107 protein-coding genes, 3 tRNA genes and 1 pseudogene (1 of these 111 only partly in view) are annotated in these 115,343 nt (G+C 74.5%); 36 read left to right on the top strand and 75 right to left on the bottom strand.

The genetic code is table 11. The features are described 5' to 3' along the window. Positions 1–604 carry the 3' portion of a YhjD/YihY/BrkB family envelope integrity protein gene (locus tag K7640_RS03795; RefSeq protein ID WP_222953277.1) on the top strand. It extends 236 nt beyond the left edge of the window, so only the last 604 of its 840 coding nucleotides appear in the window; the start codon falls outside the window, past its left edge; the stop codon is at positions 602–604. A 122-nt stretch (positions 605–726) separates the two neighbouring features. On the opposite strand, the gene K7640_RS03790 is transcribed toward K7640_RS03795, so the two are convergent. After that, positions 727–1,203, bottom strand: coding sequence for a hypothetical protein (locus K7640_RS03790; protein WP_222953276.1), 477 nt, complete (start codon positions 1,201–1,203; stop codon positions 727–729). 246 nt (positions 1,204–1,449) lie between these two features. On the opposite strand from K7640_RS03790, the gene K7640_RS03785 reads away from it, so the two are divergent. Next, the gene (locus K7640_RS03785) at positions 1,450–3,051 is read left to right on the top strand and encodes an NAD(P)/FAD-dependent oxidoreductase (protein WP_222953275.1); all 1,602 of its coding nucleotides are present in this window, start codon (positions 1,450–1,452) and stop codon (positions 3,049–3,051) included. 53 nt (positions 3,052–3,104) lie between these two features. Here K7640_RS03785 and K7640_RS03780 read toward each other — a convergent pair whose 3' ends face one another. After that, positions 3,105–4,685 (bottom strand): Rieske 2Fe-2S domain-containing protein, encoded by a 1,581-nt coding sequence (locus K7640_RS03780; protein WP_222953274.1) that lies wholly within the window; start codon positions 4,683–4,685, stop codon positions 3,105–3,107. A 200-nt stretch (positions 4,686–4,885) separates the two neighbouring features. Between K7640_RS03780 and K7640_RS03775 the strand changes: the two genes are divergently transcribed. Further along, entirely contained in the window at positions 4,886–5,110 is a 225-nt protein-coding gene (locus K7640_RS03775; protein ID WP_222953273.1) for a DUF2631 domain-containing protein, read from the top strand. Between the two features lie 85 nt (positions 5,111–5,195). Here the strand turns inward: K7640_RS03775 and K7640_RS03770 are convergent, their stop codons facing one another. The 8 genes and pseudogenes from K7640_RS03770 to K7640_RS03735 all read right to left on the bottom strand — a co-directional run bounded on the left by K7640_RS03770 (position 5,196) and on the right by K7640_RS03735 (position 14,008). Continuing rightward, positions 5,196–6,362 (bottom strand): DivIVA domain-containing protein, encoded by a 1,167-nt coding sequence (locus K7640_RS03770; protein ID WP_222953272.1) that lies wholly within the window; start codon positions 6,360–6,362, stop codon positions 5,196–5,198. Between the two features lie 31 nt (positions 6,363–6,393). Continuing rightward, positions 6,394–7,542: a 23S rRNA (adenine(2503)-C(2))-methyltransferase RlmN gene (gene rlmN / locus K7640_RS03765; protein ID WP_222953271.1), complete on the bottom strand. Its 1,149-nt coding sequence runs from the start codon at positions 7,540–7,542 to the stop codon at positions 6,394–6,396. 104 nt (positions 7,543–7,646) lie between these two features. After that, positions 7,647–9,032 (bottom strand): phosphatidate cytidylyltransferase, encoded by a 1,386-nt coding sequence (locus tag K7640_RS03760; protein WP_222953270.1) that lies wholly within the window; start codon positions 9,030–9,032, stop codon positions 7,647–7,649. A gap of 267 nt (positions 9,033–9,299) precedes the next feature. After that, complete coding sequence (gene frr / locus K7640_RS03755; RefSeq protein WP_222953269.1) at positions 9,300–9,857, bottom strand: ribosome recycling factor; 558 nt, start codon at positions 9,855–9,857, stop codon at positions 9,300–9,302. 91 nt (positions 9,858–9,948) lie between these two features. Continuing rightward, positions 9,949–10,716: a UMP kinase gene (gene pyrH, locus K7640_RS03750; protein WP_222953268.1), complete on the bottom strand. Its 768-nt coding sequence runs from the start codon at positions 10,714–10,716 to the stop codon at positions 9,949–9,951. A gap of 162 nt (positions 10,717–10,878) precedes the next feature. After that, on the bottom strand, positions 10,879–11,706 hold the full coding sequence (gene tsf / locus K7640_RS03745; RefSeq protein ID WP_222953267.1) for a translation elongation factor Ts: 828 nt from the start codon (positions 11,704–11,706) through the stop codon (positions 10,879–10,881). Positions 11,707–11,845: 139 nt separating this feature from the next. Continuing rightward, a complete protein-coding gene (gene rpsB / locus K7640_RS03740) occupies positions 11,846–12,757 on the bottom strand; it encodes a 30S ribosomal protein S2 (protein ID WP_222953266.1) in 912 nt (303 codons plus the stop codon). 317 nt (positions 12,758–13,074) lie between these two features. After that, positions 13,075–14,008 (bottom strand): annotated as a pseudogene (locus K7640_RS03735) (hypothetical protein). Between the two features lie 200 nt (positions 14,009–14,208). Between K7640_RS03735 and K7640_RS03730 the strand changes: the two are divergent. The 3 genes from K7640_RS03730 to dprA all read left to right on the top strand — a co-directional run bounded on the left by K7640_RS03730 (position 14,209) and on the right by dprA (position 17,373). Next, positions 14,209–14,568 carry a YraN family protein gene (locus K7640_RS03730; protein WP_222953265.1) on the top strand — a complete coding sequence of 120 codons (360 nt, stop codon included), beginning with the start codon at positions 14,209–14,211 and terminating at the stop codon, positions 14,566–14,568. 88 nt (positions 14,569–14,656) lie between these two features. Beyond that, positions 14,657–16,177 (top strand): YifB family Mg chelatase-like AAA ATPase, encoded by a 1,521-nt coding sequence (locus K7640_RS03725; RefSeq protein WP_222953264.1) that lies wholly within the window; start codon positions 14,657–14,659, stop codon positions 16,175–16,177. Continuing rightward, on the top strand, positions 16,174–17,373 hold the full coding sequence (gene dprA / locus K7640_RS03720) for a DNA-processing protein DprA (RefSeq protein ID WP_222953263.1): 1,200 nt from the start codon (positions 16,174–16,176) through the stop codon (positions 17,371–17,373). Before K7640_RS03725 ends, dprA begins: the two co-directional genes overlap by 4 nt. 3 nt (positions 17,374–17,376) lie before the next feature. Here the strand turns inward: dprA and K7640_RS03715 are convergent, their stop codons facing one another. Then, a complete protein-coding gene (locus K7640_RS03715) occupies positions 17,377–17,718 on the bottom strand; it encodes a hypothetical protein (RefSeq protein ID WP_222953262.1) in 342 nt (113 codons plus the stop codon). Positions 17,719–17,970: 252 nt separating this feature from the next. Here K7640_RS03715 and K7640_RS03710 point away from each other — a divergent pair, with 252 nt between their 5' ends. Next, positions 17,971–18,990 carry a tyrosine recombinase XerC gene (locus tag K7640_RS03710; protein ID WP_222953261.1) on the top strand — a complete coding sequence of 340 codons (1,020 nt, stop codon included), beginning with the start codon at positions 17,971–17,973 and terminating at the stop codon, positions 18,988–18,990. 68 nt (positions 18,991–19,058) lie between these two features. Next, positions 19,059–20,240 carry an aminotransferase class V-fold PLP-dependent enzyme gene (locus K7640_RS03705; RefSeq protein WP_222953260.1) on the top strand — a complete coding sequence of 394 codons (1,182 nt, stop codon included), beginning with the start codon at positions 19,059–19,061 and terminating at the stop codon, positions 20,238–20,240. Positions 20,241–20,347: 107 nt separating this feature from the next. Here K7640_RS03705 and K7640_RS03700 read toward each other — a convergent pair whose 3' ends face one another. Then, complete coding sequence (locus tag K7640_RS03700; RefSeq protein ID WP_222953706.1) at positions 20,348–20,965, bottom strand: M23 family metallopeptidase; 618 nt, start codon at positions 20,963–20,965, stop codon at positions 20,348–20,350. A gap of 344 nt (positions 20,966–21,309) precedes the next feature. Between K7640_RS03700 and K7640_RS03695 the strand changes: the two genes are divergently transcribed. Next, positions 21,310–22,416 carry a sulfite oxidase gene (locus K7640_RS03695; RefSeq protein WP_222953259.1) on the top strand — a complete coding sequence of 369 codons (1,107 nt, stop codon included), beginning with the start codon at positions 21,310–21,312 and terminating at the stop codon, positions 22,414–22,416. A 93-nt stretch (positions 22,417–22,509) separates the two neighbouring features. Here K7640_RS03695 and K7640_RS03690 read toward each other — a convergent pair whose 3' ends face one another. From K7640_RS03690 to proS, 12 genes are all read right to left on the bottom strand, one after another. Continuing rightward, positions 22,510–22,833, bottom strand: a complete 324-nt coding sequence (locus K7640_RS03690) for a DUF2469 domain-containing protein (protein ID WP_007075222.1) — start codon at positions 22,831–22,833, stop codon at positions 22,510–22,512. Next, positions 22,830–23,666, bottom strand: coding sequence for a ribonuclease HII (locus K7640_RS03685; RefSeq protein ID WP_222953258.1), 837 nt, complete (start codon positions 23,664–23,666; stop codon positions 22,830–22,832). Before K7640_RS03685 ends, K7640_RS03690 begins: the two co-directional genes overlap by 4 nt. Further along, positions 23,660–24,208 carry an NUDIX hydrolase gene (locus K7640_RS03680; RefSeq protein WP_222953257.1) on the bottom strand — a complete coding sequence of 183 codons (549 nt, stop codon included), beginning with the start codon at positions 24,206–24,208 and terminating at the stop codon, positions 23,660–23,662. The genes K7640_RS03685 and K7640_RS03680 overlap by 7 nt, the downstream gene beginning before the upstream one ends. A gap of 107 nt (positions 24,209–24,315) precedes the next feature. Beyond that, positions 24,316–24,936: a signal peptidase I gene (gene lepB, locus K7640_RS03675; RefSeq protein ID WP_222953256.1), complete on the bottom strand. Its 621-nt coding sequence runs from the start codon at positions 24,934–24,936 to the stop codon at positions 24,316–24,318. Beyond that, positions 24,933–25,817, bottom strand: a complete 885-nt coding sequence (lepB, locus tag K7640_RS03670) for a signal peptidase I (protein ID WP_222953255.1) — start codon at positions 25,815–25,817, stop codon at positions 24,933–24,935. Before lepB (K7640_RS03670) ends, lepB (K7640_RS03675) begins: the two co-directional genes overlap by 4 nt. Before the next feature lie 185 nt (positions 25,818–26,002). Continuing rightward, positions 26,003–26,362, bottom strand: a complete 360-nt coding sequence (gene rplS, locus K7640_RS03665; protein WP_222953254.1) for a 50S ribosomal protein L19 — start codon at positions 26,360–26,362, stop codon at positions 26,003–26,005. A 121-nt stretch (positions 26,363–26,483) separates the two neighbouring features. Further along, positions 26,484–27,272 (bottom strand): tRNA (guanosine(37)-N1)-methyltransferase TrmD, encoded by a 789-nt coding sequence (gene trmD, locus K7640_RS03660; protein WP_222953253.1) that lies wholly within the window; start codon positions 27,270–27,272, stop codon positions 26,484–26,486. Between the two features lie 13 nt (positions 27,273–27,285). Next, positions 27,286–27,825 (bottom strand): ribosome maturation factor RimM, encoded by a 540-nt coding sequence (gene rimM / locus K7640_RS03655; protein WP_222953252.1) that lies wholly within the window; start codon positions 27,823–27,825, stop codon positions 27,286–27,288. Further along, entirely contained in the window at positions 27,825–28,085 is a 261-nt protein-coding gene (locus tag K7640_RS03650; RefSeq protein WP_222953251.1) for an RNA-binding protein, read from the bottom strand. The genes rimM and K7640_RS03650 overlap by 1 nt, the downstream gene beginning before the upstream one ends. Continuing rightward, a complete protein-coding gene (gene rpsP, locus K7640_RS03645) occupies positions 28,060–28,536 on the bottom strand; it encodes a 30S ribosomal protein S16 (RefSeq protein WP_222953250.1) in 477 nt (158 codons plus the stop codon). The genes K7640_RS03650 and rpsP overlap by 26 nt, the downstream gene beginning before the upstream one ends. A 263-nt stretch (positions 28,537–28,799) precedes the next feature. Continuing rightward, positions 28,800–29,447 (bottom strand): DUF402 domain-containing protein, encoded by a 648-nt coding sequence (locus tag K7640_RS03640; RefSeq protein ID WP_222953249.1) that lies wholly within the window; start codon positions 29,445–29,447, stop codon positions 28,800–28,802. Positions 29,448–29,570: 123 nt separating this feature from the next. Continuing rightward, positions 29,571–30,977 (bottom strand): proline--tRNA ligase, encoded by a 1,407-nt coding sequence (gene proS / locus K7640_RS03635; protein ID WP_222953248.1) that lies wholly within the window; start codon positions 30,975–30,977, stop codon positions 29,571–29,573. Positions 30,978–31,046: 69 nt separating this feature from the next. On the opposite strand from proS, the gene K7640_RS03630 reads away from it, so the two are divergent. Both K7640_RS03630 and K7640_RS03625 read left to right on the top strand, forming a co-directional pair. Further along, positions 31,047–31,577 carry a hypothetical protein gene (locus K7640_RS03630; protein WP_222953247.1) on the top strand — a complete coding sequence of 177 codons (531 nt, stop codon included), beginning with the start codon at positions 31,047–31,049 and terminating at the stop codon, positions 31,575–31,577. 33 nt (positions 31,578–31,610) lie between these two features. Beyond that, entirely contained in the window at positions 31,611–32,198 is a 588-nt protein-coding gene (locus K7640_RS03625) for a TetR/AcrR family transcriptional regulator (RefSeq protein ID WP_222953246.1), read from the top strand. Between the two features lie 181 nt (positions 32,199–32,379). Here the strand turns inward: K7640_RS03625 and K7640_RS03620 are convergent, their stop codons facing one another. The 13 genes from K7640_RS03620 to ftsY all read right to left on the bottom strand — a co-directional run bounded on the left by K7640_RS03620 (position 32,380) and on the right by ftsY (position 48,023). Next, a complete protein-coding gene (locus K7640_RS03620) occupies positions 32,380–33,459 on the bottom strand; it encodes an amidohydrolase family protein (protein ID WP_222953245.1) in 1,080 nt (359 codons plus the stop codon). Positions 33,460–33,477: 18 nt separating this feature from the next. Then, the gene (locus K7640_RS03615) at positions 33,478–34,056 is read right to left on the bottom strand and encodes a Uma2 family endonuclease (protein ID WP_222953244.1); all 579 of its coding nucleotides are present in this window, start codon (positions 34,054–34,056) and stop codon (positions 33,478–33,480) included. Between the two features lie 70 nt (positions 34,057–34,126). After that, entirely contained in the window at positions 34,127–35,677 is a 1,551-nt protein-coding gene (gene ffh / locus K7640_RS03610; RefSeq protein ID WP_222953243.1) for a signal recognition particle protein, read from the bottom strand. A 131-nt stretch (positions 35,678–35,808) separates the two neighbouring features. Beyond that, on the bottom strand, positions 35,809–36,465 hold the full coding sequence (locus tag K7640_RS03605; RefSeq protein ID WP_222953242.1) for a response regulator transcription factor: 657 nt from the start codon (positions 36,463–36,465) through the stop codon (positions 35,809–35,811). Continuing rightward, positions 36,462–37,589 (bottom strand): sensor histidine kinase, encoded by a 1,128-nt coding sequence (locus K7640_RS03600; RefSeq protein ID WP_222953241.1) that lies wholly within the window; start codon positions 37,587–37,589, stop codon positions 36,462–36,464. Before K7640_RS03600 ends, K7640_RS03605 begins: the two co-directional genes overlap by 4 nt. A 20-nt stretch (positions 37,590–37,609) precedes the next feature. Then, positions 37,610–38,431 carry an ABC transporter permease gene (locus tag K7640_RS03595; RefSeq protein ID WP_222953240.1) on the bottom strand — a complete coding sequence of 274 codons (822 nt, stop codon included), beginning with the start codon at positions 38,429–38,431 and terminating at the stop codon, positions 37,610–37,612. Continuing rightward, on the bottom strand, positions 38,421–39,323 hold the full coding sequence (locus K7640_RS03590) for an ABC transporter ATP-binding protein (RefSeq protein ID WP_222953239.1): 903 nt from the start codon (positions 39,321–39,323) through the stop codon (positions 38,421–38,423). The genes K7640_RS03595 and K7640_RS03590 overlap by 11 nt, the downstream gene beginning before the upstream one ends. Before the next feature lie 139 nt (positions 39,324–39,462). Continuing rightward, the gene (locus K7640_RS30705; RefSeq protein WP_222953238.1) at positions 39,463–41,592 is read right to left on the bottom strand and encodes an acyltransferase family protein; all 2,130 of its coding nucleotides are present in this window, start codon (positions 41,590–41,592) and stop codon (positions 39,463–39,465) included. An 88-nt stretch (positions 41,593–41,680) separates the two neighbouring features. Further along, positions 41,681–43,984 carry a [protein-PII] uridylyltransferase gene (locus K7640_RS03580; protein WP_222953237.1) on the bottom strand — a complete coding sequence of 768 codons (2,304 nt, stop codon included), beginning with the start codon at positions 43,982–43,984 and terminating at the stop codon, positions 41,681–41,683. 13 nt (positions 43,985–43,997) lie between these two features. Beyond that, complete coding sequence (locus tag K7640_RS03575; protein ID WP_170285500.1) at positions 43,998–44,336, bottom strand: P-II family nitrogen regulator; 339 nt, start codon at positions 44,334–44,336, stop codon at positions 43,998–44,000. Positions 44,337–44,360: 24 nt separating this feature from the next. Beyond that, positions 44,361–45,737: an ammonium transporter gene (locus tag K7640_RS03570; protein WP_222953236.1), complete on the bottom strand. Its 1,377-nt coding sequence runs from the start codon at positions 45,735–45,737 to the stop codon at positions 44,361–44,363. A 231-nt stretch (positions 45,738–45,968) separates the two neighbouring features. Continuing rightward, positions 45,969–46,832, bottom strand: a complete 864-nt coding sequence (locus K7640_RS03565) for an aminoglycoside phosphotransferase family protein (RefSeq protein WP_222953235.1) — start codon at positions 46,830–46,832, stop codon at positions 45,969–45,971. A 6-nt stretch (positions 46,833–46,838) separates the two neighbouring features. Beyond that, complete coding sequence (gene ftsY, locus K7640_RS03560; RefSeq protein WP_222953234.1) at positions 46,839–48,023, bottom strand: signal recognition particle-docking protein FtsY; 1,185 nt, start codon at positions 48,021–48,023, stop codon at positions 46,839–46,841. Between the two features lie 145 nt (positions 48,024–48,168). Between ftsY and K7640_RS03555 the strand changes: the two genes are divergently transcribed. From K7640_RS03555 to K7640_RS03535, 5 genes are all read left to right on the top strand, one after another. After that, positions 48,169–49,881 carry an alkaline phosphatase D family protein gene (locus tag K7640_RS03555; protein WP_222953233.1) on the top strand — a complete coding sequence of 571 codons (1,713 nt, stop codon included), beginning with the start codon at positions 48,169–48,171 and terminating at the stop codon, positions 49,879–49,881. A 24-nt stretch (positions 49,882–49,905) separates the two neighbouring features. Further along, a complete protein-coding gene (locus tag K7640_RS03550; protein ID WP_308042446.1) occupies positions 49,906–50,349 on the top strand; it encodes a MarR family transcriptional regulator in 444 nt (147 codons plus the stop codon). An 853-nt stretch (positions 50,350–51,202) separates the two neighbouring features. Beyond that, on the top strand, positions 51,203–52,822 hold the full coding sequence (locus tag K7640_RS03545; protein WP_222953232.1) for an MDR family MFS transporter: 1,620 nt from the start codon (positions 51,203–51,205) through the stop codon (positions 52,820–52,822). 6 nt (positions 52,823–52,828) lie between these two features. Beyond that, positions 52,829–53,320: a universal stress protein gene (locus K7640_RS03540; protein WP_222953231.1), complete on the top strand. Its 492-nt coding sequence runs from the start codon at positions 52,829–52,831 to the stop codon at positions 53,318–53,320. A 97-nt stretch (positions 53,321–53,417) separates the two neighbouring features. Beyond that, positions 53,418–53,948: a DinB family protein gene (locus tag K7640_RS03535; RefSeq protein WP_222953230.1), complete on the top strand. Its 531-nt coding sequence runs from the start codon at positions 53,418–53,420 to the stop codon at positions 53,946–53,948. Here the strand turns inward: K7640_RS03535 and K7640_RS03530 are convergent. After that, positions 53,935–54,924 (bottom strand): helix-turn-helix transcriptional regulator, encoded by a 990-nt coding sequence (locus K7640_RS03530; protein WP_222953229.1) that lies wholly within the window; start codon positions 54,922–54,924, stop codon positions 53,935–53,937. The genes K7640_RS03535 and K7640_RS03530 overlap by 14 nt on opposite strands. Before the next feature lie 77 nt (positions 54,925–55,001). On the opposite strand from K7640_RS03530, the gene K7640_RS03525 reads away from it, so the two are divergent. The 4 genes from K7640_RS03525 (at position 55,002) to K7640_RS03510 (ending at position 60,352) form a co-directional block, all read left to right on the top strand. After that, positions 55,002–55,937: an SMP-30/gluconolactonase/LRE family protein gene (locus tag K7640_RS03525; protein ID WP_222953228.1), complete on the top strand. Its 936-nt coding sequence runs from the start codon at positions 55,002–55,004 to the stop codon at positions 55,935–55,937. 109 nt (positions 55,938–56,046) lie between these two features. Then, on the top strand, positions 56,047–56,430 hold the full coding sequence (locus tag K7640_RS03520; protein ID WP_222953227.1) for a hypothetical protein: 384 nt from the start codon (positions 56,047–56,049) through the stop codon (positions 56,428–56,430). After that, on the top strand, positions 56,427–59,015 hold the full coding sequence (locus K7640_RS03515) for a caspase family protein (protein WP_222953226.1): 2,589 nt from the start codon (positions 56,427–56,429) through the stop codon (positions 59,013–59,015). The genes K7640_RS03520 and K7640_RS03515 overlap by 4 nt, the downstream gene beginning before the upstream one ends. Further along, complete coding sequence (locus K7640_RS03510; RefSeq protein ID WP_222953225.1) at positions 59,015–60,352, top strand: extracellular solute-binding protein; 1,338 nt, start codon at positions 59,015–59,017, stop codon at positions 60,350–60,352. The genes K7640_RS03515 and K7640_RS03510 overlap by 1 nt, the downstream gene beginning before the upstream one ends. A 12-nt stretch (positions 60,353–60,364) precedes the next feature. Here K7640_RS03510 and K7640_RS03505 read toward each other — a convergent pair whose 3' ends face one another. The 3 genes from K7640_RS03505 to K7640_RS03495 form a co-directional block, all read right to left on the bottom strand. Further along, on the bottom strand, positions 60,365–60,985 hold the full coding sequence (locus K7640_RS03505; protein ID WP_222953224.1) for an HAD-IA family hydrolase: 621 nt from the start codon (positions 60,983–60,985) through the stop codon (positions 60,365–60,367). Further along, entirely contained in the window at positions 60,985–64,593 is a 3,609-nt protein-coding gene (gene smc, locus K7640_RS03500) for a chromosome segregation protein SMC (RefSeq protein ID WP_222953223.1), read from the bottom strand. The genes K7640_RS03505 and smc overlap by 1 nt, the downstream gene beginning before the upstream one ends. A gap of 375 nt (positions 64,594–64,968) precedes the next feature. Then, positions 64,969–65,163: a hypothetical protein gene (locus tag K7640_RS03495; protein WP_007456482.1), complete on the bottom strand. Its 195-nt coding sequence runs from the start codon at positions 65,161–65,163 to the stop codon at positions 64,969–64,971. Between the two features lie 370 nt (positions 65,164–65,533). Here K7640_RS03495 and K7640_RS03490 point away from each other — a divergent pair, with 370 nt between their 5' ends. Both K7640_RS03490 and K7640_RS03485 read left to right on the top strand, forming a co-directional pair. Next, positions 65,534–66,988, top strand: a complete 1,455-nt coding sequence (locus K7640_RS03490; protein ID WP_222953222.1) for a CAP domain-containing protein — start codon at positions 65,534–65,536, stop codon at positions 66,986–66,988. Positions 66,989–67,186: 198 nt separating this feature from the next. Next, positions 67,187–67,993 carry an endo alpha-1,4 polygalactosaminidase gene (locus K7640_RS03485; RefSeq protein ID WP_308042445.1) on the top strand — a complete coding sequence of 269 codons (807 nt, stop codon included), beginning with the start codon at positions 67,187–67,189 and terminating at the stop codon, positions 67,991–67,993. 186 nt (positions 67,994–68,179) lie between these two features. On the opposite strand, the gene K7640_RS03480 is transcribed toward K7640_RS03485, so the two are convergent. The 10 genes from K7640_RS03480 to rsmD all read right to left on the bottom strand — a co-directional run bounded on the left by K7640_RS03480 (position 68,180) and on the right by rsmD (position 77,881). Further along, positions 68,180–69,685 (bottom strand): MFS transporter, encoded by a 1,506-nt coding sequence (locus K7640_RS03480; RefSeq protein WP_222953220.1) that lies wholly within the window; start codon positions 69,683–69,685, stop codon positions 68,180–68,182. A gap of 197 nt (positions 69,686–69,882) precedes the next feature. Next, positions 69,883–72,096 carry an MMPL family transporter gene (locus K7640_RS03475; protein WP_222953219.1) on the bottom strand — a complete coding sequence of 738 codons (2,214 nt, stop codon included), beginning with the start codon at positions 72,094–72,096 and terminating at the stop codon, positions 69,883–69,885. Between the two features lie 231 nt (positions 72,097–72,327). Next, positions 72,328–73,185 (bottom strand): bifunctional DNA-formamidopyrimidine glycosylase/DNA-(apurinic or apyrimidinic site) lyase, encoded by an 858-nt coding sequence (mutM, locus tag K7640_RS03470; protein ID WP_222953218.1) that lies wholly within the window; start codon positions 73,183–73,185, stop codon positions 72,328–72,330. Continuing rightward, a complete protein-coding gene (rnc, locus tag K7640_RS03465; protein WP_255608000.1) occupies positions 73,178–74,041 on the bottom strand; it encodes a ribonuclease III in 864 nt (287 codons plus the stop codon). Before rnc ends, mutM begins: the two co-directional genes overlap by 8 nt. A gap of 103 nt (positions 74,042–74,144) precedes the next feature. Next, a complete protein-coding gene (locus tag K7640_RS03460) occupies positions 74,145–75,146 on the bottom strand; it encodes a phosphate acyltransferase PlsX (protein WP_222953217.1) in 1,002 nt (333 codons plus the stop codon). A gap of 114 nt (positions 75,147–75,260) precedes the next feature. After that, a complete protein-coding gene (rpmF, locus tag K7640_RS03455; RefSeq protein ID WP_088646032.1) occupies positions 75,261–75,434 on the bottom strand; it encodes a 50S ribosomal protein L32 in 174 nt (57 codons plus the stop codon). A gap of 5 nt (positions 75,435–75,439) precedes the next feature. After that, a complete protein-coding gene (locus tag K7640_RS03450; RefSeq protein ID WP_222953216.1) occupies positions 75,440–76,003 on the bottom strand; it encodes a DUF177 domain-containing protein in 564 nt (187 codons plus the stop codon). A gap of 110 nt (positions 76,004–76,113) precedes the next feature. Further along, on the bottom strand, positions 76,114–76,611 hold the full coding sequence (locus K7640_RS03445) for a hypothetical protein (RefSeq protein WP_222953215.1): 498 nt from the start codon (positions 76,609–76,611) through the stop codon (positions 76,114–76,116). 221 nt (positions 76,612–76,832) lie between these two features. Continuing rightward, positions 76,833–77,321: a pantetheine-phosphate adenylyltransferase gene (gene coaD / locus K7640_RS03440; RefSeq protein ID WP_222953214.1), complete on the bottom strand. Its 489-nt coding sequence runs from the start codon at positions 77,319–77,321 to the stop codon at positions 76,833–76,835. Beyond that, entirely contained in the window at positions 77,318–77,881 is a 564-nt protein-coding gene (gene rsmD, locus K7640_RS03435) for a 16S rRNA (guanine(966)-N(2))-methyltransferase RsmD (protein WP_222953213.1), read from the bottom strand. Before rsmD ends, coaD begins: the two co-directional genes overlap by 4 nt. Before the next feature lie 334 nt (positions 77,882–78,215). Between rsmD and K7640_RS03430 the strand changes: the two genes are divergently transcribed. Beyond that, positions 78,216–79,295, top strand: coding sequence for a hypothetical protein (locus tag K7640_RS03430; RefSeq protein WP_222953212.1), 1,080 nt, complete (start codon positions 78,216–78,218; stop codon positions 79,293–79,295). A 980-nt stretch (positions 79,296–80,275) separates the two neighbouring features. Here K7640_RS03430 and recG read toward each other — a convergent pair. After that, entirely contained in the window at positions 80,276–82,477 is a 2,202-nt protein-coding gene (gene recG, locus K7640_RS03425) for an ATP-dependent DNA helicase RecG (protein ID WP_222953211.1), read from the bottom strand. Continuing rightward, a complete protein-coding gene (locus K7640_RS03420; protein ID WP_222953210.1) occupies positions 82,474–84,093 on the bottom strand; it encodes a DAK2 domain-containing protein in 1,620 nt (539 codons plus the stop codon). The genes recG and K7640_RS03420 overlap by 4 nt, the downstream gene beginning before the upstream one ends. Before the next feature lie 201 nt (positions 84,094–84,294). Here K7640_RS03420 and rpmB point away from each other — a divergent pair, with 201 nt between their 5' ends. Further along, positions 84,295–84,486 carry a 50S ribosomal protein L28 gene (gene rpmB, locus K7640_RS03415; RefSeq protein ID WP_013284551.1) on the top strand — a complete coding sequence of 64 codons (192 nt, stop codon included), beginning with the start codon at positions 84,295–84,297 and terminating at the stop codon, positions 84,484–84,486. 213 nt (positions 84,487–84,699) lie between these two features. Here rpmB and K7640_RS03410 read toward each other — a convergent pair whose 3' ends face one another. Continuing rightward, positions 84,700–85,167 (bottom strand): GNAT family N-acetyltransferase, encoded by a 468-nt coding sequence (locus K7640_RS03410; protein WP_222953209.1) that lies wholly within the window; start codon positions 85,165–85,167, stop codon positions 84,700–84,702. Between the two features lie 19 nt (positions 85,168–85,186). Next, positions 85,187–86,125 (bottom strand): thiamine-phosphate kinase, encoded by a 939-nt coding sequence (locus K7640_RS03405; protein ID WP_222953208.1) that lies wholly within the window; start codon positions 86,123–86,125, stop codon positions 85,187–85,189. Between the two features lie 123 nt (positions 86,126–86,248). Between K7640_RS03405 and K7640_RS03400 the strand changes: the two genes are divergently transcribed. Next, entirely contained in the window at positions 86,249–86,482 is a 234-nt protein-coding gene (locus K7640_RS03400; RefSeq protein ID WP_222953704.1) for an Lrp/AsnC ligand binding domain-containing protein, read from the top strand. Continuing rightward, entirely contained in the window at positions 86,483–87,151 is a 669-nt protein-coding gene (locus tag K7640_RS03395) for a DUF3515 family protein (RefSeq protein WP_222953207.1), read from the top strand. A gap of 222 nt (positions 87,152–87,373) precedes the next feature. Here the strand turns inward: K7640_RS03395 and K7640_RS03390 are convergent, their stop codons facing one another. Both K7640_RS03390 and K7640_RS03385 read right to left on the bottom strand, forming a co-directional pair. Continuing rightward, complete coding sequence (locus tag K7640_RS03390) at positions 87,374–88,468, bottom strand: D-alanine--D-alanine ligase family protein (protein WP_222953206.1); 1,095 nt, start codon at positions 88,466–88,468, stop codon at positions 87,374–87,376. Positions 88,469–88,670: 202 nt separating this feature from the next. Beyond that, positions 88,671–88,886, bottom strand: coding sequence for a hypothetical protein (locus K7640_RS03385; protein WP_222953205.1), 216 nt, complete (start codon positions 88,884–88,886; stop codon positions 88,671–88,673). 291 nt (positions 88,887–89,177) lie between these two features. Between K7640_RS03385 and K7640_RS03380 the strand changes: the two genes are divergently transcribed. Together K7640_RS03380 and K7640_RS03375 are read left to right on the top strand one after the other, a co-directional pair. Further along, entirely contained in the window at positions 89,178–90,023 is an 846-nt protein-coding gene (locus K7640_RS03380; protein ID WP_222953204.1) for a helix-turn-helix transcriptional regulator, read from the top strand. 4 nt (positions 90,024–90,027) lie between these two features. Continuing rightward, entirely contained in the window at positions 90,028–90,228 is a 201-nt protein-coding gene (locus K7640_RS03375) for a DUF397 domain-containing protein (protein WP_222953203.1), read from the top strand. 12 nt (positions 90,229–90,240) lie between these two features. On the opposite strand, the gene K7640_RS03370 is transcribed toward K7640_RS03375, so the two are convergent. The 5 genes from K7640_RS03370 to K7640_RS03350 form a co-directional block, all read right to left on the bottom strand. Next, positions 90,241–91,293 carry an ROK family protein gene (locus K7640_RS03370; RefSeq protein WP_222953703.1) on the bottom strand — a complete coding sequence of 351 codons (1,053 nt, stop codon included), beginning with the start codon at positions 91,291–91,293 and terminating at the stop codon, positions 90,241–90,243. Between the two features lie 72 nt (positions 91,294–91,365). After that, positions 91,366–92,160, bottom strand: a complete 795-nt coding sequence (locus K7640_RS03365; RefSeq protein ID WP_222953202.1) for a putative protein N(5)-glutamine methyltransferase — start codon at positions 92,158–92,160, stop codon at positions 91,366–91,368. 169 nt (positions 92,161–92,329) lie between these two features. After that, on the bottom strand, positions 92,330–93,448 hold the full coding sequence (locus K7640_RS03360; RefSeq protein WP_222953201.1) for a cystathionine gamma-lyase: 1,119 nt from the start codon (positions 93,446–93,448) through the stop codon (positions 92,330–92,332). Positions 93,449–93,454: 6 nt separating this feature from the next. Next, positions 93,455–94,462 carry an NAD(P)H-dependent glycerol-3-phosphate dehydrogenase gene (locus tag K7640_RS03355; RefSeq protein ID WP_222953200.1) on the bottom strand — a complete coding sequence of 336 codons (1,008 nt, stop codon included), beginning with the start codon at positions 94,460–94,462 and terminating at the stop codon, positions 93,455–93,457. Next, entirely contained in the window at positions 94,459–95,199 is a 741-nt protein-coding gene (locus tag K7640_RS03350) for a 1-acyl-sn-glycerol-3-phosphate acyltransferase (protein WP_222953199.1), read from the bottom strand. Before K7640_RS03350 ends, K7640_RS03355 begins: the two co-directional genes overlap by 4 nt. Positions 95,200–95,317: 118 nt before the next feature. On the opposite strand from K7640_RS03350, the gene cofC reads away from it, so the two are divergent. The 5 genes from cofC to K7640_RS03325 are packed head-to-tail and all read left to right on the top strand — an operon-like array spanning position 95,318 to position 100,862. Continuing rightward, on the top strand, positions 95,318–95,956 hold the full coding sequence (gene cofC, locus K7640_RS03345; RefSeq protein WP_222953198.1) for a 2-phospho-L-lactate guanylyltransferase: 639 nt from the start codon (positions 95,318–95,320) through the stop codon (positions 95,954–95,956). Positions 95,957–95,979: 23 nt separating this feature from the next. Then, complete coding sequence (locus K7640_RS03340) at positions 95,980–96,177, top strand: cold-shock protein (RefSeq protein ID WP_222953197.1); 198 nt, start codon at positions 95,980–95,982, stop codon at positions 96,175–96,177. Between the two features lie 50 nt (positions 96,178–96,227). Beyond that, positions 96,228–98,456 carry an RNA degradosome polyphosphate kinase gene (locus K7640_RS03335; RefSeq protein WP_222953196.1) on the top strand — a complete coding sequence of 743 codons (2,229 nt, stop codon included), beginning with the start codon at positions 96,228–96,230 and terminating at the stop codon, positions 98,454–98,456. Between the two features lie 13 nt (positions 98,457–98,469). Next, entirely contained in the window at positions 98,470–99,999 is a 1,530-nt protein-coding gene (locus K7640_RS03330) for a CYTH and CHAD domain-containing protein (RefSeq protein ID WP_222953195.1), read from the top strand. Next, complete coding sequence (locus K7640_RS03325) at positions 99,987–100,862, top strand: NUDIX hydrolase (protein WP_222953194.1); 876 nt, start codon at positions 99,987–99,989, stop codon at positions 100,860–100,862. The genes K7640_RS03330 and K7640_RS03325 overlap by 13 nt, the downstream gene beginning before the upstream one ends. A gap of 63 nt (positions 100,863–100,925) precedes the next feature. Here K7640_RS03325 and K7640_RS03320 read toward each other — a convergent pair whose 3' ends face one another. Both K7640_RS03320 and K7640_RS03315 read right to left on the bottom strand, forming a co-directional pair. Beyond that, positions 100,926–103,151, bottom strand: a complete 2,226-nt coding sequence (locus K7640_RS03320) for an endonuclease/exonuclease/phosphatase family protein (RefSeq protein WP_222953193.1) — start codon at positions 103,149–103,151, stop codon at positions 100,926–100,928. Positions 103,152–103,289: 138 nt separating this feature from the next. Beyond that, the gene (locus K7640_RS03315; protein WP_222953192.1) at positions 103,290–103,919 is read right to left on the bottom strand and encodes an HU family DNA-binding protein; all 630 of its coding nucleotides are present in this window, start codon (positions 103,917–103,919) and stop codon (positions 103,290–103,292) included. A gap of 726 nt (positions 103,920–104,645) precedes the next feature. Here K7640_RS03315 and K7640_RS03310 point away from each other — a divergent pair. Next, the gene (locus K7640_RS03310; protein WP_222953191.1) at positions 104,646–105,332 is read left to right on the top strand and encodes an IclR family transcriptional regulator; all 687 of its coding nucleotides are present in this window, start codon (positions 104,646–104,648) and stop codon (positions 105,330–105,332) included. Positions 105,333–105,476: 144 nt separating this feature from the next. Here K7640_RS03310 and K7640_RS03305 read toward each other — a convergent pair. From K7640_RS03305 to K7640_RS03290, 4 genes are all read right to left on the bottom strand, one after another. Continuing rightward, positions 105,477–105,549 (bottom strand) — tRNA-Glu (locus tag K7640_RS03305). Between the two features lie 344 nt (positions 105,550–105,893). Next, positions 105,894–105,966, bottom strand: a tRNA-Glu gene (locus K7640_RS03300). Between the two features lie 130 nt (positions 105,967–106,096). Continuing rightward, positions 106,097–106,168, bottom strand: a tRNA-Gln gene (locus K7640_RS03295). Between the two features lie 109 nt (positions 106,169–106,277). After that, positions 106,278–107,078 (bottom strand): fumarylacetoacetate hydrolase family protein, encoded by an 801-nt coding sequence (locus K7640_RS03290; RefSeq protein ID WP_222953190.1) that lies wholly within the window; start codon positions 107,076–107,078, stop codon positions 106,278–106,280. Positions 107,079–107,228: 150 nt separating this feature from the next. Here K7640_RS03290 and K7640_RS03285 point away from each other — a divergent pair, with 150 nt between their 5' ends. Together K7640_RS03285 and K7640_RS03280 are read left to right on the top strand one after the other, a co-directional pair. After that, positions 107,229–108,662, top strand: a complete 1,434-nt coding sequence (locus tag K7640_RS03285; protein WP_222953189.1) for a DUF4139 domain-containing protein — start codon at positions 107,229–107,231, stop codon at positions 108,660–108,662. A gap of 35 nt (positions 108,663–108,697) precedes the next feature. After that, the gene (locus K7640_RS03280; protein ID WP_222953188.1) at positions 108,698–109,579 is read left to right on the top strand and encodes a 3-methyladenine DNA glycosylase; all 882 of its coding nucleotides are present in this window, start codon (positions 108,698–108,700) and stop codon (positions 109,577–109,579) included. Positions 109,580–109,761: 182 nt separating this feature from the next. On the opposite strand, the gene arfB is transcribed toward K7640_RS03280, so the two are convergent. From arfB to K7640_RS03245, 7 genes are all read right to left on the bottom strand, one after another. Continuing rightward, positions 109,762–110,187 (bottom strand): alternative ribosome rescue aminoacyl-tRNA hydrolase ArfB, encoded by a 426-nt coding sequence (arfB, locus tag K7640_RS03275; RefSeq protein ID WP_222953187.1) that lies wholly within the window; start codon positions 110,185–110,187, stop codon positions 109,762–109,764. 9 nt (positions 110,188–110,196) lie between these two features. Beyond that, positions 110,197–110,493, bottom strand: a complete 297-nt coding sequence (locus K7640_RS03270; RefSeq protein WP_222953186.1) for a hypothetical protein — start codon at positions 110,491–110,493, stop codon at positions 110,197–110,199. Between the two features lie 111 nt (positions 110,494–110,604). Further along, positions 110,605–111,468, bottom strand: a complete 864-nt coding sequence (locus K7640_RS03265) for a S1C family serine protease (RefSeq protein WP_222953185.1) — start codon at positions 111,466–111,468, stop codon at positions 110,605–110,607. 27 nt (positions 111,469–111,495) lie between these two features. Then, complete coding sequence (locus K7640_RS03260; RefSeq protein WP_222953184.1) at positions 111,496–112,455, bottom strand: VWA domain-containing protein; 960 nt, start codon at positions 112,453–112,455, stop codon at positions 111,496–111,498. After that, a complete protein-coding gene (locus K7640_RS03255) occupies positions 112,452–113,465 on the bottom strand; it encodes a DUF58 domain-containing protein (protein ID WP_222953183.1) in 1,014 nt (337 codons plus the stop codon). Before K7640_RS03255 ends, K7640_RS03260 begins: the two co-directional genes overlap by 4 nt. Next, a complete protein-coding gene (locus K7640_RS03250; protein WP_222953182.1) occupies positions 113,462–114,511 on the bottom strand; it encodes a MoxR family ATPase in 1,050 nt (349 codons plus the stop codon). Before K7640_RS03250 ends, K7640_RS03255 begins: the two co-directional genes overlap by 4 nt. A 192-nt stretch (positions 114,512–114,703) precedes the next feature. After that, a complete protein-coding gene (locus K7640_RS03245) occupies positions 114,704–115,240 on the bottom strand; it encodes a hypothetical protein (RefSeq protein ID WP_222953181.1) in 537 nt (178 codons plus the stop codon). Positions 115,241–115,343 lie beyond the last annotated feature (103 nt).

The following is a 115,343-nucleotide window of genomic DNA, read 5'->3' as shown; positions in this document are numbered from 1 at the left end:
GGTCGCCGCCCTGGTCGAGGGCGGCCTGGGCCTGACCCCGCTGCTGGCGCTGGCGTCGCTGCTGCCCGCCTCGCTGTACGGCGAGGGCCTGCGCCGGGCGTTCGTCTCGGTGGCCCTGCCCGGCGGCACGGATGAGTCGCTGGTCGGCTGGCGCGGCCGGCTGCTGCTGCTCCCGCTGCTCGCCCCGGCCCCGGCGCTGCTGCTGTCGATCCTCATCGCGCTGCCGCTGACCACCCGGCTGGTCCGCCAGGGCGGCTGGATCGGCGCGCTCGGCGTCGTGCTGTCCTTCCTGGCGGTGTGGCTGGTGCTCACGCCGGTGCTGATGTGGGTGTTCCGGGTGGTCGGGCCGGCCTCCCCGGACTGGCTGTCGACGCTGGCGCTCGGCTCGTTCACCGCGGCGAACCTTTCCGGCTTCCTGCACGGTTTCGTGCTGTTCTGCTCGCTCCCGCTCGACCTGGGCGTCCCGTTCGGGGGGTTCGACGCGGTGGGCGCCGCGGTGGCCATCCTGCTCTGGCTCTACCTCTTCCACGTGATCGTCCTGGCCGGCTACTCGGCCACGCTGGCGCTGAGCCGGTGGCGGGCCGTCCGCGCGGCCCGCGCCTGACCGGACGCCTCGCGCCTGACCGGCCGCCCGCGCCTGGCCGGGCGCCTCGCGCATGGCCGGACGGCTCGCGCATGACCGGGCAGCCCCGGCCTGACGGTGCGGCCCGGCCCGGCAGGCGGCGGTCAGAGGCCGTCCACGTACCGCTTCGCCTCGGCCAGCGTCCAGTTCGTGTGCTCGCGCACCAGCTTGATCGCCTGGATCTTCCGGTCGCCATGGGCGAGCCGGGCGGCCTCGGCCCGCACCCCGTCGTCAAGGTGCGCCCCGTCCACCACACCGGCCCCGTCCGCGACACCGGCCCGGCCGGCGACGCCGTTCCCGGGTGGCGCGGCCCCAGGTGGCCAGCTGCCGCCGGCCGCCAGCAGATCCACCGCCCGCTTGGCCTCCAGCAGCCCCAGCCCGGTCTGCTGACGCAGCACCTTGACCGCCTCGACCGTGCGCCCGTCCCGGACCAGCCGCAGCACCTCGGCCTGCCCCTCCTCGGCGGTCCGCCCCGGTGCCCCCAGCTCCCGAGGCCGCCACGAGCCCCGCCCGAACACGAGCAGCAGCACCACCCCGACGACGCCCAGCACCCCCACGACGACCTCAACCCCCGGCGACATGCCGGCCACCGTAGCCCACCCCCGCACCCCTCCCCGGCCCCCGCCCGACCCGCCCCGGGGCCGACTGCCCCGCCGACCGACCGGGCCAGGCTCGGTGATCATGGAGTTAGCGGGTGGGAGAGCGCTCCCTACCACCGCCAACTCCATGATCAAGGGCGGGAACCGGGCGGGAACCGGGCACGAGCCGGGCGGGAGCCGGGCGCGAGTCGGGGTGCGGTGGCGGTGAGGGCAGTAGGGTGCGCGGGTATGAGCGAAGTTGGTGCGGTGCCGGGGCGGGCGGACGTCGTGATCGTCGGATCCGGGCACAACGGGTTGGTGTCGGCGATCCTGTTGGCCCGGGCCGGGCTGGACGTGCTGGTGCTGGAGGCCGCCGAGGTGATCGGCGGGGCCACCCGCACGGAGAACCCGTTCCCCAAGGTGCCGGGGCTGCGGCACTCCACCGGGTCGTACCTGCTCGGGCTGATGCCGCCGGAGCTGCTCGCCACGCTCGACGTGAGCATTCCGGTGCTGCGCCGCGACCCGCACTACTTCCTGCCCACCCCGGGCGGGCTCGGCTCGCCGTACCTCCTCTTCGGCAGCGACCACGCCGCCACCCGGCGGCAGCTCACCGAGATGTTCTCCCCCGCCGACGTGGCCGCCGACGACGCGCTCCAGGCCGAGCTGGCCCAGCTCCGCGCGGACCTGGCGCCGGCCTGGCTGGCCGGGCCGCTGCCGGTCGAGGAGACCGCCGAGCGGTACGTCCGGCCGGCGCTGCGGCAGGTCTTCGTCGACCTGGTCCGCGGCTCGGTCGCCGACTACCTGGCCCGCTTCGACTTCCGCTCCGAGCTGCTGGTCAGCATGTACGCGGTCACCGACGGCCTGTCCGGGCTGAACGCCGGCCCGGACGACCCCGGGACCGGGCACAACTTCCTCGTGCACAACATGTGCAGATTGCCCGGTTCCGACGGCACCTGGATGATCGCGCGGGGCGGCATGGGCACCGTGTCGGGCACCTTCGCCGACGCCGCCCGCGCGGCCGGCGCGACCATCGTGACCGGTACCCCGGTCAGCGCGATCACCCTCGACGGCGGGGCCGCGTCCGGGGTGGTGCTGGCCGACGGCCGGCAGGTCGCCGCGAACGTCGTGCTCGGGGCCTGCGACCCGTACCGGCTGATGGAGCTGCTGCCCGGCGGCGCGCTGCCGGCGGAGCTGGGTGAGCGGATGGCCGCGGTCCGCCGGCCCGGCACCACGCTCAAGCTCAACCTGGCGCTGACCGGGCTGCCCCGCTTCGCCTGCCTGCCGGCGGACGCGCCCAGCCCGTTCGGCTCCACCATCCACCTGCTGCCCGGGTCGGCCTCACTGGTCGGCGCGGGCGACGAGTCGCCGATGGCCGCGCTGCGCGCCATGTGGGCGGACGTGCAGGCCGGGCGGCTGCCGGCGGAGCCGACGATCGAGTGGTACCTGCACACCACCGTCGACCCGTCGCTGTCCGACGACGCCGGGCACCACTCGTCGGCGCTGTTCGTGCAGTCGGTGCCGTACGAGCTGGCCGGCACCACGTGGGACGAGGCGCTGCCCGGCTACGTCGAGCGGCTGGTCGCGATCTGCGAGCGGTACGCCCCGGGCACCGGTGACCTGATCGCCGACGCGGTGCCGCTGCCCCCACCGGGGATCGAGGCGCACTTCGGCATCACCGGCGGGCACATCCACCACGTCGACAACACCGTCTCGTTCACCGACCGGATGCCGTACGCCACCGGGATCGACGGCGTGTACGCGGGCAGCGCCGGCTGCCACCCCGCCGGCAGTGTCATCGGGGCGGCCGGCCACAACGCCGCCCAGCGCATCCTCGCCGACCTGGGCCGGTAAGGAAGGGCCCCTGCTTAACGCATTCCGCATAGCAGGGGCCCCCGGTCAACACCTCAGCTCAGCGCCTCTCCGGCCGGCGCGGGGGTGTTCTCGTCGGCCCGGTGGGCGCGGATCTTGTGGCCGACGCTGGTCAGGCAGCGACCGCTGGGCAGGTCGAACTTCCAGCCGTGCAGCTGGCAGGTGAGCTGGTCGCCGTCGACGATGCCGAACCGGCTCAGGTCGGCCTTCAGGTGCGGGCAGCGCCGCTGCACCGTCCAGCCGTCCAGCGTGATGTCCTCGGCGTCGACCGCCCGCTCGTGCTCGTCGTACCAGCCCTCGGCGTACTGGAGGCGCTCCTCGGAGAGGCACTTGAAGAACGCGTAGACGAACTCGTTGTACTGGCCGATCCGGGCGGCGGAGAAGCGGCAGGACAGGAAGAGGGAGTTGACCCAGTCCACCTCGTCGATGTGCAGCAGGTGCTCGATCAGCGCCCGCTCGGTACGGAACCGGTAGCGGACCTTCTCGTCCGCGTACGGCCGGACCTCCTTGCCGGGGAAGTCCACCACGATCGACTCGACGCTCTCCCCGTCGTAGCCGACGAGGTCGAAGCGGACCGGCCCGCCGACCCCCTTGGCCAGGTAGATCGACTCGTCCAGCAGCGGCTCGATCCGGCGCTTCATCTCGCCGAGCACGTCGACCTCGGGGTGCCGCCAGGACGCCTTCTCCGCCTCGATGATCGGCCGCTTGCGCTCCCGCATCTCCTCCAGGTGGGCGACCTTGTTCGCGAAGAACTCCGCCACCGGCACCGGGTGGGTGGTGGTGGCGCCCTCCGTGGTCACCTCGGCGACGCTGCCGGGCAGCAGCACGATGCCGTTGGTGCCGCCGACCTTCGCGTACTCGGCCAGGAACACCGACTGGTCGGGGAAGATGTTCCCCTCGTCGTCGAAGATGTCGTTGAACTGCCACAGCTCGTCGTCGAGGAAGCACGGCGGGCCGGCGATCGGGAAGACGTGGTCGGCCTTCAGGTCGTCGATGTAGCGCCAGGTGCGGTCGAACTGCCGGTCCCGCTTCTGCTTGCCGAACGCGGTCTTCGCCGCCTGCGGCAGCTCGTAGACCATCGGGTACCAGATCGCGCCGGAGAACTGGAGCAGGTGCGCGTGCACGTGGCCCAGCTCGGCGAAGACGCTCAGGTCGGTCGGGCGGGCGTCGTTCTGGTTGAGCAGCCGCACACCGTCGTACTCCACCCAGAGCGACGAGTCACCGATCGGGCCGTCGGTCGGGCTGGTCAGCGCCTGGATCATGATCTTCAGGCCGCCGGGCAGCTCCACCACCTGCTCGTTGGGCGCCTTCAGGAACTTGGTGAAGCCCAGCGCCCGCAGCTCGTCCTCCATCTCCGAGGTCGGGAACTCGGGCAGCAGGACGGTGGCGTCCTTCGAGATGAAGTCGCGCAGGTGCTTCGCGTCGAAGTGGTCCCGGTGCAGGTGCGACACGTACAGGTAGTCGACCTGGCCCAGGGTCTCCCAGTCGAGCTGGGAGTTGTCCGGGAAGGGGAACCAGGAGGCGAAGTACGCGGGATTGACCCACGGGTCGCACAGGATGCTGCCCGCGGCCGTGTCGATCCGCATGCTGGCATGTCCCGTACCGGTCACTCGCACCGCAGTCCCCCTCAAAAAGACAATCAAGGTGTACGTCAAGACGCTACCGGAGGCACTCTGGTCGCCGCCCCGCGACGCCGGTAGTGCCGGTGTGCCCGCCCGGAACAGGTCCCCCGGCCCGGGCGGTCGGACCCTGCGCCGGGCCGGGTGCCGGACGTGCCAGACTGATCGGAGATCCGATCGCGAGGGAAGGACCGACAGTGGCAGGAAGCGAGCCGGTAACGGCGCCAGATCAGCACAAGCCGGGGCACCGGAAGTCCGGCCGGATCGGTGCGCTGCTCTCGGCGGCGGCCTTGGTGCTGATGGCGCTCTGGGGCAACCACGAGGGCCGGGTCGAGGACATCTGGCTGATCGGCGTCGCCGCGCTGCTGGTGCTGATCGTCATCGGCGACGCGGTGCTGCGCCGCAACGGCCTGCGGTCCTGACCGGGCCCGGGCACGCCGACCCGGACACGCACGAGGGCCCACTCCCGCCGGGCGGGAGTGGGCCCTCGTCGCGTCGTGCCCCGGCTCAGCGGCCGAGGAGGATGTCCTGTACGTCCTTGAGCGCGGCGTCGACCTCGGCCTCGAAGTAGCCGCCGGGCACCAGACCGAAGCGCAGGGTGTCCAGGTCCTTCGGGTTGACCGGCATCGGGTTGCGCCCCTGCATGCCGCCGAGCAGGCTCTCGAAGAAGCGGTCGACCTGGTCCGGGTCGTACCCGCTGCCGAAGCGGCGCACCTGGAAGCGGCGCCGGATCTGGTCCACCCGGTAGAGGTCGCTGCCGGGCGGGCCGGCCATCGGGGGACCCACCATCGGCGGGCCACCCATGGGCGGGCCACCCATCGGCGGGCCACCCATCGGCGGGCCGCCCATCGGGGGGCCACCCATCGACGGCGGGCCGGACATCCCCGGGCCGGGGCCGTACCCCTGCTCCGGGCCGGGGCCGTAACCCTGGTCCGGGCCCGGGCCATAACCCTGGTCCGGGCCGAAGCCCTGCTGCGGCACCGCCGGCGGGCCGGCCGGGCCGCGACCGCGCGGGTCGCGGTCGGGCATCCGGATCTCCGCGGTCATGTCGGCCCGGCCGTGCCGGCCGGCCTCGAAGCCGTCGAACCGGTCGTCCTGGCCGTAACCGCCCGGGCCGGGCGGCAGGCCACGCGACGGCGGGCCGCCGTGCCCCATCGGGGCACCCGGACCCATCGGAGCGCCCGGGCCCATCGGGCCGGGGCCGCCGGGACCGCGCGGGCCGTCGTAGCCACCGCGGGGGCCGTCGTACCCGCCCGCGAACGCGCCGGTGGGCTCGTCGTAACGGCCGTACCGGTCGGGCGGGCCGGCCTGCGCGGGCATGGCCCGGGGCGGCAGCGGCTGCGGCACCGGCGAGAGACCACGGTCGTCGCGCATCGGCGGGCCGAGCCGGTCCATCTGGCGCGGGTCACCGCCACGCCCGGCGGGGCCGCCGCGCTCCTCCAGCTCGGCCAGCTGCCGCTCGACGCGGTCCAGGTGCAGGTCGACCTGCCACTCGTCGTAGCCGTTGAACCGGACCCGGAAGACGACGTCGTGGACCTCCTGGGCGGCGACCGGGGCACCGACCGGCTGGCCGGCGAGTGTCGCCTCGACCCGGTCGAGGAAGGCGTCGACCTCGTCGACCTTGTATCCCCGGCGGAGCGCCTTACGCCGGAAACGCTGACCCTGACTCGCCACTATGTCTCCTGGTCTCGTTCGCTACGCCCGGTCACGCCATGGCTTCGCGCGACACGTCGGTGTCCTGGTCCTGGGCGGCGGCCAGCTGCCCGCACGCACCGTCGATCTCGCGCCCCCGGGTGTCCCGCACCGTCGTGGAGACACCGGCCGCGCGCAACCGCCGGACGAACTCCCGCTCCACCGGCTTCGGGCTCGCGTCCCAGCGGCTGCCCGGGGTCGGGTTGAGCGGGATGAGGTTAACGTGGGTCAGCCTGCCGGCCAGCAACCGACCCAGCAGATCGGCCCGCCACGGCTGGTCGTTGACGTCCCTGATCATCGCGTACTCGATCGACACACGGCGCCCTGTCCGGCCCGCGTAGTCCCACGCTGCGTCCAGCACCTCGGCTACCTTCCAGCGCTGGTTGACCGGCACGAGTTCGTCGCGCAGATCATCATCGGGTGCGTGCAACGACAGCGCAAGAGTCACCGAGAGGTCTTCCCCGGCCAGTCGACGGATGGCCGGCACCAGCCCCACCGTGGAAACGGTGATGTGCCGCTGGGACAGGCCCAGCCCCTCCGGCGCCGGGGCGACCAGCCGGCGGATCGCCGCCAGCACCCGGTTGTAGTTGGCCAGTGGCTCGCCCATCCCCATGAACACCACGTGCGACAGCCGGGGCGGCGAACCGGCCACCGCGCCGGACGCGGCCACCCCCGCCAGATAGACCGCCTGGTCGACGATCTCGGCGGTGGAGAGGTTGCGGGTCAGGCCGGCCTGGCCGGTGGCGCAGAACGGGCAGGCCATGCCGCAGCCGGCCTGGCTGGAGATGCAGACGGTGACCCGGTCCGGGTAGCCCATCAGCACGCTCTCCACCAGCGAGCCGTCGTGCAGCCGCCAGAGCGCCTTGCGGGTCGCCCCGTCGTCGCAGGCCAACTCCCGGACGGGGGTGAGCAGCCGGGGCAGCAGCCCGTCGGCGATCCGCTCCCGGGCCGCCGCCGGCAGGTCGGTCATCTGCGCGGGGTCGCGGACCAGCCGCCCGAAGTAGTGGTTCGAGACCTGCTTGGCCCGGAAGCCCGGCTCGCCCAGCTCGGCGACCAACGCCTGCCGGCCCGGCAGGTCCAGGTCGGCGAGGTGGCGGGGAGGCATCGTGGGTCGGCGCCCGGGAGCGTCGGGATCAATGGGAATCAGCGGCAGGCTCGTCATGGCGGGTCCAGTCTGTCACGCCCGAGCGCGAACGCACCCGTCCGGAGGTGCCGAATCCGCCCCGTCCGGACGAATGACCCGAGCCCACCGGCGTGATTCATGCCTCAGCCCGCCACCGGCACGAACACCGCCAGCAGCAGGTACGCCGTCGGTACGGCGAACAGGATCGAGTCCAGCCGGTCCATCAGGCCGCCGTGCCCCGGAAGCAGGTTGCTCATGTCCTTCACGCCGAGATCCCGCTTGATCATCGACTCGGCGAGGTCGCCGAGGACGGCCGCCACCGAGACCGCCATCCCGAACAGCGCCCCCCACCAGGGCGGCACCTCGAAGAGCAGCCACACCAGCACGGCGCTGCCCGCGGCCGCCGCGGTGACCGAGCCCGCGAAGCCCTCCCAGGACTTCTTCGGGCTGATCCGGGGAGCCATCGGGTGCTTGCCGAAGGTCACCCCGGCGGCGTACCCGCCGGTGTCCGAGAGCACCACGGCCACCAGGGTGGCCAGCACCCGCCAGTGGCCGTCCCCGGGCGCCGCGGCCAGCATCGCGGCGAAGCCGCCGAGGAACGGCACGTACACGGCGATCAGGGTGGCGGCGGTCAGGTCCCGCTGGAAACCGGCCGGGCCGTCGCCGAGCCGCCAGATCATCGTGCCCAGCACGGTGACCAGCAGGCCCAGGCTGAGCGCGTCGGGCCCGGCGAACCAGGCCAGCCCCACCGTCAGCACCCCACCGGCGATCAGCGGGACCAGCGGCGGATGGGCGCCGCTGCGGCGTACCGCCCGGGCCATCTCCCAGGTGCCCACGGCGATCGCGGCGGCGACCACGACCAGGAAGCCCGGCGGGTAGAGGAACAGTGGCACCAGGATGGCCGCGCCCAGGCCGAGCCCCACGCCGACCGCCGCCGGCAGGTTACGCCCGGCCCGGCTCGCCGGGGCCTGCTGGGTGGCCGGCCGGTCGGCACTGGCCCGGCGCCGCCCCGGCCGCCGCCGGGCGGGAGGCTGCTCGGCGTCCGGACCGGCCGGGTCCGCCGTCGGTACGTCCCGGGCCGGTTCGTCCCGCACCGGCGCGAACTGCGCCGTCGGGTACTCCTCGTCCGGGTCGGGCCGGTCGACGTACCGGTCGTCCGACCGGTGCTGGTCGGGCCGGCTCGAACCGGGACGCCAGCCCGGCTCCGAGGGCTCGTGACGGTCCGGCTCGTGGCGGTGCGGCGGCCCGTTGCGGTGCGGTTCCTGGCGGTGCGGCGGCCCGTTGGGGTGCGGCTCGTGGGCGCCCGGCCAGAACTGCTCCACCTCGGGCCGGGTGTGCTCGGCGCGCCGCTCGTACGACTCGGCGGGTCGATCCGCGCGGGGACGGGCGTACAGTTCGGGGCCGCCGGCCGGGCCCCGGCGCGGCGGACCGGGCTCGATGTCCCGCTCCGGCCACGGCAGGCCGGCCGGCTGCTCCGGCCGGTCCCAGCCACGCGGCTCAGCGGCGCCGTAGGGGTCGAGGTGGGACATCACGCACCGAACGGGTTCGGCGCGAGTTCCACCACAGAACGCAAGACCAAGACCATCCCCTACCGGCGCGACTGTTCCGTACGGTCACCGGCCCGACGACCGGTCGATCCCCGCCGTTCACTCCAGGGACGGGCGGGAATCGTGCCGAGCCTACTGCACCCGCCGGCCGGACACGGCGGACGAGGGGCCCCGACGAGGACGGCACCGGGCGCCGGCCCCGCTCGGCGGGGCGGCGGCACACCGGTGCCGTGGACGTCCTCGGCGCGCTCAGACCTCGAGCAGCTCGGACTCCTTGTGCTTGATCAGCTCGTCGACGTGGGCGACGTACCGCTGGGTCAGCTCGTCGAGCTCACGCTCGGCGCGACGCCCGTCGTCCTCGCCGACCTCGCCGTCCTTGACCAGGCGGTCGAGCTCCTCCTTGGCCTTGCGGCGGATGTTGCGGACGGCCACCTTGGCCTCCTCGCCCTTCTGCCGGGCGACCTTGATCATCTCGCGGCGGCGCTCCTCGGTCATTTGCGGCAGCAGGACGCGGAGCTGGTTGCCCTCGTTGTTCGGGTTCACCCCGAGGTCCGAGTCGCGGATCGCCTTCTCCATGGCGTTGATCTGCGAGTTGTCGTACGGCTTGATGATCACCATGCGCGGCTCGGGAACCGCGATGGACGCCATCTGGGGCAGCGGGGTCGGGCTGCCGTAGTAGTCGATCACGATCCGGCCGAACATGGCGGCGTTGGCGCGACCGGTGCGGATCCCGCCGAACTCTTCCTTGGCGTGCTCAACGGCACGCTCCATCTTCTCCTCGGCCTCGAGGAGGGTGTCGTCGATCACCGGTCTCCTCGCCTCCTTCTGTGCTCGTGTGGGCTCTGCTGTCGTGTCGGAGGACCGCTGCGGTCGTCGGCGGGACGGCCCGCCGGGCGGCTCAGGCGGTGATCAGGGTGCCGATCTTGTCGCCACCCACGGCGCGGATGATCGTGTCTTCGCCCTGCGCGCCGAAGACCAGCATCGGCAGGCCGTTCTCCATGCAGAGGCTGAACGCGGCGGCGTCGGCCACGCGCAGGTTGCGGCGGAGCACCTCGGAGAAGGTGATCGAGTCGAACTTGCTCGCGGAGGGGTCGATCCGGGGGTCGGCGTCGTAGACCCCGTCCACCCCGTTCTTGCTCATCAGCACCACGTCGGCGTGGATCTCCAGCGCCCGCTGGGCGGCCACCGTGTCGGTGGAGAAGTACGGCATGCCGGCGCCGGCGCCGAAGATGACCACGCGGCCCTTCTCCAGGTGCCGGATCGCCCGCAGCGGGATGTAGGGCTCGGCGACCTGGGCCATCGTGATCGCGCTCTGCACCCGGGTCTCGATGCCCTCCTTCTCCAGGAAGTCCTGGAGGGCCAGGCAGTTCATCACCGTGCCGAGCATGCCCATGTAGTCGGCGCGCGCCCGGTCCATGCCGCGCTTCTGCAGCTCCGCGCCGCGGAAGAAGTTGCCGCCGCCGACCACCACGGAGACCTGCACGCCGCGGCGCACCACGGTGGCGATCTGCCGGGCGATGGCCTGCACGACGTCCGGGTCGACGCCGATCGCGCCGCCGCCGAAGACCTCGCCGGAGAGCTTCAGCACCACCCGGCGGGCCCGCCCCGGCGGTGGCGCCGTCGGGTCGTCCGCCGCCAGGCTCCGGTCACTCACAACCTGCGTCATCCGCTCGCCCTTCCCTCGCGCGCCTCGCGTGCGTCGCGTACTGCGAAACTGCCGCTGCTGACCCTATGTGACGAGGAGGCCGCGGTGCCTGTCACGTACACCGGCGGCCTCCTCGTCCACATTTCCCTGCGCGGGGGCGCGTCATGCGCTCCGGCGACCGGCTCAGGCCTGGCCGACCTCGAAACGCAGGAAGCGGGTCACCTCGATGCCGGCCTCGGCCAGCACCTGCTTGACGGTCTTCTTGTTGTCGGCGACCGACGACTGCTCCAGCAGGACGAAGTCCTTGAAGAAGGCGTTGACCCGGCCCTCGACGATCTTCGGCAGCGCCGCCTCGGGCTTGTTCTCCTCGCGGGCGGTCTGCTCGGCGATCCGCCGCTCGGACTCGACGGTCTCGGCCGGCACCTCGTCCCGGGTGAGGAACTTCGGCCGCATCGCGGCGATCTGCATCGCCACGCCCCGGGCGTCCGCGTCGGCGGCCTCGTCGGCCTTGCCCGCGTACTGCACCAGCACGCCGACCGCCGGGGGCAGGTCCTGGGCCTTGCGGTGCAGGTAGACGGCGGTGGTGCCGTCGAGCTTGCCGAACCGGCTCAGCACCAGCTTCTCGCCGATCTTGGCGGACTGCTCCTGGATCAGGTCGGCGACCGTCCGGCCGTCGAGGGTGCTGGCGAGCAGCTCCTCGGCGTTGCTGACACCGCTGGCCACGCCGTGCTCGACGAGCTGCTGGGCCAGCGCGATGAAGGCGTCGTTCTTGGCGACGAAGTCGGTCTCGCAGTTGAGCTCGAGCAGCGCCTGGCCGGAGTGCGCGACGAGCCCGTTCGCCGCCGTGCGGCCGGCCCGCTTACCCACGTCCTTGGCGCCCTTGACGCGCAGGATCTCGACGGCCTTGTCGAAGTCGCCCTCGGCCTCGGTCAGCGCCTTCTTGCAGTCCATCATGCCGGCGCCGGTGAGGTCGCGGAGCTTCTTGACGTCCGCGGCGGTGAAGTTGGACATGACTCTCTCTTCGGTGTCGTGTCGGAACTGCGGTGTGCTGGTCCGGGGTCCGGTTACCCGGTTCCGGGCCGGATCTGCCCGGACCTTCCGCCGCGCCCCGCCGCCGGCGTGACGGCCGGGGCGGGGGCGGCGGTACGGGTCACTGAGCGGCGGCGGCCGGCTGCTCGGTCGTCGCGGGCTGCTCGGTCGCGGCCGGCTGCTCGGCGGGAGCGGCCTGCTCGGTGGCGGCCGGCTGCTCGGCGGGAGCGGCCTGCTCGTCGGCCTTCTTCGGCTCCTCGAGCAGCTCGCGCTCCCACTCGGCCAGCGGCTCGTCGGTGCCGACGCCCGGCTCCGGCTTCTCGTCGGTGCCCCGGCGGCGGCCGGACCGGGCGATCAGGCCGTCGGCGACGGCGGAGGCGACGACCTTGGTCAGCAGCTCAGCCGAGCGGATCGCGTCGTCGTTGCCCGGGATCGGGAAGTCGACCTCGTCCGGGTCACAGTTGGTGTCCAGCACGGCGATCACCGGGATGCCCAGCTTGCGGGCCTCGTCGACGGCGATGTGCTCCTTCTTGGTGTCGACGATCCAGACCGCGGCGGGCAGCTTCTGCATGTCCCGCAGACCACCGAGGGTCTTGGTGAGCTTGATCTTCTCGCGGGAGAGCTGCAGGGTCTCCTTCTTGGTGTAACCGGCGGCGGTGCCGCTCAGGTCACCCAGCGCCTCCAGCTCCTTCATCCGCTGCAGCCGCTTGTACACCGTCTGGAAGTTGGTCAGCATGCCGCCGAGCCAGCGGTGGTTGACGTACGGCTGGCCGACCCGGGTCGCCTGCTCGGAGATGGCCTCCTGAGCCTGCTTCTTGGTGCCGACGAAGAGGATGCTGCCGCCCTCGGCCACCGTGTTGCGCACGAAGTCGTACGCCTTCTCGATGTAGTCGAGGGTCTGGCGCAGGTCGATGATGTAGATGCCGTTGCGCTCGGTGAAGATGAAGCGCTTCATCTTCGGGTTCCAGCGCCGGGTCTGGTGCCCGAAGTGGACACCGCTCTCCAGCAGCTGACGCATGGTCACGACGGCCATGGGGTACTCCTTGTGATCCCTGGTTGTCCCGCCCGGCCGGCGGCCGGACGTCCTGGCGCCCGGTCGCCGGCCATGGTGGGCCCGATCAAGATCGGGACCAGGGAGGCCGTCGCCCCACGATCAGTCGTGAGGAAGGCACGCGAGGTCGACCGCGCGAGGCGGTCGCCAGTCGACCAGTGTACGCCCCTTCTCCGCCGCCCACCCCGCGGGTGCGGCCAGCGGTCCCGGTGACCACTTCCGACCCCGTTGCCCGCCGACGTCCCCCGCGCGCCCCGACGCCCGCGGAGAGGCGTGTCGGGCGAGCGGCGCGGGGCGGATCAGCCCGCCGCGAGCGCGGCGGCCAGGAAGAGCACCAGGCCCACCGTCAGGTACGCCGTCGGCGGGCGCAGCCAGCCCCGGCTGCCCTCGGTCAGGGCCAGCCCGCCGGTGCGCAGCCCGTACAGGCCGGCCGCGAAGATCGGCAGGCCGCTGACGAGGAAGGTGCCCACCACGACGTTGCCCGCTGACACCGGGTCGCCGACCAGCCCGTTGTAGAGCACCCGCAGTGCGGGCACCTCGAAGAGCAGGGTCAGCACGGCGAGGATCACCGCCAGCGCGGGCCGCCGGGTCCGGTACACCCCGTCACCGGGCCGGGGCGCCGGCTCGGGGGCGCCGACCGGCGGGTACGCGCCGCCGCCGTCGAGCCGCGGACCGACGGCCGGCATCGGGCCGGTCGGCAGGTTCAGCGCATGCGTGCCCCCGGGCTGTTCCGCCGAGAGCGGCTGATCGGCGGGGTTCGGCTGATCGGGCAGTTGATCGGCGGGGCGAGCCGGGTCGGCGGAGCGGAGCGCCTCGGCGGAGCGCGGCGGCTCGACGATCGGGTAGCCGGCGAACGGTGCCGGCCGGGTGGCCTCGACACCGGCGCCGAGCAGCGGGTCGGCGGCCTCCCGGGCGGCCCGCCGGCCGGCCCGCTGCTCGGCGGGCAGCTCGCCGGAGATCTCCGGGTCGGCGTCCGGCCGCCGCATCCGCGGCGCGCGGTAGCCGTCATCCGCCGGGCGGGTCTCCCCGGTTGGCTGGGCCGCACCGAATCGCTCCGCGTACCGGCCCTCGTCCGGGTGCTGCTCGTCGCGGTGCCGCGGCTCGCCCGCGGTGCGCCAGTCCGGCTCGCCGTACCCGCGCTCGCCGGGATACCAGCGCGACTCCTGATCTTCGGGAAAGCTCCGTCGTCCGTCCACGTCCGGCACCGTATGTGACGCGCCGCCGGGACGCCATTCGTGGCCCCGGGGCCGGATCGCGCTGGTCAACCCCACCGCAGTCCCGGTCACGACGGGCACACGGAGGGTAGCCGATGGTGGGCCGCTCCTTAGCACAACCGGGGCATGATCGTCCGGCGGTCCACAGCTGGCCCCGCCATCCACAGGCCGCGGGTCGAGGGCGGCGCGCCCGGCGGGCGGCAGCGCACCCTGACCGCCATGACGACACGGAACCAGGCGGTCGGCGCGTACGGCGAGCGGTGCGCCGTCCGGCATCTGATCGAGACCGGGCTGCGCCCGGTCGACCGCAACTGGCGGTGCCCGGCCGGCGAGATCGACATCATCGCCTGGGACGGCGCGGTGCTCGCCTTCTGCGAAGTGAAGACCCGCCGCACCGGCCGCTTCGGCACTCCCGCGGAGGCGATCGTCCCGGCGAAGGCCCGCCGGCTGCGCGGCCTGGCCGTCCGCTGGCTGGCCGCGACCGGCACCACCGCCGACGAGCTGCGGTTCGACCTGGTCGCGGTGGAGCTGCCCGACGCCGGCCCGGCCCGGGTCGAGCACGTCAAGGGGGCGTTCTGATGCGGCGGGCGGCGGCCCGACGCGACCGCGGGACGGCGGTCGGGCCGGCACGGGGCGGGGCCGGCCGCCGACCCGACGGGGGCGCCCGGTGAGTTACGCGCGGGTGCTCTGCGTCGGCCTGGTCGGGGTGACCGGCCACGTGGTGCAGGTGGAGGCCGACCTGGCGCCCGGGCTGCCGGCGGTGGTGATCTCCGGGCTGCCGGACAGCGCCCTGCACGAGGCCCGCGACCGGGTCCGGGCCGCGATCGTCAACTCCGGCCAGCGGTGGCCGAACCGGCGGATCACGCTCAACCTGCTGCCCGCCACGCTGCCGAAGTTCGGGTCGGCCTTCGACCTCGCCATCGCGGCGGCGGTGCTCGGCGGCTCCGGAGAGCTGCCGCTGGTCGCCCTGGACGGGGTGGCGATCCTCGGCGAGTTGGGGCTGGACGGCACCGTGCGGCCGGTGCGCGGGGTGCTGCCGATGGTGGCCGCGGCGGCCCGGGCCGGGATCGAGCGGGTGATCGTGCCGGTGGACAACGCGGCCGAGGCGGCGGTGATCCCGGGCCTCCGGGTGCGCGCCGTGGACACCCTGCACCGGCTGGTCACCTACGTGCGCGACGGCACGCCGCTGGCCGCACCACCGCCGGCGGATCCACCGGCCGCCCCCGGCGGACCGGACCTCGCCGAGGTCGCCGGGCAGGGGGTGGGTCGCCGGGCGGTGGAGGTGGCCGCCGCCGGGGGCCACCATCTGGCCCTGCTCGGGCCGCCGGGCGCCGGCAAGACCATGCTCGCCGAGCGGATGCCGTCGATCCTGCCGGAACTGGACGACGAAGCGGCGCTGGAGGTCACCGCGCTGCACTCCATCGCCGGGCTGCTCCCGCCCGGCGGCCGGCTGCTGCGCCGGCCGCCGTTCCAGGCGCCGCACCACTCGGCCACCGTGCCGGCGCTGGTCGGTGGCGGGTCGGGGCTGGCCCGGCCGGGCGCCGTGTCGCTGGCCCACCGCGGGGTGCTCTTCCTCGACGAGGCGCCCGAGTTCAGCAAGGGTGCGCTGGAGGCGCTGCGCCAACCGCTGGAGGCCGGCCGGGTGCAGCTCGCCCGCAGCCACGGCGGCACCGAATACCCGGCCCGCAGCCAGCTGGTGCTCGCCGCTAACCCCTGCCCCTGCGCCCGGCCGGCCGGGGACGCGTCCTGCGAGTGCACGCCACTGGTCCGGCGGCGCTACCTCGGCCGGCTCTCCGGGCCGCTGCTGGACCGCATCGACGTACAGGTGACGTTGCTTCCGGTGCGGGCGGCGGAGCTGATGGACGCGGCCGTGGCACCGGAGTCGTCGGCGACGGTGGCCGCCCGGGTGGCGGCGGCCCGCCGGGCGGCGGCCGAGCGGTGGGCGGGCTCGGGACGCCGGCTCAACGCCGAGATCCCCGGCCCGCAACTGCGGCAACCGCCGTGGCGACTGCCGGCGGCGGACACCCGGGAGCTGCGCGGCCGGCTGGACGCCGGTTCGCTCTCCGCCCGGGGTTTCGACCGGGTCATCCGGATGGCCTGGACCATCGCCGACCTGGACGGCCGGGCCCGGCCCGACGGGGAGGACGTGCGGGAGGCGATCCAACTCAGGACGGGGGAACGGGTGTGAGCGGCAGAGACGAGCGGGTGCTGGCCCGGGTGGCGCTGACCTGGCTGGCCGAGCCGGGCACCCGATCGGTGTACCACCTGGTCGACGAGTTCGGCCCGGTGGCGGCGCTGGCGCTGCTGCTGGCCGGGCGGGCCCCGGGCGAGCAGTTGCGGACCGCCGTGGCGGCACGGTCGACCGCGGGCGACGCGCGCGTCGCCGCCGAGCAGGCGGTGGCGCGGACCGAACGGCTCGGCGCCCGGATCGTCATCCCGGAGGACGACGAGTGGCCGGCGCGCGTCGAGGAACTGCGGTCGATGGCCCTGTCCGAGGCGCAACGGCGGGTCGACCGGGAGACTGCCCCGCCGCTGTGCCTGTGGGTACGCGGCACCGCCGCGCTGGGCGAGGCGTTGCAGCGGTCTGTGGCAGTGGTCGGCGCGCGGGCCGCGACCGGATACGGCGTGCACGTCGCCACCGAGCTGGGGCACGGGCTCGCCGAACGGGACTGGACGGTGGTGTCCGGGGGCGCCTTCGGCATCGACGCCGCCGCCCACCGGGGCGCGCTGGCCGCCGGTGGGCTGACCGTCGCGGTGCTGGCCGGGGGCATCGACCGCCCCTACCCGGTGGGCAACACCGCGCTGTTCGACCGGATCGCGGAGACCGGCCTGCTGGTGAGCGAGTGGCTGCCGGGGGCCGAACCGCTGCGGCCCCGGTTCCTCATCCGCAACCGGGTGATCGCCGCCGGGACCCGGGGCAGCGTCCTGGTGGAGGCGTCGGCCCGCAGCGGCGCCACCCAGACCATGAACCGGGCCCTCGCCCTGCGCCGGCCGGTGATGGTGGTGCCCGGGCCGGTCACGTCCGCGATGTCGGTCGGGGCCCACGAGCTGCTCCGCGAGCAGCCCGCGGCCCGCCTGGTCACCGGGCTGGCGCACGTGCTGGAGGAGGTCGGCCGGATCGGGGACCACCTCGCCCCGCCGGCCCGGGGCCCGGACCGGCCGACGGATGCCCTGGACGACGAGGCGGCGCTGGTCCGCGAGTCGCTGCCCCGGCGCGGGACGATCGGGGTGGACGCCCTCGCCGCGCGCGCCGGCGTCTCCGTGCGGACGGCGCTACGGAAACTGTCCCTGTTGGAGGAGCTGGGCCTGGCGGTCCGCCGGGCCGACGGCGGCTACGCGCTGGCTCCGGGCCGCAGCCGCGGGACGGCCGCCGCGGGACCCTAGGAGTCAATCGCCCTCGAACCGGATCTCGGCGTCGCGTTCCCGCAGGCAGCGCCGGGTGAGCGCGGCGAGGGCGCGGATCCGGTCGGTATCCCGCTCCGACTTCGCCACCTCGACCAGGCAGCGCAGCTCCGCGAGCAGTTGCGTCGCCTGCTCGGGCACGACCACCGCGTCCCGCACGGGATCCAGCCGGTCCAGCAGCGGCGTCCGGCCGCCCCCGCGCACCCGGGCCAGCAGGCCGAGCAGCACTTCGTCGTCGTCCGACACCACCTGCACCGGGACGTACGAGCTGCGCCGCCCGGACGAGCCCACCCGGACCACCCGGTAGAGAACCGCATCCAGGCCCATCCGGTCGCCTCCGTCCGCCGACGTGCCCGTGCCGGCGGACGTGCGGTGGCGAACAGGTGGTCACCCACCGGCCATCGTGGACACCCCGCACGCGCCCGGGCCGTCGTGCCCCGGGTCCAGCGGGTTCGCCGAGCTGCCACCCCGCCTGGTCCGACCGTAAGCTGAACCCGTGTCACGGGACAACAAGCTCTTTCCGGGCGGGGCGGCGGCCGCGCCCCGGCCGGCGCGCCACCGACCGGTGGCGACGCGCTGATGGGCCGGGCCGCCACCGGCACCCGCGCCCTGCACGAGGCGCTGCCCACGGCGATGCGCGAGGCGGTCGACGACTTCGCCGCCCACCTCTCCGGCGTGCGCAGCCGCTCCGCGCACACCGTGCGGGCGTACGTCACCGACCTGGTCTCCCTGCTGGACCACGCCGTGCGGATGGGTTGCGCCGAGCCGGCCGAGTTGGACCTCACCGTGCTGCGCAGCTGGTTGGCGAAGCAGCGCACGACGGGCGCGGCCCGCACCTCACTGGCCCGGCGGGCCGCGTCCGCCCGGACCTTCAGCGGGTGGGCGCACCGGGCCGGACTGCTCCCCACGGACGTGGCGGCCGGGCTGGCCAGCCCCCGCGCCCACCGCGAGCTGCCCACCGTGCTCCGCGCCGACCAGGCCGCCGAGCTCGTCGAGGCGCCCGACCGCGGGCAGCCCGCCGGCCCGCCGGCCCGTCCGGACGCCGAACCCGACCCGCCACGATCCGACGCGGCAGCCGAGGCCGAGACCGCCGAGCCGGTACGGCTGCGGGACCGGGCGCTGCTCGAACTGCTCTACGGGACCGGGGTACGGGTCAGTGAGGCGTGCGGCCTCGACCTCACCGATGTCGACCAGGGCCGTCGGGTGGTCCGGGTGTTCGGCAAGGGTGGCCGGGAACGCGCGGTGCCGTACGGGCAGCCGGCCGAGCGGGCGCTGCGGGACTGGCTGGAGCGGGGCCGGCCGGCGTTGACCGGCCCCGCCTCGGGGCGGGCCCTGCTGCTCGGCGCGCGGGGCGGGCGGCTCAACCCGACCACCGCCCGGCGGATCGTCGCCGGGTACGCCGAGGCCGCCGGCCTGCCCCGGATCAGCCCGCACGGGCTACGGCACTCGGCCGCGACCCACCTGCTGGAGGGTGGCGCGGACCTGCGGTCGGTGCAGGAACTGCTGGGCCACTCCTCGCTGGCCAGCACCCAGATCTACACCCACGTCTCGACGGAGCGGCTGCGCGCCGCGTACCGCCAGGCCCATCCGCGCGCCTGACGGCCCGGCCGGGCGGGACGACCGCGCGAAGGGTCCGCCGGTGATCGATCCCGGGCTACGATCATGCGGTGAGCGTCCCGCAGCCGCCCGAGCCCATCGCCGGCGCGCGGCTGCTCTTCTCGCTCGACCCGGCGGTGAGCCACCTCAACCACGGCTCGTTCGGCGCGGTGCCGATCGGGGTGCAACGCGCCCAGCAGCGGCTGCGCGACGAGATGGAGGCGAACCCGCTGCGGTTCTTCACCCGCGGGCTGGTCGACCGGATCATGCACACCCGCCGGCACCTGGCCGCCTTCCTCGGCGCCGACCCGGACGGCACGGCCCTGGTGGGCAACGCGACGACCGGGGTCGCGGTGGTGCTCGCCTCGCTCGGCCTGCGCCCCGGGGACGAGGTGCTGACCACCGACCACGGGTACGGGGCGGTCGGCCTCGGCGTCGAGCGGGAGTGCCGGCGGACCGGGGCCGTTTCCCGGGTCGTCCGGGTGCCGCTGGACGCCGCCGGGGAGGACATCGTCGAGATCGTCCGCTCCGGGCTGCGCCCCGGCCGGACGAAGTTGCTCGTCGTCGACCAGCTCACCTCGGCCACCGCCCGCCTCCTCCCGACCGCCGCCATCGTCGGGGTGGCCCGGGAGCAGGGCATACCCGTGCTTGTCGACGCGGCGCACGCGCCCGGAATGCTGCCCATGCCGGTGAGCGGCATCGGCGCCGACTTCTGGGTGGGCAACCTGCACAAGTGGGGGTACGCGCCGCGCGGCACCGCGGTCCTGGTGGTGGCGCCACCGTGGCGGGAACGGATCGAGCCGCTGGTGGTCTCCTGGGAGCAGCCGGCCGGGTTCCCCGGCAACGTGGAGTGGCAGGCGACGCTGGACTACACGTCGTGGCTGGCCGCGCCGGTCGGCCTCTACACGCTGCGCAGCCTCGGCGTGGACCGGGTCCGCGCGCACAACGCGGCGCTGGCGGCGTACGGGCAGCGGGTCGTCGGCGACGCGCTCGGCGTGGCGCCGGCCGACCTGCCGGACCCGGGCGGGCCTGCGGTGGCGATGCGGATCGTGCCACTGCCGCCGGGCGTCGCCACCACCCTCGACGAGGCGATCGCGGTGCGGGAGCTGATCGCCGACCGGCTCGCCACCGAGGTGGCGGTGATGAGCTGGGACGGGCGCGGCTACCTGCGGCTCAGCGGCCAGGTCTACAACTCGCCGGACGAGTACGACCGGCTCGCCGTCCGGCTGCCCACCCTGCTCGCCCGCCGCTGACCCGCGCCGCGCCGGCCGGTCACCCGAGGAGCGGCGGCTCACGCCGGCCGGGCCACCCCGAGAGCCCGGCGGCCCACGCCGGACGGGCCACCCGAGGACGCGGCGGGTCACCCCGGACCGGCCGTCATTGACGCGATCGGGAGCAGCCGGACCGGGCCGGCACCCACCAGCGCCAGCGGGTCCAGGTACTCCTCGCCCCGGCGCAGGCCCCAGTGCAGGCACGCCGGGGCGGGACAGCCGGGGTGGCCGGGCAGCACGATGCCCAGCACCGAGCCGGCGGCGACCGGCTCGCCCGCCCGCAGCGTCGCCGACACCGGCTCGTACGTCGTGCGCAGCCCCGCGCGGTGCCCGACGGTGACCACCGGGCGGCCCGCCACCTGGCCGGCGAAGAGCACCACCCCGGGCCCGGCCGCCCGGACGGTGCCGCCGGGCACGGCGGCCAGGTCGACGCCCCGGTGCCCGGCGAGCCAGGGCTGCGGCGGCGGCGCGAACCGGCGCACCGGCCTGGGCGGACCGTCCAACGGCCACCGGAAGACCAGCCGCTCCGACGTGCCACCGCCCGGCCGGGGAACGGCAGCCGGGCCACGGACACCCGGCGGTGGCGTCTCGGCAGCCGGGCCAGGGACTGCCGGCGCTGGCGTCTCGGCGGCCGGGTCGGGGACAGCCGGCGCTGGCGTCTCGGCGGCCGGGTCGGGGGCGGCCGGCACCGGGAGCGGGGACCGCACCGCACCGGTGGCGGCGGGCGGCCCGGCGGACGCGGCGGTGGCCGCCAGGACCAGCGTCCCGGCCAGGAGGGTCGCGGCGGCGCGCCGCACGGCTGTCAGCACGGGGGCAGCCTGCGCCACCGCCGGCCCGCCGCGCCACCCCCGGCCCCGCCGCCGGTGGACAGCGCCGGCACTGTGGACAGCGCCCACCGGCCCCGATGATCTGCTATGCCAGGCTGCCCCGGCCCCGCCACCATCGGCGCGGACCGGAAACCCGATCTTGACTGGTCGGGGCACCCGCTCGGCATACTCGTACCGTCGGCCCACCGGGCCCGCGACCCGCCATCGAACCCCGGAGGCCTGAGATGACCACGATGGACGACGTCAGCCGGCCCGGCCGGGTCGCCGGCCCCGACGAGGCGATCAGCGCCGAGGAGTTGCAGCTGGCCGCCCGCAACCACGGCATCCCGCTGGAGGCGCTGCGCTACGACGTCACCCCGGCCGGGCTGCACTACCTGCTCATCCACTACGACATCCCGGAGGTGGACCCGGCGGCGCACACCCTCGTCGTCGACGGCGCGGTGGACCGGCCGTTCACCCTCGACCTGGCCGCGCTGCGGGAGCGGCCCCGGGTCAGCCACCGGGTCACCCTGGAGTGCGCCGGCAACGGGCGGGCGCTGCTGCAGCCGCGCCCGGTGAGCCAGCCGTGGCTGGTGGAGGCGGTCGGCAACGCCGAGTGGACGGGCACCCCGCTGACGCCGCTGCTGCGCGAGGCCGGAATCTCCCCGGACGCCGTGGACGTGGTCTTCACCGGCGCCGACCACGGCGTCGAGCGGGGCGTCGAGCAGGACTACCAGCGGGCGCTGCCGGCGGCCGACGCGCTGCGGGAGGAGGTGCTGCTGGCGTACGAGATGAACGGCGCACCCCTGCTGCCGCAGCACGGCGCCCCGCTCCGGCTGATCGTGCCCGGCTGGTACGGGATGGCGCATGTGAAGTGGCTGCGCGGGATCACGGTGCGGACCGAGCCGTTCGACGGCTACCAGAACGCGGTCGCCTACCGGCTGCGGCGCGACGCCGACGACCCGGGGGTGCCGGTGACCCGGATCGAGCCACGGGCGCTGGTCCGGCCGCCGGGCTTCCCGGACTTCATGTCCCGTACCCGGGTGCTGCGGCCGGGGCGCTGCGTGCTGGACGGGCGGGCCTGGTCGGGGCACGCCCCGGTCAGCTCGGTGGAGGTGACCACCGACGGCGGCCAGACCTGGGCGCCGGCGCTGCTCGACCCGGCGACCGGCGGGGAGTGGGCCTGGCGGCGCTGGCGCTACGAGTGGACGGCGGAGCCGGGCCGGTACGTGCTGGGGGCGCGGGCCGCCGACGCCTCGGGGCGGCGTCAGCCGGTCGAGCAGGCGTGGAACCGTGGCGGCTTCGCGAACAACCTGGTGCAGCGGGTGGAGGTCGTGGTCCTGCCGGAGTGACGGCCGGTCACCCGGGGCCGGCCGGGAGCGGGGCGGCGGCCGGTGCGAGCAGGACGGGTCGGCGGCCGGGGGCGACAGCGGGCAGGCGGCGGGTCAGCCGCCGAAGCCGGAGTCGGCCGGCAGCGAGATGTCCGGCTTCTCGAGCTCCTCGACGTTGACGTCCTTGAACGTCATCACCCGGACATTCTTCACGAAGCGGGCGGGACGGTACATGTCCCACACCCAGGCGTCGTGCATCTCGACCTCGAAATACACCTCGCCGTCGGAGTTGCGCACGTGCAGGTCGACCTGGTTGGCGAGGTAGAAGCGGCGCTCGGTCTCCACCACGTAGGAGAACTGGCGGACAATGTCGCGGTACTCCCGGTAGAGCTGCAGCTCCATCTCGGTCTCGTACTTCTCGAGATCTTCCGCGCTCATCGCTCTCCGCCTTCCATGACCACATCTTCCCCCACCGGCACCGGAGGCCGAGGCTGCTCGTCCAACGCCACGCCGACGGTACTCCCTGCCGCCGCCGAGCGCGCCATCGGCTGGTACGCGCCCGCGCCCGCCGGCTCACCGGTGCCGCCGAGGACCGGCCGGCGGGACCGGGGCGGCCGGCCGTCCCGACCGGACACGGCGGCGACGTTCACGTACGAGAACCGGTGCTCCGCGCAGGGCCCCTGGGCCCGCAGCGCGGCGGAGTGCTCCGGCGTGATGTAGCCCTTGTGCTCCGCGAAACCGTACCCGGGGAAGGTGGCGTCCAGCTCCACCATGATCCGGTCCCGGGTGACCTTGGCCAGCACGCTCGCCGCCGCCACGCAGGCGGCCACCCGGTCGCCCTTCCAGACCGCCAGCCCGGGCACGTCCAGCCCGTCGACCCCGAACCCGTCGGTCAGCACGTACTCCGGACGGGTGGTCAGCGAGGCCAGCGCCCGGCGCATCGCGGCGAGGTTGCACACGTGCAGCCCACGGGCGTCGACCTCGTCGGCCGGGATGACCACCACCGCGTACGCCAGGGCGCGGGCCACCACCTCGTCGTGCACCCGCTCCCGGCTGGCCGGGGTGAGCAGCTTGGAGTCGGCCAGGCCGTCGATCTCGCCCCGCCGCCCCTCGGGCAGCACCACCGCGGCGGCGACCAGCGGCCCGGCGCACGCCCCCCGGCCGGCCTCGTCGGCGCCGGCGACGTGCCGGAAGCCCCGCCGTTGCAGGGCACGCTCCAGGGCGTACAGGCCGCCGTCGCGGCGCACCACCGTGCGCGGGGGCGTCAGCACGCCGCACCACCGCCCCGGCAGGTCGGGCCGGCGCTGCCCACGGGCGCTCCCGGCGGGGCGGCGACGGCCCGGGCCGGCCCCACCCGGTGGCCGGCGAGCGCGGCGCTCAGGATCGCCGGCAGCTCGTCCGGGTAGTACCGCTCGGCAGTGGCGGCCAGCGCGTCCGGCGACCACCAGCGGTGGCCGGTGACGCTGGCCCGCTCGACCTCGTCGAAGCCGGCCGTGTCCACCTCCCAGGCGTCCACCCGGACCAGGAAGAACTCCTGGTCCTGCCGGTATCGGACGCCGTCGAACGGAAACTCGATGGTCTCCCGCCACACCGGCTCGCCCAGCTCCTCGGGGCGCAGCCGCAGCCCGGTCTCCTCGGCCAGCTCCCGGGCCGCGCCGGCGGCCGGGGTCTCCCCGGCGGCCAGACCGCCGCCCGGGGTGAACCAGTAGCGGTGCTCCGGGCGGGCCGGGTCGGTGCCCACGAAGAGCAGGACCCGCCCCGCCGCGTCGACCAGCAGCACGCGCGCCGCGCGACGAGGGGTGTAGACGGTCACCGTCCCAGACTGCCAGACCGCACCGACGAACGCCCACGCCCACCCTGGACCACTCCGGCTCGGCGCGTCCGGCGCCACGGCCCGGAGCGGTCGACCCGAAACGGGCCCTAAGGGTTGGGGACGCCCTCGAAGGTCTTCGGCACGGTCAGCCAGGTGGCCCGGTTCACCGGCCAGAAGACGGTGAAGGCCCGGCCGACCACCTGATCCACCGGGATGGTGGCGCTGTCGATGTTCTGGTTGGACTGCTGCCAGTGCTCCAGCGAGTCGCCGGAGGCCTGCCGGTGGTCACCCATCACCCACAGCCGGCCCGCCGGCACCGTGATGTCGAAGTCCTGGTCGGCGGGCTTGTTGCCGGGGAAGATGTACGGCTCGTCGATCGGCTTGCCGTTGATCACCAACCGGTCGGCGTCGCAGCACACGACGTGGTCGCCGCCGACCCCGATCACCCGCTTGATGAAGTCCTCGCCGTCGGGGTTCCCGCTCCACTCCGTCGGCGCCTTGAACACCACCACCTCGCCGCGGTGCGGCGACCGGAAGTCGTACACCAGCTTGTTGACCAGCACCCGATCGTCGATCTTGAGGGTGTTCTCCATGGACGGGGACGGGATGAAGAAGGTCTGCAGTACGAAGGCGCGCACCAGCACCGCGACCAGGATCGCCACACCCAGGAGGATGGGCAGCTCCTTCCAGAAGGAACTGCGTGGCTTGTCGGTCTGCTCGTCAATCACGGAAGGAGCCTACGTTGCCGGACGCGACGGTTACGACCGGAACGCGCGACGACGGACAGCGCGGCCACAACCGGCAGGACCAGGTTGACACCACCCTGCGGCGCGGGCTCGACCGGAGCCGGGGCGCCGGCCGGCGCGGCCACCGGCCGGTCCAGGGCACCGAAGGTGTCCGGCACCGGCAGCGAGGCCCACCGCGACGACGGCCAGACCACCATGAAGGCCCGGCCGACCACGTTCTCGATCGGCACCGGCCCCTGGCAGCGGGCGTCCTGCGAGACCGCCCGGTGGTCGCCCATCACCCAGATCTGGCCGGGCGGCACCACCACCTCGTTGAAGAGGCGGGACCGGCACTCCTTCGGGTTGGGCGGCACGTCCAGCGGCGAGTCGCGGATCACGTACGGCTCGTCGAGCGACACCCCGTTGACGATCAACCGGCCCTGCTCGTCGCAGCAGCGCACCCGGTCGCCGGGGACGCCGATCACCCGCTTGATGAAGTCCTTCTCGCCCGGGCGGGAGACCCCCACCAGGTCACCCAGCGTCCGGCCGACCTTGCCGGCCAGGCCCGGCTCGGGCTCGCGTACCTCCTGGGCGACCCACTTGTCGGTGCCCCGGAAGACCACCACCTCGCCGCGGACCGGGTCCCGGACGTCGTACACGATCTTGTTGACGAGCACCCGGTCGCCGACCAGGAGGGTGTCCTCCATCGACCCGGAGGGAATGTAGAACGCCTGGAGCAGGAAGGTGCGGATCAGCACCGCCAGGCAGAACGCGACGATCAGCAGCAGCGGCAACTCCTGCCAGAGCGGCATCTGCCGCCGGCCCCGCCGGGCCCGCCGGCGCCAGGGATCGACGGCGCCGTCCTCGTCAACCATCTGCACCATGCCAGTCTCCGGTCCGCAGAAAGAACACCACCGCCCGGGAGCCTCGTCGAGACCCCACGGGCGGTGGTGGACGTTCCGTCGTCGCGGTCACCGCGACCCGCCGCCCTCCCGCGCCCGTACGAACAGCGTAGTGGGCTCCGGCGCGTACGACATCCGCGCAGGTGGGGCGGCGTGGCGAGCGGTGGTCAGCTCGCCGGCTGCTTCTCGCGCAGCTCCTTGATCTTGGCCTTCTTGCCGCGCAGCTCGCGCAGGTAGTAGAGCTTGGCCCGGCGGACGTCACCGCGGGTCACGACCTCGATCCGGTCGATCGCCGGGCTGTTGATCGGGTAGGTCCGCTCGACACCCACGCCGAAGCTGACCTTGCGGACCGAGAAGGTCTCGCGCAGGCCGTCACCCTGGCGGCGAATGACGACGCCCTGGAAGATCTGGACCCGGGACCGGGCACCCTCGATGACCCGCGCGTGCACCTTCACGGTGTCACCGGCACGGAAATTGGGGATGTCGACCCGCTTCGACTGGGCGTCAAGGGTGTCCAGGATGTTCATCGCTGTGTCCTCGTGAGGCTCACGGCGCACCGTCACTCGATGCGCGGATGGGTGATTCTGACCCCCGGCTGGCGAGGGTCCTCGCAGCCGCCCACGGGCGCGGACGGATGCGGCAACCCCTCTACTTTGCCACATCCACCGGTGGCAGCTGAAATCCGGCCCGGTCCAACGCGTCGACGTCCCGCTTGTCCAGGTCTTCCCGGGGCAGCGCGGCGATCATGTCGGGCCGCCGGTCGGCCGTGCGGCGCAGCGCCTCGTCGCGCCGCCACCGGGCGATCCGCCCGTGGTCGCCGGAGCGGAGCACCTCCGGCACCTCCAGCCCGCGCCAGCTGGCCGGCTTGGTGAACATCGGGGCCTCCAGCAGCCCGTGCGCGTGCGACTCGTCGTCCAGCGAACCGGCGTTGCCGAGCACCCCGGGCAGCAGCCGGGTGACCGCCTCCAGGATCACCAGCACCGCGACCTCGCCGCCGAAGAGCACGTAGTCGCCGATGGAGACCTCGGTCACCGGCATCCGGGCGGCCGCGTGGTCGAGCACCCGCTGGTCGATGCCCTCGTACCGGCCGCAGGCGAAGAGCAGGTGCGACTCGGCGGCCAGCTCGTGCGCCATGGCCTGGGTGAACGGGACGCCGGCCGGCGACGGGACGAGCAGCCGGGGCAGGGTGTGGCCGTCGGGGCTCAGCTCGTCGGGGGCCAGCGCGTCCAGGGCCTCCCCCCACGGCTCGGGCCGCATCACCATGCCGGGCCCGCCACCGTACGGGGTGTCGTCGACGGTGCGGTGCACGTCGTGGGTCCAGGTCCGCAGATCGTGTACGGCCAGCCGCAGCGAGCCGTTGGCGCGGGCCTTGCCGATCAGGGACAGGTCCAGCGGGGCGAGGTATTCCGGAAAGATCGACACGATGTCGACACGCATGGGGTGGCTCCAGCTACAGGTCGAGCAGGCCAGCGGGCGGGTCGACGACGACGCGACCGCCGGCGAGGTCGACCTCGGGCACGATCGCCTTGACGAAGGGGATCAGCGCGGTCCGCCCCTCGGGGCGGCGCAGCACCAACAGGTCGGAGGCCGGGGCGTGATCGATCCGGGCCACCTCGCCCAGCCGCTCGCCGTCCCGGGTGACCACCGCGAGGCCGACCAACTGGTGGTCGTGGAACTCCTCGGGGTCCTCCGGGGCCGCCACGGCGGAGCTGTCCACGCTGACCAGCGTGTTGCGCAGCGCCTCGGCCACGTCGCGGCCCAGCACGCCCTCGAAGGCGACCAGCAGCCGCCCCTGGTGCCAGCGGGCCGACTCGACGGTCAGCTCGGCGGGCACCTGCCAGGCACCGGGCTCCGGCGCGACCGCCCCCGGCTCGGTAACCAGTACCGATCCGGGGGCGAACCGTGCTTCGGGCTCGTCGGTCCGCACCTCCACGGTGACCTCACCGCGGATCCCGTGCGGCTTGCCGATCCTGCCGACGACGAGAAGCATCAGTACGAGTCGACGATGTCGACGCGTACCCCGCGCCCGCCGATGGAGCCGATCACCTGGCGCAGCGCCTTGGCGGTCCGGCCGGACCGCCCGATCACCGTGCCCAGGTCCTCGGGGTGCACGCGGACTTCGAGCCGCTTGCCCCGGCGGGAATCGACCATCCGCACCCGGACGTCGTCCGGGTTGTCGACGATGCCCTTGACCAGGTGCTCCAGGGCGGGACGCAGCGCCACGTCAGGCCTGCTCGCCGGAGTCCGCACCGGCCTGCTCCTCGGTCTTCGGCGCCTCGGTCTCGGCCTTGGCCTCAGCCTTGGCGGGGGCCTCGGCCTTGGCGGCCTTCTTGGCCGGCTTGGCCGGGGTCTCCGCCACGCCGGCGGCGGCCTTCGCCTCGGCCTCGTACGCCGCCTTGCGGTCGGCCCGCTCCGGGGCGACCTTCAGCGGCGGCGGGGCGGGCAGGCCCTTGAACTTCTGCCAGTCACCGGTCAGCTCCAGCAGGCGCTGCACGGCCTCGCTCGGCTGGGCGCCGACCGAGAGCCAGTACTGGACCCGCTCCGACTTGACCTCGATCACCGAAGGGTCCTCCTTCGGCTGGTACACACCGACGAACTCGATCGCGCGACCGTCACGCTTGGTGCGCGAGTCGGCGACGACGATGCGGTACTGCGGGTTGCGGATCTTGCCCATCCGCAGGAGCCGGATCTTTACGGCCACAGTTGTTTCGCTCCTGTTGCGATCTCACCGGCCCGGTACGGGCGGTGTGCGGGTGAGCGCCGACCGGCACAGTGGGGTTGGGCCGGAGACTGCTCGGTGGACTGGCGACGCGCCCGGGTTAGAGGGCGCCGGACGCGCGCCGGATACCAGCGGCCCATTCTGCCAGATCCCGCGCCGATCTCCCGCACCGGACCCGGACCGGTTCCGCTCCGGTCCCGGACGCCGCGCCTACCGAGGGCGCCCGGGTGACGGACGACACGGGCTCAGCGCGCCGGCGGCCGGTCCCAGCCGGGCGGCAGTTCGTCCGGTACGTCCCAGTCCGCCGGTGGGGTGAAGTCGCACCAGGTGCCGTCGAACGGGAACTCCCCCGCCTCGGCGATCCGGATCACCCGCTCCCCCTCGGCCCGTACCGCCTTCTCGTCGGTCACCCAGTAGTGCTCCGGGAAGGCGAGCCGCTCGGCGAACTCGTCCTCGTCCTTCCACTCCCAGGTCAGGTCCGGCCGGACCACCACGTCGAGATCCTGGTCCACCATGTCGACCCCGGCCACCACCCCGTCGTCCCACCGGACGGCGGGCTCCTCGAGGTTGACGTACCAGCTGGCGAACCGGTCGTCGGCGTCGCGGAACCACCAGACCGAGTGGGCCGCGCCGGTGGGCAGGAACTTCAGCACCGGCGGGCCGTTCCAGCGGCCGTGGGCGAGCCGGTAGGACGACCTGATCCACTCGGTGAACGGCACCGCCCGCATGCCGAGACCCGCCTCGGTCACCTCGTGCGCCACCGGGGTGTCCCGGGCGACCCAGACCAGCAGCCCGCGGTCGTCGTCCAGCACCACCCGGGCCGGGCGGACCCAGCCGATGCGGCCGTGTCGCACGTTCCGGTGCATGATCAGCCGACCCGGCTCGAACCGCATCCGACCCTCCCCCGGCCGTTCCGGGCCCGACCTGACGGGCGGTCCGGCGCCCAGCTCCCCCGGCTGTTAACAGGGGGCCCCTGCTCTACCGAATGCGTTAACAAGGGGCCCTTCCTTACACCCTCAGTAGGCGCGGGCGAGGATGGCTACCAGGTCCGGCTCGTCCTCGGCGTCGGGCACCGAGCCGTCGGCGCGTTGCAGGCAGCGGACCGTCACGCCCTGACCGTTCGCCTCGGCCTCGCCGGCCGCGCCGACCGCCGACCAGGGCACCCGCGCCCAGCCGGTGGCGGACGCCTCGATCGCCTCGGCGAGGGTCGACACCTCCGTGGTGCGGGACTCGCGGTTGGCCAGCGCCTGGTCGTGCAGCGCCCGCTGGTCGGCCTCCAGCGCCGCCAGCACCGCGCCCACCACGTCGGCCACCGGGGTCGGGGCCTTCGAGCCGTCCGTACGCCGGACCACGACCGCGTTGCCGGCGGCCAGGTCGCGCGGGCCGACCTCGACGCGTACCGGATAGCCGCGCAGCTCGGCGTCGACGGCCCGGCGGCCGAACGGGGTGTCCGTGCGGTCGTCGAGCGCGACCCGGACCCCGGCGTCGCGCAGGCCGTCGCGGAGCTTGGCCGCCGCCTCCGCAACGCCCTCACCCGCCTTGACGATCATCACGTACGCCTGCACGGGCGCCAGCCTCGGCGGCACCCGCAGGCCGTTGTCGTCGCCGTGGCACATGATCAGGCCGCCGAGCATCCGGGTCGAGGTGCCCCAGGAGGTGGTCCAGGCGTGCTCCCGGCCGCCCTCGGCCGAGGAGTAGCTGATGTCGAACGCCTTGGCGAAGTTCTGCCCCAGCTCGTGGCTGGTGCCCATCTGCAGCGCCTTGCCGTCGCCCATCATGCCTTCGCAGGTGTACGTGGCGGTGGCCCCGGCGAAGCGCTCCCGGGCGGTCTTCAGGCCGACCACCACCGGGATGCCCAGCACGTTGACCATCAGGTCCTCGTACGCCTCGTGCAGGATCCGCCGGGCGTAGGCGCGGGCGTCCTCCCTGGTGGCGTGCGCGGTGTGCCCCTCCTGCCAGAGGAACTCGCTGGTCCGCAGGAAGATCCGCGGGCGCAGCTCCCACCGGACCACGTTCGCCCACTGGTTGAGCAGCAGCGGCAGGTCCCGGTACGAGTCGATCCACTTGGCCATGAACTCGCCGATCACCGTCTCGCTGGTGGGGCGGACCACCACCGGCTCGGCGAGCTGCTTGCCGCCGCCGTGGGTGACCACCGCCAGCTCCGGTGAGAAGCCCTCGACGTGCTCGGCCTCGCGCTTGAGGTAGTTCTCCGGGATGAACAGCGGGAAGTACGCGTTCTCCGCGCCGGCCGCCTTGATCCGGGCGTCCATCTCGGCCTGCATCCGCTCCCAGATGGCGTAGCCGGCCGGTCGGATGACCATGGTCCCCCGGACCGGGCCGTTGTCGGCCAGCTTCGCCTTGGCGATCAGGTCCTGGTACCAGCGGGGAAAGTCCTCCGCACGGGGAGTGAGCACGCGAGCCATGACCGCACATCCTATGCGGCCACCGGTGGGGCGGCGCGCGCGGGCGCGCCATCGCTACCATCTGCGGTCATGCCGTCCCCCACCCCCCACTCCGACCCGGCGCTGGCCGAGCTGGCCGCCCGCTGGGTGGCCTGGGTCGCCGCCCACCGGCAGCCGGTCAACCCGATCAAGGACGGCACCGGCCGGGACGCCGGGCGCCACCAGCCGGACGACGTGTGGTTCCTCGCCGGCACGTTCGGCGGCTCGGTCAGCCGGCGCTGCGTGGTGCCGGCCGGCCGGCCGCTGTTCCCCCCGGCCTTCTGCTGGTGGCAGACCGGCCGCCGCGCCGACCCGGCGGAGCCGGTCACCGGCGCCACCGGGCACGCCCACCTGGACGGGGTGGCGGTGCCGGTGCGGGCGGCCGGCTCCGCGGCGTCGTTCCCGGTCCGGGGCTTCTTCAACAACGTCGCCACCGTCTGGCCCTGGCCGGTGCAGGTCTCCTGCTGGGGCCTGTGGGGGTTGGTGCCGCCACCCGCTCCCGGGCCGCACCGGCTGACCTTCGGCGGCCGCGACGGCGGCGGCTTCTGGGTCGAGGCGCAGTACGAGCTGGAGGTGCGCTGACCGCCGGGCGGCCGACCGTAGACTTCGACCACCATGGGTGAGTCGAGGGACGGTACGCCGGTGCGGGACGGCATCGTCGACGCGGCCCGGTCGCTGACCATCGCGGCCGGCTGGGACGGGGTGCGGATGGGCGCCGTGGCGACCGCGGCGAGGGTCAGCCGGCAGACCGTCTACAACGAGTTCGGCAGCAAGGCGGGGCTGGCCGAGGCGCTGGCCCGGCGCGAGGTGAACCGGTTCGTCGCCGACGTGCGGGACGCCCTGGACGCACACGGCGCCGACGTGCGGGCCGGCGCGTACGCGGCCATCTCGCAGACGCTCGCCGCGGCGGCGGACAACCCGCTGATCAAGGCGATCCTGACCAGCGCCCAGGGCGGCGCGGACGAGCTGCTGCCCTTCCTGACCACCCGGGCCGAGCTGGTGCTGGCCGAGGCGTCCGGCGCGGTACGCCAGTGGGCGGCGCGGCACCTGCCCGACGCCGACCCGGCGGCGCTGGCGTTCGGCGCCGACACCGTCGTCCGCCTGGTGGTCAGCCACATCGTGCTGCCGCAGGCGCCGGTCGAGGAGACGGCCACCCGACTCGCCGACCTGGCCCTCCACCTCTTCCACACCGCCACCCCCTGACCCGCGCCCCGCGCCCCGCGCCCCGCGCCCCGCGCCCCGCGCCCCGCGCCCCGCGCCCCGCGCCCCGCGCCCCGCGCCCAAGATCGTGCTCGATCGCGGATGTAGTGGCCTCGCAGCCGCGCGGACACCACTACATCCAGGATCGAGCGTCGGTCGTGCGGGTGCGGCGCCCGCGCGGTGGTCAGCGGAGGACGTGGCCGCGGAGGATGATCCGGGCGGGGGCGCGGACCACCCGCAGGTCGCGGCGGGGGTCCTCGGGATAGACGGTGAGGTCGGCCAGACCGCCCTCGACCAGGCCGGGGAAGCCGAGCCACTCGCGGGCGCCCCAGGAGGCGGCGGCCAGGACGTCCTCGGCGGACATGCCGGCCCGCTCGTGCAGCAGCAGCATCTCCTCGGCGGCCAGCCCGTGGTCGATGCCGCCACCGGCGTCGGTCCCGACGTAGATCGGCACCCCCGCCTCGTGCGCGGCGCGGACCACCTCGGGGAAGCGGTCGCGCAGGGCGAGCATGTGGTCGGCGTACCCGGGGAACTTGGCCCGCGCCTGCTCGGCGATGCCGCCGAAGGTCTGGATGTTGATCATCGTGGGCACCAGCGCGGTGCCCTGCCGGGCCATCAGGTCGATCAGGTCGAGGCTCAGCCCGGTGCCGTGCTCCACCGAGTCCACCCCGGCCCGCACCATGATCTCCACGGCGGACTCGCTGAACGTGTGCACGGCGGCCCGTACCCCGGCGGCGTGCGCGGCGGCCACGGCGGCGGTCATCGCGTCGGCGTCCCAGGCCGGCGCCAGGTCCCCGACGCCCCGGTCGATCCAGTCGCCGACCAGCTTGACCCAGCCGTTGCCGGCGGCGGCCTGCGCGGCGACCGTGGCGGCCAGCTCGGCGGCCTCCACCTCCACGCCGATGTCGCGCAGGTAGCGCTTCGGCGGGGCGATGTGCCGGCCGGCGCGGGCCAGTCGCGGCAGTTCCGGCTCGTCGTCGAGTTCCGGGTACGGGTACGGCGAGCCGGCGTCGCGGATGGCGAGGACCCCGGCGTCCCGGTCGACGCGGGCCAGCTCGCGGGCCTGGTCGAGGGAGGTGATCGGGGCGCCGCCCCGGGCGATGCCGAGGTGGCAGTGCGCGTCGGTCAGGCCGGGCAGCACGAAGCCGCCGTCGACCACCGTCTCCGCGCCGGGCACCGGGGCGAAGGTCACCCGGTCACCGACCAGCCACAGGTCCCGTACCTCGTCGTCGGGCAGGAGCACACCGCGCACATGAAGGGCCATGTGCACAGTCCTACCGGATCACTCGTCCTCGGCGGCGAGCAGGGCGTCGCGGCGGGCGGTCAGCGCCGGCAGGTCGACGGAGACCTTCCACGGCGTCTCCGTGACGAACAGGTCCTCGGTGTTGGCGAGCTGGTCGTAGTCCCGGCTCGCGCCAAGGGCGTACTCGGTGAGGGCGACCTTCTCCTGGAGCGGATCGACCACCCAGTAGGAGCGGACGTTGGCGTGCGCGTAGACCTTGGCCTTGTCGTACATGTCGCGGAAGGTGGAGGTGGGCGAGACGACCTCGACGGCGAGCAGCGCGTCCTCCACCGGCACCGGAGACCGGCCGGCGTGCTTGCGGCGGATGACCACCACGTCGGGGCGCGGCTCGTTGCGCGGGTCGACCCGCATCGACAGGTCGATGCTGACCAGGAACTCCGGCGGGCAGTTGATGCGGAGCGCGAGCAGCAGCTCGACACACAGGTCCTGATGCAGGGCAGTCGGCGACGGCACGATCAACCTTCCGTTGATCAGTTCGTACGGAAGGTCCTTAGGCAGGTCACCCAGGTCGTCGACCGTCCACTCGTGCCGCTCCGGCAGGATCGGGGCCGCGGTCATTGACATCTCCTTCCAGGGGGCGACCTGACTCTAAGTGGTAATCACATCGCCCACCGTCACCGACACGCGCTCAGCGCGGGCCCTTGTCCCCCTTGCCGAGCTTGTTGAAGTCGATCTTCGGGAGCTTGAAGCCCGGCGGCAGTCCCTGGCCGCCAGCCAGGTCGCCCGGGTCCATTCCCGGCGGCAGCTGCGGCATGCCCCCAGGGAAGCCGCCCGGCAGCCCCGCCCCGGCGCGCGGCCGGTTGCCACCCTTGGTGCCCTTGCGCTTGTTCTTCGGCGACTTGGTCGCCTTGCGCCGGCCCCCACCGGGCAGGCCCATCATGCCGCCCATCTGCTTCATCATCTTCTGCGCGTCGGTGAAGCGGTTGAGCAGCTGGTTGACGTCCATCACGGTGACCCCGGAGCCGTTGGCGATCCGGGCCCGGCGGGAACCGTTGATGATCTTGGGGTTGGTGCGTTCGGCCGGGGTCATCGAGCGGATGATCGCGGTGACCCGGTCGAAGTGCTTGTCGTCCAGCTCGGCGAGCTGGTCCTTCATCTGCCCCATGCCGGGCATCATGGCCAACACGTTGGCGATCGGGCCCATCCGCCGGACCGCGATGAGCTGGTCGAGGAAGTCCTCCAGGGTGAACTGCTCGCCGCCCATCAGCTTGGCGGTCATCTTCTCCTTCTGATCGGCGTCGAAGGCCTGCTCGGCCTGCTCGATCAGAGTGAGGACGTCGCCCATGCCGAGGATCCGGCTGGCCATCCGGTCGGGGTGGAAGACGTCGAAGTCCTCCAGCTTCTCGCCGGTGGACGCGAAGAGGATCGGCTGCCCGGTGACCTCCCGGACCGACAGCGCGGCGCCACCACGGGCGTCGCCGTCGAGCTTGGAGAGCACCACACCGGTGATGCCGACGCCGTCGCGGAACGCCTCGGCGGTGCGGACCGCGTCCTGACCGACCATCGCGTCGATCACGAAGATGACCTCGTCGGGCTGGACCGCGTCGCGGATGTTCGCGGCCTGCTGCATCATCTCGGCGTCGATGCCGAGCCGGCCGGCGGTGTCGACGATGACGATGTCGCGGGCGGCCCGCCTCGCGTGCTCGATCGAGGCGCGGGCCACCTGCACCGGGTCGCCGGTGCCGTTGCCGGGCTCCGGGGCGTACACCTCGACGCCGGCCCGGCCACCGAGCACCTGGAGCTGCCCGACGGCGTTGGGGCGCTGGAGGTCGGCGGCGACCAGCAGCGGCTGGTGGCCCTGGCCCTTGAGCCAGCGGGCCAGCTTGCCGGCGAGGGTGGTCTTGCCGGAACCCTGGAGGCCGGCCAGCATGATCACCGTCGGCGGGTTCTTGGCGAACTGGAGCCGCCGGCCCTCACCGCCAAGGACGTTGATCAGCTCGTCGTTGACGATCTTGACGATCTGCTGGGCGGGGTTCAGCGCCTGGGAGACCTCCGCGCTGCGGGCCCGCTCCTTGACGTTCCCGATGAAGCCCTTGACCACCGGCAGGGCGACGTCGGCCTCCAGCAGCGCCAGCCGGATCTCGCGCGCGGTGGCGTCGATGTCGGCGTCGGTGAGCCGCCCCTTGCCGCGGAGCTTGGTGAAGATCCCGGACAGGCGGTCACTCAAGGTGTCAAACACGCGAACATCCCGTTTGTCGTCGTCGGCGGGCACAGGGCGGCCAGGCTGGTGTCCAACCCACCGCTAGGGTAGCCCGCCGCCCGCACCCCCGCTCCGGGCCGGCCAGCCCCACGCCCGCCGCCGCCGGGAGATCAGGAAACCACGAGACCCGACTGGTACGCGAAGACCACCAACTGGGCCCGGTCCCGGGCGCCGAGCTTGACCATGGCCCGGCTGACGTGGGTCCGCGCGGTCGCCGGGCTGACCACCAGCCGGTCGGCGATCTCGGCGTTGCTGAGCCCCTCGCCGACCAGCGCCACCACCTCGCGTTCCCGATCGGTCAGGGTGCCCAGCCGGGGATGCGGGCGGGGCACCCGGGCCGGCCGGGTGGCGAACTCCCGGACCACCCGGCGGGTAACCGACGGGGACAGCAGCGCCTCCCCCTCCGCGACCAGGCGGATCGCCCGCAGCAGCTCGACCGGCCGGGTGTCCTTGGTGAGGAAGCCACTGGCCCCGAACCGGAGCGCGTCGAAGACGTACTCGTCCAGTTCGAACGTGGTCAGCACCACCACCCGAGTGCCGGTCAGCGCCGGGTCGCCGAGGATGCGACGGGTCGCCTCGATGCCGTCGACGCCGGGCATCCGCACGTCCATCAGCACCACGTCGGGGCGTTCCCGGCGGGCCAACTCCACGGCGGCGAGGCCGTCGGCGGCCTCACCGACCACGGCGAGGTCGTCCTCGCTCTCCACCAGGGCCCGCAGGCCGATCCGGACCAGATCCTGGTCGTCGGCGAGCAGCACCCGGATCATTCGACCTCCCGCACGGGCAGCGTGGCGTGCACCCGGAAACCACCGGCCGGGCCCGACCCGGCGTCGAACGTACCGCCGAGCGCCGCGACCCGCTCGCGCATGCCGGCCAGACCGTGACCGGCGGGCCGGTCCGGCCCGCCGACCCGACCCCGGCCGGTGTCGGTGACCCGCACGGTCACCTCGTTCGGGGCGTACCGGAGGTGGACGGTGGCGGTGGCCGGGCCGGCATGGCGCAGCACGTTCGTCAGCGCCTCCTGCACCACCCGGTAGGCGGCCAGGTCGACGGCCACCGGCAGCGGACGCGGCGCTCCGGCCACCTCGACGGTGACCGGCACGCCGGCGCCGGCCAGCCGCTGCCGAAGCTCCGGGAGCTGGGCCAGGCCGGGCGTCGGCGCCCGCTCGTCGGCGACCCCGTCGCGGCGGACCACGGTGAGGGTGACCCGCAGCTCGTCCAGCGCCTCCTTGCTGGTCCGGCTGATCGCGGTCAGCGCCGCCTCGGCCTGCTCCGGCTTGCGCTCCAGCAGGTGCAACGCGATCTCGGCCTGGAGGTGGATGGCGGCGAGCCCGTGGCCCACCACGTCGTGCACCTCCCGGGCGACCCGCAACCGCTCGGCGTCGGCCAGGCGGCGGGCCTCGTCGGCCCGGCCCCGGACGGCGGCCTCCCGGCTCAGCCGCACGACCGTGCCGACCGCGAACGGCACCGCCACCCACGCGGCGACCGGCATCAGGCCGATCAGGCCCGGCGGGCGCGACCCGCCGAAGACGTACACCAGCAGCGCGGAGCCGGTCGCGGCGCCGGCCACGGCCGCGGTCCGGACCGGGCGGTGGGCGGCCACCGTGTAGAAGGCGACGAAGAACGACAGCAGGATCGGGCCGTACGGGTAGCCCAGCAGCAGATACGCGGTGACCGCCGCGGTGACCACGGTCAGCCCGACCAGCGGCCACCTCCGGCGGCCCGCCACCGCCACCGCGGCCACCACGACCAGCGGGTACGTCGCCCGGCCGGTGCCCACGCCCTGGTTCAGGCCGGCCGGCGCGGTGCCGACCAGCCCGATCGCCAGCAGGGCCAGGGCGAGCAGGCCGTCGAGGAGCCACCGTCGCCCGTCGTCAGCCGCCCGGTCCACGTCCCGTCCCCCGTCCCGGCTCAGTCGATGTCCCGCCGGCGCAGCAGCGCCGCGCCGACCGCCGCGAAGCCCACCAGGTACGCGGCCACCACCACCGTGGCCTGCCCACCGCCGACGGTGGCGGCGACGCCCGGGGTGTCCCCCGGCGCGCCCAGCGCGGCGGCCAGCGCCCCGGCGTTCGGGCCGGGCAGCCCACGCTGGGCCGTCGCCACCCAGTCGACCAGCGGGGCGGCGATGGCCGCGAGGAGGTTCTGCACGGCGAGCATCCACACCAGGCCCAGCCCGACCGGCAACGCCACCGCCCGCAGCGTGACGGCGAGCACGGCACCGAGCATGGCCCACATCGTCGCGATGAGCCACCCCGCCCCGACGCCGGCCAGCAGGTCGGCCGCCGACGGCCAGCGCACCGGCTGCGCCTCGGCGGACGCGATGAGCGCGCTGGCCACCGCCCCGACGGCGAACACCGCGACCACCACGGCGAGCGCGGCGACGGCCAGGGCGAGCACCTTGCCGGCGTACACCTGGAGCCGGGTCGGTCCCTGGGTCAGCAGCGTCTTCCAGGTGCCCCAGCCGTACTCGCCGCCCACCACGAGCACGCCGAGGATCAGCAGGATCGCGCCCAGGAAGACCGGCAGGCCGCCCAGCGAGTTGCCGACCAGGTGGTCCGGGAGCATCGCGGGCAGCGCCCGGTCCGTGTTCGGGCCGTCGGCGCCACCCGCCACCCCGGCGTACGGGAAGAGGTAGGTGAAGATCAGCGAGAGCGCGAGCGTGATGGCCAGCAGCAGCCAGGCCGCCGGGCGGCGGACCAGCTTGACGAGCTCGGCGCGGAAACTACGCGACATCGGCGGTTCCCCTCTCCACGAGGTCGAAGAAGACCTGTTCCAGGTCCCGTTCCCGGGGCCGCAGCTCGCGCACGGCCAGCCCGGCCCCGACCAACTCGGTGTTCAGCCAGGCCGCCCGGTCCGGCTCGACCGCCAGCTCCAGGCCGCCGTCGACGACCCGTACCCGGTCGGCGCCGACCAGCTCCCGGGCCCGCGCCGCCGCCTCGTCCAGCGGGTCGGCGAGCAGCCGCAGACCGGCGCCGCCGCGCAGCTCGGCGACGCTGCCCTCGGCCACCAGCCGGCCCCGGGCGATCACGCCGACCCGGTCGCAGACCTGCTCGACCTCGCCGAGCAGGTGGCTGGAGACCACCACCGTGCAGCCGGCCGCACCGAGCCGCCGGATCAGCGTCCGCATGTCCGCCATGCCGGCCGGGTCGAGGCCGTTGGTCGGCTCGTCCAGGATCAGCAGGCGCGGGTCCTTCAGCAGCGCGGCCGCCACGCCGAGCCGCTGTTTCATGCCCAACGAGTAGCCGCTGTACCGGTCACCGGCCCGGTCGGCGAGGTCGACCAGGTCGAGCACCAGCGCGACCCGGTCCGCGCCGACCCCGGTGTACCGAGCCAGCACCCGGAGGTTCTCCCGGCCGGACAGGTACGGGTAGAAGGCCGGCCCCTCGATCAACGCGCCGACACCGGCGAGCCGGCCGGCGCCGGGGGTGCGGCCGAACAGCCGTACCGTGCCGGCGCTGGGGCGGACCAGGCCGAGCAGCATGCGCAGCGTGGTGGTCTTGCCGGCACCGTTGGGGCCGAGGAAGCCGTACACCTCGCCGGGTCGTACGGTCAGGTCGAGATCCCGCACGGCGGTCAGTCCGCCGTACCGTTTGCTGAGTCCTTCGGTCTGCACGGGCAGGTTCATGGCCCGAGGATGCCGGCAGCCGACCGGCGGCACGTCGGCCCGGAGGCGGCTCCCGGCGTACGTCAGCGGACGTAGCGCGGGCCGGGGGTGTTGACAGGGGGCCCCGCCGCTACCGAATGCGTTAACAGGGTGCCCTTCCTTACCCTCGGGTCAGCCGGGGCAGGTGGTCGGCCAGCAGCGGGGCCAGCAGGGCGGAGAAGCGCGTCGTCAGGTGCCCGGAGTCGTGATAGACGAGCACGTTGCCGAGGATGACCGGGCACTGCCGTTCGCAGAGCCAGGGCGCCGGGTCGACGACGGTCACGTCGTGCTGCTCCGCCTGCCGCAGCACGGCGGCCCGCAGCTCCGGACGGCGCAGCGCGGTGTCGGTGGGGGTGGCGCAGGCGTCCACCCGGCGCGGGTTCTGCGCCACGCACTCCGGCGCGTCGGCCGCCAGCTTCGGGGTGTCGACCACGGTGACCACCCGATCGGCGGAACGCTGGAGCGCGTCGAAGGTACGCCCCCAGCCCGCGGTCCACCGGGCGACCCACTGCTCCTCGGTCTCGCCCTCCGGGGTGCCGAAGTTGACGTGGGAGGTCGCCACCACCAGCTCCGGACGCAGGTCGCGGACGACCCGCAGCACGTTCGTCCGCCACTGGGCGCACTCCCGGTAGACCCGCTTGAGGGTGCCGTTCCAGACCGGGGTGTCGGCGAGCGAGCAGCCGCCCTTGGTCATCGAGACCAGCTTCCAGCCGTTCTCCTCGGCCAGCGTCTGCAGCGCGGGGAACCAGTGCGCGGCGTGCGAGTCGCCGAGCAGCACCACGGTGGTGTCGGAGGTCAGGTCCCCGTACGCGCAGGGCAGCTTCGGCGCGGTGGGCGCGTCGGCGACGTGGCAGCCGTCGGCGTAGATCTCCGGCCGGGCGTCGGTCGCCTCCGCCAGCCCGGGGCTCAGGTTCGCCGGGAGTTCCCGGGTGTCGGCGGCGTCGTCCAGGAACCGGCCCAGCACCCGCTGCGGGTCGGTCGCGTTGGCCAGCGCCGTGCCGAGGTCCGCGCCGTTGCCGCCGGAGCTCAACGCGGGCGGGACGGCGAGGGTCACGGCGGCCAGCACCGCGGTCAGGCCGGACAGGGCCACCCCCAGGCCGATGCCGCGCACCGGGCGGGTGCGCAGGGAGCGCCGGTGCCGGACCGGGTCCTCCACCAGGCGCAGGGAGAGCGCGGCCAGCGCCAGCGCGCCCGCGCACAGCGCCAGGTTCGCCGGCAGCGACGGGCTGAACCCGGCCGCGACCGGCACGATCACCAGCACCGGCCAGTGCCACAGGTACCAGCCGTACGACTGCTTCCCGATCCACCGCATCGGCCCCCGGCCCAGCAGCGCCGCCGCGCCGAACCGGGGCGTGGCGCAGCCACCGGCGATCACCAGCGCCGTGCCGACCACCGGCAGCAGCGCCGCAGTGCCGGGGAACGGGGTGGACTCGTCGTAGCGCAGCATCGCCGTCACCACCGCGGCCAGCCCCAGCCAGGTCGACGCCGCCGCCAGCCAGCCCGGCAGCCGGGACAGCCGCCCCGCGACCAGCGCCACCATCGCCCCCAGGCCCAGCTCCCAGGCCCGGGTGTGCGCCCCGAAGTAGGCCCACGGCGCACTGCGCTGCGTCTCCGTCACGCTCAGCGCGAACGACCCGACGGTCAGCAGCAGCAACACCACGGCCACCGGCACCAGGCGTACCCGGCCCCGCCGCCGGCCCGCCACCGTCGCCGCCAGGATCAGCAGCGGCCACACCAGGTAGAACTGCTCCTCCACGGCCAGCGACCAGAAGTGCTGGAACGGCGACGGGGTGGCCTCGGCCGCGAAGTAGTCCGTCCCCGTCGACGCCATCCTGATGTTTACCCAGTAGAACGCGCTCGCCAGCCCGTCCCAGGCGTACTCGGCGGAGCGGAGCGGGCTCAGCCACAGCCACGAGCCGGCCAGCGTCGCCACCATCACCACCGACGAGGCCGGCAGCAGCCGTACCGCCCGGCGCGCGTAGAACCGCCGGATCGAGATCCGGCCCGACGACCGCAGCTCGCGCAGCAGCAGCGAGGTGATCAGGAAGCCCGAGATCACGAAGAACACGTCGACGCCGACGAAGCCGCCGGCCAGCCCCGCCACCCCGGCGTGGGCCAGCACCACCGACAGCACGGCCACCGCGCGCAGACCCTCGATGTCGGCCCGGAACGCCGGGGCGGACGGGCGCGCCGCACCCGGCTCGGGGGGCGTGCCGGAGGCGGGCGTGCTGGTCGGGGCCGGTGAGGTCACCCGGCCGATGGTATCCACGAGCGGGCGGTCCGAAACCGGTCGGCCGCGACGGACGGGCCGGCGCACGGCGGCGGGCGGGACGGCACGGTCACCCGGCGGCGGTCAGCACCGCCGCCTCCAGCCGGGCCCGCTCGGGCTCTGCCGGCCAGCCGCCCACCAGGTAAAAGGTGTCCACCACGTCACCGCCGAGGGTGGCGATGCGGGCCGCCCGGACCAGCGCGCCCGCCTCGTCGAGCGCGCAGGCCACCCGGTAGAGCAGGCCGGCCGCGTCGGCCGCGCGCAGCTCCAGCACGACGGCGTCGGTGGCCGCCGCCCGGTGCCAGACCACCCGGGCCGCGGCCCCCGCGCCGCGGGCGGCCAGCGCCCGGCCCCGCAGCCGCTGGTTGACCGAGACGTCACCGGAGACCGCCCGGCGCAGGTCGGCGCTGAGCGCGATCGGGTCGGGCGCCAGGCCGTACCGGGGCTGCACCCGGCACTCGACAAGCGCCCGGCCGTCGACGGTGGCGGCGTCCGCGGAGATGACCTCCAGCCGGTGCAGGGCGAGGCACCCGGCCACCGTCGCGAGCAGGCCGCGCCGGTCCGCCGCGGCCACCGACACCCGGTCCTCGCCCAGGTGTACGGCCGGCAGCGGCCCGGCCACCAGCGCCGGGTCCGGCGCGGGCGGGGCGGGCAGTTCCCCGGTGTCCAGGGCGGTGCGGACCCGGCCGACCAGCTCGGCGATCAGCCGGCCCTTCCAGCCCGACCAGGCGGCCGGCCCGGTGGCGGCGGCGTCGGCCCGGACCAGCGCGTGCAGCAGGTCCAGGGTGGTGGTGTCGGCGACCCGGTCGGCCACCCCGGCGATGGTGACCGGGTCGGTGAGGTCGCGGCGGGTGGCCACGTCGGGCAGCAACAGGTGCAGCCGGACCAGCTTGCCGATCAGGGTCACGTCGGCGTCGCCCAGCCCGATCCGGGTGGCGACCGCCTCCGCCAGCGGCGCGCCGGCGATGCTGTGGTCGGCGGGCTGGTCCGGGCCGGCGCCCGGCAGCCCCTTGCCGATGTCGTGCAGCAGCCCGCCGAGCAGCAGCAGGTCGGGGCGGTCCACGTCGCGGGTGTGCCGGCTGGCCTCGAAGGCGGTCTGCACCAGGTGCCGGTCCAGGGTGAACCGGTGCACCGGGTTGTGCTGGGGCAGGCTGCGGATCCGGGTCCACTCGGGCAGCCAGCCGTCGACCAGGCCGTACCGGTCGCAGGTCTCCCAGGCGGCCACCAGGCCGGGGCCGGCGCCGAGCAGGGTGATCAGCGCGGCCCGGGCCTCGGGCGGCCACGGCGCCGGCAGCGGCGGGCAGTACGCGGCCAGCCACTCGCAGGTGGCGCGGGCGATCGGCAGTCCCGTGGTGGCCGCGGCGGCGGCCACCCGCAGCGAGATGCTCGGGTCGGGGCGGGCGCCGATCGCGGTCCGGGCGAGGACCAGCTCGCCGTCCTGCTCGACGACGTCGCGGGCCACCGGCCGGCGCAGCGGGCGGCCGTCGGCGCCGCGCCGGCCCCGGCCGGACCGGAGCCGGTCGGCGGCCCGCCACGCGTCGTCCAGGGCGTGCGAGACGGTCCGGGCGTCGCCGGCGACCCGGCGCAGCAGGGTGTCCCCGCCGTCCAGCCCGAGCAGGCCGGCCACCCCGTCGCGTTCCTGGGCGAGCAGCCGGTCCACCCGCCGGCCGACCTGCCGGTGCAGCGCGTCGCGGACGTCGAGCAGGCGCCGGTGGGCGGCGTGTACGGCGGGGCGCAGCGCGTCGGTGATCCCGGCGGTGGCGATGGCCCGCAGGATGCCCACGTCGCGCAGCCCGCCGGCGGCTTCCTTCAGGTCGCCCTCCAGCAGGAAGGCCAGCTCGCCGTGGGCCTGCCAGCGGGCGGTGGTGATCTCCCGCAGCGCGGGCAGTTGCCGCAGCGCGGTACGCCGCCAGTGGTCGGTGGCGGTGTGGCTCAGCGAATCGGCCAGGGCGCGGTCGCCGGCCACGTACCGGGCGTCGAGCAGCCCGAGGGCGACCTTGACGTCGTCCTGGGCGACGGAGAGCGCCTCGGCGACCGTGCGCACCGAGTGGTCCAGCCGCAGCCCGGCGTCCCAGATCGGATACCACAGGCGGGGGGCCAGCTCGTCCATCCCGGGCACGCCGGCGTGCAGCAACACCAGGTCCAGGTCGCCGTAGGGGGCGCACTGCCGGCGGCCGAGCCCGCCCACGGCGATCAGCGCGACCCCCGGCGGGAGCGGCAGCAGCCGGCCCAGCCAGCCGTCGAGGACGTCCGCCCGGCGTTGGCGGGCCGCCGCGCCGATCCCGGCGGGCAGCCCGATGACCCCGTCGGCCAGGGGGTCGGCGTCGGCGGATGGGCGGGTGCCGGACGCGTCGCTCCTGGTCGACGGGGTCATCGGTGGTTGCCTCCTAGAGGGCGTCGAGGCCGCGCTCGCCGGTACGGACCCGGACGACCTCCTCCACGCCGGTGACCCAGACCTTGCCGTCGCCGATCTTGCCGGTCCGGGCGGCGGCGACGATGGCGTCGACGATCTTGTCCACGTCCATCTCGTCGGTGAGCACCTCGACCCGGATCTTGGGCAGGAACTCGACCGTGTACTCGGCACCCCGGTAGACCTCGGTGTGCCCCTTCTGCCGGCCGTAGCCCTGGACCTCGCTGACGGTCAGGCCGGCCACGCCGAGGGCGTGCAGGGCCTCCTTCACCGCGTCCAGCTGGTACGGCTTGATGACCGCGGTCACCAGCTTCATGTCCAAACCCTCCATCCCAGGAACTTAACCGGCGACCTTCTCGCTGACCGGCTCGGCGGGCTCCGCCGGGGCCGTCTTGCCCTCTCCCGCCGGGGCGGACGTGCCGATCCCGGCCATCGCGAACGCGCCGCCGGAGCCGCCACCGGCCGCCGGGGACAGGTCGTAGCCGCTCTCCGCGTGCTCGGCGATGTCGATGCCCTCGACCTCCGCCTCGCTGGCGACCCGGAAGCCGATGGTCTTCTCGATCGCCAGGCCCAGCAGGTAGGCCACCCCGAAGGAGTAGACCGTGACGATCAGGGCGCTGAGCGCCTGCACGCCGAGCTGGGTCACGCCGCCGCCGTAGAACAGGCCCTCGTCGCTGACCAGCGAGCTGACCGTGCTGGTGCCGAAGAGGCCGATCCAGAGGCAGCCGATCCAGCCGCCGACGAAGTGCACGCCCACCACGTCGAGCGAGTCGTCGTAGCCGAGCCGGTACTTCAGGCCGACCGCCAGGGCGCAGACCGCGCCGGCGACCAGGCCGAGCAGGACCGCCGCCCAGGGGACGACGAACGCACAGGCCGGGGTGATCGCGACCAGACCGGCGATGGCGCCCGAGGAGGCGCCGACCAGGGTCGGCCGGCCGTCCCGGACCTTCTCCACCACCAGCCAGCCGAGCACGGCGGCGGCCGTGCAGACCTGGGTGTTGAGGAAGGCGATCGCGGTGGTCGAGTCGGCGGTCAGCTCGGAGCCGGCGTTGAAGCCGAACCAGCCGAACCAGAGCAGACCGGCGCCGAGCGCCACCATCGGGACGTTGTGCGGCTTCATCTGCTCGCGTGGCCAGCCGAGCCGCTTGCCGAGCACCAGCACCAGGGCCAGCGCCGCGGCGCCGGCGTTGATGTGCACCGCGGTGCCACCGGCGAAGTCGAGCGCGCCGAGCTTGGCGCCGATGAAGCCGCCACCCCACACCCAGTGGGCGACCGGGAAGTAGACCAGGGTGGCCCAGCCGAAGGCGAACAGCAGCCAGCCGGAGAACTTGGCCCGGTCCGAGATCGCGCCGCTGATCAGCGCGACGGTGATGACCGCGAACATCATCTGGAACGCCATGAACACGTAGAGCGGGATGCCGGTCTCGCCCCACAGGTCGGTCTCGGCCATGAAGGTCTTGGTGCCGAGATACTGGCCCACGTCACCGATGACCGAGCCCTTGTCGTCGCCGAAGGCGACGGAGAAGCCATAGAACAACCAGAGGATGCTGACGAGCCCGATCGAGGAGAAGCTCATCATCATCATGTTGAGAACGCCCTTGGACCGGTTCAGGCCACCGTAGAACAGCGCCAGACCCGGCGTCATGAGCAGCACGATCGCGCTCGATATCAGCAACCAGGCGGTGTTCCCGGTGTCGATCGTCGGTGCTTCAGGCACGCTGGCCTCCTAAAAGGTGAAGGTCCCTCCTTCGCGGCTTCCGGGGCAGCGTCGCCCGTACGCCGGTTGGGCCGAAGCTTTGTCGCCGGCTGTTTCCTTCACCGACACCTCTCGATTTCCGACACGTGACAGGTTGTTTCCGGCGTGTGACGGACCCCGATCATGACAGCGGAATACGAAAAAGGTGGCCGTTCCGGGGAGGAAGCGGCCACCCTTTCGGTCCGGTACGCCTCAGCGCAGCGCGTACTCCAGGTGCTGCCGCTCGTAGTCGAGCAGGCGCAGATCACGCATCGGGCGCCGCAGGTGCCCCTTGTGCACGATCCGGACGAACGCCGGCTCCCCGGCGGCGGCCATCCGGCGGATGCCCTCGACGTGGTCGACGATCCGCTTGCGGATGGTGCGCACCAGCCGGTGCCGGTCCCGGGGGATCAGCCCGTACGCGTCGGCGAACAGCCGCAGCCGGCGCGGCCGGTCCGGGCGCCGCCAGCCGAGGGTGATCGAGTCCCGGTCGGCGAAGACCGGCACCCAGGTCCAGGCGGCGTACGCCACGTCGTAGATCCGGGCGCCGGGCGAGGCGAGGTCGAAGTCGATCAGCCCGAGGGTGCCGTCCGGGCGCCAGATGACGTTGTGCGGGGCCGCGTCGTGGTGGCAGATCACCTCGGTGTCCGGCGGGGGCGGCCCGAACGAGCGCCAGACCGCACCGGGCGGCGGCACGAAACCGTACTGGGCGTCGTGGAACATCCGCAGCATGGTGGCCACGGTCACCAGCGCCTCGTCGGTGACCCAGTGCGGGGCCAGCGGATATTCCCCGCACTCCCCCTCCAGGTACGACAGCACCTCCCGGTTGCGCTCGTCCATGCCGAGCGCCCGGGGCGCGCCGGTGAACCCGACGTACTCCAGGTGGCGCAGCAGCGCGTGCACCGAGGGGGTCCACGGCCCGGCGTTGCGCCGTACCGTGTCGCCCACCCGGACCACGGTGCTCACGTTCCCGCCGTGCAGCGGGATCTCCTGCGACGTCACGTACGGTCTCCCGAGGCGCTGCGACGAGTGGCTGGGGTCGCGCCAACCGAGGTAGGCGCGGTGGTCAGTGCCCACCTACGGTCACGCGCCGGCGGCTTCGGTGCCGAGCAGCGCGTCCACGAACTGGGTGGGCTCGAACGGGGCCAGGTCGTCCGGCCCCTCGCCGAGGCCGACCAGCTTGACCGGGATGCCGAGCTTGCGCTGCACAGCGATCACGATGCCGCCCTTGGCGGTGCCGTCGAGCTTGGTCAGCACCACGCCGGTCACGTTGACCACCTCGGTGAAGACCCGGGCCTGCTCCAGGCCGTTCTGGCCGGTGGTGGCGTCGAGCACCAGCAGCGTCTCGTCGATCGGGCCGTGCTTCTCCACCACCCGCTTGACCTTGCCCAGCTCGTCCATCAGGCCGATCTTGTTCTGCAGCCGGCCGGCGGTGTCGATCAGCACGGTGTCGACCTGACTGTCGATGCCCCGCTTGACGGCGTCGAAGGCGACGCTGGCCGGGTCGGCCCGCTCCGGGCCGCGGACGGTCTCGGCGCCCACCCGGCCGCCCCAGGTCTCCAGCTGGTCGGCGGCGGCGGCGCGGAAGGTGTCGGCCGCGCCGAGCAGCACGGAGTGCCCGTCGGCGATCAGCACCCGGGCGATCTTGCCGCAGGTGGTGGTCTTGCCGGCGCCGTTCACCCCGACCACCATGATCACCCCCGGCATGCCCACCTTCGGGTCGGCGTTCAGCGACCGGTCCAGCGCGGGGTCGAGCGCGTTGACCAGCTCCGCGGCGAGCAGCGCGCGCAGCTCGGTGCCGGAACGGGTGCCCAGCACCCGAGTGCGCTCGCGGAGCCGGTCGACGACCTCGCGGGTGGCGTCGATGCCGACGTCCGCGGTGATCAGGCTGTCCTCGATCTCCTCCCAGGTGTCCTCGTCCAGGTGGTCGCGGCTGAGCAGGCCGAGCAGGCCCTTGCCGAAGACGTTCTGCGACCGGGACAGCCGGGAGCGCAGCCGGACCAGCCGGCCGGCGGTGGGTTCGGGGACCTCGACGGCCGGCGCCGGGGCCTCGACGACCGGCGGCGGCGCGACCAGGACCCCGGTGGACAGGTCGGATTCCGCCGCTTCGACCGGTGGACCGGCGAGGTCCTCCTCGGCGCGGGTGTCGACCTCCGTCTCCGGCAGCGGCGGCTGCGGGCGCCGGCGCAACCGGGGCACCACCAGCCCGATGGCACCGAGAATCAGCACGCCGAGCAGGGCGAGCGCGATGAGGAGGTATTCCGTCATGCCGAAATCCTGTCAGATGCCGACGACGGCGTCCCACTCACCGCCTCGGCACGCGAACAACCTGCGGGTACGCTCACGTTCGGCAGGCGTGCCGCAACCGTCGGCCGGGTAGGAGACCCTAAACGATCTTCGTCGGAGGTGCGTCGTGCCCAGTCCCCGCCTGCTCATCGGCCCCCTGCTGCGCCGGGTGGTGGACACGCGGGCGACCGTCTGGGTGGAGACCAGCGGGCCCGCGGTGGTCACCGTCCGCACGGCCGACGGCGCCACCGGCTCCGCGCCCACCTTCACCGCGTACGACCACCACTACGCGATCGTGGTGGTCGAGGGGCTCACCCCGGACAGCGCCACCAGCTACCAGGTGCTGATCGACGAGGAGCTCGCCTGGCCGGAGCCGGGCGCGGACTTCCCGCCCAGCGTGATCCGGACCCGGGCCGCCGACGACCGGGACCAGCCGGTCCGCCTGCTCTTCGGCTCCTGCCGGGAGACCACCCAGCACTCCACGTCGCGCAAGCTGCCCCCGGACGCGCTGGACGCGTACGCCCGGCGGATGATCGCCGCGCCCGACCAGGCGGACCGGCCCGACCTGCTGGTGCTCCTCGGCGACCAGGTGTACGCCGACGAGACCTCGCCGACCATGCGCAAGTTGCTCAAGCGGCGCCGGCGCCGGCCGAAGGACGCCCCGGCGACCCAGGTGGTCAGCTACGACGAGTACACCAAGCTCTACCTGGAGTCCTGGCGCGACCCGGAGATCCGCTGGCTGCTCTCCACCGTGCCCAGCGTGATGATCTTCGACGACCACGAGGTGATCGACGACTGGAACACCTCGAAGTCGTGGCGGGCCGACATGCGCGAGCAGCCCTGGTGGGCCGAGCGGATCCGCAGCGGGCTCGCCTCCTACTGGGTCTACCAGCACCTGGGCAACCTCTCCCCGGACGAGATCGCCACCGACCCGGTGTACGCCAAGGTGGTCGCCGCCGAGGACGCGACGTCGGTGCTGGAGGAGTTCGGCCAGCGGGTCGACACCGAGGCCGACGTGGCGCACGACACCGAGCGCTGGCGGGCCGTGCAATACCAGTGGAGCTACTCGCTGGACCTGGGCCGGACCCGGCTGGTGATGCTGGACAACCGCTCCAGCCGGGTGCTGGAGCCGGGCGCGCGGGCGATGCTGCCACCGGGCGAGTGGTCCTGGTTCCTGGACCGGGCGCACGGCGTCTACGACCACCTGGTGGTGGGCGCCTCGCTGCCCTGGCTGCTGCCGCCGGGCATCCACCACGTCGAGTCGTGGAACGAGAAGCTGGCCGACTCCGGCCGGCCGTGGGTGGCCCGGCTGGCGGAGCAACTGCGGCGGGCCTGGGACCTGGAGCACTGGGCGTCGTTCCGCCGCTCCTTCGACGCCCTCGGCGAGCTGTTCGTCCGGCTGGGCAGCGGCCGCCCCGGGGAGCCGGGGGCGCGGGTCGGCGCCGGCCCGGCGTACGCGCCGCCCGCGTCGATCAGCATGCTGGGCGGGGACGTGCACCACTCGTACGTGGCCCGGGCCCGGTTCGCCGACCCGGCGGTGCGCACCCCGGTGCACCAGTTGACCTGCTCGCCGATCCACAACCAGGTGCCGGCGGCGATGCGCCCACTGATGACGCTCGGCTGGAACCCGGGTCCGGCGTCGGCCGCCCGGGCCCTCGCGCGCTCCGCCGGGGTGCGCCGGCCCAGCGTGCGGTGGAAGAAGCTGGCCGGACCGTACTTCGGCAACGCGGTGTCCACGCTGACCCACACCGGCCGCACGGCCGAGGTGCTGATCGAGGGGACGGCCAGCGACGGGCGGCTGCGCGAGGTGGCCCGCCGGCGACTGACCCCGGACGGGTGATCCGGGCCACGTACCCTTTCTGCCGTGGACGAGCACCTGCCGGAGACCCTGCGTGCGGTGGAGCACGAGTTGACCGCCCTGCTGCGCCGCGGCCGGGCGCTGTCCTGGGAGATCGCCAGCGAGGTCCATCCCAACCTGGAACCGAACGCGTACGGGTTGCTGCTCTGGCTGCGCCGGGCCGGCTCGGTCCGGCTCACCGACCTGGCCGCCCGGCTCGGCATCGGCAAGGGCACGCTGAGCCGCCAGATCAACCGGCTGGAGCTGCTCGGCCTGGTCCGGCGCGATCCCGACCCCGGCGACCGGCGGGCCTTCCAGCTGAGCCTGACCGAGGAGGGCACCCGGCGGTTCGACGCCGCGCGCGCCTCCCGGCTGGGGCAGATCCGGCGGACGCTGGAGAGCTGGTCGCGGGAGGACATCGACGACTTCGCGCGGCTGCTGCGCCGGTTCAACGACGCCTCCGCGCTCTGAGCCTGGCCGGCCGCCACCTGCCGCACCTCGGGCCCTCCCGCGCGCCGGACACCGCGACATGCCGCATCTCGCGCCCTCCCGCGCGCCGGACACCACGACATGCCGCACCTCGGCCCCGCCCCGCGCCCCGACCGCGACATGCCACACCTCGGGCCATCCCGCGCGCCGGACACCACGACATGCCGCACCTCGGGCCCTCCCGCGTGCCTGGGCGCCCCACGCGGGTGTATGCCGCGCGCCGATACGCCGCACACCGATACGCCGCACAACCGACGCGCCGCACACGCACGCCGCACGCCGCACACCGCACACCGCACACCGCACACCGCGAGGCTCCGCCCACAGCCGGCGGGCGGGCCATCGCCCCGACTGGGTGGGGTGCGTTCCGCGCCCTACCAACTTGATGTCGTAGACGAATCATTCGGTGGCGCGGTCGCGCCCGTTCGCGGCAATGGGCGGGGTCGTTGATTCGTTTGTGAGGTCAAGTTGGTAGGGCGCGGATGAGGTACCGCCGGCTCCGTGCTCGCAGGCGAGGTGCCTCCGGGTCAGCGCGCCCGAAATGGCCGCTTGGGGCGGAGCCGGTCCGACCCTACATACCCCGACACACCGCCCATCGGGCCCGGCACACCGCGCATCGGGCCGCACACCGCCTATCGGGCCGGCCGAACCGACACACTGCCCAACGGACCCGGCACACCGCCCAACGGACCCGGCACACCGCCTATCGGGCCCGGCACCGCCTATCGGGCCCGCCGGAATAGATCTTCACCACGTCAGGTTGTTGCTCCAGGCAACAAAAGCCTACGGTTGCCTGAGGCACCCTTCCCCCCACTCCCCGCGGAGGCAGTCCACGATGACGCAGGCGACCGCGCCCACCCGGGCGACCGCCGTCGACATGACGCACCGGCAAATCCTGGAGGCGCTCTCCGGCCTGCTGCTCGGCATGTTCGTCGCAATTCTCTCCGGCACGGTCGTCTCGAACGCGCTGCCCCGGATCATCACCGAGCTGCAGGGCGGCCAGTCCGCGTACACCTGGGTGGTCACCTCGACGCTGCTGGCGACCACCGCGACCACCCCGATCTGGGGCAAGCTCTCCGACCTGACCAGCAAGAAGATCCTCATCCAGCTGTCCCTCACGATCTTCGTGCTGGGCTCGGTGCTGGCCGGTCTCTCCCAGTCCACCGGGCAGCTGATCGCCTGCCGGGTGGTGCAGGGCGTCGGCGCCGGTGGGCTCACCGCGCTGGCCCAGGTGATCATGGCCACGATGATCGCGCCGCGGGAGCGCGGCCGCTACAGCGGCTACCTCGGCGCGGTGATGGCCGTCGGCACCATCGGCGGCCCGCTGATCGGCGGCGTGATCGTCGACACCTCCTGGCTCGGCTGGCGCTGGTGCTTCTACGTCGGGGTGCCGTTCGCCATCGCCGCCCTGGTCGTGCTCCAGAAGACCCTGCACCTGCCCGTGGTCCGGCGCCAGGTCAAGATCGACTGGTGGGGCGCCACGCTGATCACCGCGGCCGTCTCGCTGCTGCTGATCTGGGTCACCCTGGCCGGCGACAAGTACGACTGGATCTCCTGGCAGAGCGCGGTGCTGGTGGTCGGGGCACTGCTGCTCGGCACGTTCGCCATCCGGGTGGAGCACCGGGCCAGCGAGCCGATGATCCCGCCGCGGCTGTTCCGCAACCGCACCATCACCCTCGCCGTGGTGGCCAGCGTCGCGGTCGGCGTCGGCATGTTCGGCGCCTCGGTCTTCCTCGGCCAGTACTTCCAGATCAGCCGGGGCGAGAGCCCGACCATGTCCGGCCTGATGACGCTGCCGATGATCCTCGGCCTGCTGATCGCCTCCACCGTCGTCGGCCGGATCATCACCAACACCGGCCGCTGGAAGCGTTACCTGGTCACCGGCTCCGCGCTGCTCACCGTCGGCTTCGCCACCATGGGCACGCTGCGCGCGGACACCCCGTACTGGCAGGTCAGCATCTTCATGGCGCTGATCGGCCTGGGGCTCGGCATGACCATGCAGAACCTGGTCCTCGCCGTGCAGAACACGGTCGGCCCGCACGAGCTCGGCGCGGCCAGCTCGGTGGTCGCCTTCTTCCGCAGCCTCGGCGGCGCGATCGGCGTCAGCGCGCTCGGCGCGATCCTCAGCCACAAGGTCCGGGACTACCTCGCCGAAGGGCTGGCCGGACTGGGCATCGACGCGTCCGGCGCCGGCACCGGCGGCACCCTGCCCGACGTGCACACCCTGCCCGCCCCGATCCGGGCCGTGGTGGAGAGCGCGTACGGGCACGGCGCCGGGGACATCTTCCTGGCCGCCGCCCCGTTCGGGCTGATCGCCCTGATCGCGGTCATCTTCATCAAGGAGGTGCCGCTGCGGCTGCGCAACAGCGACCCGATCGCCGACCAGGTAGACCAGGAGTCGACAGTCGCGGCCGGCGGCGGAGCCGCCGTGGTGCGGACCGGCATCCGGGACTGATGCCCGGTGAGCGCCTCCGTCGAGCGTGAGGAGTACGGCCCGGAGGCCCGGCCGCTGCCGTTCGAACGCGGCACGGACGGGCCCCGGGTGGTCCTGGTCGGCGTGGACGGCAGCCGCACCTCGCTGCGGGCCGCCGCCTACGCCGCCGGGCTGGCCCGCCGGCAGGGCGCCGGACTGGTGGTGGTCTTCGTCAGCTCACCGGCCCCGTACGCGGCGATGATGTCCGGCGTGGTGGCCGGGGCGGTGCAGCAGACCCACGACGAACTCGCCGCCGACCTGCGCGCCGAGTGCCGGCGCGGGGCCGAGGAGCTGGCCGTGCCGGTGACGTTCCTGTGCCGGCGCGGGGACGCGTACACCGAACTCTGCGCGGCGGCCGACGAGTCCCGGGCGGACCTGGTGGTGGTCGGCTCCTCCGAGCAGGCCGGCCACCGGCTGGTCGGCTCGGTCGCCACCCGGCTGGTCCGCACCGGCCGTTGGCCGGTCGTCGTGGTTCCCTGAGCGGGAAGGAAGGGCCCCCGGTTAACGCATTCCGTTGTACCGGGGGCCGCGCTTAACAGGTCGCGTCCCGCCCACCCTTGGGGCGAGGATGGCCGGCATGACCTGGAGAGCACCCGAGATCACCCGGACCACCGAGCCGTACGCCGCCGACGAGCGCCCCATGCTGGAGGGCTGGCTCGACTGGCACCGCGACACCCTGCTGCACAAGTGCGCCGGGCTGACCGCCGAGCAGTTGAAGACGCCCAGCGTCGAACCGTCCACGCTGACCCTGCTCGGCCTGGTCCGGCACATGGCCGCCGTGGAGCGCTGGTGGTTCCGCCTCCGCGCCGCCGGCCAGGACGTCCCCGCCCTGTACGAGGACCCCGAGGACCCGGACGCCGACTTCAACGACTACGCCGATGCCGACGCCGAGGCCGACTTCGCCACCTTCACCGCCGAGGTGACCGCCGCCAGGGCGGCCGTGGCGGACCTGCCGCTGGAGCACGTCTTCCCCCGCACCCGCCGCGACGGCAAGGGCGACAAGATGAGCCTGCGCTGGGTCTACCTGCACATGATCGAGGAGTACGCCCGGCACAACGGCCACGCCGACCTGATCCGGGAGCGGATCGACGGGGTCACCGGGGACTGACGCCGACCGGCCGGCCCTCGCGCAGCAACTGCTCGCCGAGCGGGGTCAGCAGGTGCCGCACGGCCGGGCCGGCCCGGTGCGTGGTGATCAGCCCAGCGGCCCGCAGGACGGCCGCGTGCTGGCTCGCCGAGGCGACGGAGACGCCCACCACCTCGGCGAGCCGCGAGGTGCTGGGCGCGTCGACGATCGCGGCCAGCACCGCCGCCCGGGTCCGCCCGAGCAGGTCCGCCAGCGGCTTGCCGGCGGTCAGCTCCCGCCGGCCCGGACGCACCGGGTACGCCAGCACCAGCGGCCCGGCCGGGTCGTCGAGCACGTAGGGCTGCGGCGCGAAGTAGCTGGGCAGCAGGGTGACGCCCCGCCCGCCCGGGACCAGCTCGAGGTCGTCGGCGACCGCGCACCGGTACGACAGCGCGTACCGGTCGCCGGTCGAACTCCAGGTCAGGTACGGGCTCAGATCCCGGAGCACCCGGTCGATGCCGGCGTCGAGCAGGGCGTGTCCGCGTACCGCCCGGTCGGCGCGGACCGTCGCGGTGATCTCCGCCCAGTACGGCGCCACCGCCACCTCGTGGAAGGCCGTCATCGCCGCCCGCAGCCGGGCCCGGGCGCCGGCCTCCCCGGCGGCCAGCGGCGCCAGCCGGTCCGGCAGCGCACCCGATTCCACCAGCGGGCCCAGTTCGGCGGCGAACGCGGCGTCCGGGGAGGCCGCGACCTCGTCCAGCGAGCCGTCCAGGTCGCTGCCGAGGCGGGGCGGGGTGAGCAGGTCCGGGTACCGGTCGGGCACCCGGCACAGGTCCAGGTACGGGCGCATCTGCGGCCGCAGCGCGGCCCGGGTGCGGGCCCGCCACCCGGCCAGGTGCTCCGGCACGTCGGCGCGGAACAGCCGCTGACCGGCCATGCCCAGCTCCAGCAGCACCGCCGGGGCGGACCGCAGGACGGTGCGACTGAGGTCGGCGGCGTTCAGGCGCAGCGTCGTCATGGGCGAACGCTAGCCACCTTTCGGGCCACGCTGAAAGGGGCTTCAGCCGCACCGACGCCGGCCACAATCTGGTGCGCGTGAAGACACTCGTCGCCGCGGCGACGGCGGGCATGACGGCGCTGAGCGTCGCCGTACCCTCGCCGACCGCCGCCAGCAGCCCCCGACCCGACACGTACGTCGTCTCCCAGGAACCGGGCGTGCACCCCGAGGGGGTCACGGTCGCCTCCGACGGCACCATGTACGTCACCAGCGTGGCCACCGGAGCGGTCTACCGGGGCCACACCGGCCGCCCCGACCTGCGCCCCTTCCTGCCCCCGGGCGGCGACGGCCGGACCAGCGCCGCCGGGGTGCACCTGGACCGGCACGGCCGGATCTTCGTCGCCGGCTGGGACACCGGCACCCTCTTCGTACACGCGCCGGACGGCGCGCTGCTGGCCCGCCGGACCGCGGCCGGCGCCGCCCTCAACGACCTCGCCCTCACCGCGACGGCCGGCTACGTCACCGACTCGGCGACCGGCACGGTGTGGCGGGCGGCGCTGACCGACGGACGGATCGGCGAACTCGTCCCCTGGGTCGGTCCGGATGACTTCCCCACCGCCCCGCAGTTCCTCAACGGCATCGCCGTCGACGCGACCGGCCGGATCGCACTGGTGGCCGACCAGGGCACCGAGAAGCTGTTCCGGGTGGACCTGACCGCCCGGACGGTCACCGAGGTGGCGGTGACCGGCGGCCGGCTCGGCGCCGACGGCCTGCTGCTGGAGGGCCACCGGCTGTACGGGGTGGTCAACGCCCCGGACGGGGCGGGCGGCTACCGGTTCACCGTCGACCTGGCCGTGCTCGACCCGCCGCTGCGCGCCGCGCGGGTGGTGCGGCGGTCGCAGCCGGTGGGCACGGACCGGTCGCCGACCACGGTGGCCCGCGACGGCGACCGGTTGCTCTGGGTGAACAGCCAGCTCTTCGCCGCCGACCCGGCGCCGCCGTTCACCGTCACCGAGGTCCCCGGCCTGCGGTGACCGCCAGCCGCGGATCGGGCCGGACGGGGCACGGGGCCCGTCCGGCCCGAACGCCATTGTGTACGGGCTGTTACCGACTGATCGGCGGAGAGCTGCTACGGTGTCGAAGGTGGACACTGTGGGGGCGCAGCTCATCACCATCGATGATGACGAGGAAGCGACCGCGGCGGCCGCCGAGCGGCTGCTCCGGGAGCTCCGGCAGTCTGACGACCTCGCCTCCCTCCGGCGGGCGCCGCGGCCGACGGCGGTACCGGTCGGCGCCCGCTCCGGCGAGCTCCTCGAACTCGGCACCCTGCTCGCCACGCTGGCCGCCCAGCCCGAGGTGGTGGCGGGAGTGCTCGCCGTGGTCGCCGACTGGCAGCGACGGCGGGGCCGCGGCCGGGTCGAGGTGCGGATCGGCGAACACGAGCTGATCCTCGACAACGCCACCGCAGACGAGCAGCGCCGGCTGACGGAGGCCTTCATCGACCGGATCTTTCCGTCTGGCCCATGAGACGCGCGCTGCTCATCGCGAACGAGACCTACGGGGATCCGGCGTTCGCCACCCTCCCGGGCGCCGTCCGCGACGTCGACTCGCTCCGGGAGGTGTTGGAGGATCCGGCGATCGGCGCGTTCGACACGGTGACGGTGCTGCGGGACGTCGGGATCCGGGACATGGGCGCTGCCGTCGCCGACTTCTTCAAGTACAGCGAGCGCGATGACGTCCTGCTCCTGCACATCTCGGCGCACGGGCTGAAGGACGACGACGGCACCCTCTACTTCGCCACCGCCAACTCGTCCTACGAGCCCCACCTCATCCGCGCCACCGCGTTGTCGGCGGCCGACGTCCGGTTCGAGATGGGTCGCAGCCGGGCCCGGCAGATCGTGGTGCTGCTCGACTGCTGCTACAGCGGCGCGTTCGGCGACGAGCGGAGCCGGGCGGCGCTCGACACCGACCTGACCGAGCCCTTCCGTGGCCGTGGACATGTCGTCATCACCGCCTGCACCGGCGTCCAGCTCAGCTACGAACGGGACGGGCAGGGAGTCTTCACCCGGGCGGTCGTCGAGGGGTTGCGTACCGGGGAGGCCGACCTCAACGGCGACGGCGTCATCGATACCGACGAGCTGCACCTGTACGTGGCCGACGCGATCCGCCGGGCCCGGCACCGGCAACGGCCGACGCTCTCGGCGGACCGCAAGGAGGGCGTGATCCGGGTCGCCTGGGCCCCCGGGCGGCCGGTCCCCGTTCCCGGGCCCGACCGCCACCGGCCCGCCCCACGCCGGCGACCCGCCCCGCGCCGCCGGCTCCGACTGGCGCCCGCCGCGCTGGCCACCCGGCTCACCGGGCGCGGCACGCCGTCCCGTCGGGTCGTGCTGCCGGTCCTCGCCGCCTGGCTGCTCCTGGTCGGGGCCGCCGGGGCCGCCGACGCCGACGCCGCCCTCGCCTCGGACTGCTTCCAGCCGGCCGAGGTACGGGTGGCCACCTCCGCCGCCGGCCAGCTGCCCTACCGGGAGGTGGCCGACGCGTACGAGCGCTGGTCCGCGCGACGCAACGGGGGCTGCCCGTCGGCCCGGCTGCACCTGTATCCGGTCGCCGGCGACGAGCTGCGGGCCGGCATCGAGGCCCGCTGGAGCTCGGCCGACGCCGGTCGCCGCTATCTGCAGGATGTCGGGCCGCACCCGGACGTCTGGCTCCCCGAGTCCGGCAGCGACGTGGCGGGGCTGCCCGACACCGGGGTGGTGTCCCACGTCGACCGGATCGCGTCGTCGCCCCTGGTCCTCGGGGTGCCGGCGGGTGGCCTCGGTACCGGCCTGGCGGCCGGCCAGCGGGACATGACGACCAGCTGGCGGGAGCTGTTCCGCCGGGCGGCCGGCACCGAGCCGGGCCGGCCCGCCGCCCGGGGGGTGGTGCGGGCCGACCCCACGTCATCGGTGCCGGCCCGGCTGGCCACCTACGCCCTCTACACCGCCGAGGGCCGGCCGGTACCCGCCTCCACCGCCCGCCAGGACGTCGAGCGGTGGTTGGACCGGACGCTGGACGCCGGGGCGTACCCCATCGGCGACGACATCGCGCTGCTGTGCCGGCAACGGACCCTGGGCGCGACTGCGGCCGACACACCGGCCGTGGTGCTCACCGAGCAGGCGCTGGTCCGCTACAACCAGGGCAAGCCGATCGGCGGCGCGTGCGGTACCCGGCAGGTGCCCCCGGCCGCCGAACTGTTGCAGGCGTTCTATCCCGCGGACTCCCCGGTGCTGACCCTGCCGGTGGTGCGGCTGCACTGGCCGGACCCGGTGCAGGGCGACCGGGTACGCGCGGCGGCCGCCTCGTTCGCCCGCTGGCTGGCCACCGAGGGCGAGGGCAAGCAGGCGCTGCTGCGGGCCGGCCTGCGGCCGTCCGGCCAGCCCGTCGGCGCGCCGATCGACGCCACCAACGGCGCGCTGCCGGACTGGCCGTTCCGCCTGCCCCGGCCGCTGGCGGAGCCACCGGTGCGCGCCCAGGAGCTGATCCGCGCCACCTACCAGGCGGCGCACCGGCCGGGGCGGGTGCTGATCGCGCTGGACGCTTCCGGCTCGATGCGCGAGCCGAGCGAGGACCGGCGCCGGAGCCGCTTCCAGGTGGCCGTGGACGGCGTGGGGCGGTCCCTGGACCGGATGGGGCAGCGCGACGAGTTCGGCCTTGTCACCTTCTCCACCACGGCCGGCAACTCCCGGCAGGTGACCCCGATCGGGCACCCGGACCCCGCCCGGGTCCAGGACGTACGCGCCGCGCTCGGGCGGGTCCGGCCGGCCGGGAACACGCCGCTGCACCGGACGATCAGCGCTGGTGCCGGCCAGCTCCGCGCCGGTGGCGGTGATCCGCTGCGGGCCCTCGTCGTGGTCACGGACGGCCAGGACACCACCGGAGCGTCCGCTCCGGCGGCCGGGACGCTGACCGGGGTACGGCTCTACGTGCTCTCCGTCGCGGGCGGGGCCTGCGCCGGATCCGCGCTGGACCGCCTCGCCCAGGCGACCGGCGGGGACTGTTTCGACACCCGCGCCGACCGGCTCGACGAGGTGCTGACCGGGTTGTTCACCGCCTTGTGGAAGGGAGCGGACTGATGCCAGACACCGTGGAGCCGGCACCCCCCGGGCGCGGCGGCCGGCTGCGCTGGGCGGCCCTCGGGTTCGTCATCGGGCTGCTCCCGGCCACCCTGCTCTTCCTGCTGCCGATCCCGGGTGGCGGCGACCTGGAGCCCGGCGACCTGTTCATCCTCAGCGGTCGCGACGACAGCGTGGGCAGCCAGCGACTCGCGCTCATCGAGTTCTGGAACGCCATGAATCCCGACAACCAGGCCCATCTCGTCGAGTTGCCGGAGGCCGCGGACGGCCAGCACGCCGAGATGGTGAACCAGGCGCAGGAGGGCTCCGAGATCGACATCTTCAACCTCGACGTCATCTGGACCGCCGAGTTCGCCGAGAAGGGTCTGCTGCGCCCGATCGACGAGGCGCGACTGGCCGAGCCTGCGCAGGACGTGTTCCTCAAGAAGCCGCTGCTCACCTGCCGGTACCGCGACCAGCTGTGGGCGCTGCCGTTCAACACCGACGCCGGGCTGCTGTTCTATCGCAAGAGCCTCGGCCTGCGGCCCCCGCCCGACTGGGCGACGATCGAGAATGAGTCGACCCGACTGCTGGCGGCGAAGACGCCCGGCCTCCAGGCCGGCTACACCAGCCAGCTCGGCGACTACGAGGGCCTTACGGTCAACGCGTTGGAGGCGCTCTGGGCCCATGGCGGCGAGCTGCGCGTCGACGACCAGGGCCGGGTCACGGTCGACCGCGCACGATTCACCGCGGCGCTGCGGTCGCTGGCCCCACCCCGCCCGGGCCGGCCGGCCGTCGTGTCACCGGAGGCGCTCAACCAGAACGAGGAGCGGAGCCGGCAGGCGTTCGCGGCCGGCGAGGTCGCCTTCATGCGGAACTGGCCGGTCGCGTACCGGCAGTTGACCCAGACCGACGCGAAAGCCGGGCCGGCCGGCGCGGCGGCGGCGCCGGCCGACTTCGACGTCACGGCGCTGCCCGGGCCGAGCGTGCTGGGCGGGCAGAACCTGGCCCTCTCGGCCCACACCGCCCAGCCGCGGGCCGCCCAGGCGCTCATCGAGTTCCTGACCGGGGAGCAGAGCCAACGGTTGCTGTTCGAGCGGGGCGGTTTCGCCGCCACCCGGGCCGGCATCTACGCGGAGGCGACCGTCCGCCAGGCGTACCCGTACGTCGAGACGCTCCTGACCGTCGTCGAGAACGCGAATCTGCGCCCCGTCTCGCCGCACTACGTGACCTTCAGCACCGTGCTGCGCGGCTACGCGCGGACCGTGCTGGCGGGCGGCGACCTGCCGGCCGACCTCGACGAGCGGCTCACCCAGGCGCTGCGCGGGATCACCCCGACCGAGCCCGCCCACGACTGACAGCCCGGCCGCTCAGTACGCCAGCGCGGCCCGCAGATACCGCAGGTCGTCCGCCCCGGTCCACCGGTACGCGGGCAGCCCGGCCACCCGGGCGCCGCTGACCGCCCGGTCCTCGTCGTCGACGAAGAGCACCCGCTTGGCCGGGGTGGCCAGGGCCTCGCAGGCGGCCTGGAAGTATTCCTTCGCCGGCTTGTGCACGCCGAGCACCGAGGAGTTGACCACCACGTCCAGCTCATCGGTGAGGCCCAGCGCGGCCAGGTCGGCGTCGAGCAGGTCGGTGGCGTTGGTGCCCAGCCCGACCCGTACGCCCGCGGCGCGCACCTCGCGGACGAAGGCGAGCACCTCGGGGTCGACCTCGCCCCGGTAGCGCTGCCACTGGTCCACCGCCGCCCGGGCCCGGGCGGGGTCACCGATGGAGGGGGTCAGGGCGTCGGCCACGCTCTGCACCCACTGGGCGTGGCTGACCCTGCCGGTGAGCACCGGCTGGAGCAGCCCCCAGGACATGGCGATCTCGCCGAGCACCCCCTCGCTGAGGCCGTACTCCTTCTCCACCCCGGCGGCGACCGCCGGGTCCCAGCGGCGCAGCACGCCGTCAAAGTCCACCAGGAGCGCCGTCGCGCGTTCCCGAGCCACTACTCGTTCTCCTCGTCGTTGCCGGCCGGCCCGTCGTCGGTCCGGTTGAGCCGCTGGCTGATCACCTGGGTGACGCCGTTGCGCATGGTGACGCCGTACAGGGCGTCGGCGACCTCCATGGTCCGCTTCTGGTGGGTGATGACGATCAGCTGGCTCTTCTCCCGCAACTGGGCCAGCAGGGTGATCAGCCGGCCCAGGTTGACGTCGTCGAGGGCGGCCTCCACCTCGTCCATGATGTAGAACGGGCTGGGCCGGGCCCGGAAGATCGCCACCAGCATGGCCACCGCGGTCAGCGACCGCTCGCCGCCGGAGAGCAGGGACAGCCGCTTGATCTTCTTGCCCGGCGGCCGGGCCTCCACCTCCACGCCGGTGGTGAGCAGGTTCTCCGGGTCGGTGAGGATCAACCGGCCCTCACCGCCGGGGAAGAGCACCGTGAAGACCTGCTCGAACTCGCGGGCGGTGTCCTCGAAGGCGCTGGCGAAGACCGCCAGGATCCGGTCGTCGACGTCCTTGACCACGGTGAGCAGGTCGCGGCGGGTGGCCTTCAGGTCCTCCAACTGCTCGGAGAGGAACTTGAAGCGCTCCTCCAGCGCGGCGAACTCCTCCAGCGCGAGCGGGTTGACCTTGCCGAGCAGGGCCAGCTCGCGTTCCGCCTTGGCGGCCCGCTTCTCCTGCACCGGCCGCTCGTACCGGACCGGCTCCGGCGCGGGCCGGCCCTCCTGCTCGGCCAGCGCGAGGTCGGCCTGGGTGGGCGGGACACTCTGCTGCGGGCCGTACTCGGCGACCAGCGTCTCCACGTCCAGGCCGAAGTCCTCGGCGGCCTTGGCCTCCAGTTGCTCGATGCGCAGCCGCTGCTCGGCGCGGGCCACCTCGTCCCGGTGCACCTGGCTGGTCAGCCGCTCCAGCTCGGCGCCGAGGCGCTTGGCCGCGCCGCGTACCTCGGAGAGCTCGGCCTCCCGCGCGGCGCGCTCCCGCGCCACCTCGTCGCGGTGCTCCTCGGCGCGGGCGATGGAGACGGTGAGCCGGGTCAGCGCCTCCCGGGCGCCGCCGGCCACGGCCCGGGCGATCTCCGCGCCGCGCGCCCGCGCGGCCCGCCGGGCCGCGGCGCGCTCCCGGGCCGCGCGTTCGGCGGTGGCCTGCCGGGCCAGGGAGTCGGCCCGGCCGGCGATCGAGGAGACCCGCTCCTCCGCGGTACGCACCGCGAGCCGGACCTCCATCTCGTTCTGCCGGGCCCGGGGCACCATGGCGGCGAGCTGGTCGCGCTCCTCGGTGGACGGTTCGGCGTCGATCGGGGTGTCCTCGGCCAGCCGGAGCCGCTCCTCCAGCTCGGCCAGGGCCAGCAGGTCGCGTTCGCGGGCGGCCTCGGCGCGGGACCGCGACTCGCCGAGCCGGTCGGTCTCGGCCTTCGCGGACCGGGCGGCGGCGCCCAGCTCGGCCAGCCGGCGGGCGGCGGCGTTGCGGTGGCTCTCCGCCTCCCGCTTGGCGGCGGCGGCGTGCTGGACGGCCTCCTTGGCGGCGGTCACCTCGGCCCGCGCGTCGACGAGTCGTTCCCGCAGCTCGGCGCCGGTGCGCTCGGCGGCGAGCCGATTCGCCCGGGCCTCCTCGACGGCGGCCTGCACCTCGATGAAGCTGGGCGCCTTGGCCGACCCGCCGGCCGCCGAGTACGCGCCGAGCACGTCGCCCTCGGGGGTGACCGCGCGTAGCTCGGGATTGGCGGCGGCCAGCTCGGCCGCGGCGGCGAGGTCGTCGACCAGCACCACGTCCCGCAGCGCCCGGTGCACGGCCGGCCGGAGTTCGGCGGAGCACTCCACCAGGTCCGGCGCCCAGCGGGCGCCGTCGGGCAGCTTCGGGCGCAACGCGTCGGCGGGGCCGTCCATGCCCGGGCCGGCGGGGCTGCCGATCAGCAGGCCGGCCCGACCGGCGTCGGAGATCTTGAGCAGCCGCATCGCCTCGACCGCCTCGTCGACGCCGGTGACCGCGACCGCGTCGGCCAGGCCGCCGAGGGCGGCGGCGAGCGCCGCCTCGTGACCCGGGGCGACGGTGAGCAGGCCGGCGAGGCTGCCGAGCAGCCCCGGCACGTCCCCGGCCCGGGTCAGCAGGGCGCCGGCGCCGTCCTTGCGGCGCAGGCCGAGGGCGAGGGCCTCCTCGCGGGCCTTCCAGGTCGCGGCGTCCTTCTCGGCGCCCCGCTCCGCGTCGGCCAGCGAGCGGACGGCCGCCTGCGCCTGCTCGTGCGCGGCGACCGCCTCGGCGTGCCGGGCGTCCAGGTCGGCGTTGTCCCGGTCGGCCTCGGTGGACTGCTCGGCGACCGCGTCCAGGTCGGCCTGGGCCTGCTCGGCCCGGCCCAGGGCGTCCGTGTGCGCGGCGGCGAGCCGCTCGATCTCCTCGCCGGCGCTGGTGGTCCGGGCCCGGGCCGAGTTCACCTGACCGGTGAGCCGGGCCAGCCCCTCCCGCCGGTCGGCGATGGCCTTGGCGGCGGCGACCAGTTCCCGCTCGGCGGCGGCGAGCTGCCGCTCCAGTTCCTGCCGGTGCTCGACCGCCTCGGCGAGGTGGATCTGGTCCTCGGTGAGCGCGGCGCGCAGCTCCTCCTCCTGCTCGCGGACCCGCCGGGACTCGGCCTCCAGCTGCTCCGGGTCACGGCCGGGGCGTTCGTCGTCGCCGGTGGCGCTGAGGTGCCGCAGCCGCTCACGGGCCAGCTGCTCGATGGAGCGGAACCGCTCGGAGAGCGCGGAGAGCTTGTACCAGGTGTCCTGCGCGGCGGCGAGCAGCGGCGCGTCCTCGGCGAGCGCGCCCTCCAGCTCGCCGAGGCGGGCCTGCACCTCGGTGTGCTCCGCCTCGATCCGCTCCCGGCGCTCGCGCACCGCGGTCTCGTCGGCGATCTCCTTGTCCAGGGTGGTCCGCAGGGTGTGCAGGTCGTCGGCGAGCAGCCGCAGCCGGGCGTCGCGCAGGTTGGCCTGGATGGCGGCGGCCCGCCGGGCCACCTCGGCCTGCCGACCCAGCGGCTTGAGCTGGCGGCGCAGCTCGGCGGTGAGGTCGGTCAACCGGTTGAGGTTCGTCTGCATCGCGTCGAGCTTCCGCAGCGCCTTTTCCTTGCGCTTGCGGTGCTTGAGGACGCCGGCCGCCTCCTCGATGAACGCCCGCCGGTCCTCCGGCTTGGCGTGCAGCATGCCGTCGAGCCGGCCCTGGCCGACGATGATGTGCATCTCCCGGCCGATGCCGGAGTCGGACAGCAGCTCCTGGATGTCCAGCAGGCGGCAGGAGTCGCCGTTGATCTCGTATTCGCTCTCCCCGGAGCGGAACATCCGGCGGGTGATGGAGACCTCGGTGTACTCGATCGGCAGCGCGCCGTCGGTGTTGTCGATGGTGAGGGTGACCTCGGCCCGGCCCAGCGGCGCCCGCCCGGCGGTGCCGGCGAAGATGACGTCCTCCATCTTGCCGCCGCGCAGGGCCTTGGCGCCCTGCTCACCGAGCACCCAGGCGATGGCGTCCACGACGTTGGACTTGCCGGAGCCGTTCGGGCCGACCACGCAGGTGATCCCGGGCTCCAGCTTGAGCGTCGTCGCGGAGGCGAAGGACTTGAAGCCCCGCACCGTCAGGCTCTTGAGATGCACTTTCTCGATCCTCGTCCGGTGGCCGCCGTACCGTCGCCGGCTGCGCGGACCTGGTCACCCCGCAGACTAACCCGCCACCCGCACCGCCCCGGCACGCGACCCGCCCGTCCCCGCCCGGGGCCGGCCGGGGGATGGCGGCGGAATGGTGGAACGTCGCGGCCGCCCCGGGCGGCCGGAAACGCCGAAATGATCATCAAAAGTGTTGCCGGAATCACGCCTCGGCCCATCCGGTATCCGCCGCCATCGGCGGGCCCCCGACCAAGATCAGCAATTGTGCGTCGGGCGGAATGGGGCCGGACATGGCTGCGCGCCGGCACAAAAAGTGTCGGCGCGCCTTTTCTTGGTGGTGCGATTCAGTTTTCCGACATCTGGAGATCAGGTCAGCGCCGGCTCGGCCAGCCGCAGGAGGTCATCCGCCTCCGCCGCCGCCGCCGCCAGCCGATCGTTGTCGGCACGCAGACGCGTGATCTCGAACTCCAGTGCCTGAACCCTGGCACGCAGCCGGGTGACCTCGTCGAGCAGACGCCGGTCGGGCGCTGCACCTACGTGGCCGTAGAGGGCCTTCGCCATGCTGACTCCTTGATATGCGCTGCCGGAAAGGCCGGCCAACGCGCGCCCATCTGTTTCGCGACTGCCCGCCCAACGCAATGTGGGCATGACCGGGCGCGACTGGCGACACCTATATATTGAGCGAAACCCCCTCCTTCGTCAAGTTCACGCAGGCCGTAGATCATCTCCACGCCAACCTGTCCACTTGCCGGGGGGTCGCCACAAGGCTCGGACACGCTCTGTCCGGACATCTTTACTGTACGCCGGGTAATGCCGTATCGGTGACCTGCTGAGCTTGATTCGCCTTAACTCTTTCTTAGCCACGTTGCCGCAGTTCAGGGCGGACACGTAGCGTCACCTCGGCCCCGAAACCGACCCGTGGAGGAACCGCGTGCACGGCTGGACCGACCCGACCGACCCCGACGGAGCCCGCCGGCGCCCGCAACCGCCGGTAGGTGAGCCCTCGTGGCTGACCGACCGCCCCGAGCCGCGGTCGGCGTACCTGTTCGGGGACGAGCCGGGCACGCCCGCCGAGGAGCCGTGGCACGGCGGTCCAGCCGAACCGTGGCAGAACCGGCCCGCCGGTGCCGAGCGGGACGAACCCACCGGATCGGGGCGCGACGCGACGGCCGGGCGATGGGCCGGCGAGCCCACCGGCGGCTGGCGCGACGAGCCGACCGGCGCCTGGCACGGCGAGGCCGACGGCCGGCCGGACGAGCCGGGCGGGGCGTGGCGGGACCACTCCGCCGAGCCGTGGCGGGGCGAGCCCACCGGCACCTGGCGGAACGAGCCGGGCCAGCCGGACCAGCCGTGGTCGCGCGAGCCGGGCCAGCCGTGGCAGGACGAACCGGGCCCGTCGTGGCGGGACGAGCCCGCCGGGAGCTGGCGCGACGAGCAGATGTCCGCCGACCCGGGCCCGCGCACCCAGTTCATCGGGCCGGTCGACCAGCCGTACCACGTGGCGGACGCCCCGGGCTGGCCGGCGCAGCCGGACCTCGAGCCCCACCCGGGCCGGAGCGCGGCGACCGACGACGGCGAGGGCCGACACCGGAAGGGCGGCCGGTTCCGCCGTCCGATGGTGATCGGCGGCGCCGCGGCGGCGGCCACGCTGGTGGTCAGCCTGGGCGTGGCCGCGCTGGCCCTGCCCGGCGGGGACGACGAGCGGTCCACCGACCGCACCGCGGCCGACGTCCCGGTGGCCACCGCCCCGGCCGAACCGGACACCCTGGCGGCGGACGCCGAGACGCCGACCGCCGCACCGGCGACGGTCTCGCCCAGCGCGTCGCCGACCACCAGCCGGCCCGCCCCCACGCCGACCCGGAGCCGGACGGCGACGCCCGCCCCGGCCCGCACCACCGCGGCGTCCCGGGGCGCGGCCGACCGCATCAACCCGAAGAAGACCACCAGCGCGCCGACCGCCAGCCCGTCGCGCACCTCGACCGGCACCACGACGAGTTCCGGTCTCACCGCCGAGCTGCAGAAGGTCGTCGACCTGGTGAACCAGGAGCGGGCCAAGGCCGGCTGCCAGGCGCTGACGGTGGACGCCAAGCTGACCCAGGCCGCCCAGGCGCACAGCCAGGACCAGGCCGACCACAAGAAGATGTCGCACGACGGCAGCGACGGCAGCGACGCCGGGGACCGGCTGGACCGGGTCGGCTACGCCTGGCGCGCGTACGGCGAGAACGTCGCCTGGAACCAGCAGACCCCGGAAGCGGTGATGGACGCCTGGATGAACAGCTCGGGCCACCGGGCGAACATCCTGAACTGCGGCTTCACCGAGATCGGCGTCGGCGTGGCACGCAGCAACGGACCGTACTGGACGCAGGACTTCGGCACCCCGCGCTAGCTGGGGGCGAGTCGTCGGCCGCCCCGCGCTCGTTTGACCGGGTGAGGGGCGCCGGCGCGGGTGGTGCGGCGGCGCACCGGCAGGGCGGCCCGGGTGCCGCCCGCGACCCGGGAGCCGCCGATGCGCATCCGGCCGCCAGCGTCCCCGACGCGGGCCAGGGCGACACCGCCGGACGGGCACGCCCCGACGCCGCACCGGGTGGTTCGGCGGATCGGCGTCGTCGCCGTCGTGCTGCTGGTCACCGGCCCGCTGACCGGTTGCCGGCCGCCGGCCGTCCCGCCGGGCGCGCCCACCCCGTGGCCGAGCGGGACCGCCCGGCACTGGCAGTGGCAGTGGCAGCTGCGCGGGCCGGTCGACCCGGACGTCGACGCGGACGTCTTCCTGCTCGACCCGGTGACCGTCACGTCGGCCGAGACCGCGACGCTGCGCGAGCGGGGCCGGCGGCTGATCTGCCAGGTGCCCGTCGGGTCGTACGCCGGCCAGGACCCGGACGCCACCCGCTACCCGGCGGCGGTGCGCGGCGCCCCCGCCCGGCGGACCGGTAGCCACTGGGTCGACGTGCGGCGGTGGGAGGCGCTGCGCCCGGTGCTGGCCGACCGGTTCCGACTCTGCCGGGGCAAGGGCTTCGGGGCCGTCGCGATCACCGACGCCGACGGGTACGCGCACCGGCCCGGTTTCCCGTTCGGCTTCGACGACCAGTTGGTGTTCAACCGCCGGGTCGCCGAACTGGCCCGCTCCCTCGACCTCTCCCCCGGGCTGGTCAACGACGTGGCGCAGGTGGCGGCGTTGGCACCCGACTTCGACTTCGCGGTCAACGAGGAGTGCGTCCGGCTGCGCCAGTGCGCCCGGCTGCTGCCGTTCGTGGACGCGGGCAAACCGGTGTTCCACGTCGAGTACGCGGGCGCCACCGCCTCGTTCTGCGTGACAAGCGTCGGGTACGGCTTCGCCTCGATCCGCAAGAACCGGACCCTGGACGCCTGGCGTCAGCCCTGCCCGGCGACCTGACCGACCGGCGGCCCGGCGGGTGGCGTCCCGGCGGTCACGATGACGCCGGCCCATCTCGGTGCCGGGCCGCCCGGCGCGCCGCCCCGGGAAGTTGACGCCACCGCGCGGGTGCCGAGGTCGACCGGGCGGCGCGGCGACGCCGCCCCCGGGGGGTTCGGGGGCGGCGTCGCGGTCCGTACGCCCGGGTCAGCCGGCGGTGGCGCCGGTGGCCGGCGTCTCGGTGCCCGCCTCCCGCTGCCGCGGCAGGTCGGCGTGCTCGGCGCTGAGCGGGGTGGCCAGGTCCTCCAGCGACTTCCCCTCGGCCTTGACGCCGAGCACCAGCTCGACCAGGCCGCCGATGATCATGATGGCGGCGCCGATCACGAAGGCGAGCACGGTGTCGCCGACCTGGCCGGTGCCGACCAGCTTGGCGAAGAGCAGCGGCCCGGTGATGCCACCGGCCGCGGTGCCGATCGCGTAGAAGAACGCGATCGCCATCGCCCGGGTCTCCATCGGGAAGATCTCGCTGACCGTCAGGTACGCCGCGCTGGCGCCGGCCGAGGCGAAGAAGAGCACCACGCACCAGCAGGCGGTCATGGTGACCGCGCTCAGCACGCCCGAGTGGAACAGCCAGGCGGTGCCGAGCAGCAGCACGCCCGAGCCGATGTACGACCCGGCGATCATCGGCACCCGGCCGACCGTGTCGAAGAGCCGGCCCAGCAGCAGCGGGCCGAGCAGGTTGCCGACCGCGATCACCGCGAAGTAGTAGCCGCTGTTGCCCGGCGGCACGTCGAAGAAGGTCTGCAGGATCTGGGCGAAGCCGAAGGTGATCGCGTTGTAGAGGAACGCCTGCCCGATGAAGAGCGAGAAGCCCAGCGTGGCCCGCTTCGGATAGCGCCGGAACAGGGTCTTCGCGATCTCCAGGAAGTTGGTGCTCTTCCGCTGCCGGATCTCGATGTAGCTGTCCGCCTCGGCGAGTTCCTGCCCGGTCTCCCGCCTGACCTCCGCCTCGACCGAGTCGACGAGATGGTTCGCCTGGTCCGCCCGGCCGTGGATGAACAGCCACCGGGGACTCTCCGGGACGTGCCGGCGGACCAGCAGGATCACCACGCCGAGCACCGCGCCCAGACCGAACGCCACCCGCCAGCCCAGGTTGGTGGGCAGGCCGTTGAGCAACGGTACGGTCAGCAGCGCGCCGAGCGCCGCGCCGAGCCAGAAGGTGCCGTTGATGATGATGTCGATCCGGCCCCGGTGCCGGGCCGGGATCAGCTCGTCGATTGCGGAGTTGATGGCCGCGTACTCGCCGCCGATGCCCATGCCGGTCAGGAACCGGAACAGGAAGAACCACCAGGTGTCGAAGGAGAGCGCGGTCAGCGCGGTGGCGACCAGATAGAGCCCGAGGGTGATCAGGAACAGCTTCTTGCGGCCGAACCGGTCGGTCAGCCAGCCGAAGAACAGGGCGCCGGTGCAGGCCCCGGCCACGTAGAGCGCGGCGGCCAGGCCGGTGACCTGGCTCTGGGTGATGTCCAGGCCGCTGCCCGGCTCGGCCAGCTTGCCGGAGAGGTTGCCGACGATGGTGACCTCGAGGCCGTCGAGGATCCACACCGTGCCCAGGCCGATGACGATCATCCAGTGCCAGCGGGACCACGGCAGCCGGTCCAGTCGGGCCGGCACGTTGGTGCGTACTGTTCCGGTCTGCACGTCGGCGCTCATGCCGGCCTCCGGAACGCTTCGGGGGTGGCCGGGGCGCGGTGACGCGCCCCCGGCTGAAGCTGCTCGTCCATGGCGGGCGAGATGCCCCGGCGGCGCGCGGGCTAATCGCATGCTGTCAGGAAGTTTTCAGGTTGCTGGTGTAAGGAGGGGCCCCTTATTAACAGACGTCTGTTAATAAGGGGCCCCTCCTTACACCCTCAGCGGGCGCCGACCAGCTCCGGCGTGGGTGCCGGTGGCTCGGCGGGCGGGGCCGCCGGCCGGGCCCGCAGGAACCGGGGCGCCCACCAGTTGGCGTCGCCGAGCAGGGTCATCAGCGACGGCAGCACCACCGCCCGGATGATCGTGGCGTCCAGCAGGATCGCCGTGGCCAGGCCGACGCCGAGCTGCTTCATGTCGATCGTGCTGAGCGTGGCGAAGATCGAGAAGACCCCCACCATCACCAGCGCCGCGCTGCTCACCACGCCCGCCGACGAGGTGATGCCGTACGCCACGGCCTCCCGGTTCGACAGGCCGGACCGGATGCCCTCGCGGATCCGGCTCACCACGAAGACGTGGTAGTCCATGGAGAGCCCGAACAGCACCACGAAGAGGAAGAGCGGCAGCCAGGAGACGATCGCCCCCATCGAGGTGAAGCCGAGCAGCCCGTCGGCCCAACCACCCTGGAAGACCAGCACCAGCAGCCCGTACGCGGCGCCGGCGGAGAGCAGGTTGAGCAGGATCGAGGTGAGCGCGACCACCACCGACCGGAACGTCCAGGCCATCACCAGGAAGGTCAGCGCCAGCACGAAGCCGATCACCAGGGGCAGCTTGTCCCGGATGTGCTGGGCGTAGTCCTCGCTGGCGGCCACGCCGCCGCCGACCGCGTACTCGACGCCGGGCAGCCCGCGCAGGGCGGCCGGGGCGAACTCGTCGCGCAGTTCGTGCAGCGAGCGCGTCGCCTCGTCGGTGCGGCTGGCGTACGGCGTGGCCACCTCCAGCACGGACACCCGCCGGTCGGCCGACACCTCGATCTTCGGGCCGTCCCCCTCGGCCGGCGCGAAGAGCGGGTCGGCGGCGGTCCGGCCGGCGAGGTCGGTCAGCGCCGCCCGCACCCGGTCGGCCTGGTCGGCCGGTGCCCGTACGGCCACCGTGTGGCTGGTGCCGTTGCTGGGGAAGGCGGCGGTCAGCCGGTCGTACGCCTGCATGGCCGGGGTGCTGCGGGGCAGGTCCTCCATGCCGGGGAACTTCAGCTTCATGCCCAGCGCGGGCGCGGCCAGGGCGAGCAGCAGCCCGACCGAGACGACCAGGGTGGCCAGCGGCGCCCGCAGCGCCGGTCGCAGCACGGCCGGCCAGAACCGGGGGCTGGCCGCCCCGGGCCCGGTACGCGGCGCGGTCAGCCGCCACAGCAGCGGTACCCGGGGCCGGTCCACCCACCGGCCGAGCTTGGCCAGCAGGCCGGGCAGCACCGTCAGCGACCCGGTGACCGCGACCGCGACCACCAGGATCGAGCCGACCGCCAGCGAGGAGAAGACCGCGTCGTTGGCGAGCAGCAGTCCGGCCATCGAGATCATCACGGCCAGGCCGGAGACCACCACGGCGTGCCCGGAGGTTTCCGCCGCGATTTCCACGGCGTCCAGCCCGGAGCGGCCCTTGGCCCGTTCCTCCCGTTCCCGCCGGACGTAGAACAGCGAGTAGTCCACCCCGACCGCCATGCCGATCAGCAGGATCACGCTGGACGTGACGTCGGTGGCCGGCACCAGGTGCGAGGCCAGGGTGGACAGTCCCATCGCCGCCCCCACCGAGGAGAGCGCCAGCAGCAACGGCACGCCGGCGGCGATCAGCGCGCCGAACGCGATGATCAGGATGGCCAGCGTGACCGGCAGGCTGAGCAGCTCGGCGCGCTGGAAGTCCCGGCCCAGCGTGTCGTCGAGGGCCTGGCCGATCGACGGGCCGCCGACCTGCTCGACCCGCAGCGCCGGGTGCGCGGCCTGCACCTGTGCGGTGGCGTCCCGCAGCGGCTGCACCCGGTCGGACGCGGTCTCCGGGTCACCGGCCATGGTGATCGGCACCAGCAGCGCCCCGCCGTCGCGGGACGGCACCGGCGACCCGACCCCCGCCACCTGATCGACCTGGCGCAGCCGGGCCGCGGCGTCGGCCGCGGCGGCCCCGGCCGCCGCCGGATCCAGCCCGCCGGAGCGCGGCGTGATCAGCACGTTCTCCACCGCCGGCTGGTGGAAGTCGCCCTCGGCGACGATCAGCTGCGCCCGGCCGGCCTCCCCGATCGCCTGGTCGGCGTCCGTCGCCTCGTTCAGCCCGGCGGCGTTGCCGCCCACCAGGCACACCGCCACGAACACCACCCACAGCGCGATGGCCCGCCAGGGATGTTCCGCGCTCCACCGCGCCAATCGCACCGTCACCGGTCGCCCGCTCATTCCCCGCTCCCTCTCCGCACCTCGTGCCGACCATGCCGACGCTAGGGAGCTGATCGGTTCCGGACATCCGGGTCCGGCCCCCGGTCGCCCCGGAGAACGGCGGAGGGCGTCGGGCCGGGGCCGCCGGGCCCGGCCGGGCGGACGGATCGGGTCAGGACCGGCGAACGGTACGGGGACCTACCGCAGCCGGGGGATGCGGCACACCGGCGCAACCCCGAACCGGCATCGGGGTCATCCCCTCAGGGCACCCCGGGGCCGTGGCTGGCAGCGGGGGCAGCTGTACGAGGACCGGTTCATGAACGCCTCCCGCCGGATCGGCGCCCCGCAGCGGTGGCACGGCTCGCCCTCCCGCCCGTAGGCGTTCAGCGCGCGGTCGAAGTAGCCGCTCTCGCCGTTGACGTTGACGTAGAGCGCGTCGAAGCTGGTGCCGCCCGCCTTGATCGCCTCGCCCAGCACGTCCCGGACGTGCCCGAGCAGCCGGACCGCGGCCGGCACGGTCAGCGCGTCGGTCGGCCGGGCGCCGTGCAGCTTCGCCCGCCACAGCGCCTCGTCGGCGTAGATGTTGCCCACCCCGGAGATCAGCGTCTGGTCCAGCAGCGCCCGTTTCACCTCGGTACGCCGCCGGCGCAGCGCGGCCACGAAGCCGGCCTCGGAGAACTCCGGGTCCATCGGGTCCCGGGCGATGTGCGCGATCTCGCCGGGCAGCTCCGCTCCCCCCTCGGACACCGCCAGCCCGCCGAACGTGCGCTGGTCGACGAAGCGCAGCTCCGGACCGTCGTCGGCGAACCGGAACCGGATCCGCAGGTGCAGCTCGTCGGCCGCGCCCACCGGTTGCAACAGCAGCTGCCCGGACATGCCGAGGTGCCCGACGAGGGCGTCCCCGCTGTCCAGCGGCAGCCAGAGGTATTTGCCCCGGCGGCGCACGTCGGTGACGGTCCGGCCGGCGAGCACGTCGGCGAAGTGTCCGCCGCCCGGCTGGTGCCGGCGTACGGCCCGGGGGTGGCGCACCTCGACCGAGGCGATCGTCCGGCCGGTCACCCACCGGGCCAGCCCCTGCCGGACCGTCTCGACCTCGGGCAGCTCAGGCACGGGAGGCGCCCGCCTCCGCCGTGTCGCCCGCCGGGCCGGCGGCGCCGCCCGGGGCGGTGCCGGCAGCGCCGTCGGCGGTCGGCGCGGTGCCGGTCGCGTCCTCGGCCGTCGGCGCGACGCTCGCGGCGGCGGCCCGCTCCGCCTCGGCCTGCTCGGTGAGCACCCGCCAGGCCGACTCGGCGGCCCGCTGCTCGGCCTCCTTCTTGCTGCGCCCCTCGGCGCCGCCGTACCGGTTGCCGGCCACCACCACCCAGGCGGTGAAGGTCTTCAGGTGGTCGGGGCCGGTGCCCTCGATGCGGTATTCCGGCACGCCCAGCCCCAGCGCGGCGGTCAACTCCTGGAGGCTGGTCTTCCAGTCCAGCGCGGCGCCCCGCCCGGCCGACTCGGCCATCAGCGGGTCGAAGAGCCGGTGGATGACGATCGCGGCGGTGTCCAGCCCGTACTGGAGATAGATCGCCCCGAGCAGCGCCTCCAGGGTGTCGGCGAGGATGCTCGCCTTGTCCCGGCCCCCGGTCGCCTCCTCACCCTTGCCCAGCAGCAGGTACGCGCCGAGCCCGTCCGGGCCCAGCCCGCGCGCCACGTCGGCGAGCGCCCGCATGTTGACCACGCTGGCGCGCAGCTTCGCCAACTGCCCCTCGGGCAGGTCCGGGTGATTGCGGAACAGCGCGGTGGTGATCACCACGCCGAGCACCGAGTCGCCCAGGAACTCCAGCCGCTCGTTGGTGGGCAGGCCGCCGTTCTCGTACGCGTAGGAGCGGTGGGTGAGCGCGCGCTCCAGCAGCTCGGGGTCGAGCGACACGCCGAACGCGGCCTCCAGATGGGCGACCGGGGCGCGACGGCGCTTGTCGTTGGTCATGCGGATGTCACCTCTTCCTGTGCGACCCGGGTGGCGACGGGCGCGACCCGCGTCCCGGTGACGGCGCGGATCCCGCGACCGTCCCGGCACACGTGCCGCGCGCTCACCGGCGCACCTCGGTGTCGGTGGAACCTACGGGGAAGTCGTCGGCGGCCGCCAGGTCGGCCGGGATGCCGTCGGCCAGCAGGGCGGCGACCCGGTCGGTGGCCCGGCGGCGCCAGAGGTGGGCGGCCAGCCCGATGCCGGAGGCCACGTCGTCCGCCCGGGCCGCGCCGTGGCAGACCACCACGGTGCCGCCCACGCCGAGCAGGGCGGCGGCCCGGGGCACGCCACCGGCGGCCGACGTCCCACCCGCCATCGCGTACGCGCCCTCGACGGCCTTGAGCACGACGTTGCCGGTGAACCCGTCGGTGACCACGACGTCGGCGCGTCCGCCGAGGGTCACGTCGTACCCCTCGACCAGGCCCACGTAGCGGGCACCGCAGGGCAGCGCCTCGACGGCGAGCAGGCTGTCGGCGTGCCGGCGGGGCCGGTCGCCCTTGCCGGCCTCCGTGCCGACGGAGAGCAGCCCCACCCGGGGCGCTTCGACGGCGTGCGCCACCGTCGCGTACGCCGCGCCGAGCACGGCGTGCCGGGTCAGCGTGGCGGCCCGGGGTTCGAGGGTGCCCCCGACGTCGAGCAGCACCACCGGCCCGCCGACCGCGGGCAGTGACGCGGCCAGGGCCGGTCGGCGGATCGCCGGCCAGCGGCCGAGGCCGAGCGCGGCGGCGGTGACGGTGGCGCCGGTGGAGCCGGCGGAGACCAGCGCGTCCGCGGCGCCCTCGCGTACCGCCGCGACGGCCGCCCGGACGGTGCCGTGCGCGCGGGCGGCGGTGGGATGGTCGGCCATGCCCACGGCGTCGCGGACCGGCCGGACCATGACCCGGGCCCGTTGGGCCGGGTCGAGCGCGCCGATCAGCTCGTCGGCGACCTCGGGGGGTCCGACGAGCAGCAGGTGCAGGTGCGGGTCGACGCGGATGGCCCGCAGAGCGCCGTCAACCACGACGGCGGGAGCATCGTCCCCGCCGAGGAGGTCGACGGCGATCCGCGCGGTGCCCGGCTCCACCGTGACGCCGGCCGGAAGGGACCGGCCGGCCGTGGACGGAGCCGGGGCACCGGGGGATCGCCCGGTCGTGCGCGCCTCCCGACCCGGGGTCGGGGGCGTCACTCGGCGTCCAGGTCAGACCTCGAGGACCTGGCGGCCGTTGTACGTGCCGCAGACGGAGCACGCGGCGTGCGGCAGCTTCGGTGACTTGCACTGCGGGCAGGCCACGGTCGCGACCACGGCCGCCTTCCAGTTCGCCCGGCGGGACCGGGTGTTGCTGCGCGACATCTTGCGCTTGGGGACGGCCACGGTTCCTACTCCTCTGTACGGTTCAGTTGCGACAGGCCCGCCCAACGCGGGTCGACCTGCTGGTGACTGTGGTCGGCCGGCAGATCGTCCCAGTGCACCCCGCAGTCGGGGCACAGGCCTGGGCAGCCCTCCCGGCAGAGCGGGTTGGTCGGCAGCGTGAGCACCACCGCGTCCCGCAACGCCGGCTCCAGGTCGATCAGGTCGCCCTGCATCCGGCCCACCTCGTCCTCGTCGGTCGTGTCGTCCGTGGTGCTGTTCTCGTACGCGTACAGCTCCTGGACGGTCACGGCCGCCGAGTCGTTGATCTCGCGCAGGCAGCGGCCGCACTCGCCCTTGACGGGGCCGGAGATGGTCCCGGAGACGAGCACGCCCTCGGACACCGACTCCAACCTCAGGTCGAGGTCGAGAGGGGCGCCCTCCGGCACGCCGATCAACTCCACGCCGAGGTCCGCCGGTGCCGGGGCGACCCGCTTGACCGTACGCATCGCACCAGGCCGACGCGGCAGGTCCCTCGTGTCGAGGACCAGCGGCGACCTGGGGTCGAGGTGCGGTGACGAGTTCTTGGGCATAGTCAGACTCCGGCCGGTGAGAGGCCGACAAAGAAGGTTACCTGGGCGACCGCCGGACCGTCGAACCGGGGCCATGCCCGTGGCCGCCATGTCGGCTGGTGAGGTGCCGCTCAGAAGGGTAGCGGGCGATCCGCCTCGTCCCCACCGAAGGTGCCGATCTCGCGCAGCGCGTGCATCTTGTCCCGGCCACGCTCTATCGACGCCAACGCCCTGGTGAGGAACTGCTCGAAGTTGGCCAGCGCGGTGTCGACGTAGTCGTCGACCTCCTCGCGCAGGCGCTGGGCCTCGGCGCGGGCCTCGGCGATGATCCGGGCCCCCTCGTGCTCGGCGGAGACCGTGATCTCGTTCACCGAGACCAGGCGGGCGTGTTCCGCCTCACCCTCGCTGATGATCCGGTCGGCCTCCCGCTTGCCGGCCTCCATGATCTTGTCCCGCTCCTCCAGCAACGCGGCGGCGCGGCGCAGGTCGGCCGGGAGCTCGCCACGCAGGTCGTCGAGGGCCGCGATCATCTCGCCCCGGTCGACCATGCAGTTGTTCCGCGACATCGGGACGGAGCGTGCCTGCTCCACCATGGCGATCAGTTCGTCGATGCGATCGAGCGGGTCCACCGGTACCTCACTCCTGTCGTTCGTCGGCCGACCTACATGATGCGGGCTGCGGCCGGGTTCCCGCTTGCGTCAATCATGTCCTGCGGGGGCGACGGGAGGCTCATCCGCCCGGTCCGGCGCGTCGCGGCCGGCCGGGCGGTCCGGCGCGTCGCGGTCCGGCGCGTCGCGGCCGGGCGGTCCGGGGCGCTGCGTCGCGGCCGGCCTGGCGGTCCGGGTGGTGCTCAGGCCGGCGGCGGGTCACCGAGGCGGGACTTCAGCGCCTCCCGGACCACGTCGGGCACGTGCGCGGAGATGTCGCCGCCCCACTTGGCGACGTCCTTGATGAGACTGGAGGAGATGAAGGAGTAGAGCGGGTTGGTCGGCATGAACAACGTCTCCACCCCGGCCAGGCCGATGTTCATCTGGGCCATCTGGAGCTCGTAGTCGAAGTCGCTGACCGCGCGCAGGCCCTTGATCAGCACACTCGCCTGCTGGGCCCGGCAGAAGTCGACGAGCAGACCCCGGAACGACTCCACCCGTACGTTCTCGTACGAGGCGGTCACCTCGCGGAGCATCTCGATCCGCTCGTCGACGGTGAACAGGCCCTGCTTCGACTGGTTGACCAGCACGCCGACGATCACCTCGTCGAACAGCCGGCTGGCCCGTCCGACGATGTCGAGGTGTCCGTTGGTGACCGGGTCGAACGAGCCGGGACACACCGCGCGTCTCATGATCGGCGACCGTACCAAAGGGTGGTCTCGCCGTAGCGGCGGCTGCGCTCGGCAGTGATGCCTTCCACCCAGGTGAACGGCCCGCTCCGGGTCGAGCGCTCCACGATCACGAGGGCGTCCGGCGCCAGCCACCCCCGCTCGACCAGCGCGGCCAGCAGTGCGGTGATCTCCTCGTCCGGCACCGCGTACGGCGGGTCGGCGAAGACCACGTCGTACGGCTCGCCGTCCGGGCCGGCGGCCAGCACGGTGGCGACCTTGCCGGTGGTCAGCCGGGCGGCCGGGGCGGCCCGCAGCGCGGCGATGTTCTCCCGGACGACCCGGGCCGCCCGCGGATCGGACTCCACCAGCAGCACGTGCCCGGCACCCCGGGACAGCGCCTCCAGCCCGACCGCGCCGGAGCCGGCGTACAGGTCGGCGAAGCGGGCGCCGTCGAGGTCCAGGTCGGCCTGTACGGCGCTGAACAGCGCCTCCCGGACGCGGTCGGAGGTGGGCCGGGTGCCGACGCCGGGCGGGACGGCGATCCGCCGGCCGCCGTGCGTACCGGCCACGATCCGGGTCACCGGCGCCACCCGCCGACCGCCCGACCGGCCCGGTCGAGGTGCTCACTCACACCGGTGACGCTACGCGACGCCGTACCGGGCCGGGCGGCACGGTAAGTATCGAAGAGTGTTCCATTGATCACGATCCGCCGATCAATGATCACGGATCGGCAACATCATCCTTAATGGGCACTGAGGACTGTGACGTGAGTCCTGTTCTCGCTAGGGTCTGCCGGGTGCCGGCGAGTCCGTCGGCACACGGCGTCCGTGCGGCGCCGCCGCGGCCTGGTAACACCCGCGGCCGGCCTTCTGCCACCCGACGTCAACGACGAGCCCCTTGACCCCGGGAGAACCCGTGATCCGTCCGAAGCTGTCGCTGCGGCGACCGCTCGCCGCCCTCGGCGCCACCCTGGTCGGCGTGGCCGCCGCCACCGCCTTCGCGGCGCCGGCCAGCGCGCACCACTCGATCATCACCGGCACCGCCTGCAAGCTGGAGTCCGGCGACCTGGCGGTCACCTGGACCGTGAAGAACAGCGAGCGCGACCTGGTCGGCAAGATCACCGATGTGTGGACGCCGTCCGCCACCGAGATCACCGGCATCGCCCCCGGCGTCGAACTGCCCAAGGCGGGCGACGGCGTGGTGACCGGCCAGCAGGTCGTCAAGGCCGGCAAGAAGGCGGAGCTGAAGATCAGCGCCGAGTGGTTCCGCGGTGACAAGCGGGTGACCAACACCGCTGCGGGCAGCGCCCGCACCACGGGCAAGTGCGCGCCGGCCCCCACCCCGGAGCCGACCACCCCGGAGCCGACCGACTCCCCGGAGCCGACCGAGACCCCCGCGCCGACCGAGTCGCCGGAGCCGACCGAGACCCCGGCGCCGACCGAGGAGCCGACCAGCCCCGCGCCGAGCGAGTCGCCGAGCGAGGAGCCGACCAGCCCCGCGCCGACCGACGAGCCGACGAGCCCCGCCCCCACCTCCCCGGTGCCCACGCCGCAGCCGACCGAGCCGGGCGGCCCGCTGGTGCCGGACGAGCCGAACGCTCCGGTTTTCGAGGTCATCTTCGCCTGTGACGCGCTCGCCGTCACCGCCGACAACCCGGCCGACGGGGTGACCGCCACCATCGTGTTCACCACGGACAAGGGCGTCACCAAGGAGCTCAAGCTGATCCCGGGCGAGAAGACCGAGGTCGTCTTCGAGGCCTACGAGGGTCTCACCATCACCCCGAGCTTCCCGGGTGAGCAGCCGGACCCGGCCGACGCCCTCGAGTGGGAGAAGCCCGCCGAGTGCGCTCCGGGCGCGGGCGGTGGCGAAGGCGGCCTGCCGCTGACCGGTGCCCCCGCCGGCATGATCGCCGGTGGCGCCGCGGTGCTGCTCGCCGTGGGTGCCGGCCTGTTCATGATGGCCCGCCGTCGCCGCAACATCCGCTTCACCGCCTGATCCAGGCGTAAGCGCCCGAGGGCGCGCCGACCACCCGGTCGGCGCGCCCTCGCCGTTTCTCCGGCCGAGCTGGCCGGCTCCCTCGTCCGGCCGGGTTGGCCGGTCCCCCGCCCTGCCCCTGCCCTACCCCGCCCCTGCCCCGCCCCTGCCCCTGCCCTGCGCCCTGAACTCGTACCGGCACTGGCCCTGGCGCCTTTCCCCCCGCCCCTGGGGGCCGTTCTGCGGCATAACGCGCCTTTCCCGGCCGAGGTGGTCCCGATGTGCCGCATCGTGCGCACTGGCACCGGGTGCCTGGGGCACTCGGCGATCGCCACCAGCGATCGGCGAGGTGGTCTGGTCGGCCCCGGGGATTCCGGGACATGCCCGCGCGGACTGTTCGCTCAGGCGGGGGTGCCGGTCCCGGGCGTGCCCAGGCAGCGGGCTCTGGGTACCCGCATCGACCGCCTACCAACTTGATGTCGTAAACGAATCACCCGCGCCACCGCTTCGCCCACGAACCGGGGTGCCGGCCGCTCCGCGGGCCGGTGGAGACGTCGAAGGAACCCGCATCGTGCCTGGTAAATGATGGTGCGTGGCCACCAGCAGACCCTGCGGTCAGCCACCGGTCGGTGGTCGGGGACGGCCGGTTCGGGGCCGGGTGATTCGTTTACGACATCAAGTTGGTAGGCGGCCGACCAGCACCCCGCCGCCGACGGCCGACCCATTGGTAGGCGGCCGACCAGCACCCCAGCCGCCGACGGCCGACCCACCGGCAGCCGACCCGCTGGGCGGCCGGCGGCTGCCGAGCCACGCCGCTGGGCGGCTGTGCGATCTGGGGCGCTCCGGGAATGGGGAGACGGAGGCCCGGAAGCCGAACGCCAACAGACGGGTGCGGGGAGCCAACAGCCCGGGGCGCGGAGGCGACGCCGGGCACAGAGGCGACGCCGGGCACGGAGGCGACGCCGGGCACGGAGGCGGCGCCGGGCACGGAGAGCCGCGCGTCAGCCCTTCTCCAGGTACTCCGCGCGTTCCTCGTCGACCAGGGCGGCCACCGACGCGGCCAACGCCGGGTGGCGGGTCAGTTCCGGATCCTCGTCGACCAGGGCGATCGCCTCCGCCCGGGCGTCGCGGATCAGGTCCGTGTCGCGCAGCAGCGACAGCAGCCGCAGATGTGACCGGCGGCCGGACTGGGTGGCGCCGAGCACGTCGCCCTCCCGCCGCTGTTCGAGGTCGAGCTCGGCCAGCTTGAAGCCGTCCGTGGTGGACGCCACGGCGTCCAGCCGGGTGCGGGCCGACGAGCCCTCGGCGGCCTCGGAGACCAGCAGGCAGAGGCCGGCCGCGCTGCCCCGGCCGACCCGGCCGCGCAGCTGGTGCAGCTGGGAGACGCCGAACCGGTCGGCGTCCAGCACGATCATCACGGTGGCGTTGGGCACGTTGACCCCCACCTCGACCACGGTCGTCGCGACCAGCACGTCCAGCTCGCCGTCGGCGAAGGAGCGCATCACCGCGTCCTTCTCGTCGGCCGGCAGCCGGCCGTGCAGCACCCCGATCCGCAGCCCGTGCAGCGGCCCCTCGGCCAGCAGCGGGGCCACCTCGGTCACCGCCAGCGGCGGTCGGCGGCCGTTGTCGTCCTCCCGGGGCGGCTCCTCGTCGGAGACCGGGCCCTCCCCGATCCGCGGGCAGACCACGTACGCCTGGTGGCCCTTGGTGACCTCCTCGCGCAGCCGGCGCCAGGCCCGGTCCAGGAAGGCGGGCTTCTCGGCGGCCGGCACCACGTGCGAGGCGATCGGCGAGCGCCCCTGCGGCAACTGGGACAGGGTGGACGTCTCCAGGTCGCCGTAGACGGTCATGGCGACCGTGCGCGGGATCGGGGTGGCCGTCATCACCAACACGTGCGGTGGCTGGTCGGCCTTGGCGCGCAGCGCGTCGCGCTGCTCCACCCCGAACCGGTGCTGCTCGTCGACCACCACCAGGCCCAGGTCGTGGAAGTCCACCCCCTCGTAGAGCAGGGCGTGGGTGCCGAGCACGATGCCGGCCCGCCCCTCGGCCACCTCGGCCAGTGCCCGCCGCCGGGCCGCCGCGCCGAGCGAGCCGGTGACCAGCTCGACCCGGGTGGCGTCGTCGGCCGCGCCCAGCTCACCGGCCCGGGCGAGCGGGCCGAGCAGATCGAGGATGCCCCGGTGGTGCTGGGCGGCGAGCACCTCGGTGGGGGCGAGCAGGGCGGCCTGGCCGCCGGCGTCCACCACCTGGAGCATGGCCCGCAACGCCACCACCGTCTTGCCGGAGCCGACCTCGCCCTGCAACAGCCGGTGCATCGGGTGCGCGGCGCCCAGGTCGGCGGCGATCTCCCGGCCCACGGTCTGCTGGCCGGCGGTCAGCTCGTACGGCAGCCGGGCGTCGAACGCGTCCAGCAGGCCACCCGGCCGCGGCGGGCGGGCCTTCGCCGGCCAGGCCGCCGCCCGGTGCTTGCGCTGCACCAGGGTCAGCTGCACGGCGAACGCCTCGTCCCACTTGAGCCGGCGGCGGGCCCGGTACAGCTCCTCCTTGCTGGACGGTCGGTGGATCTCGCGCAGCGCGGCCCCGATGCCGACCAGGTTGCGGGTGGCGCGCACGGTCGCCGGCAGCGGATCGTCGGGCGGGACGAAGGTGTCCAGCACCACCCGCACGCAGCGGGCGATCACCCAGGTCGGCACGGCAGCCGCGGCCGGGTAGACCGGGATCAGCGCCCCGGCGAACTCCTCGACCTCCTCGTTGGCCGCCGCCTCGCCGTCACCGCCTTCGCCGAGCAGGACGTATTCCGGGCCGTTGAGCTGGCGCTTGCCCCGGAACTCGGTGACCTTGCCGGCGAACAGCCCCCACCGACCGGGGCGCAGCTCCCGCTCCCGCCACGCCTGGTTGCCGAAGAAGGTGCAGGTGAGCAGCCCGCCCGAGCCGTCGCCGACGGTCACCTCCAGCAGGTTGCCCCGCCGCTGGCGCATCGGCCGGACCGCGGTGCGCTGCACCTGGGCCAGCACGGTGACCTGCTCGCCGACGTCGAGCGAGCGGATGTCGGTGTGCTCGCCGCGCTCGTCGTACCGGCGGGGGAAGTGGTAGATCAGGTCGCCGGCGGTGTGCAGGTCGAGGTGGCCGGCCAGGGCCTTCGCCGTCTTCTCCCCGACCAGCTTCTTGAGCGGCGTGTCCACCGTGGTCGGTGCGCTCGTCATTCGACCCCCAGCAGGAGCGGATAGTGCGGCTGCCCGCCCTCGTACGCCTGCACCTCGACGAACGGCCAGGACCGCTCGACGTGCTCACGCAGCCGGTCGGCCAGCCCCGCCGGGGCGTCCGCCCCGCAGAGCAGGGTCACCAGCTCGCCGCCACCGCCCAGCATCCGGTCCACCACGGCGGTGCAGGTGTCGACCAGGTCGGCGCCGATCAGGTGCACCTCCCCCTCGACCAGGGCCAGCACGTCGCCCGGGCGGCACGGCCCGGCGACGGTGAGCGCCTCCCGGCCGGCGTGGCAGACCTCGGCGTACCGGCAGGCGCCGGCCGCCTCGGCCATCGCGATCACGTCGTCCTCGAAGCGGCGCTGCGGGTCGCGCACGGCGAGCGCCGCGAGGGCCTGCACCGGCGACCGGGTGGGCACCACGCTCACCTTCACCCCGAGCGCGTGCGCCTCCCGGGCGACGGCGTTCGCCACCGCCTGCGTGTTCGGGTCGTTGGGCAGCACCACCACCCGCGCGGCGCGGGTGGCCCGGACCGCGTCGAGCAGCTCACCGATGGACGGGTTCGCCGGGACGACGGTGGCGCCCTCGGCGGCGAAGAGCTCGGCGATGCCCGCACCGGGGGCGACCACCACGGCGGCCCGGCCATCCGGCGCGCCGGCGGCCCCGGCCGGCGCCGAGGCCTGGTCGGCGAAGCGGGTCACCGAGATCTGGTGGGGCCGGCCGGCCACCACCCCCGCCTCGATCGCCGCCCCCACGTCGTTGACGTGCACGTGCACGTTCCAGGTGCCGGTGCCGGCGCGCCCGTCGCCGACCACCACCAGCGAGTCGCCCAGCGCGGCCAGCTCGGCGCGCAGCCGGTCCACCGCCGTGGCGTCGGCGTCGAGCAGGAACTGCACCTCGTAGGCGTACCCGTCGGAGCCGGTCTCCCGGGCGGTCGCGACCGGCGGGCGGACGGCGCGGGCCGCGGGCGCCGGCCGGGCCGGGCTCTCTCCCGTGATCACCTCGACCAGCGCGTCCAGCAGCAGGCAGAGGCCCTGGCCGCCGGCGTCGACCACGCCGGCCCGGGCGAGCACCGGCAGCTGCTCGGGGGTACGCGCCAGGGCGCGCGCCGCGGCCGCCGCCGCCTCCCGGGCGACCGCCCGCAGGTCGTCGCTGTCCGACCGCTCGGCGGCCTCGGCGGCGGCGGCCACCACGCTGAGCAGGGTGCCCTCGACAGGGCTGGCGACGGCCGCGTAGGCGGCGGCGGTGCCGTCGCGCAGCGCGGCGGCCAACTGCCGGCCGCGGACCGCCGGCGCGGCGGCGAGCGCGTCGGCGAAGCCGCGCAGGATCTGGGACAGGATCACCCCGGAGTTGCCCCGCGCGCCCAGCAACGCGCCCTGGGCCATCAGCCGCAGCGCGTGCCCGTGCGCGGTGGACCCGCCGTCGGGGAGGGTGTTCAGGTCCATCGCCAGGGCCTGCTGGGCGGAGGTGAGGGTGAGCACCAGGTTGGTGCCGGTGTCCCCGTCCGGCACCGGATAGACGTTCAGCTCGTCGATCTCGCCCTGGTGCCGCCGCAGCGCGGCCAGGCCGCTCGCGCACCAGCGGCGCACCGCGGCGGCGTCGAGGGTCTCCAGCACGTCGGGAAGCCTACTGGCGCGCACCGACACCCGCCCGGGTCCGTCGGCGTGTCCGCTGGCCTGGGAGGGGTGGCCGGGCCCACACCGGCGGCCCCGGACGGGCCGGTTGGTCGGACGCCGGGGGGATCGGGTAACCTGGCCAGGTTGCCCGGGCTGCGCCTGGCGGCGACCTCATGAACGTTTCAATCCCAGGAGTATCCCGTGGCTAGCGTGTGCGACGTCTGTGGCAAGGGGCCGGGCTTCGGCCACAACGTGTCCCACTCGCACCGGCGGACCAACCGCCGCTGGAACCCGAACATCCAGTCGGTGCGTACCCCGGCCGGTGGCGGCACCACCAAGAAGTTGCAGGTCTGCACCTCGTGCATCAAGGCCGGCAAGGTCACCCGCGCCTGACGCGGTAGCGCCACCCAGATCAGCTCTCGTCGCAGCCGGCGGGCCCTTCGGCCCGCCGGCTGTCGTCGTGCCCGCGCCTGGTCTCGGCGACCGCGAAGAGCGGCAGGTCAGGCCCACCCCCGGACCGGACACCCCGACATGCCGCAGTTCGCGCCCACCCCGGGCCCGGACACCACGACATGCGGCAGGTCGTGCGCCCGCGGCGCCCCCCGGCTACAGGGTGCGGCCGTAGGAGAGGCAGCCCGGTTCGTCCTTGTAGTAGCCGAAGTTCGGGATCCGCTCGTAGCCGGCGGAGGTGTAGAGGCCGATCGCCTCGGGCTGCTTGTCGCCGGTCTCCAGGATCACCCGCTTGCGGCCCCGCTCCCGGGCCGACCGCTCGATCGCGGCGAGCAGCGCGCGGGCGACACCCCGTCCCCGGACCGCCGGCACCGTGTACATCCGCTTCAGCTCGGCCGCGTCGTCCGGGCCGCCGTGGCTGCGCCAGCCGCCGCAGCCGACCGGCTCGCCGGCCAGGTAGGCGACCAGGAACTCGCCGTTCGGCGGGGTGAACTCGGCCGGGTCGACCGGGGTCTCGTCCCCGTCGCCGCCGTAGCGCTCACCCAGGTCGGCCAGGGTCGCGGCGATCAGCCGTCGGGCTTCCGGCGAGTCGAAGCGCCGGGGGTGGATCTCCAGCTCAGTCACGGTGGGAAGGGTACGACCGTCAGCGGAAGTGGTCCCAACCGGCCGGGCCGTCCCAGGCCCGACCGTCCACGGTGACCCCCTCCCCCGCGTCGACCCGGCCGATCGGCCGCCAGCCCTCGGGCAGCGCCGTCCCGGCCGGGAACGTCGCCGCCAGGGCGTGGTCCTCCCCGCCGGCCAGCAACCAGGTGTACGGGTCGACGCCGAGCGCCTGCGCGGCGTCGCCCATCTGCCGGGGCACCTCGAAGGCCGCCCGGTGCACGTCCACCGCGACGCCGCTGGCCCGGGCCACGTGCCCGACGTCGGCCAGCAGCCCGTCCGAGATGTCGATCATCGAGGTGGCGCCGGCCTCGGCCGCCACCGGCCCGGCCCGGTACGGCACCTCCGGCCGGCGGTACGCCTCGACCAGCACCTTCGGGGTGCGGAACCCGCGGGACAGCACCGTGTAGCCGGCCGCCGACCAGCCGGTGCGCCCGGCCAGCGCCAGCACGTCGCCGGGCCGGGCGCCGGAGCGCACCACCGGCGGCCGGCCGCCCAGGTCGCCCAGGGCGGTGACCGCGATGGTCAGTGTCGGGCTGGCCGACATGTCCCCGCCGACCACGCTCGCCCCGATCGCGGCGGCCTCCGCGCCGAGCCCGTCGGCCAACTCTTCCGCCCAGGCCGCCGGGAGGTCCAGCGGCGCGCAGAGGGCGACCAGCAGCGCGGTGGGGGTGGCCCCCATCGCCGCGATGTCGGCCAGGTTGGCCGCCGCCGCCCGGTGCCCGACGTCACGGGCGCTCGACCAGTCCCGCCGGAAGTGCCGGCCCTCGACCAGCACGTCGGTCGACGCGGCCACCCGCCCGTCCGGCGCGGTCACCACCGCCGCGTCGTCCCCCGGCCCGAGCAGGCAGGTCGGGCCGTACGACAGCCGGGCCGTCACCCGGTCGATCAGCCCGAACTCCCCGACGCCCGTCACACTCATGTCGTCCCCTCGTCACGCTCGCTCACCGCTTCTCCTCGACCACCGATCGGGATCACGCCTGCTCCGTAAGGTAGTTTCACCCTTCGGGCCGCCAGTGAGCGGCGACGGACGGGAGGTCGAGTGGTGGTACAGGCGTACATCCTCATCCAGACCGAGGTCGGACGCGCCCGTGACGTGGCCGGCCAGATCGCGGACATCTCCGGCGTGGCACGCGTCGACGCCGTCACCGGGCCGTACGACGTGGTGGTGCTCACCGAGGCCAACACCGTCGACGAGCTGGGCAAACTCATTGTCAGCAAGGTGCAGATGGTGCCCGGCATCACCCGTACCCTGACCTGTTCGGTGGTGCGCCTCTAAGTGGACGAGAACACCTCCTCCCGCGCCGTGGCGGGCCGGGACCGGCCGGACGACGCGGCCGGGACCGACGGCACCGGCGGCGCTCCGGCGACCGACCGGCCGGCCACGGACCGGACGAACCGGCGCGCCGCGCTGATCGCCACCCTGGTCGCCGTGCCGGTCACCGCGCTGGTGGCGGCGCTCGCGCTGGCCAGGCTCGCCCCCGCCGAACCGGCCGCCGCGCCGAGCCCGACCCCGCCCCGGCCCCAGTCCACCGCACCGGTCGAGATGGCCGCCCCGGCGCTGGCCGCCCGCCCGGCGACGGTCTGCCGCGCGCTGATCTCCCAACTGCCGGACACCGTCCGCGACCTGTCGCAGCGGCCGGTCACCGCCGGTCCGGAGCAGAACGCCGCGTACGGCGATCCCGCGCTAACCGTGGCCTGCGGCGGGGCGGCGCCGAGCTTCCCGGCCACCGACGAGGTCTGGGTGGTGGACAAGGTCTGCTGGTATCCGGCGAAGCAGCCGGACGGCTCGACGGTGCTCACCTCGGTCGACCGCGAGGTGCCGGTCGCGCTGACCGTGCCCGGCGCGTACGACAGCGCGTTGCAGTGGCTCCCGCCGTTCTCCGACACGGTGGTGGCCACCGTCCCGTCGGCCAAGTCCATCCCCGCCGGCTGCGCCCGCGGCTGACCCCGCCCCAGGCACCCCCAGCACCCACATGCCCCTGGGCACCCCGGTGCCCCGCGCCGCCAGTCACCCCGGCGTCCCCGGGCGACAACTTCAGGGAAGTTGTCGCTTCGCACGCCGCCGAGGCGACAACTTCCCCGAAGTTGTCGGCTCGCGCTGGCCCGCTCGGCTCGCGGCGGCCGTCCGGCTCGCGCTAACCCGCAGGGAACGGCGGACCGGCGGGGGTCAGCGGCCGGCGCGGCGGAGGGCGGTGCGGATGAGGCGGCTGACCAGCTTCGGGTATTCCAGGCCGGAGGCGGCCCACATCCGCGGGAACATCGACGTCGGGGTGAAGCCCGGCATGGTGTTGATCTCGTTGAGGTAGACGTCCAGCTCCGGGGTGACGAAGAAGTCGGCCCGGGCCAGGCCCGAGCAGTCCAGCGCGGTGAACGCCCGGGTGGCGTAGTCCCGGACCTGCCGGGTGACCTGCTCGGGCAGGTTCGCCGGGATGTCGTACTCGCAGGCGTCGTCGATGTACTTGGCCTCGAAGTCGTACCAGTCGTGGCCGCTGACGACCCGGACCTCGGCCAGCACCGACGCCTCGGGCGCGCCGCCGGCCTCGCCCTCCAGCACGCCGCACTCGATCTCCCGGCCGACGATCGCCCCCTCGACCAGCACCTTGGTGTCGATCTCGCGGGCGGTGGCGACCGCCGCGTCGAGCTGGGCCCAGTCGTCGACCTTGGTGATGCCGAACGACGAGCCGGCCCGGGACGGCTTGACGAAGACGGGCAGGCCGAGCCGCTCCTTGTCCTCCTCGGTCAGCGTCATCCCGGTGCGCAGCACCACGTACGGGCCGACCGGGATGCCCTCGGCGGCGCAGAGCTTCTTGGTGAATTCCTTGTCCATCGCGGCGGCCGAGGCGAAGACGTTCGCCCCCACGTACGGGATGTCGGCCATCTCCAGCATGCCCTGGATGGTGCCGTCCTCGCCGTACGCGCCGTGCAGCACCGGGAAGACCACGTCGACGTCGGCGAGCGCGCGGGGGCCCTGCGTCGGGTCGAGCACCAGCAGGCCGCTCGCGGTGGGGTCGGCGCGCAGCACCAGTTCGGCGCCGGAACCGGCGGTGATCTCCGGCAGCTTGCGGTCGGCGATGGCCAGCTCGGCCGGGTCGCCGCTGGCCAGCACCCACTGCCCCTGGCGGGTGATGCCCACCGGCACCACCTCGTACTCGTCCGGGTCCAGCGCGCCCAGCACGCTGCCCGCGCTGACGCAGGAGATGCCGTGCTCGGGGCTGCGGCCGCCGAAGACGATCGCCACACGGGTCTTGCCTGGGGTGGTCACTGGGGTCACCTCTTCGCTCGCGGCTGCGGCTGGCCGTGCTCGCCGATGGCGCTCACCCGGTTGACCTTACTGTGCGTGGCGAAGGCCGGCTGGGGATACCCGGTGAGAACGAGCATGCCTGGCAATCGGTCAATGACCGATATACCGAGCGTAACCGGACGGGGTGGCCCGGGGCGTGCTGACCCCGGGCCGGTGGATCGGCTCAGCCCTCCCGGCGCCGCCCGACGGCGATCACCTTGACCCGCTGCCGGCCGGCGCGGACCATGCCCAGCGCCATGAACGCCCCGGCGATCCGGTCGGCCGCCTCCCGGCTGCTGGCGCCGACCACCTGGCGGCGCCGCTCGGGGCAGGCCCGCTCGTTACGGCCGTGGCCGTCGAACGGGCGGACGTCGGTGAGCACCACCAGGAACCGGGTCATCGCGCACCGCCCGGTCCGTTCCACCGCGGCTCAGCAGACATGCCGGCCCCGCCCGCGGGTGGTGGTCCTCATCCCAGCTCCTCCCGGTCCGGACGTGGCACGCGGCGATCGAGTCCGGGGGACCAACCCGACCGCCGCGCGCCCCATCCCCTCCCGTCGCTCACCTCCGCCGTCGACACGACAACCGGCGGTGAGGACGTGGTGACAGATTGACAGGTGCCCACGCATGAATGCAACTCTCATCGACGTTCTCTCATGCCCAATTTCCCACCGATGTGCGACCATCGATGCATGGCACCGAAGACCGCACGGGCCCGACGGCTGGGGATCGCCCTACGCACCCACCGCGAGGCCGCCGGCCTCACCCTCGAGGCCGCCGCCGACGAGATCAACAGCACCCGGAGCACGCTGTCCCGGTACGAGAACGCGCAGACCCTGGTCAGCCCGGCCACCGTGCGCGCCCTGCTCACCCTCTACGGCGTCGGCAACGACGAGGTGGCGGCGGCGGTGCAGCTGGCCAAGGACGCCCGCAAGCCCGGCTGGTGGGTCTCGTACTCGTACCTGCTCGACCGGCGCACCATCGACTTCATCGCGCTGGAGGCCGAGGCCACCGGGATCGCCAACTTCGAACCCTGCGTGGTGCCCGGCCTGTTGCAGACCGCGGACTACATCCGGGGGGTCATGCGCGGCGGCCCGCACACCCTCGGCGACGAGCAGGTGGAGCAGCGGGTGCACCTGCGGTTGGACCGGCAGCAGCGGCTCTCCGGCGACGAACCGCCGATCTTCGACGCGATCATCGACGAGGCGGCCCTGCTGCGTCCGGTGGGCGACCGGACGGTGATGGACGGGCAGCTACGGCACCTGCTGAAGATGACCGAGCTGCCCAACATCACCGTTCAGGTGATCCCGCTGAGCGCCGGATACCACCGGGGCACCCGGGGGTCGCTGCACATCCTGGAGTTCGCCGACCCGGAGGACCCGATCATCGCCTCGGTGGAGACGGTGGCCGGGCAGATGGTCCTCGACCGGCCGGGTGACCTGCGCACCTGCACCAAGATCATGGAGCATCTCCGGACCGTCGCGCTGACACCGGCGGCGAGTCGGGACCAGCTCCACCACCTCCTGAAGGGACGGTAGGACCATGACCCCGACGATCGGCGCGGCGCTGGCCGTGGCCCGGTGGCGCAAGAGCAGCCACAGCGGCGACGAGGGCGCCTGCGTGGAGCTGGCCGCCCTGCCCGGCACGGTCGCCGTACGCGACTCGAAGGATCCGGCCGGGCCGGTCCTGCTCTTCCCGCCCGCCGCCTGGGCCGCCTTCGCCGGCGCACCGCCTCGCCGCTGACCGGCCGGCGCCTCAGCCGCCGACCAGCGACCGGGGCGCCGGCACCGCGCGCAGCGCCTCCGCCGCCGCGATGGCCACCCCCCGCGCGCCGGCCATGTCCCGCTCCGGGACCAGGGCGAAGGTGGCCACCTCGGCCTGCTCGTCCCGGAGCACGGTGTGCTCGCGGACGGTGGCGAGGAACCAGTCGCGGAACTCCGGCGCCGCCTCCACCACGCCGCCACCCACGAAGTACGCGTGCGGGTCGGTGAAGTTGGCCGCGATGGTGAACAGCCGGCCCAGCGCCATCGCCTGCTGGGCGAAGAGCTCCCGGGCCAGCGCGTCGCCGCGCTCGCCGTACCCCCGGACCAGCTTCGCGGCCCGCGCCGGCGTCTCGCCGGCCAGCGGGTGCCCGGGGTGCCGGCCCAGCCAGTACGGCAGCAGGTTGCGCTCGATCGCGGTCAGCGACGCCACGCTCTCCGCGTCGCCGGAGAAGCCGCAGGCGCACGTCGGGACCGGCTGGCCGGCGCCGAGCAGGCCGGTGAGCGGGATGTGCACGTGGCCGAACTCGCCGGCCATGCCCGCCGCGCCGGTGACCACCCGCCCGTTCTCGATCACCCCGCCACCGAGGCCGGTGCCGACGATCGCGGCGACGGAGGAGCGGCGCAGCGCGTCGGCTCCGAAGTGGACGTGGTGGGCGTAGAGCGCCGCCGCGTTGCCGTCGTTGTGATAGACCACCGGCAGGCCGAGTCGCCCCGCCAGCGCGCCGCGCACGTCGAAGCCGCGCCAGTCGGGGTGGACGAAGTTCGTGGAGCCCCGGGAGGAGATCACCCCGGCGGCGCTCGCCGGGCCGGGGGTGTCCAGCCCGACCGCGCGCACCAGCTCCCGGGGCACCCCGGTGAGCGCCAGCACGTTGTCGAACGCCCGGGCCAGCGCCGCGACGGCGGCGTCCGGCCCGGCGCGCACCTCGCTCGGGATCTCCACCAGCCCGTCGACCAGGAACCGGCCGTCGAGCGTCAGCACGGTGGCGTTGTTGGCGGTGCCGCCGTTGTCCAGCCCGACCACCACCGGCACACCCACGCTGCCCACCACGCCACCGCCTCCCACCGCGAACCGCCTGACGTGAGGCTAGTTCGCCGTCGGCCGTACCGCCACGGCTGGTCAGCCGCGCCGGCGGCCGGTGACCGCGACGGCGCCGGCCTCCTCGTCCCGGACCACGGTGGGCGCCAGACCGCACCCGTCCAGCACCGCGCAGAGCGTCGCGGCCTGCGCGCCGCTCGACTCGACCACCAACTGGCCACCGGGCCGCAGCCAGTGGGCCGCGCCGGCGGCCACCCGGCGCAGCACGGACAGCCCGTCCGGCCCGCCGTCGAGCGCCACCGGCGCCTCGTACAGCCGCGCCTCGGGCGGCAGCAGCGCCACCGCCGCCGTCGGGACGTACGGGGCGTTCGCCACCACCAGGTCCAACCGGCCCCGCCAGGTCCGCGGCAGGGGGTCGAAGAGATCCCCCTCGTACACCGGCACCCCCGGCCCGGCCAGGTTGCGCCGGGCGCAGGCCACGGCCGCCGGGTCGACGTCCACCGCCGCCGCCCACCGCGGCGCGACCAGCGGCACCAGGGCCAGCGTCGCGGCGCCCGTGCCGCAGCACAGCTCGACCATCGCCGGCCCCGGCGCGGTCAGCCGGGCCGCGGTCGCCACCAGCAGGGCGGTCCGCCGGCGGGGCACGAACACCCCCGGGTCGACGGCGACCCGCAGGCCGCAGAACTCGGCCCAGCCCAGTACGTGTTCCAGCGGGTGACCGGCGAGGCGACGCTCGACCAGCCCGGCCAGCGCCTCGGCCGAGCCGGCGGCGGCGGCGATCAGGAGCTCCGCCTCGTCCTCGGCGAAGACGCAGCCGGCGGCGCGCAGCCGGCGGACGAGGGCGGCACGGTCAGGGTGGGGTGCGACAGATGTCATGGGAACCTCCGGGAACGCTCGTCGGCGCTCCCGGGGCCGCTATCGCGACCCGGATCCGGGAGGGAGCGCCGGTCCTGCTGTCGGGCGGATCGGACTCACCTCCTCCGGTCGGGGCCCCGGTTGCGGGACCGCCGTCACGATAACCCGGCGCGGCGTTCCGGACGCACCCTCAGGCCGGGCCGGCGGCGTCGAGCGCGGCGACGATGTCGGCCACCAGGTCGGCCGGGTCCTCCACCCCGCAGGAGAGCCGGACGAAACCGGGCGGGGTGTCGTCGCCCCACTGGGCGCGCCGGTCGGCGGTGGTGTGCACGCCGCCGAAGGAGGTGGCCGCGTTGACCAGCCGGGCCGCGTCGAGGAACCGGGCGACCCGGTCGGCGCTGCCGAGGTCGAAGGCGAGCACGCCGGGCACCCGACGCATCTGCGCCGAGGCCACCGGGTGGGCCGGATCGTCGGGCAGCCCGGGCCAGCGCAGCCCGGTCACGTCGGCGCGGCCGGCGAGGGCCCGGGCGACCGCCTCGGCGTTGCCCGTCTGCCGGGCCAGCCGCAGGTCGAGGGTGGCCAGCGAGCGGTGCGCCAGCCACGCGTCGAACGCCCCGGGCACCGCCCCGGTGACGGTACGCCACGACGCCAGCGGGTCGAGCAGCTCCGCCGACCGGGTGGCGACGTAGCCGAGCAGCAGGTCCGAGTGGCCGGTCAGCGCCTTGGTGCCGGAGGCGACCACCAGGTCCGCGCCGAGGTCCAGCGGGCGCTGCCCGAGCGGCGTGGCGGTGGTGTTGTCGACCGCGACCAGCGCGCCGGCGGCGTGCGCCCGGGCGGTCAGCTCCCGCAGGTCGACGACGTCCAGCCCGGGATTCGCCGGTGTCTCCACCAGCACCAGCCGCACCCCGTCCAGGGACGGGTACGGCCCGGCGGTGGGCACGAACCGCACGTGCACCCCGATGCCGGCCAGGGTGTCGGTGGCGAAGGCGCGCACCGGGAAGTAGCCGTCCGCCGGGAGCAGCACGGTGTCCCCCGGTCGCAGCAGGGCCAGCAGCACCCCGGTGATCGCCGCCTGCCCGCTGGCGAAGACCCGGCAGTCGCCCCCCTCCAGCTCCCCGATCGCGGCCTCCAGCAGCCGCCGGGTCGGATTGTCCGGACGGCCGTAGCCGTTCGCCGCCGCCTCCGGCCCCCGCCACGGGTCCAGGTGGTACGGGGCGGCCAGCACCGGCCCGGGCAGGAACGGCTCCCCCGGCACCGGGTCGGGCAGCCCCGCCCGCACGCACCGGGTTCCGTCGCGGTAGTCGCTCATCGCCACCTACTCGTACGACTCGGGCTTGGCGGTCCGGCTCATCAGGGCGTCCCCGGCGAGCCGCGGGTCCATCCCCTCGTGGCAGATCCGCTCGATCTGCTCGGTGATCGGCATCTCCACCCCGTGCGCGCGGGCCAGGTCCCGGATGGCCAGGCAGCTCTTCACGCCCTCGGCGGTCTGCCGGGTGGCCGCCTGGGCCTGCTCCAGCGTCTCGCCGCGGCCCAGGTGCTCGCCGAAGGTGCGGTTTCGGGCCAGCGGCGACGAGCAGGAGGCGACCAGGTCGCCCATGCCGGCCAGGCCGGCGAAGGTGATCGGGTCGGCGCCGAGCGCCACGCCCAGCCGGGCGGTCTCGGCCAGCCCGCGGGTCATCAGCATCGCCCGGGTGTTGTCGCCGAAGCCCATCGCGGTGGCGATCCCGTACGCCAGGGCGATCACGTTCTTCACCGCGCCGCCCAGCTCGCAACCGATCACGTCGTCGTTGGTGTACGGCCGGAAGTAGGCCGTCCGGATCGACGACTGGACCAGCGCGGCGCGCCGGGAGTCGGTGCCGGCGACCACTGTCGCGGCCGGCTGCTCGGCGGCGATCTCCGGGGCGATGTTGGGGCCGGAGACCACCACCACCCGGTCCGCGGGGACCCCGGCGGTCTCCACGATCACCTCGCTCATCCGTTTGGTGGTGCCCAGCTCGATCCCCTTCATCAGGGAGACCAGGGTCGAGTCCGGGTGCAGGTGCGGGGTCCACTCGGCCAGGTTGCCGCGCAGCGTCTGCGACGGCACCGCCAGCACCACCAGCTCGGCGCCGGTTATCGCCGCCGCCGCGTCGTCGGTGGCGTCGACCCGGTCCGGCAGCACCAGTTCCGGCAGGTACTCCGGGTTGCGCCGCTGCGTGCGCATCACCTCCGCCACCGGCGCCCGCCGGGCCCAGACCGTCACGTCCCGCCCCGCGTCGGCGAGGATCTTGGCGAACGCGGTGCCCCACGAGCCCGCTCCGAGCACCGCCACATGTCCGCTCACGCTGCCGCCTCCGGGCGTTGGTCACTGGGTCGGTTCCGGCTCGGGCGTTCCCACAGGGGTGGGGGTGTGCCGCCCCGGATCTCGGCGAGCATGTCCCGCAGCCGCAGCATGATCGCCTCGGTCATCTCGTCCAGGGTGGCCCGGCTCGGGGTCGCCCCGGCCCACCGGCTCAGGTCGACCGGCGGGCCGGCCACCACGGTGACCGGGATCCGCGGCCGCAGGCTCAACCGGCTGGTACGCGGGTCGAAGATCTTCTCCGGCCCCCACATGGCCACCGGGATCACCGGCGCGCCGGTGGCCAGCGCGAGCCGGGCCGCCCCGGTCTTGCCCTTCATCGGCCACAGGTCGGGATGCCGGGTGGTGGTGCCCTCCGGGTAGATCACCACCGCACCCCCCTCGGCCAGGGCGGCGACCAGCTTGTCCAGCGACTTGACGGCGTCGACGGTGCCCCGCTCGACCGGGATCTGCTTGCACCGGTGCAGGATCCAGCCGATCACCGGCACCCGGAAGACGCTGGCCTTGCCGAGGAACTGCGGCCAGCGTCCGGAGTCGTAGACGAAGTGGGCGGAGACCAGCGGGTCGGCGTGCGAGAGGTGGTTGGGCACGATGATGATCCCGCCGGGGGTGTCGCGCAGCTGTTCCATCCCGCGCCAGGTGCGCCGGGTCCAGACGGTCATCACGGGCTTGACCAGCACCACGGCGAACCGTCGCCAGAATCCCAGGCTGCGCCGTGCCACCCTGCCTCCTCGTCGCCCACGCGTCCGCACCCGTGCCGCGGTCCGCTGGGAAATCATGCCTGCTCGCCCCGGGTACGGCCAGTGAGGGTACCTTCGCCTGCTGGCAGGATGTGATGCCGTGTCTCAGCCGACCTGGACCGTGGTGGTGCCGGTGAAGCGCCTCGACGCGGCGAAGAGCCGACTGCGGGGGGCCCTGCCCGGCGTACCGCACGACGCGCTGGCGCTGGCGCTGGCGGCCGACACGGTCCGCGCGGTGCGCGCCTGCCCGCTGGTCACCGCGGTGCTGGTGGTCACCGCGGATCCCCGGGCCGGGGCGGAGCTGGCCGAACTCGGGGCCCGGGTGGTGCCGGACCTGCCGGACGCCGGCCTGAACGCCGCGTTCCGGCACGGCGCGGCGGCGGCCGGCGACGGCACCGGGGTGGCCGGGATCACGGCGGACCTGCCGGCGCTGCGCCCGGCCGAGCTGGCGCAGGCGCTGGCCGCCGCACAGGCCGGACCGCCGGGGGTACGCCGCTTCGTCGCCGACGCCCCGGGCACCGGCACGGTGCTGCTGGCCGCGCCGCGGGGCGTACCCCTGGATCCGCGCTTCGGGGGCGGCTCGGCGGCGGCGCACGCGGCCAGCGGGGCGCTGCCGCTGGCCGGCGCCGGGCCGTCGCTGCGCCGGGACGTGGACACCGCCGCCGACCTGGCCACGGCGGCCCGGATCGGGCTGGGCCCGGCCAGCGCCGCGCTGGTCGCCACGGCGCGGGCCGGCTGACCCCACCGGTGTACGGTGCTGGCATGCAGGGCACGGTGGCCAGCTATGACGCGCAGACCCGCAGCGGCCTGCTGCTCCTCGACGACGGCACGGAGCTGCCCTTCCCCACCCGGGCGTTCGACGCCTCCGGGCTGCGGCTGCTCCGGCTCGGCCAGCGGGTCCGGGTGGAGACCGACGAACAGGGCGCGGTGACCCGGGTGACGTTGCCGACGATGGCATGATCCGGGCCAAGTTCATTTTGCGTTAACCCGGATCGGGTGATTATGGGCGGGTGAGCACCCCTCGCAAGCACCCCGCCGGCCAGCCGTCCGCCACCGACGATCCGCCCGCCGCCGAGCCGCGCAACGGCGCCCGCAGCCGCGCGGCCGACTCCGCCGGCCTGGAGGAGGTGCTGGACGCGGGCACCCCCACCGGCGACGAGCCGCCGGCGACCGACCCGCTGCCGGAGGACCGCTTCCTCAACCGGGAGCTGTCCTGGCTCGACTTCAACGCCCGGGTGCTGGCACTGGCCGAGGACCCGGGCACCCCGCTGCTGGAGCGGGCGAAGTTCCTGGCCATCTTCGCCAGCAACCTCGACGAGTTCTACATGGTCCGGGTCGCCGGGCTCAAGCGTCGCCTCCAGGCCGGCCTGCCGGTCCGCGGCGGCGACCGGATGCCGCTGCGCACCCAGCTCGAACGGATCGGCGAGCGGGCCGCCGACCTGGTCGCCCGGCACGCCGCCTGCTTCGTCGACGACGTGCAGCCCAAGCTGGCCGCCGAGGGCGTGCAGATCGTGCGCTGGGCCGACCTGGAGAACCCGGAGCGGGAGCGGCTGCGCACCTGGTTCCGCGGGCACATCTTCCCGGTGCTCACCCCGCTCGCCGTCGACCCGGCGCACCCGTTCCCGTACATCTCGGGGCGGTCGCTGAACCTGGCGGTGGCGGTCCGTGACCCGGACGGCGGGGCGGAGCTGTTCGCCCGGGTCAAGGTGCCCAACAACGTGCCCCGCTTCGTCCGGGTGGACCAGGACCGCCCGGGAGTCCGGTTCCTGCCGGTGGAGGAGCTGATCTCCGTACACCTCGGGCAGCTCTTCTCCGGGATGCGGGTGGTGGAGTGCCACCTGTTCCGGGTCACCCGCAACGCGGAGGTGGAGGTCGACGAGGACCGGGACGAGGACCTGCTCCAGGCCCTGGAGCGGGAGCTGGCCCGGCGCCGGTTCGGCCCGCCGGTGCGGCTGGAGGTGGCCGCCTCCATCTCCGACCACATGCTGGAGCTGCTGGTCCGCGAGCTGGACATGGACGCGCACGACGTGCTGCGGGTGCGCGGCCTGCTCGACCTCTCCGCGCTCTGGCAGGTGTACGGCGCGGCGGACCGCCCGGAGCTGAAGGACAAGCCGTTCGTGCCGGCCACCCACCCCCGGCTCACCGAGGGCGAGGTGCCACGCAGCGTCTTCGCCACCCTGCGCGACGGCGACGTGCTGGTGCACCACCCGTACCACTCGTTCGCCACCAGCGTGCAGCGCTTCATCGAGCAGGCCGCGGCCGACCCGAACGTGCTGGCCATCAAGCAGACCCTGTACCGCACCAGCGGCGACTCCCCGATCGTCGACGCGCTCGTCGACGCGGCCGCCGCCGGCAAGCAGGTGGTGGTGCTGGTGGAGCTGAAGGCCCGCTTCGACGAGGTGGCCAACATCGGCTGGGCGCGCACCCTGGAACGCGCCGGCTGCCACGTGGTCTACGGCCTGGTGGGGCTCAAGACGCACTGCAAGACCGCCCTGGTGGTCCGCCAGGAGGGCAACCAGATCCGGCGCTACTGCCACATCGGCACCGGCAACTACCACCCGAAGACCGCCCGGCTCTATGAGGACTTCGGCATGCTCACCGCCGACCCGGAGATCGGCGCCGACCTGACCGACCTGTTCAACGTGCTCACCGGCTACAGCCGGCAGACCGCGTACCGGCGGCTGCTGGTGGCGCCGCAGGGCATCCGCAGCGGCCTGATCGAACGGATCGAACGGGAGATCGAGCACGTCCGGCTCGGCATGCCGGGGCTGGTGCAGTTCAAGGTGAACGCGCTGGTCGACGAGGAGATCACCGACGCGCTCTACCGGGCGTCCCGGGCCGGTGTCCACGTCGACCTGCTGATCCGGGGCATGTGCACGCTGCGCCCCGGGGTGCCCGGCCTGTCGGAGAACATCCGGGTGCGTTCGATCCTCGGCCGGTTCCTGGAGCACTCCCGGGTCTTCCGGTTCGGCAACAACGGCGAGGCGGAGTTCTGGATGGGCTCCGCCGACCTGATGCACCGCAACCTCGACCGGCGGGTGGAGGCGCTGGTGCAGGTCAGCGACCCGGTCGCCCGGGCCGAGCTGGACCGCGTGCTCAGCTGCGCGATGGGCCCGGAGGTGGACGCCTTCGAACTGGCCGGCGACGGCACGTGGACCCGGCGGACGGGCACCGAGGACGCCCCGCTGGTGCACCTCCAGGAGACGCTGCTGCGCCGCGTCGGCGGCACGGCCGGCTGAGCGGGAGGACGGGATGGTCGAGGAGGAACGCAAGTACGCGGTGCCGGACGATTTCGTCCTGCCCGACCTGTCCGGCGTCGCGCCCGCCGGTGGCACGGTGGTGGCCGCCGACCCGGTGACCCTGGTGGCCGGCTACCGGGACACCGCCGACCTGCGGCTGGCCCGCTCGGGCGTCTCGCTGCGCCACCGCGCCGGCGACGAGCCGCCCTGGACGGTGAAGCTGCCGACGGACTCCCCCGGGCTGCGGCACGAGATCTCCCGGCCCGGCCCGGCCGGTGACCCGCCGGCCGAGCTGGCCGAGCTGGTCACCGTCTTCGCCCGCGGCGCCCCGCTGGCCCCGGTCGTCACGGTACGCACCGAGCGGCACGCGTACGAGGTGCGCGACGGCGACGGCCGGGTGCTCGCCGAACTGGTCGACGACCGGGTGACCGTGCGCGACCCGGCCGGGCGGACCACCGACGCGTTCCGCGAGCTGGAGGTGGAGCGCAAGGGCGGCGACCGGGCGCTGCTGGACCGGATCGGCACGGTGCTCACCGGTGCCGGTGCCCGGGGCGGGGAGTTCGTGCCGAAGCACATACGGGCGCTCGGCGGGGCCGCCCTGGGCGAGCCGGACCTGGTGCCACCGGGCGGGCTGCCGGCGAAGCCGACCGCCGGTGCGGTGGTGACCGAGGCGATCCGCGACGACGTGGCCCGGCTGCTCGCGCACGATCCGCTGGTGCGGCTGCGCGCCCCGGTCGGCGACGACGACACCGCCGTACACCAGATGCGGGTCGGCTGCCGGCGGCTGCGCAGCGACCTGCGCACGTTCCGCCCGCTGCTGCGGCCCGGCTGGGCCCGCCCGCTGCGGGCCGAGCTGAAGTGGCTGGGTGAGGTGCTCGGCGCGGCCCGGGACGTGGAGGTGCTGCGGGACCGGCTGCGGCGCACCGCCGCGGCCGACCCGACCTGCCCGGTGGACCCGGCGGCGGTGGACCGGCTGGACGCGGCCCTCGCCGGCCGGCAGGAGGCGGCGCTGGCCGCCGTGGACGAGGCGCTGCGCTCCCCGCGCTACCTGGCGCTGGTCGACGCGCTGGTGCTGGCCGCCCGGGCGCCCCGGCTGACCCCGAAGGCGGACCGGCCGGCGCGCCGGGTGCTGCCCCGGCTGGTCGCCCGGCCGTGGCGCAAGCTGGCCGGCGGGGCGGCCGACGGCGGGGCGGCGGCGCTGGAACCGCTCGGGCCGGACGAGCGCTGGCACGCCGTCCGCAAGCGGGCCAAGCAGGCCCGGTACGCCGCCGGCGCGGCGACCCCGGTGGTCGGCCGGGACGCCCGCAAGCTGGCCAGGGCGCTGGCCCGGATCCAGGACCTGCTCGGCGAGCACCAGGACGCCGCGGTCGCCGGCCGGACCTGGGTGGCGCTGGCCGGGCAGCGCCCGGACGACCACCGGCTGGCGGTGGCGGCGGGCCGGCTGCTGGAACGGGAACGCCAGTCCGTGCGCCGCGCCCGCGCCGAGTTCCCGGCCGCCTGGCGGCGGGCCAGCCGGCGGCGCCGGACGCGATGGCTGCCGTGACCGGGATCCGGGCGGCCGGCGGAGTGGTCTGGCGGCCGGCCGGCCCGGCGGTCGAGGTCTGCCTGATCCACCGTCCCCGCTACGGCGACTGGTCGCTGCCGAAGGGCAAGCTGGACCGCGGCGAGCACCCGCTGCTCGCCGCGGTCCGCGAGGTCGCCGAGGAGACCGACGTCCGGGCGGTGCCGCAGGTCCGCCTCCCCGCCGCGCACTACCGCAGCGAGGGACGCCCCAAAGTGGTCGACCACTGGTCGATGCGGGCGGTCGCGGCGGGCGGCTTCCAGCCGGACACCGAGGTCGACGAGGTCCGCTGGCTGCCCGTCGACGACGCGGCCCGGCTGGTCAGCTATCCGCACGACGCCGAGGTGCTCGCCGCGTTCGCGGCGCTGCCGCCGGTCACCGCGACGATGGTGCTGGTGCGGCACGCGCACGCCGGCAAGCGGGGCACCTGGACCGGCCCCGACCACGGCCGGCCGCTGGACGGGCCGGGCTGGGCCCAGGCGCAGGCCCTGGCCGGCCTGGTCGCCGTGGTCCGCCCGGTACGCCTGCTCGCCGCCTCGGCGCGGCGCTGCGTGCAGACCCTCGACCCGGCCGCCGCGCTGCTGGACCTGCCCATCGAGGTCTGCGGCGACCTGGACGAGCCGCGGCCCGGCCAGCAGACCGACGAGTGCGCGCTCGCCGCGGCGGCCCGGCTGACCGACCTCGCCGTGGCCGGCGACCCGGTCGCGGTGTGCAGCCAGGGCAAGGTGATCCCGGGCCTGCTGGAGCACCTCACCGGCCGGCCCGGCGACTTCACCACCCCGAAGGGCGGCGGCTGGCTGCTCGCCTTCACCGGCGACCGCCTCCTCGCCGCCGACCGCCTGTAAGGAGGGTGCCCTTGTTAACGCCTCCGGTAGAGCAGGGGCCCCCTGTTAACACCCGCCGACCGGTCAGGGGAGGCTGAGCGTCACCGCGACCGGCAGGTGGTCGCTGGCCACGCTGCGCGGGGCGGCCACCTCGCCCGGGGCGAGCCCAGCGGTGACGAATACGTGGTCGATCTGGGTACGCGGGTCGTCGGCCGGGCTGGTCGGCAGCGGCCGGGCCGAGGCCAGGGCGTCCACCAGACCGACCCGGGTGAACTCGGCGAACGCGGGGTCACCCGGCTCGGTGTTCAGGTCGCCGCCGAGCACCAGCGGCCGGCCGGCCGCGTACCGGAGGGCGAAGTCGGCCACCTCGCGGGCCTGGGCCACCGGGCCGGCGCCGGGCGGCGGTTGCAGGTGGGTGGCGACGACGGCGACGTCCCGGCCGCCGACGTCCAGGGTGACACCGAGCGCCTGCGCCCCGGTGGGCGCGCCGTGCGCGGCCAGCGGCCGGGTCCGGCCGGACCGCACCGGGTGCCGGCTCAGCACCGCGTCACCCCAGACCGGATCGGCGGCGGGCGCGAAGACGTACGGCAGTCGCAGCCGGCCGGCCAGCAGGGCGAGGGTGTCGTGGCCGCCGTTGAGCAACCAGCCCCGGTCCACCTCGCTGAGCAGCACCACGTCGGGCCGGGCACCGCTGACCGTACGCGCCACCGCGTCCAGGTCCAGCCGTCCGTCCAGCCCGAACCCCATCCGTACGTTGTAGGCCACCACCCGCAGGCTCGACGGCGCCGCGGCGGCGGTCGCGGGAGCGGCCACCGGCCGGTGCACCACGCCCGCCAGGGCGGTCAGCAGCACCAGCACCGCCGCCGTCCCCCAGCGGGCCGACCGGGACAGGACCGGGACGGACGGGGCCGGACCGGTGGCCGCGACGGCGCCCACCAGCACGGCCAGCCCGACCGGCGCCCAGCCGTTCGGATAACCGATGTCGTAGGCCGCGTAGTAGCCGACCGCGGCGACCGCGAAGAGCAGCATCCCGCGGACAGCCGCCCGACCGCGGCCCGGGTCGCCGCCACCCGGCCCGGTGTCGGCCGGACCGGTGTCCGCCGGGCCCGGGTTCGCCGGGCCGGTTTCGGCCGGGCCGGTTTCGGCCGGGCCGGTTTCGGCCGGGCCCGGGTTCGCCGGGCCGGTTTCGGCCGGGCCCGGGTTAGCCGGGCCAGTGGCCGCCGGGCCGGCGGGCCGGTGTGCGGCGGTGTCGGTGAGGCCGAGGCAGCCACCCAGGCCGGCGGCGGCGAGCAGGATCGCGGCTACCAGCCACCCGGGCCGGCCGGCCGCGAAGAGCACCGCGCCGGCGACCAGCGCGACCGGCCAGAGCGGACGGGCCAGCCAGCGCGGTGCCCGGAGGAACGCGGCGGCCAGGAACAGCGCGACCGCCACCGCCGGCAGGATCGGGACGACACCGGCCGGCGGACGGGCCAGCCCGGGGAAGTCCGCCGAGCCGTGCCGGTAGGACAGGGCGGCGTTCCACAGCGCCGGGGCGAGCGCCAACTGGCCGGCCAGCAGCAGCGCCGGACCGAACACCAGCCAGGCCCGCCGGCCGGCCGCCGTCGCGGTCGAACCGGCGTCACCGGCTCGCACCACGGCCGGCAGCGCGGTCCCGGCCGGGGACGGCTCGGTCCCGTCCGGAAGGCCCGCCACGGCCGGTGCAGCTGTCCCGCCCGAAAGGCCGTCCGGCTCGGTCCCACCGGAGCAGCCGGCCGGGGACGGCTCGGTCCCGCCGGAGGGGACGGCCGGGGACGGCCGGGTGGCGGTCCACACCGCAGCCGTCAGGAACGCTGCCACCAGCAGAACGCTGCCCACCCAGGCCGCCGGGCCACCTCGCCAGACCAGATCCTCGGTGGCGAGCAGGGCGTGGCCGACGGCGGCGGCGGCGAGCCCGAGGGCCAGTCCGGCGACCGGCCGGTCCACGACGGCGGCGCTCGCGGCGAGCCACACCAGGCCGGCGAGCAGCCCCGTACAGGCCAACCAGAGCTGCGCCCGCCCGCCGGGGGCCGCCGTCAGGGCCAGCCGGACGGCTGCGAGCACCACGGCGGCGACCAGGCCCACCGGCCGCGCACCGAGCCGGCGTACGAGGGTGGGGGCGGCGAGGGCGAGGACGAACCAGCCGAGGGCGAAGCCGCCGAGGAGTTCCGCCGGGGTCTCCGCCGCCCGGCCGAAGATGGTGATGATCGACGGCAGCCAGACCCGCAGTACGTCCAGCAGGATGACGACGCCCAGGGCGAGCAGGACGGTGGTGCGGTGGCGGGGGTGACGCACCGGCGCCCCCTTCTCGTGACCGGGCGGGGTGTTCGGCACGAGGATTGTGCCGGGCACCCGGTTTCCGGTCAACGGCGATGGGCGTAGCACGACGAGGGCGCCCACCGCGAACGGTGGGCGCCCTCGTGGGCCGTACGGTCAGCGCCGGCTGGTGGTCTTCTTCGCCGGCGCCTTCTTCGCGGGTGCCTTCTTGGCGGCCGTGGTCTTCTTGGCCGTCGTCGTCTTCTTGGCCGCGGTGGTCTTCTTCGCCGGTGCGGCCTTCTTCGTGGCGGTGGTCTTGGTAGCCTTCGCCGCCGTGGTCTTCTTGGCGGCGGTCTTCTTGGCCGTCGCCGTGGCGGTGGTGGTCTTCTTGGCGGCGGTGGTCTTCTTCGCCGCGGTCGCCTTGGTGCCGGCCGCCTTCGTGCCGGTCGCCTTGGCACCGGCGGCCTTGGCGCCGGTCGCCTTGGCACCCGCCGCGGCGGTCTTCTTCGCGGGGGCGGCGGCCTTGGGCACCTTGCCGCTGGCCACCATCTCCTTGAAACCGGCACCCGCGCGGAAGGTCGGGACGGAGGTCTTCTTGACCTTCACCGCCTCGCCGGTCCGTGGGTTGCGCGCTGTTCGGGCGCCTCGGACACGCTTTTCGAACGCTCCGAAACCGGTGATCGCCACCTTCTCGCCCTTGGTGACCGCCGCCTGGACCTCAGCGAGTACCGCGTCGAGCGCGGCCGTCGCCGTTTTCCGGTCCCCCAGGCGAACGGCGAGCGCCTCGATGAGCTCGGCCTTGTTCACGACTTCCTCCCAATTGTGCAACTGACTCGACGCGAGCCATTCTGCGCGCACGGTATGCCCTGTGCTGCCGGGACACAAACATTCGGTGGAAAAAAGCCCTTGTGTCGCAACGGATTCACCCGCCCCGGCGCGCCCGTCGGGGCGGAAACCGAGGCGCGACCGGGCGTCCGGGCCGCCCCGGGGGCGGAAACGCCCGCCGTAACGGGCCTTCCGGCCACCGGGCGGGCCGGTCCACAGTCGTCCGGTGCGAGCCTTTCCACCGACCCGCCCGGCCGGCGCCGGCCCCGCCGCGGAAGGCCCGCCGCCGGCCGCCGCGACCCCGCCCGGATTACCGATCCGACGGCCGCCAAGGGGTACGGCAATCGCGCATCCGAATCCCGGCATCGCCATCGTTGAATGCGCTGCATGCGCCGGGACGACTTCGACGGGAGCGGCGGAAGGCGCGCCCCGCATTAACAGGTCCACAAAGGACTACTATTATTGTCGATGCGCGGCGGTCGGGACCGCCGGAGCGGGAGCGGCGGCGGCCGGCTCGCGGGTTCATGCGCCACGCCAGGTGAGCGGCGCCGTGGACCGGAGCCGTCGACACCCGAACGGCCCCCGTCGACCGGAGCCGGCGACACCCGGCCGGTGACGGCGACGACCCACCCGGCGGACCGTGACGCCGCTCCCAACATCTGGACTTCCTAGATTCTGGGAGGTAAGTTTCGGCCCGTGGGACACAGCATGAGCGGAGTCGGCGTCCTCGACAAGGCGGTGGTCATCCTGGCCGCCTGCGTCGACGGCGCCAGCCTGGCCGAACTCGTCGAACGCACCAAGCTGCCGCGGGCCACCGCGCACCGGCTGGCCCAGGCGCTGGAGATCCACCGCATGCTCGTACGGGACACCCAGGGACGCTGGCGTCCCGGCCCGCGCCTCGGCGAACTCGCCAACGCCGCACCGGACGTACTGCTGACGGCGGCCGAGCCGCTGCTCGCCGCGCTGCGCGACGCGACCGGGGAGAGCGCGCAGCTCTATCTGCGCCGGGCCGACGAGCGGATCTGCGTGGCCGCCGCCGAACGGGCCAGCGGCCTGCGGGACACCGTGCCGGTCGGCTCGGTGCTGCCCATGACGGCGGGGTCCGCGGCGCAGATCCTGCTCGCCTGGGAACCGCCGGAGGCCGTCATGCCGCTGCTGCCCCGGTCGAAGTTCACCGGCCGCACCCTCGCCGAGGTACGCCGCCGCGGCTGGGCCCAGAGCGTGGCCGAGCGGGAGGCCGGCGTGGCCAGCGTTTCGGCCCCCATCCGGGACCGGACCGGCCGGGTGATCGCCGCGATCAGCGTCTCCGGGCCGATCGAGCGGCTGGGCCGCCGGCCCGGCGAACGGCACGCCATGGCCGTCGTCCGCGCCGGCCAACGCCTTTCCGGCCTCTGACCCCTACCCCTCCCACCCGAGGCTCGCCGGCGTCGATCAGGAGGTCGCCGGGGACGGAGGACCCACCCACCGACCTCATGGGCGGGTGGGGGTGGGGACGTGAAAACGGCCCGCCCCACGGGGTGGGACGGGCCGTCGGTGCTGTAGCCCCGACCGGATTCGAACCGGCGCTACCGCCTTGAGAGGGCGGCGTCCTGGGCCGCTAGACGACGGGGCCAGAACTTTTCCTGCTTCACCGCCCTGTCGGACGGTGCGGCAGTAGTCTAACCGCATCCGGCCCACCCCCGGCCGTTGGGGTCGCCGCGCGCCCGCAACGATCGGCCGCCGGGGTGGCCGCGCGGCGATTGGCTCCGGGTGGCCGCGCGGCGCGACGATCGGCGCTCGGCGCCACCCAGCGCACCCCGACATCGCAACCGGTCCGGGGACAGCTGGAACCCGGGGTGTTAACAGGGGGCCCCGCCTCTACCGGAGGCGTTAACAAGGGCACCCTCCTTACACCCCCACCCCACCCCGGACGCGAAGAAGCCCGTCTCACCGGGGTGAGACGGGCTGTCAGCGCTGTAGCCCCGACCGGATTCGAACCGGCGCTACCGCCTTGAGAGGGCGGCGTCCTGGGCCGCTAGACGACGGGGCCAGAACAATGCTTCCCCGACCCTGCCGGGCGGGGAAGCTGCACTCTATCAGAGATCAACTCCGCCCCTCGCGGGCCGGAGCCGAACTCGGAAGAATCCAGCGACCGGAGGCTCTCGCGAACCTCGGTAGCGCTGGGGTACCAGGACTCGAACCTAGACTAACTGAACCAGAATCAGTCGGGCTGCCAATTACCCCATACCCCATCGGCACCTTACGGCGCCGGGAAGAAACATTACCCTCCCGGCACCGGTGCGCCAAATCGGGCCCCCGAAACCGCCCCTGACCAGCGGGTTCAGGCCCCGATGCGTGTCATCAGACCGGAACCACCGGGTTGGTCAGCTCCCCGATGCCCTCGATCCGGACGGTGACCGTATCCCCGTCCACGAGCGGGCTAACCCCGGCCGGCGTGCCGGTCAGCACCACATCACCCGGCAGCAGCGTCATCACGTGCGAGATGTACGACACCAGCGCCGGCACGTCGAAGACCATGTCCTTGGTCCGGCCGAGCTGGCGCACCTCCATCTCGTCCGGCTTCGGGCCCACCTCGCAGCGGATCTCCAGGTCCCGCACGTCCAGGCCGGTGGTGATCCACGGACCGATCGGGCAGAACGAGTCGAAGCCCTTGGCCCGCGTCCACTGCCCGTCGGAGCGCTGGAGGTCCCGCGCCGTCACGTCGTTGGCGCAGGTGTAACCGAAGATGGCCCGCTCGGCGGCGGCCCGGTCGGCCCGGCGCGCACCCGGCGCGCCGATCACCACGGCCAGCTCCGCCTCGTGCTCCACCTGCTGGGAGAAGATCGGCAGTCGGATGGCGTCCCGGGGCCCGATCACCGAGGTCGAGGGCTTGAGGAACAGCAGCGGCTCCTTCGGCACCTCGCTGCCGTGCTCGGCGGCGTGCTCGGCGTAGTTGCGACCGACGCAGACCACCTTGCTGGGCAGGATCGGCGAGAGCAGCCGGACGTCCGACAGCGCCCACCGGGCCCCGCTGAACTGGACGGTCCCGAACGGGTGGCCCTCGATCTCGGCAATGGTCAGCCCCTGGGGGCCCGCCTCCGGCTCCCCCTCGACGACCCCGAACGACATTCCCTTGGCATGAGCGAAACGAGCGATACGCACCAGCTCAATCTAGCTCCCCGCGGGCGTGCCGGTGGACAGCCGTGATCCGGCGCACCCTACGCCGACCGCCGGCCGCCGGGGCGGGAATCGCCACTTCGTACCCGCACGACGTGGCCCCGCCCCTAGCGTCGGCTGCGGAGGTTCGTTCGCATGCCTGCATCGAGACGACACCACAGGGCCCTCGCAGTGCTCGTCAACTGCCTGGGCGTCCTGGCCGCCGTACCGGTGGCCCACCAGTCGGCGCCCGCGCCGGTCGCGGCCGCCGCGCCGATACCGACACCGGCGGCGCCGGCCGGGGCGGCCCCGGCCGGCACCGAACCGGCGCCGGGGGCGACGGAGGGGGCGACGGAGGCGGCGCCGACCGGGACCGAGGCGGCGCCCACCTTCCCGGCCCCGGCCGCGCCCGGCTCCGCGCCGGCGGTGCCGCCTCGGCCGCTGGTCCGGGCGATCGCCCCGGGGGCGGTCACGGTGGCGGTGAGCCCGGCCGGCACGCCGGCGCCGGCCTACCGGATCGAGGTCCGCAACACCAGCGGCACGGCGGTACCGGCCACGGTCCGCCAGGAGCTGCCCAACGGCACGCACGCCACCACGGTCACCAACGGCGGCCAGGCCACCCGGTCCGCCGGGCCCGCCACGCCGGGCGAGATCACCTGGCAGCTCACCCTGCCGGCGGGCAGCACCACGACGCTGAACACCGCGCTCTCCACCACCGCGCCCGGGCGGCCGGTCACCGCACCGGTCTGCGCGCTCAGCGAGGACGCCGGCCAGCCGTACGACTGCGCGACCGCGACCTGGGCGGGCGCGGCGGTGCCCGCCGCCACGGTGACCGCGGCGCCGGTCTGGCGGCGTACGCCGGTGCTGCTCGCCGCCGCCACCGCGGCGCTGGTGATCACCGCGGGCGCGCTGTGGTGGTGGCAGCTCGGCCGGCGCCGCCGGGCGACCCCGCCCCCGCCCGGCCCCGCCCCGACCCGGCTCGCCTCCGGCCTGCCGCCGCCGGGCGGCGGGGCGCTGCGCGGCAGCCTCTACCCGCAGCCGGCCGCACCGGCCGGGCGGCGCGGTCGGCCACCGGTCTGGCTGGTGGTCGGGGTGGCCGCGGTGGTCCTCGCCGGGGTGGTCGGGGCGGCGGCCTGGACCGCCACCCAGCGGGTGGCCGGGATCGACACGCAGAAGCAGCCGACCAGCGGCGGCTGGGTGGGGCGGACGGTAAACGGCGAGGTCGGCGTGCCGCTGCGGGAGGCGGCGTTCGAGTTCACCGTCTACCGGGTGGCCTGCGCGCCGGCCGCGACGGCGGTGAGCGACCGGGCCTGCGAGGCGACCGTGGGGCTGCGCAACCTGACCCCGGAGGTGCAGACCTGGCACGGCCAGCTCCAGCGGGCGTACCTGCCGGACGGCAACTGGGTGAGCGCGGACGAGTCCGCCACCCGGGCGGCCAACCGGGGGCGGGACGTCTTCGCCGAGCCGGTCGCGGCGGGCAGCCGGCGGGTGCTGCCGGTGGTGTTCACGGTGAACGGCACGGACCCGCCGAAACATCTCGAACTGCGCAGCGGGGTCTTCTCCGCCGGCGTCCGGGTGGACGTGCCCTGATCGGCGGGCGGGGCGGCGGCCGTACCCTGGGAGCCGTGACCGCCGCCCTCGCCCCCGTGCTCGACGCGGCCGCCTGGCAGGCCCGGCGGCGCGCGCACGAGCGGCGGGTGGACGGCTGGCTCGCGCCGCACCTGGCCCGCCGCCGCGCCGGCCGCCGGCACCCGGTGGAGGACTTCCTCTTCACCTACTATTCGCACCGCCCGGCCCAGTTGCGCCGCTGGCATCCCGGCGCCGGGGTGACGCTGCGCGACGCCGACCCGGCCGAGTTCGGCCGGGACTACCGCGCCGTGCCCGCCGGGGTCACCGTCGACACCGACGGCGTACGCGCGCGGCGCGCCGACTCGATCGCCTGGATCCGCGGCCTGCTCGCCGCCACCGCCGCCCGCCCCGCCCAGCTGGGCTGCTTCGGCCTGCACGAGTGGGCGATGGTCTACCGGCAGACCCAGGAGGAGGTACGCCACAACGCCTGGCCGCTGCGCCTGACGCCGGAGCGGACGGCGGCGGTGGTCGAGGAGCGGGGCGTGCGGTGCAGCCACTTCGACGCGTACCGGTTCTTCACCGCGCCGGCCCGGCCGCTGAACGTGCTCAGCCCGAGCCGGGAGAGCCAGCACGCGCTGGAGCAGCCGGGCTGCCTGCACGCCAACATGGATCTGTACAAGTGGGCGTACAAGCTCTCCCCGCTGGTGCCGTCGGAACTGGTGGCGGACTGCTTCGAGCTGGCCCGGGACGTCCGGGTGCTGGACATGCGGGCCTCGCCGTACGACCTCACCGAGCTGGGCTACGCCCCGGTCCGGATCGAGACCGGCGCGGGCCGGCAGGAGTACGTGCTGGCCCAGCGGTCGTTCGCGGACCGGGCCGCGCCGCTGCGGGCCCGGCTGGTCGCCGAGTGCGACCGGCTGCTGGCCGCCCCGGCCTGACCTGCCGGCGCGGGCGCCTAGGCCCTGTCCTGCCGATCATTGCCGGGCTGCGGCGGGCCCAGACGGCGACCGGCGGCGTTGTCGGTTCGTCCGGATACAACACCGGTATCCGGACGCACCGCCGCCTTGCCGGACCGCCGCCTGGACCGCGCCTCGCACCGACATGATCGACAGGACAGGGCCTAGTCGCCGTCGACGCGGCGGTCGCGCTTGCGCTGGGACTGCCGCTTCTTGTCGGCGAGCCGGCGTTCCTTGGCGCCCCGCGAGGGGCGGGTCGGCCGGCGCGGCGGTGGTGGCGGGGCGACCGCCTCGCGCAGCAGCGCGGCCAGCCGGGCCCGGGCGGCCTCCCGGTTGGCGAGCTGCGCCCGGTGCTCGCTGGCGGCCACGGTGACCACCCCGTCGACCAGCCGGCCGGAGAGCCGGTCCAGGGCGCGCTCGCGCAGCCGGTCCGGCAGGCTCGGCGAGGCGGCCAGGTCGAAGCTCAGCTCGACCCGGGAGTCGGTGGTGTTCACGCCCTGCCCGCCGGGGCCGGACGAGCGGGAGAAGCGTTCCCGCAGCTCGGCGGCGGGCACCACCCATCGGTCGGTGATCCGCAGCCCGTCGTCCATGCCCTGAGGCTAGCGCCCGGCCCGGGTCGACGTGGTGGGCGAGGGCGTCGGGCCGGGCCCGGCCCGTTCATGGTCGGGGGCGGTGGCCGCGTACGCGACGGCGCCGATCAGCAGCAGCAGGATCACCCCGACCTTTGTGGTGACGGCCCGGATCAGCAGCCAGGCGGTCCGGCGGGCGCCGGGCACCGTGTTCTTGGCCGCCTTGTAGTCGGTCCAACCGCGCCGGGCCCGGGCGTACGCCGTGCCGACACCACATCCGATGAAGAGGCCCACCAGCAGCAGGACCACCAGAAGAAGATGCTCCACCCACGCCAGTATCCATACTCAGCGTAATATTTCCATGGGCCGATGCTCCCAACGCCAGATATCTGACAGTTGTCCAGTCCCGAGCCATCCATCCCGGATGGTTCCCGCAGGTCAGCCGCCCTTGCCGATGATGGTGTCGGCGGTCCGGCGGACCTGGTCGATCGGGATGGCGAAGCCGATGCCGATCGACCCGCTGCCGTCGATGGTGGCGATCGCGGTGTTCACGCCGACCACCTCGCCCCGCGCGTTGACCAGCGGCCCGCCCGAGTTGCCGGGGTTGATCGAGGCGTCGGTCTGCACCGCGGTGTGCCGGCCGGAGCCGAGCCGTACCTGGCGGTTCAGCGCGCTCACGATGCCGGCGGTGACGGTGCCGGTCAGCCCGAGCGGGGAGCCGACCGCGAGCACCGGCTCGCCGACCCGGGTGGTGCCCGGCTTGGCCAGCGGCAGCGCCGTCAGCCCGGCCGACGGCGGCACCTTCAGCACGGCCAGGTCGCTGCCCGGCTCCCGGCCGACCACCTCGGCCGGGAACCGGCGTCCGTCCGGCATCTCCACGGTGACCCGGCCGCCGCCGCCCTTGGCGAGGATGTGGTCGTTGGTGACGATGTGCTGCTCGTCGTCGATGGCGAAGCCGGAGCCGGTCGCCGAGGCGCCGCCCGCGCCGCCGACCATCACCGAGACCACCCCGGGCACGGTGCGCTCGGCGGCGGTGACCAGCTCCGCCGGCACCGGAGCGGCCGAGGCCGCCGCCGGCCCGACCCCGCCGTCCCGGCCGGCGACCCAGCCACCGGCCAGCGCCCCGGAGACGGTGGAGAGGGCCACCACCGCCAGCGCGGCCACCACCGGTCCCGGGCGGCGGCGCCGGCGGGACGTACCGTCGGGCCCACCGCCGGGCCAGCCGCCCCGGCCGTCCGGGTCGAGCTCGGGCGAGACGTACCAGGGGCCGCGGGGTTCACCCAGCCCGGTCTGCACGGCCATACTCGCTCCTCACGTGTCGGTTGCCGGTCAGGGCAGTCGGGAGAACCAGCGCATCGAGCCGGCCGCGGCCCCCATGGCGAACACCAGCCCGAGGCCGATGAACCGGGCCGAGACGTCCTGGCGTTCGGTGCGGTAGCCCACCGAGCTGCCGATGTCGTCGTAGACGGCCCGCAACTCCTGGCGGGTGGTGGCCTCGTGGAAGCCACCCCCGGTCTCCTCGGCCACCGCCTTGAGGGTCTGCCCGTCGACCGGCACCTGGATGGCCCGGCCGCCCCGGTCGACGGAGCCGGTCGGGGTGCCGAAGGAGATGGTGTGCACCGGCACTTTGACCCCCACCGCCGAGGAGGCGGCCTCCATCGGGTCGGTGCCGGAGGTGTTGGCGCCGTCGGAGAGCAGGATGATCCGGGCCGGTGGCGGCTGCTTCGCCGCCTTGCCGTCCAGGCTCTTCACCGCGCCGAGCGAGGTGCTGATCGCCTCGCCGATGGCGGTGCCCTGCACGCCGGTCATCCCCTCGGCCAGCCGTTCGATCCCCTCGTGCAGCGCCTCCCGGTCGGTGCTCGGCGGCACCACCACGGCGGCGCTGCCGGCGAAGGCGACCAGCCCCACGTTGAACTCGTCCGGCAGCCCGTCCACGAACCGGCGGGCCGCATCCTTCGCCGCCCCCAGCCGGTCCGGCTCCACGTCGGTGGCGAGCATCGAGGTGGAGACGTCCACGGCCACCATCACGGTGGCCCGTTCCCGGGGCACCCGGACCTCGGCAGTGGGCCGGGCGAAGCCGACCACGAGCAGGGCCAGCATGGCCAGGAAGAGTCCCGCCGGCACGTGCCGGCGCCAGGCGGGCCGGTCCGGCGCCACCCGGTCCAGCAGCCGCAGGTTGGTGAAGCGGACCGCGTACCGGCTGCGCCGGCGCTGCATCCGCAGGTAGCCGAGGACCAGGGCGGCCACCCCGAGCAGCAGCCAGAGACGGGCGGGTGACTGCCAGCTCACGCGGCACCTCCCCGGGCCGCGCCGGCCGGGGCGGCGGCCAGCCGGCGGTGCGCGTGCACGTGCCGGACGATGTCGGCGGTCCAGTCCCGGTCGGTGCGCAACGCCAGGTGGGTCGCCCCGCACCGGCGCAGCAGCCGGCGTACCTGGTCGCGCTGGGCGGTGGCCGCGGCGGCGTACCGCTCGCGCAGGCCCGGGTCCCCGGTCCACACCTCCCGCCGCCGGCCGGTCTCCGGATCGGCCAGGGTGATCAGGCCGACGTCCGGCAGCTCCCACTCGCGCGGGTCGGTGACCTCCACGGCGAGCACCTGGTGGCGGGCGGCGAGCCGGCGCAGCGCCGGCTCCCAGGGGGCCGGGGCGGCGGGGTCGTCGGGCAGTTCGTCGAGGAAGTCGGAGACCAGCACGACCAGGCCACGTCGGGTGGCCACCCGCTGCACGGCGGCGAGCGCGGCCACGAAGCCGGGTGCCGGACCCGTCGCGCCGGCCGGCCGGTCCGCGGCGCCGGCGCGCGGCGCGTCCAGCAGCGCGCGCAGCAGCCCGAGCAGATGGGTACGCCCGCTGCGGGCCGGGAAGCGGCGCACCCCGGCCGGGTTGAGCACCTGCGCGCCGAGGCGGTTGCCGGTGCCGGCGGTGAGGAAGCCGACGGCGGCGACGGCGGCCACCGCCAGCTCCCGTTTGTCCAGCTCGGCGGTGCCGAACTCCATGCTGGGGCTGGCGTCCACCAGCAGCCAGGTGGTCAGTTCCCGGTCCGCGTCGACCTCGCGTACGTGGGGCACGGTGGTGCGGGCGGTGACCGCCCAGTCCATCCGGCGTACCTCGTCCTCCCCCGGCCGGTACTCGCGGCTGCCGGCGGCCTCGCTGCCGGGGCCGGGCAGCAGGCCGCGGTGCTGGCCGTGCAGCAGCCCGTCGAGTCGCCGGGTCACGGTCAGCTCCAGCCGGCGCAGCCGCTGGTCCGGGGTGAGCGTGGCCAGCCCCGGGCCGGCGGGCGCGGGCGGCGCCGGGCGGCGCCTCACGCCGCCGCCAGGTCGGCCGGGAACTCGGTGTGCGCGGGGGCGACGCGCGGCGGCGGGACCGCCTCGACCAGCCGCCGGACCACGGTCTCGGTGGCCACCCCGTCGGCCACCGCGTCGAAGGTGAGCACCAGCCGGTGGGCCAGGACGTCCACCGCCAGTTCCCGGACGTCCTCCGGGATCACGTAGTCCCGGCCGCGCAGCAGGGCCTGTGCCCGGGCGGCGGCGACCAGGCCGAGGGTGGCCCGCGGGCTCGCCCCGTACGCCAGTTGGCCGGCCACGTCGGGCAGCCCGAACCGGCCCGGGTCCCGGGTGGCGAGGATGAGCCGCACCACGTACTCGGCCACCGCGTGGTGCACGAACACGTGCTCGGCCCGGCGTTGCAGGTCGCGCAGCCGGACCGGGTCGAGCACCTGGCGCGGGGTGGGCCGGTCGCTGCTCATCCGGTAGAGGATGGCCAGCTCGTCGGCGTCGCTCGGGTAGTCGACCACGACCTTCATCAGGAAGCGGTCCCGCTGCGCCTCCGGGAGTTGGTAGACACCCTCCGACTCGATCGGGTTCTGGGTGGCCAGCACCAGGAACGGCTCGGGCACCGGCCAGCTCCGGCCACCGATGGAGACCTGCCGTTCGGCCATCGCCTCCAGCAGCGCCGACTGGACCTTGGCCGGCGCCCGGTTGATCTCGTCGGCGAGGACCAGGTTGGCCATGATCGGGCCGAGTTCGATGTCGAAGCTCTCCTTCGACGCCCGGTAGATGCGGGTGCCCACGATGTCGGAGGGCACCAGGTCGGGGGTGAACTGGATCCGGGAGAAGGTGCCACCGACCACGGTGGCGAGGGTCTGCGCGGCGAGCGTCTTGGCGACGCCGGGCACCCCCTCCAGCAGGCAGTGCCCGTCGGCGACGAGGGCGGTGAGCAGCCGCTCGACGAGCCGGTCCTGCCCGACGATCACGCGTTTGACCTCGAAGAGGGTCTGTTCCAGCTCGGCGCCGGCCGCATCGGCCTCGGCCGGGGTGGGCAGGCTGGCCAGGGTGTCCGAGATGTCCGTCACGGTGCTTGCTTCCCGCGCCGGACCTGGGCAAACGTGGGATTGTCAGCGCCGGACGGGGCGGTTCACCGCCAATCCGGCGCACTTCCCCCGGACGGGCGCGAAGGCCCGAAGCGGCCCGGAAAAGGACGCGCGGGACGGCGGGCGCCGGCCCCCGGGCAGCGGACCCGGCGGCCGGCGCTCACCGCGCGGGGATCAGTTGTGGACCACCAGGTGGAAACCCAGGTTCGCGGGCGCCCCGGCGGAGTTGTACGTCTGCACGTAGACCGCGTTCTGCGTGGGGTGGCCGGGCGAGAGGCCCCGGCGCGGGGCGACCGACGCCTGGCCGGGCGGCGGCACGTTGTCCGGGTCGAGGGTGCCCACCGTGGCACCGAAGCTCTTGGTGTAGACGGTGTACCGGAAGATGATCTGGTACTCGCCGGTCGTGTACCGCTTGGCGGAGAAGACCTCGGGCGAGCCGCGCAGCAGGGTGCCACTGGCGGAGACCACCGCCCACGCCACGGTGCCGGGGGAGGTCGCCATGGTGCTCACCCCGGACAGCGCGGCCTGGGCCGCCCGGGCGTCCGCCGCGGTGATCGGCGGCTGGCCGGCGGGGCGGGCCCACCGGTCCGCCGGCCGCTCCGCCGGGGCCCGGGTCGACGGCTGGGCGGCGGCGATCCCGCCCCCGGCCAGGGCGAGCAGGAGGGCGGCGACGGCTACGGTCGCCGCGTTGCGTCGAAGGAATCTGGCCATGGCAGGTCTCCTTGTTGGGGCGAGGTGAGCCGTCCGGCCCGCGTGGCGAACGGGTCGGCAGAACTGCGGCAGAATGAGCGACACGGCGCCGGAAAATTGTGAG

Source organism: Micromonospora sp. PLK6-60 (genome assembly GCF_019890675.1).
In the GTDB taxonomy this organism is placed as follows: Bacteria; Actinomycetota; Actinomycetes; order Mycobacteriales; family Micromonosporaceae; genus Micromonospora.
This window is presented reverse-complemented; position numbering and strand designations above follow the sequence as displayed.

Coding starts and splice junctions, on each gene's coding strand:
- K7640_RS03695 (WP_222953259.1), top strand. CDS start 21,310: ATGACCACGATGGACGACGTCAGCCGGCCCGGCCGGGTCGCCGGCCCC.
- K7640_RS03590 (WP_222953239.1), bottom strand. CDS start 39,323: ATGAACCTGCCCGTGCAGACCGAAGGACTCAGCAAACGGTACGGCGGA.
- K7640_RS03405 (WP_222953208.1), bottom strand. CDS start 86,125: ATGAGTGTGACGGGCGTCGGGGAGTTCGGGCTGATCGACCGGGTGACG.
- K7640_RS03530 (WP_222953229.1), bottom strand. CDS start 54,924: ATGACGACGCTGCGCCTGAACGCCGCCGACCTCAGTCGCACCGTCCTG.
- K7640_RS03515 (WP_222953226.1), top strand. CDS start 56,427: ATGAGACGCGCGCTGCTCATCGCGAACGAGACCTACGGGGATCCGGCG.
- K7640_RS03575 (WP_170285500.1), bottom strand. CDS start 44,336: ATGAAGCTGGTGACCGCGGTCATCAAGCCGTACCAGCTGGACGCGGTG.
- arfB (WP_222953187.1), bottom strand. CDS start 110,187: ATGGACGACGGGCTGCGGATCACCGACCGATGGGTGGTGCCCGCCGCC.
- rimM (WP_222953252.1), bottom strand. CDS start 27,825: ATGCTTCTCGTCGTCGGCAGGATCGGCAAGCCGCACGGGATCCGCGGT.
- coaD (WP_222953214.1), bottom strand. CDS start 77,321: ATGAGACGCGCGGTGTGTCCCGGCTCGTTCGACCCGGTCACCAACGGA.
- K7640_RS03380 (WP_222953204.1), top strand. CDS start 89,178: ATGGCACCGAAGACCGCACGGGCCCGACGGCTGGGGATCGCCCTACGC.
- K7640_RS03325 (WP_222953194.1), top strand. CDS start 99,987: ATGGCTGCCGTGACCGGGATCCGGGCGGCCGGCGGAGTGGTCTGGCGG.
- K7640_RS03245 (WP_222953181.1), bottom strand. CDS start 115,240: ATGGCCAGATTCCTTCGACGCAACGCGGCGACCGTAGCCGTCGCCGCC.
- K7640_RS03730 (WP_222953265.1), top strand. CDS start 14,209: ATGACGACACGGAACCAGGCGGTCGGCGCGTACGGCGAGCGGTGCGCC.
- K7640_RS03330 (WP_222953195.1), top strand. CDS start 98,470: ATGGTCGAGGAGGAACGCAAGTACGCGGTGCCGGACGATTTCGTCCTG.
- K7640_RS03630 (WP_222953247.1), top strand. CDS start 31,047: ATGCCGTCCCCCACCCCCCACTCCGACCCGGCGCTGGCCGAGCTGGCC.
- rplS (WP_222953254.1), bottom strand. CDS start 26,362: ATGAACATCCTGGACACCCTTGACGCCCAGTCGAAGCGGGTCGACATC.
- K7640_RS03545 (WP_222953232.1), top strand. CDS start 51,203: ATGACGCAGGCGACCGCGCCCACCCGGGCGACCGCCGTCGACATGACG.
- K7640_RS03340 (WP_222953197.1), top strand. CDS start 95,980: ATGCAGGGCACGGTGGCCAGCTATGACGCGCAGACCCGCAGCGGCCTG.
- K7640_RS03785 (WP_222953275.1), top strand. CDS start 1,450: ATGAGCGAAGTTGGTGCGGTGCCGGGGCGGGCGGACGTCGTGATCGTC.
- rpsB (WP_222953266.1), bottom strand. CDS start 12,757: ATGGCCGTCGTGACCATGCGTCAGCTGCTGGAGAGCGGTGTCCACTTC.
- rnc (WP_255608000.1), bottom strand. CDS start 74,041: ATGACCAACGACAAGCGCCGTCGCGCCCCGGTCGCCCATCTGGAGGCC.
- K7640_RS03360 (WP_222953201.1), bottom strand. CDS start 93,448: ATGAGCGACTACCGCGACGGAACCCGGTGCGTGCGGGCGGGGCTGCCC.
- K7640_RS03285 (WP_222953189.1), top strand. CDS start 107,229: ATGCCTGCATCGAGACGACACCACAGGGCCCTCGCAGTGCTCGTCAAC.
- K7640_RS03265 (WP_222953185.1), bottom strand. CDS start 111,468: ATGGCCGTGCAGACCGGGCTGGGTGAACCCCGCGGCCCCTGGTACGTC.
- pyrH (WP_222953268.1), bottom strand. CDS start 10,716: ATGACGCAGGTTGTGAGTGACCGGAGCCTGGCGGCGGACGACCCGACG.
- K7640_RS03495 (WP_007456482.1), bottom strand. CDS start 65,163: ATGGCGAAGGCCCTCTACGGCCACGTAGGTGCAGCGCCCGACCGGCGT.
- ftsY (WP_222953234.1), bottom strand. CDS start 48,023: ATGACGGAATACCTCCTCATCGCGCTCGCCCTGCTCGGCGTGCTGATT.
- K7640_RS03625 (WP_222953246.1), top strand. CDS start 31,611: ATGGGTGAGTCGAGGGACGGTACGCCGGTGCGGGACGGCATCGTCGAC.
- rlmN (WP_222953271.1), bottom strand. CDS start 7,542: ATGACGAGCCTGCCGCTGATTCCCATTGATCCCGACGCTCCCGGGCGC.
- K7640_RS03715 (WP_222953262.1), bottom strand. CDS start 17,718: ATGGGCCTGGATGCGGTTCTCTACCGGGTGGTCCGGGTGGGCTCGTCC.
- K7640_RS03450 (WP_222953216.1), bottom strand. CDS start 76,003: ATGCCCAAGAACTCGTCACCGCACCTCGACCCCAGGTCGCCGCTGGTC.
- proS (WP_222953248.1), bottom strand. CDS start 30,977: ATGGCTCGCGTGCTCACTCCCCGTGCGGAGGACTTTCCCCGCTGGTAC.
- recG (WP_222953211.1), bottom strand. CDS start 82,477: ATGACGAGCGCACCGACCACGGTGGACACGCCGCTCAAGAAGCTGGTC.
- K7640_RS03790 (WP_222953276.1), bottom strand. CDS start 1,203: ATGTCGCCGGGGGTTGAGGTCGTCGTGGGGGTGCTGGGCGTCGTCGGG.
- K7640_RS03480 (WP_222953220.1), bottom strand. CDS start 69,685: ATGAGCGCCGACGTGCAGACCGGAACAGTACGCACCAACGTGCCGGCC.
- tsf (WP_222953267.1), bottom strand. CDS start 11,706: ATGTCCAACTTCACCGCCGCGGACGTCAAGAAGCTCCGCGACCTCACC.
- K7640_RS03365 (WP_222953202.1), bottom strand. CDS start 92,160: ATGACATCTGTCGCACCCCACCCTGACCGTGCCGCCCTCGTCCGCCGG.
- K7640_RS03385 (WP_222953205.1), bottom strand. CDS start 88,886: ATGACCCGGTTCCTGGTGGTGCTCACCGACGTCCGCCCGTTCGACGGC.
- trmD (WP_222953253.1), bottom strand. CDS start 27,272: ATGCGTGTCGACATCGTGTCGATCTTTCCGGAATACCTCGCCCCGCTG.
- K7640_RS03475 (WP_222953219.1), bottom strand. CDS start 72,096: ATGAGCGGGCGACCGGTGACGGTGCGATTGGCGCGGTGGAGCGCGGAA.
- K7640_RS03640 (WP_222953249.1), bottom strand. CDS start 29,447: ATGCGGTTCGAGCCGGGTCGGCTGATCATGCACCGGAACGTGCGACAC.
- K7640_RS03760 (WP_222953270.1), bottom strand. CDS start 9,032: ATGTCCCACCTCGACCCCTACGGCGCCGCTGAGCCGCGTGGCTGGGAC.
- lepB (WP_222953255.1), bottom strand. CDS start 25,817: ATGGTGCAGATGGTTGACGAGGACGGCGCCGTCGATCCCTGGCGCCGG.
- K7640_RS03595 (WP_222953240.1), bottom strand. CDS start 38,431: ATGTCGCGTAGTTTCCGCGCCGAGCTCGTCAAGCTGGTCCGCCGCCCG.
- K7640_RS03605 (WP_222953242.1), bottom strand. CDS start 36,465: ATGATCCGGGTGCTGCTCGCCGACGACCAGGATCTGGTCCGGATCGGC.
- K7640_RS03580 (WP_222953237.1), bottom strand. CDS start 43,984: ATGACCCCGTCGACCAGGAGCGACGCGTCCGGCACCCGCCCATCCGCC.
- K7640_RS03710 (WP_222953261.1), top strand. CDS start 17,971: ATGGGCCGGGCCGCCACCGGCACCCGCGCCCTGCACGAGGCGCTGCCC.
- K7640_RS03535 (WP_222953230.1), top strand. CDS start 53,418: ATGACCTGGAGAGCACCCGAGATCACCCGGACCACCGAGCCGTACGCC.
- K7640_RS03620 (WP_222953245.1), bottom strand. CDS start 33,459: ATGGCCCTTCATGTGCGCGGTGTGCTCCTGCCCGACGACGAGGTACGG.
- K7640_RS03690 (WP_007075222.1), bottom strand. CDS start 22,833: ATGAGCGCGGAAGATCTCGAGAAGTACGAGACCGAGATGGAGCTGCAG.
- K7640_RS03615 (WP_222953244.1), bottom strand. CDS start 34,056: ATGACCGCGGCCCCGATCCTGCCGGAGCGGCACGAGTGGACGGTCGAC.
- K7640_RS03375 (WP_222953203.1), top strand. CDS start 90,028: ATGACCCCGACGATCGGCGCGGCGCTGGCCGTGGCCCGGTGGCGCAAG.
- K7640_RS03310 (WP_222953191.1), top strand. CDS start 104,646: ATGAGCGGAGTCGGCGTCCTCGACAAGGCGGTGGTCATCCTGGCCGCC.
- K7640_RS03510 (WP_222953225.1), top strand. CDS start 59,015: ATGCCAGACACCGTGGAGCCGGCACCCCCCGGGCGCGGCGGCCGGCTG.